Source organism: Variovorax sp. PAMC 28711 (genome assembly GCF_001577265.1).
Taxonomy (GTDB): domain Bacteria; phylum Pseudomonadota; class Gammaproteobacteria; order Burkholderiales; family Burkholderiaceae_C; genus Variovorax.
The window spans coordinates 3,262,857-3,378,199 of record NZ_CP014517.1 but is presented as its reverse complement, the minus strand read 5'-3'; the positions used below and the strand labels follow the sequence as shown (position 1 = coordinate 3,378,199).

Annotated in this window: 92 protein-coding genes, 1 other RNA gene, 9 pseudogenes and 1 other annotated feature (2 of these 103 cut by a window edge); of the genes and pseudogenes, 49 read left to right on the top strand and 53 right to left on the bottom strand. The window is 65.2% G+C overall.

What is annotated here, in order from left to right; all coding sequences use genetic code 11:
• Positions 1-356, top strand: the 3' portion of a protein-coding gene (locus AX767_RS16270) for a 3'-5' exonuclease (protein WP_068632276.1). It extends 265 nt beyond the left edge of the window; only the last 356 of its 621 coding nucleotides appear in the window; its start codon lies off the left edge, out of view; the stop codon is at positions 354-356.
• Between the two features lie 171 nt (positions 357-527).
• A pseudogene (locus AX767_RS16265) lies at positions 528-2,935 on the top strand (catalase).
• Here AX767_RS16265 and chrA read toward each other — a convergent pair.
• The gene (gene chrA / locus AX767_RS16260; RefSeq protein ID WP_156481061.1) at positions 2,914-4,290 is read right to left on the bottom strand and encodes a chromate efflux transporter; all 1,377 of its coding nucleotides are present in this window, start codon (positions 4,288-4,290) and stop codon (positions 2,914-2,916) included. The pseudogene AX767_RS16265 and the gene chrA overlap by 22 nt on opposite strands.
• Positions 4,291-4,370: 80 nt before the next feature.
• Between chrA and AX767_RS16255 the strand changes: the two genes are divergently transcribed.
• Both AX767_RS16255 and gnd read left to right on the top strand, forming a co-directional pair.
• A complete protein-coding gene (locus tag AX767_RS16255; RefSeq protein WP_082755040.1) occupies positions 4,371-5,819 on the top strand; it encodes an MFS transporter in 1,449 nt (482 codons plus the stop codon).
• A 73-nt stretch (positions 5,820-5,892) separates the two neighbouring features.
• A complete protein-coding gene (gene gnd, locus AX767_RS16250; RefSeq protein ID WP_068632275.1) occupies positions 5,893-7,332 on the top strand; it encodes a decarboxylating NADP(+)-dependent phosphogluconate dehydrogenase in 1,440 nt (479 codons plus the stop codon).
• On the opposite strand, the gene AX767_RS16245 is transcribed toward gnd, so the two are convergent.
• The 3 genes from AX767_RS16245 to AX767_RS16235 all read right to left on the bottom strand — a co-directional run bounded on the left by AX767_RS16245 (position 7,322) and on the right by AX767_RS16235 (position 9,665).
• Positions 7,322-7,831: a gluconokinase gene (locus AX767_RS16245; protein ID WP_068632274.1), complete on the bottom strand. Its 510-nt coding sequence runs from the start codon at positions 7,829-7,831 to the stop codon at positions 7,322-7,324. The genes gnd and AX767_RS16245 overlap by 11 nt on opposite strands.
• A gap of 9 nt (positions 7,832-7,840) precedes the next feature.
• Positions 7,841-8,929, bottom strand: coding sequence for a PA0069 family radical SAM protein (locus tag AX767_RS16240; RefSeq protein ID WP_068632273.1), 1,089 nt, complete (start codon positions 8,927-8,929; stop codon positions 7,841-7,843).
• A gap of 79 nt (positions 8,930-9,008) precedes the next feature.
• Positions 9,009-9,665 carry a glutathione S-transferase gene (locus tag AX767_RS16235; protein ID WP_068632272.1) on the bottom strand — a complete coding sequence of 219 codons (657 nt, stop codon included), beginning with the start codon at positions 9,663-9,665 and terminating at the stop codon, positions 9,009-9,011.
• A gap of 99 nt (positions 9,666-9,764) precedes the next feature.
• Between AX767_RS16235 and AX767_RS16230 the strand changes: the two genes are divergently transcribed.
• The 6 genes and pseudogenes from AX767_RS16230 to treZ all read left to right on the top strand — a co-directional run bounded on the left by AX767_RS16230 (position 9,765) and on the right by treZ (position 21,088).
• The gene (locus AX767_RS16230) at positions 9,765-10,982 is read left to right on the top strand and encodes a polyhydroxyalkanoate depolymerase (protein ID WP_068633776.1); all 1,218 of its coding nucleotides are present in this window, start codon (positions 9,765-9,767) and stop codon (positions 10,980-10,982) included.
• 207 nt (positions 10,983-11,189) lie between these two features.
• Positions 11,190-13,018 (top strand): annotated as a pseudogene (glgB, locus tag AX767_RS16225) (1,4-alpha-glucan branching protein GlgB).
• A complete protein-coding gene (locus tag AX767_RS16220) occupies positions 13,011-15,053 on the top strand; it encodes an alpha-1,4-glucan--maltose-1-phosphate maltosyltransferase (RefSeq protein WP_068632271.1) in 2,043 nt (680 codons plus the stop codon). The pseudogene glgB and the gene AX767_RS16220 overlap by 8 nt, the downstream one beginning before the upstream one ends.
• Before the next feature lie 13 nt (positions 15,054-15,066).
• On the top strand, positions 15,067-18,420 hold the full coding sequence (treS, locus tag AX767_RS16215) for a maltose alpha-D-glucosyltransferase (protein ID WP_068632270.1): 3,354 nt from the start codon (positions 15,067-15,069) through the stop codon (positions 18,418-18,420).
• Positions 18,417-19,241, top strand: coding sequence for a mechanosensitive ion channel family protein (locus AX767_RS16210; protein ID WP_082755039.1), 825 nt, complete (start codon positions 18,417-18,419; stop codon positions 19,239-19,241). Before treS ends, AX767_RS16210 begins: the two co-directional genes overlap by 4 nt.
• A gap of 17 nt (positions 19,242-19,258) precedes the next feature.
• Positions 19,259-21,088, top strand: a complete 1,830-nt coding sequence (gene treZ / locus AX767_RS16205; protein WP_082755038.1) for a malto-oligosyltrehalose trehalohydrolase — start codon at positions 19,259-19,261, stop codon at positions 21,086-21,088.
• Here treZ and AX767_RS21975 read toward each other — a convergent pair.
• Complete coding sequence (locus AX767_RS21975) at positions 21,057-21,425, bottom strand: hypothetical protein (RefSeq protein ID WP_237288666.1); 369 nt, start codon at positions 21,423-21,425, stop codon at positions 21,057-21,059. The two genes, treZ and AX767_RS21975, sit on opposite strands and share 32 nt — an antisense overlap.
• Between AX767_RS21975 and AX767_RS22035 the strand changes: the two are divergent.
• Both AX767_RS22035 and treY read left to right on the top strand, forming a co-directional pair.
• Positions 21,333-21,944: pseudogene (locus tag AX767_RS22035) on the top strand (4-alpha-glucanotransferase); the annotation flags it as partial. The gene AX767_RS21975 and the pseudogene AX767_RS22035 overlap by 93 nt on opposite strands.
• Positions 21,857-26,146, top strand: a complete 4,290-nt coding sequence (gene treY / locus AX767_RS21965) for a malto-oligosyltrehalose synthase (protein WP_250636735.1) — start codon at positions 21,857-21,859, stop codon at positions 26,144-26,146. The pseudogene AX767_RS22035 and the gene treY, both read left to right, overlap by 88 nt.
• A 48-nt stretch (positions 26,147-26,194) precedes the next feature.
• On the opposite strand, the gene AX767_RS16195 is transcribed toward treY, so the two are convergent.
• A complete protein-coding gene (locus tag AX767_RS16195) occupies positions 26,195-26,656 on the bottom strand; it encodes a CBS domain-containing protein (protein WP_068632269.1) in 462 nt (153 codons plus the stop codon).
• Positions 26,657-26,795: 139 nt separating this feature from the next.
• On the opposite strand from AX767_RS16195, the gene AX767_RS16190 reads away from it, so the two are divergent.
• Both AX767_RS16190 and AX767_RS16185 read left to right on the top strand, forming a co-directional pair.
• Positions 26,796-28,106, top strand: a complete 1,311-nt coding sequence (locus AX767_RS16190) for an O-acetylhomoserine aminocarboxypropyltransferase (protein WP_068632268.1) — start codon at positions 26,796-26,798, stop codon at positions 28,104-28,106.
• The gene (locus AX767_RS16185; protein ID WP_068632267.1) at positions 28,106-28,930 is read left to right on the top strand and encodes an alpha/beta fold hydrolase; all 825 of its coding nucleotides are present in this window, start codon (positions 28,106-28,108) and stop codon (positions 28,928-28,930) included. The genes AX767_RS16190 and AX767_RS16185 overlap by 1 nt, the downstream gene beginning before the upstream one ends.
• A gap of 78 nt (positions 28,931-29,008) precedes the next feature.
• Here AX767_RS16185 and AX767_RS16180 read toward each other — a convergent pair whose 3' ends face one another.
• The 13 genes and pseudogenes from AX767_RS16180 to istA all read right to left on the bottom strand — a co-directional run bounded on the left by AX767_RS16180 (position 29,009) and on the right by istA (position 44,971).
• Positions 29,009-29,959, bottom strand: a complete 951-nt coding sequence (locus tag AX767_RS16180; protein ID WP_156481060.1) for a DUF6708 domain-containing protein — start codon at positions 29,957-29,959, stop codon at positions 29,009-29,011.
• A 107-nt stretch (positions 29,960-30,066) separates the two neighbouring features.
• Positions 30,067-31,295 (bottom strand): IS3 family transposase gene (locus AX767_RS21060; protein ID WP_156480933.1). Its coding sequence is split into 2 segments (ribosomal slippage): positions 30,067-31,007 and positions 31,007-31,295, totalling 1,230 coding nucleotides; the frame shifts between segments, so codons are not numbered across the junction.
• Positions 30,901-31,017 (bottom strand) — a sequence feature (AL1L pseudoknot). It overlaps the preceding gene by 117 nt.
• Positions 31,296-31,363: 68 nt before the next feature.
• Positions 31,364-32,140 (bottom strand): hypothetical protein, encoded by a 777-nt coding sequence (locus AX767_RS16165; protein ID WP_068632265.1) that lies wholly within the window; start codon positions 32,138-32,140, stop codon positions 31,364-31,366.
• A gap of 104 nt (positions 32,141-32,244) precedes the next feature.
• A complete protein-coding gene (locus AX767_RS21425; protein WP_156481059.1) occupies positions 32,245-32,931 on the bottom strand; it encodes a hypothetical protein in 687 nt (228 codons plus the stop codon).
• Complete coding sequence (locus AX767_RS16155; protein WP_068632263.1) at positions 32,928-34,415, bottom strand: hypothetical protein; 1,488 nt, start codon at positions 34,413-34,415, stop codon at positions 32,928-32,930. Before AX767_RS16155 ends, AX767_RS21425 begins: the two co-directional genes overlap by 4 nt.
• 5 nt (positions 34,416-34,420) lie before the next feature.
• Positions 34,421-35,278, bottom strand: a complete 858-nt coding sequence (locus AX767_RS16150) for a M23 family metallopeptidase (RefSeq protein WP_068632262.1) — start codon at positions 35,276-35,278, stop codon at positions 34,421-34,423.
• 11 nt (positions 35,279-35,289) lie between these two features.
• Complete coding sequence (locus tag AX767_RS21960; protein WP_068632261.1) at positions 35,290-36,840, bottom strand: type VI secretion system Vgr family protein; 1,551 nt, start codon at positions 36,838-36,840, stop codon at positions 35,290-35,292.
• Positions 36,841-36,857: 17 nt separating this feature from the next.
• Positions 36,858-38,093: a type VI secretion system Vgr family protein gene (locus AX767_RS21955; protein ID WP_068632260.1), complete on the bottom strand. Its 1,236-nt coding sequence runs from the start codon at positions 38,091-38,093 to the stop codon at positions 36,858-36,860.
• A 29-nt stretch (positions 38,094-38,122) separates the two neighbouring features.
• A complete protein-coding gene (gene tssH, locus AX767_RS16135) occupies positions 38,123-40,801 on the bottom strand; it encodes a type VI secretion system ATPase TssH (RefSeq protein WP_068632259.1) in 2,679 nt (892 codons plus the stop codon).
• 28 nt (positions 40,802-40,829) lie between these two features.
• On the bottom strand, positions 40,830-41,951 hold the full coding sequence (gene tssG, locus AX767_RS16130; protein ID WP_068632258.1) for a type VI secretion system baseplate subunit TssG: 1,122 nt from the start codon (positions 41,949-41,951) through the stop codon (positions 40,830-40,832).
• Positions 41,915-42,463: pseudogene (locus AX767_RS16125) on the bottom strand (type VI secretion system baseplate subunit TssF); the annotation flags it as partial. The pseudogene AX767_RS16125 and the gene tssG, both read right to left, overlap by 37 nt.
• 200 nt (positions 42,464-42,663) lie before the next feature.
• Entirely contained in the window at positions 42,664-43,455 is a 792-nt protein-coding gene (gene istB / locus AX767_RS16120) for an IS21-like element helper ATPase IstB (RefSeq protein WP_068629574.1), read from the bottom strand.
• Complete coding sequence (gene istA, locus AX767_RS16115) at positions 43,448-44,971, bottom strand: IS21 family transposase (protein ID WP_068633399.1); 1,524 nt, start codon at positions 44,969-44,971, stop codon at positions 43,448-43,450. Before istA ends, istB begins: the two co-directional genes overlap by 8 nt.
• 513 nt (positions 44,972-45,484) lie before the next feature.
• Here istA and AX767_RS16110 point away from each other — a divergent pair.
• From AX767_RS16110 to AX767_RS16100, 3 genes are all read left to right on the top strand, one after another.
• On the top strand, positions 45,485-45,676 hold the full coding sequence (locus AX767_RS16110) for a hypothetical protein (RefSeq protein ID WP_068632256.1): 192 nt from the start codon (positions 45,485-45,487) through the stop codon (positions 45,674-45,676).
• Positions 45,676-46,248, top strand: a complete 573-nt coding sequence (locus tag AX767_RS16105) for a hypothetical protein (protein ID WP_068632255.1) — start codon at positions 45,676-45,678, stop codon at positions 46,246-46,248. The genes AX767_RS16110 and AX767_RS16105 overlap by 1 nt, the downstream gene beginning before the upstream one ends.
• A gap of 116 nt (positions 46,249-46,364) precedes the next feature.
• Positions 46,365-46,823 (top strand): hypothetical protein, encoded by a 459-nt coding sequence (locus tag AX767_RS16100; RefSeq protein ID WP_068632254.1) that lies wholly within the window; start codon positions 46,365-46,367, stop codon positions 46,821-46,823.
• Positions 46,824-46,981: 158 nt separating this feature from the next.
• Here the strand turns inward: AX767_RS16100 and AX767_RS21420 are convergent, their stop codons facing one another.
• Positions 46,982-47,269 (bottom strand): hypothetical protein, encoded by a 288-nt coding sequence (locus tag AX767_RS21420; protein ID WP_156481058.1) that lies wholly within the window; start codon positions 47,267-47,269, stop codon positions 46,982-46,984.
• 111 nt (positions 47,270-47,380) lie between these two features.
• Between AX767_RS21420 and xth the strand changes: the two genes are divergently transcribed.
• Positions 47,381-48,160, top strand: a complete 780-nt coding sequence (gene xth / locus AX767_RS16095) for an exodeoxyribonuclease III (RefSeq protein ID WP_068632253.1) — start codon at positions 47,381-47,383, stop codon at positions 48,158-48,160.
• A complete protein-coding gene (locus AX767_RS16090) occupies positions 48,157-48,669 on the top strand; it encodes a hypothetical protein (RefSeq protein ID WP_082755037.1) in 513 nt (170 codons plus the stop codon). The genes xth and AX767_RS16090 overlap by 4 nt, the downstream gene beginning before the upstream one ends.
• Before the next feature lie 18 nt (positions 48,670-48,687).
• On the opposite strand, the gene ntrC is transcribed toward AX767_RS16090, so the two are convergent.
• From ntrC to ompA, 17 genes and pseudogenes are all read right to left on the bottom strand, one after another.
• Positions 48,688-50,208, bottom strand: a complete 1,521-nt coding sequence (gene ntrC / locus AX767_RS16085) for a nitrogen regulation protein NR(I) (protein ID WP_068632252.1) — start codon at positions 50,206-50,208, stop codon at positions 48,688-48,690.
• Positions 50,209-50,231: 23 nt separating this feature from the next.
• Positions 50,232-51,308 (bottom strand): nitrogen regulation protein NR(II), encoded by a 1,077-nt coding sequence (glnL, locus tag AX767_RS16080; protein WP_068632251.1) that lies wholly within the window; start codon positions 51,306-51,308, stop codon positions 50,232-50,234.
• A 3-nt stretch (positions 51,309-51,311) separates the two neighbouring features.
• Entirely contained in the window at positions 51,312-51,833 is a 522-nt protein-coding gene (locus tag AX767_RS16075; protein ID WP_068632250.1) for a hypothetical protein, read from the bottom strand.
• A 127-nt stretch (positions 51,834-51,960) separates the two neighbouring features.
• A complete protein-coding gene (gene glnA, locus AX767_RS16070; protein WP_068632249.1) occupies positions 51,961-53,376 on the bottom strand; it encodes a type I glutamate--ammonia ligase in 1,416 nt (471 codons plus the stop codon).
• A 145-nt stretch (positions 53,377-53,521) separates the two neighbouring features.
• Entirely contained in the window at positions 53,522-54,322 is an 801-nt protein-coding gene (locus AX767_RS16065) for a competence/damage-inducible protein A (protein ID WP_068632248.1), read from the bottom strand.
• A complete protein-coding gene (locus tag AX767_RS16060; protein WP_068632247.1) occupies positions 54,319-55,203 on the bottom strand; it encodes an EI24 domain-containing protein in 885 nt (294 codons plus the stop codon). Before AX767_RS16060 ends, AX767_RS16065 begins: the two co-directional genes overlap by 4 nt.
• A 36-nt stretch (positions 55,204-55,239) precedes the next feature.
• Positions 55,240-56,214 (bottom strand): sterol desaturase family protein, encoded by a 975-nt coding sequence (locus AX767_RS16055; protein ID WP_068632246.1) that lies wholly within the window; start codon positions 56,212-56,214, stop codon positions 55,240-55,242.
• 12 nt (positions 56,215-56,226) lie between these two features.
• Positions 56,227-57,044: pseudogene (locus AX767_RS16050) on the bottom strand (polysaccharide deacetylase family protein).
• The gene (locus AX767_RS16045) at positions 57,010-58,005 is read right to left on the bottom strand and encodes a YncE family protein (protein ID WP_068632245.1); all 996 of its coding nucleotides are present in this window, start codon (positions 58,003-58,005) and stop codon (positions 57,010-57,012) included. Before AX767_RS16045 ends, AX767_RS16050 begins: the two are co-directional and overlap by 35 nt.
• Positions 58,006-58,065: 60 nt before the next feature.
• Positions 58,066-58,793: pseudogene (locus AX767_RS16040) on the bottom strand (pseudouridine synthase).
• A gap of 4 nt (positions 58,794-58,797) precedes the next feature.
• Positions 58,798-60,534, bottom strand: coding sequence for a gamma-glutamyltransferase (ggt, locus tag AX767_RS16035; protein WP_068632244.1), 1,737 nt, complete (start codon positions 60,532-60,534; stop codon positions 58,798-58,800).
• 36 nt (positions 60,535-60,570) lie between these two features.
• A complete protein-coding gene (locus AX767_RS16030; RefSeq protein WP_237288480.1) occupies positions 60,571-62,043 on the bottom strand; it encodes a methyltransferase regulatory domain-containing protein in 1,473 nt (490 codons plus the stop codon).
• Positions 61,982-62,164, bottom strand: coding sequence for a hypothetical protein (locus tag AX767_RS21950; RefSeq protein ID WP_237288479.1), 183 nt, complete (start codon positions 62,162-62,164; stop codon positions 61,982-61,984). Before AX767_RS21950 ends, AX767_RS16030 begins: the two co-directional genes overlap by 62 nt.
• 101 nt (positions 62,165-62,265) lie before the next feature.
• Positions 62,266-62,650: a transfer-messenger RNA gene (gene ssrA, locus AX767_RS16025) on the bottom strand.
• Positions 62,651-62,662: 12 nt separating this feature from the next.
• Positions 62,663-63,334 (bottom strand): HAD family hydrolase, encoded by a 672-nt coding sequence (locus AX767_RS16020; RefSeq protein ID WP_068632243.1) that lies wholly within the window; start codon positions 63,332-63,334, stop codon positions 62,663-62,665.
• Entirely contained in the window at positions 63,334-64,050 is a 717-nt protein-coding gene (gene ubiG / locus AX767_RS16015; RefSeq protein WP_068632242.1) for a bifunctional 2-polyprenyl-6-hydroxyphenol methylase/3-demethylubiquinol 3-O-methyltransferase UbiG, read from the bottom strand. Before ubiG ends, AX767_RS16020 begins: the two co-directional genes overlap by 1 nt.
• Positions 64,051-64,126: 76 nt before the next feature.
• Complete coding sequence (gene ompA, locus AX767_RS16010; RefSeq protein ID WP_068632241.1) at positions 64,127-64,780, bottom strand: outer membrane protein OmpA; 654 nt, start codon at positions 64,778-64,780, stop codon at positions 64,127-64,129.
• 224 nt (positions 64,781-65,004) lie between these two features.
• Here ompA and gyrA point away from each other — a divergent pair, with 224 nt between their 5' ends.
• The 24 genes and pseudogenes from gyrA (at position 65,005) to mnhG (ending at position 93,038) form a co-directional block, all read left to right on the top strand.
• Positions 65,005-67,653 (top strand): DNA gyrase subunit A, encoded by a 2,649-nt coding sequence (gene gyrA / locus AX767_RS16005; RefSeq protein WP_068632240.1) that lies wholly within the window; start codon positions 65,005-65,007, stop codon positions 67,651-67,653.
• On the top strand, positions 67,646-68,230 hold the full coding sequence (locus AX767_RS16000) for a DUF2059 domain-containing protein (RefSeq protein WP_068632239.1): 585 nt from the start codon (positions 67,646-67,648) through the stop codon (positions 68,228-68,230). The genes gyrA and AX767_RS16000 overlap by 8 nt, the downstream gene beginning before the upstream one ends.
• A gap of 50 nt (positions 68,231-68,280) precedes the next feature.
• Positions 68,281-69,348, top strand: coding sequence for a 3-phosphoserine/phosphohydroxythreonine transaminase (gene serC / locus AX767_RS15995; protein WP_068632238.1), 1,068 nt, complete (start codon positions 68,281-68,283; stop codon positions 69,346-69,348).
• A 24-nt stretch (positions 69,349-69,372) separates the two neighbouring features.
• Positions 69,373-70,491, top strand: a complete 1,119-nt coding sequence (pheA, locus tag AX767_RS15990) for a prephenate dehydratase (protein WP_068632237.1) — start codon at positions 69,373-69,375, stop codon at positions 70,489-70,491.
• A 9-nt stretch (positions 70,492-70,500) separates the two neighbouring features.
• Positions 70,501-71,379, top strand: coding sequence for a prephenate dehydrogenase (locus AX767_RS15985; protein WP_068632236.1), 879 nt, complete (start codon positions 70,501-70,503; stop codon positions 71,377-71,379).
• Positions 71,380-71,386: 7 nt separating this feature from the next.
• A pseudogene (locus AX767_RS15980) lies at positions 71,387-73,392 on the top strand (bifunctional 3-phosphoshikimate 1-carboxyvinyltransferase/cytidylate kinase).
• 169 nt (positions 73,393-73,561) lie between these two features.
• Complete coding sequence (rpsA, locus tag AX767_RS15975; RefSeq protein ID WP_068632235.1) at positions 73,562-75,250, top strand: 30S ribosomal protein S1; 1,689 nt, start codon at positions 73,562-73,564, stop codon at positions 75,248-75,250.
• A 70-nt stretch (positions 75,251-75,320) separates the two neighbouring features.
• Positions 75,321-75,635 (top strand): integration host factor subunit beta, encoded by a 315-nt coding sequence (locus AX767_RS15970; protein ID WP_068632234.1) that lies wholly within the window; start codon positions 75,321-75,323, stop codon positions 75,633-75,635.
• 37 nt (positions 75,636-75,672) lie between these two features.
• Positions 75,673-75,969 carry a LapA family protein gene (locus tag AX767_RS15965; protein ID WP_068632233.1) on the top strand — a complete coding sequence of 99 codons (297 nt, stop codon included), beginning with the start codon at positions 75,673-75,675 and terminating at the stop codon, positions 75,967-75,969.
• A pseudogene (lapB, locus tag AX767_RS15960) lies at positions 75,959-77,135 on the top strand (lipopolysaccharide assembly protein LapB). The gene AX767_RS15965 and the pseudogene lapB overlap by 11 nt, the downstream one beginning before the upstream one ends.
• A gap of 132 nt (positions 77,136-77,267) precedes the next feature.
• Positions 77,268-77,609 carry a ComEA family DNA-binding protein gene (locus tag AX767_RS15955; RefSeq protein ID WP_068632232.1) on the top strand — a complete coding sequence of 114 codons (342 nt, stop codon included), beginning with the start codon at positions 77,268-77,270 and terminating at the stop codon, positions 77,607-77,609.
• 135 nt (positions 77,610-77,744) lie between these two features.
• A pseudogene (locus AX767_RS15950) lies at positions 77,745-78,712 on the top strand (TRAP transporter substrate-binding protein).
• Between the two features lie 18 nt (positions 78,713-78,730).
• On the top strand, positions 78,731-79,237 hold the full coding sequence (locus AX767_RS15945; protein WP_068632231.1) for a TRAP transporter small permease: 507 nt from the start codon (positions 78,731-78,733) through the stop codon (positions 79,235-79,237).
• Positions 79,230-80,531: a TRAP transporter large permease gene (locus AX767_RS15940; protein WP_068632230.1), complete on the top strand. Its 1,302-nt coding sequence runs from the start codon at positions 79,230-79,232 to the stop codon at positions 80,529-80,531. Before AX767_RS15945 ends, AX767_RS15940 begins: the two co-directional genes overlap by 8 nt.
• Positions 80,532-80,550: 19 nt before the next feature.
• Positions 80,551-80,934 carry a fluoride efflux transporter CrcB gene (gene crcB / locus AX767_RS15935; protein WP_068632229.1) on the top strand — a complete coding sequence of 128 codons (384 nt, stop codon included), beginning with the start codon at positions 80,551-80,553 and terminating at the stop codon, positions 80,932-80,934.
• Between the two features lie 89 nt (positions 80,935-81,023).
• Positions 81,024-84,230, top strand: a complete 3,207-nt coding sequence (locus AX767_RS15930) for an efflux RND transporter permease subunit (protein ID WP_068632228.1) — start codon at positions 81,024-81,026, stop codon at positions 84,228-84,230.
• A gap of 4 nt (positions 84,231-84,234) precedes the next feature.
• Positions 84,235-85,443, top strand: a complete 1,209-nt coding sequence (locus AX767_RS15925) for an efflux RND transporter periplasmic adaptor subunit (protein ID WP_068632227.1) — start codon at positions 84,235-84,237, stop codon at positions 85,441-85,443.
• Entirely contained in the window at positions 85,440-86,885 is a 1,446-nt protein-coding gene (locus AX767_RS15920) for an efflux transporter outer membrane subunit (RefSeq protein WP_443082751.1), read from the top strand. Before AX767_RS15925 ends, AX767_RS15920 begins: the two co-directional genes overlap by 4 nt.
• Positions 86,886-86,942: 57 nt before the next feature.
• Positions 86,943-89,879, top strand: coding sequence for a monovalent cation/H+ antiporter subunit A (locus tag AX767_RS15915; RefSeq protein WP_068632225.1), 2,937 nt, complete (start codon positions 86,943-86,945; stop codon positions 89,877-89,879).
• Positions 89,879-90,226, top strand: coding sequence for a Na+/H+ antiporter subunit C (locus AX767_RS15910; RefSeq protein WP_068632224.1), 348 nt, complete (start codon positions 89,879-89,881; stop codon positions 90,224-90,226). The genes AX767_RS15915 and AX767_RS15910 overlap by 1 nt, the downstream gene beginning before the upstream one ends.
• Entirely contained in the window at positions 90,219-91,919 is a 1,701-nt protein-coding gene (locus AX767_RS15905; protein ID WP_068632223.1) for a monovalent cation/H+ antiporter subunit D, read from the top strand. The genes AX767_RS15910 and AX767_RS15905 overlap by 8 nt, the downstream gene beginning before the upstream one ends.
• Entirely contained in the window at positions 91,916-92,407 is a 492-nt protein-coding gene (locus tag AX767_RS15900; protein WP_068632222.1) for a Na+/H+ antiporter subunit E, read from the top strand. Before AX767_RS15905 ends, AX767_RS15900 begins: the two co-directional genes overlap by 4 nt.
• The gene (locus tag AX767_RS15895) at positions 92,404-92,682 is read left to right on the top strand and encodes a K+/H+ antiporter subunit F (RefSeq protein ID WP_068632221.1); all 279 of its coding nucleotides are present in this window, start codon (positions 92,404-92,406) and stop codon (positions 92,680-92,682) included. The genes AX767_RS15900 and AX767_RS15895 overlap by 4 nt, the downstream gene beginning before the upstream one ends.
• Positions 92,679-93,038 (top strand): monovalent cation/H(+) antiporter subunit G, encoded by a 360-nt coding sequence (gene mnhG, locus AX767_RS15890; RefSeq protein ID WP_068632220.1) that lies wholly within the window; start codon positions 92,679-92,681, stop codon positions 93,036-93,038. Before AX767_RS15895 ends, mnhG begins: the two co-directional genes overlap by 4 nt.
• Positions 93,039-93,092: 54 nt before the next feature.
• Here the strand turns inward: mnhG and uraH are convergent, their stop codons facing one another.
• Both uraH and AX767_RS15880 read right to left on the bottom strand, forming a co-directional pair.
• Complete coding sequence (gene uraH / locus AX767_RS15885; protein ID WP_068632219.1) at positions 93,093-93,503, bottom strand: hydroxyisourate hydrolase; 411 nt, start codon at positions 93,501-93,503, stop codon at positions 93,093-93,095.
• Between the two features lie 13 nt (positions 93,504-93,516).
• On the bottom strand, positions 93,517-94,020 hold the full coding sequence (locus tag AX767_RS15880; RefSeq protein ID WP_068632218.1) for a GlcG/HbpS family heme-binding protein: 504 nt from the start codon (positions 94,018-94,020) through the stop codon (positions 93,517-93,519).
• A 138-nt stretch (positions 94,021-94,158) separates the two neighbouring features.
• Between AX767_RS15880 and AX767_RS15875 the strand changes: the two genes are divergently transcribed.
• Together AX767_RS15875 and AX767_RS15870 are read left to right on the top strand one after the other, a co-directional pair.
• Positions 94,159-94,830 carry a heavy metal response regulator transcription factor gene (locus tag AX767_RS15875; protein ID WP_068632217.1) on the top strand — a complete coding sequence of 224 codons (672 nt, stop codon included), beginning with the start codon at positions 94,159-94,161 and terminating at the stop codon, positions 94,828-94,830.
• A gap of 5 nt (positions 94,831-94,835) precedes the next feature.
• Positions 94,836-96,200, top strand: a complete 1,365-nt coding sequence (locus AX767_RS15870; protein WP_237288653.1) for a heavy metal sensor histidine kinase — start codon at positions 94,836-94,838, stop codon at positions 96,198-96,200.
• Positions 96,201-96,278: 78 nt separating this feature from the next.
• Here AX767_RS15870 and maiA read toward each other — a convergent pair whose 3' ends face one another.
• The 5 genes from maiA to AX767_RS15845 form a co-directional block, all read right to left on the bottom strand.
• Complete coding sequence (maiA, locus tag AX767_RS15865; protein WP_068632215.1) at positions 96,279-96,923, bottom strand: maleylacetoacetate isomerase; 645 nt, start codon at positions 96,921-96,923, stop codon at positions 96,279-96,281.
• 64 nt (positions 96,924-96,987) lie between these two features.
• Positions 96,988-97,866, bottom strand: a complete 879-nt coding sequence (locus tag AX767_RS15860; RefSeq protein ID WP_068632214.1) for a carbohydrate ABC transporter permease — start codon at positions 97,864-97,866, stop codon at positions 96,988-96,990.
• Positions 97,863-98,714: a carbohydrate ABC transporter permease gene (locus tag AX767_RS15855; RefSeq protein WP_068632213.1), complete on the bottom strand. Its 852-nt coding sequence runs from the start codon at positions 98,712-98,714 to the stop codon at positions 97,863-97,865. Before AX767_RS15855 ends, AX767_RS15860 begins: the two co-directional genes overlap by 4 nt.
• Before the next feature lie 58 nt (positions 98,715-98,772).
• Positions 98,773-100,104 carry an ABC transporter substrate-binding protein gene (locus tag AX767_RS15850; protein ID WP_068632212.1) on the bottom strand — a complete coding sequence of 444 codons (1,332 nt, stop codon included), beginning with the start codon at positions 100,102-100,104 and terminating at the stop codon, positions 98,773-98,775.
• Between the two features lie 53 nt (positions 100,105-100,157).
• On the bottom strand, positions 100,158-101,231 hold the full coding sequence (locus AX767_RS15845) for an ABC transporter ATP-binding protein (RefSeq protein ID WP_068632211.1): 1,074 nt from the start codon (positions 101,229-101,231) through the stop codon (positions 100,158-100,160).
• A 151-nt stretch (positions 101,232-101,382) separates the two neighbouring features.
• On the opposite strand from AX767_RS15845, the gene AX767_RS15840 reads away from it, so the two are divergent.
• From AX767_RS15840 to AX767_RS15830, 3 genes are read left to right on the top strand one after another with little or no spacing between them, the layout of a single operon-like run.
• Entirely contained in the window at positions 101,383-102,171 is a 789-nt protein-coding gene (locus AX767_RS15840) for a FadR/GntR family transcriptional regulator (RefSeq protein WP_237288478.1), read from the top strand.
• A 12-nt stretch (positions 102,172-102,183) separates the two neighbouring features.
• Positions 102,184-103,203, top strand: coding sequence for a D-erythronate dehydrogenase (gene denD, locus AX767_RS15835; protein ID WP_068632210.1), 1,020 nt, complete (start codon positions 102,184-102,186; stop codon positions 103,201-103,203).
• On the top strand, positions 103,200-105,035 hold the full coding sequence (locus AX767_RS15830; RefSeq protein ID WP_068632209.1) for an IlvD/Edd family dehydratase: 1,836 nt from the start codon (positions 103,200-103,202) through the stop codon (positions 105,033-105,035). Before denD ends, AX767_RS15830 begins: the two co-directional genes overlap by 4 nt.
• Positions 105,036-105,209: 174 nt before the next feature.
• Here the strand turns inward: AX767_RS15830 and AX767_RS15825 are convergent, their stop codons facing one another.
• Both AX767_RS15825 and AX767_RS15820 read right to left on the bottom strand, forming a co-directional pair.
• On the bottom strand, positions 105,210-107,072 hold the full coding sequence (locus AX767_RS15825) for a sensor histidine kinase (RefSeq protein ID WP_068632208.1): 1,863 nt from the start codon (positions 107,070-107,072) through the stop codon (positions 105,210-105,212).
• A 70-nt stretch (positions 107,073-107,142) separates the two neighbouring features.
• A complete protein-coding gene (locus AX767_RS15820) occupies positions 107,143-107,832 on the bottom strand; it encodes a response regulator (RefSeq protein WP_068632207.1) in 690 nt (229 codons plus the stop codon).
• 156 nt (positions 107,833-107,988) lie between these two features.
• Here AX767_RS15820 and AX767_RS15815 point away from each other — a divergent pair, with 156 nt between their 5' ends.
• On the top strand, positions 107,989-108,279 hold the full coding sequence (locus tag AX767_RS15815; RefSeq protein WP_068632206.1) for a hypothetical protein: 291 nt from the start codon (positions 107,989-107,991) through the stop codon (positions 108,277-108,279).
• 4 nt (positions 108,280-108,283) lie between these two features.
• On the opposite strand, the gene AX767_RS15810 is transcribed toward AX767_RS15815, so the two are convergent.
• The 7 genes in view from AX767_RS15810 to AX767_RS15780 are tightly spaced (at most 40 nt apart) and all read right to left on the bottom strand, a layout consistent with a single transcriptional unit that may run on beyond the window.
• Entirely contained in the window at positions 108,284-109,306 is a 1,023-nt protein-coding gene (locus tag AX767_RS15810; RefSeq protein WP_068632205.1) for an XdhC family protein, read from the bottom strand.
• A gap of 2 nt (positions 109,307-109,308) precedes the next feature.
• Entirely contained in the window at positions 109,309-109,875 is a 567-nt protein-coding gene (locus tag AX767_RS15805; protein ID WP_068632204.1) for a CoxG family protein, read from the bottom strand.
• A gap of 40 nt (positions 109,876-109,915) precedes the next feature.
• A complete protein-coding gene (locus AX767_RS15800; protein ID WP_068632203.1) occupies positions 109,916-111,124 on the bottom strand; it encodes a vWA domain-containing protein in 1,209 nt (402 codons plus the stop codon).
• Positions 111,121-112,023, bottom strand: coding sequence for an AAA family ATPase (locus tag AX767_RS15795; RefSeq protein ID WP_068632202.1), 903 nt, complete (start codon positions 112,021-112,023; stop codon positions 111,121-111,123). The genes AX767_RS15800 and AX767_RS15795 overlap by 4 nt, the downstream gene beginning before the upstream one ends.
• Positions 112,024-112,033: 10 nt before the next feature.
• Positions 112,034-112,825: an FAD binding domain-containing protein gene (locus AX767_RS15790; protein ID WP_068632201.1), complete on the bottom strand. Its 792-nt coding sequence runs from the start codon at positions 112,823-112,825 to the stop codon at positions 112,034-112,036.
• A gap of 20 nt (positions 112,826-112,845) precedes the next feature.
• Positions 112,846-115,290, bottom strand: coding sequence for a xanthine dehydrogenase family protein molybdopterin-binding subunit (locus tag AX767_RS15785; RefSeq protein ID WP_068632200.1), 2,445 nt, complete (start codon positions 115,288-115,290; stop codon positions 112,846-112,848).
• Between the two features lie 10 nt (positions 115,291-115,300).
• Positions 115,301-115,343, bottom strand: partial view of a (2Fe-2S)-binding protein gene (locus tag AX767_RS15780; protein ID WP_068632199.1) — the final stretch only. 452 nt of this gene lie beyond the right edge of the window; 43 of the gene's 495 nt are visible here — the last part of the coding sequence; its start codon lies beyond the right edge, outside the window; it ends in the stop codon at positions 115,301-115,303.

Below are 115,343 nucleotides of genomic sequence, written 5' to 3'. Positions count from 1 at the left end.
CCGAATGCAACGCGACGCTGGCCGAACTCATTGCGTCGCGGGCGCTGACCAAGGTCGGCTTCGGTCTGTCGACCGACCTCACGCTCATCCGCAACAAGCTGGGCGTCGAGCCCCAGGCGGTGTTCGACATCGACAACGAATTCCGGCGGAAGGGGTATCGCAAATCGGTCGGCGTGAAGTCGGCGGTGGCTTTGGTGTTCAACCGCCGCTTCCTGAAGTCGCGCAAGGCGACCACCTCGAACTGGGCCAACAAGCAGCTCACCGAGGCGCAGATGCGCTATGCGGCAAACGACGCATACGCTTCAATCTGCGTGTACGACGCCCTCGAAACGCGGCGCCGCCCTTCGGAAGGCTGAGCATTCGGCAGCGCGACCGCGCCGCCACGACCTGCCATCTGGCAGTTGTCAGCGCTTGACCACGGCAATGGCGGCGCCGTCCGACAACAGCCTGTGAAGTGGGCTCGTACGGTTCTTTTTCTCCGTTGACGGCCGTCCGCGGAAACATGAACCCCACCGGACAAACGCACCATGGCCTCCGCCAAAAAAACGACCCTTTCGAAAAGCAAGACGGATGCGAAATCCGCCGCCCGCAACACCGCCAGCGGCCCTTCGCATCCCGGCGATGCAGGCAACGATGCACTGGCCCAGCAAAAGGCAGATACCCAGACGCTCGTCGCCTCCATGCCGTTCAACACCAACACCGCGTTGGACCATGGGGTCGACCACGCGATCGCGCCGCCCGTCGGCCTGACCGCCGAACCGCCCTCGCCAGCCGTCGGCGCCAGCACGCTGAGCGAAGCCAACGTCTCGGCCAAAACCGGCAACGCCGCCACGCCCGGCGTGAACCACACCATCGCGCCGCTCGAGCGCGTGCGCGCCGATGGCAGCGGCCAGCCGCTCACCACCAACCAGGGCGTGTTGATCGCGGACAACCAGAACTCGCTGAAGGCCGGCTTGCGCGGCCCCGCGCTGCTGGAGGATTTCATCCTCCGCGAGAAGATCACCAACTTCGACCATGAGCGCATTCCCGAGCGCATCGTGCATGCGCGCGGCTCGGCGGCGCACGGCTTTTTCGAGGCCTACGAAGCGCGCACCGATCTGACCCGTGCGGCGCCGTTCCAGCAAGGCGGCAAGGTCACGCCGGTGTTCGTGCGCTTCTCGACAGTGGCCGGCGAACGCGGCTCGGTCGACACCGCCCGCGACGTGCGCGGCTTCGCCGTGAAGTTCTACACCGACGAAGGCAATTGGGATCTGGTCGGCAACAACATGCCGGTGTTCTTCATCCAGGATGCGATGAAGTTCCCAGACCTCATCCATGCAGTGAAGCCTGAGCCGCACAACGCGATGCCGCAGGCGGCCAGCGCGCACGACACCTTCTGGGATTTCGTATCGCTGAGCCCGGAATCCACGCACATGCTGCTGTGGACGATGAGCGACCGCGCGCTGCCACGCAGCTACCGGATGATGGAAGGCTTTGGCGTGCACAGCTTCCGCATGGTCAACGCGCAGGGCGAGAGCAAGTTCGTCAAGTTCCACTGGAAGCCGAAGCTCGGTACCCACTCGCTGGTCTGGGACGAGGCCGCGAAGATCCAGGGCGCCGACGCCGACTTTCATCGCCGCGACCTGTGGGAAGCCATCGAAGCCGGCGAGTACCCTGAATGGGAACTCGGCCTGCAGGTCTTCACCGAGGAAGAGGCCGAGAACTGGAGCTTCGACATCCTCGATTCGACCAAGCTGATCCCGAAGAACTGGTGCCGGTGCAGATCGTCGGCCGCATGGTGCTCGACCGCAATCCGGACAATTTTTTCGCGGAGACCGAGCAGGTCGCGTTCTGCACGGCGCACGTGGTGCCCGGCATCGATTTCAGCAACGACCCGCTGCTGGCCGGGCGCATCCACTCGTACAAGGACACGCAGATCACGCGACTGGGCGGCGCGAACTTCCACGAGATCCCGATCAACTCGCCGATCGCGCCGGTCAACAACAACCAGCGTGACGGCATCAAGCGCCAGGCGATCCATCGCGGCCGCGTGGCCTACGAGCCGAACTCGCTGGCGGGCGGCAGCCCGTTCCAGGCCGGGCCGAAAGGCTTCGTGTCGTTCCCGGCGCCTGTCGAAGATGCGCACAAGCTGCGCGGCAAGCCCGAGAAGTTCGCGGAGCATTACCAGCAGGCGACCCTGTTCTGGGAAAGCCAGACCGATTGGGAAAAGGCGCACATCGTCGGCGGCTTTCGCTTCGAGTTGAGCAAGCTCACCGTGCCGGCGATTCGCGAACGCATGCTCTCCGGCCTGGCCAACGTGGCGGACGACCTGGCTCAGCGCGTGGCCGAAGGCCTGGGGATGGCCGTGCCGGCGGCGATGCCGAAGGCGCTCGACATGCCGCAGCCCGCCGAGGTGCGCGCATCGACCTCGCTGTCGTTGACCGCGCGCCCCGGCGACGGTGGCATCCGCACGCGCAAGATCGCGATCCTGGTGGCGAACGGCGTCGAAGGAAAGTCGATCGCTGCGCTGCAGGCGGCACTGGTCGAGGCCGGCGCCGTGGCCCGCATCGTCGCGCCGCGCCTCGGCACGATCAGCACCGCGGAGGGCGACACGCTCGAAGCCGACGCGTCGCTCGAGAACACGCCACCCGTGCTGTTCGACGCGATCGCGCTGCCCGACGGCAAAGCGGCGGTGGAACTGCTCGCACGCGTGGGCAACACGACCGAGTTCATCGTCAACACCTACCGTCATTGCAAGACGCTGCTGGTGCTCGGCGCCTCGAAGGCCTTGACCGACAAGGTCGGCATCCAGGCCAACCTGCCATCGGGCGCGCCGGACACCGGCTTGATCTTTGCCGACGCCGCCGACATCGAGGGTCAGGCGATCGCGACCTTCATCGAAGCGATCGCCCTGCACCGCCACACCGACCGCGATCAGGACCCGCCGCTGATCTGAAAAAAGCGAAGCGCGACGCCGATCAGCCCGCAGACGGCGATCAGCGGCAGCACGCCGACATTGAAGCGGAACAGCGCGATCGTCGCTGCCACGGTGATCGTGCTGGCGGCAAGATCGAAGCGCCCGCCGAAGCCTTGCGGCCACAGCACGTGGTACGCGAAGAAGAGCGCGAGGTTGACGATCACGCCGACCACCGCGGCGGTGATCGCCGACAACGGCGCGGTGAAACCCAGCTTGCCGTGTGTCGCCTCTATCGCCGGTCCGCCCGCAAGAACGAAGACGAAGGACGGCAGGAAGGTGAAGAAGGTCACCACGGTGGCCGCCAACGCCGCACCCGCGAAGACCGCGTCGGGTCCGAGCACCTGGTGGATCCAGCCGCCGACGAAGCCCACGAAAGCCACCACCATGATGAGCGGGCCGGGCGTTGTCTCGCCGAGCGCAAGCCCGTCGATCATTTGCGTGCCCGACAGCCACTGGTGCCGCTCGACCGCGCCCTGGTACACGTAGGGCAGAACCGCGTAGGCGCCGCCGAAGGTGAGCATCGCGGCCTTGGTGAAGAACCAGCCCATCTGCGTGAGCGTGCCGTGCACGCCCTGCGTCGCCAGCAGCACCGCCATCGCGGCAAACCACAGACCCAGCCCGACAGCCAGCACCTTGACCAGGTGACGGCGCGAGAAACGCGCGTGCGGCGGCGTCGGGGTGTCGTCGTCGATCAAGGCCGGTCCGTAGTCATGGCGCGCCGCGCCGTGGCCGCCGCCAAGCGCGAACACACCGGGCGCCCAGCGCGCGCCGAAATGACCGATCAGTGCGGCAGCCAGCACGATCGCCGGAAACGGCGTGTTGAACGCGAAGATCGCAACGAACGCCGCCGCCGCGATGCCCCACATCCAGCCGTTCTTCAGCGCGCGCGTGCCGATGCGGTGGGCGGCATGCAGCACCAGCGCCGTCACGGCCGGTTTGATGCCGTAGAAAAAACCGGCCACCCAGGGCACGTCGCCGAAGCGCAGGTAGACCCACGACAGCGCAATGAGGATGAACAGCGACGGCAGCACGAACAGCGCGCCTGCCACGATGCCGCCGCGCGTGCGGTGCATCAACCAGCCGATGTAGGTCGCCAGCTGTTGCGCCTCCGGGCCGGGCAGCAGCATGCAGTAGTTGAGCGCGTGCAAAAAGCGCTTTTCGCTGATCCAGCGACGTCGCTCCACCAGCTCGGTGTGCATGATCGCGATCTGCCCGGCGGGCCCGCCGAAGCTGATGAAGCCGAGCTTGAGCCAGAAGCGAAAGGCTTCGCCGAAGCTGACGGCTGCGCTTGCGCTGGGCAGGGGTGTGGGTGAGATGGGCGTCGTCGCTGTCACGGGATCGATGGGGTGGCGTCCAGGGCGCTGGGCGGGATCGGCGAGGTTAAGTCAGTTCCGTTGGCTATGCTGTGCGGCCCATGACCGCCCGCCCCTCACCGCCCCCTGCAGCGGACGCCAACGCCGACCCCGGCATCGACCCGAAGCGCGGCCGGCTCATCGCCTGGCTGGTCGCCGCCGCGTTCTTCATGGAGAACCTGGACGCCACCGTCATCACCACGGCCGTGCCCGCGATGGCGCAGAGCTTCGGCGTGGCGCCGGTCGCGTTGTCGATCGGCATCAGCGCCTACCTGCTCGCGCTGGCGGTGTTCATCCCGGTCAGCGGGTGGGTGGCCGACCGCTTCGGGCCGCGCCAGGTGTTCGCGTCTGCGGTGTTGCTGTTCACGCTCGCCTCGGTGGCGTGCGGCTTGGCAGAGAGCCTGCCGGTCTTCGTCGCAGCGCGCATCCTGCAGGGCGTCGGCGGCGCGTTGATGGTGCCGGTGGGCCGGCTCGTGGTGTTGCGCAGCACGCCCAAGAGCGGACTGGTCAAGGCCATCGCCACCATCACCTGGCCCGGCCTCGCCGCGCCGGTGCTCGGGCCGCCGCTCGGCGGCTGGATCGCGAGCACCTGGAGCTGGCACTGGATCTTCTTTCTGAACGTGCCACTCGGCGCGGTGGCGCTGGTGCTCGCGCTGCGCTGGATCGACGGCGCACCGGGCCGGCAGCGGCCGTTCGACTGGCGCGGTTTCGTCGCCAGTGGCGCGGGCCTCGCCGCACTCATGTACGGGCTCGACCGCATGAGCCATGCGGCGATCGACTGGCCCCAGGCCGGCAGCTTCACCGCGGGCGGCCTGGCCGCGCTGGCCTATGCGCTGTGGCACCTGCGCCGCACGCCGCATCCGCTGGTCGATCTCTCGGTGTTCGGCGTGCAGACCTTTCGCGTGTCGGTGGTGGGCGGCTCGCTGTTTCGCATCGCGATCAGCACCGCGCCGTTCCTGCTGCCGCTGATGTTCCAGCTCGCCTTCGGCTTCAGCATGATCGCCTCGGGCTTCCTGATGCTGGCGCTGTTCGCGGGCAACCTGGGCATGAAGCCGGCCACCAGCTTCGTGATGCGTCGGCTGGGTTTTCGCGGCACCTTGCTGGTCAATGGCTTGCTGGTCGCGGTCGGCTTCGCGGCCTGCGCGCTGTTGTCGCCCTCGACGCCGCTGGCGCTCATGGTCGCCGTGATGGTCTTCAGCGGCCTGTGCCGCTCGATGCAGTTCACCGCCTTCAACACGCTCGCCTTCTGCGACACCACGCCCGCGCAGACCAGCGGCGCGACCACGCTCTTCAGCATGTTCCAGCAGCTGTCGGCGGGCATCGGCATCGCCTTCGGCGCCATCGCGCTCGGCATCGCCGAACGCTTCACCGGCCATGCCGGCCACCCCGGCGTGGCCGACTTCCGCATCGCGCTCGGGCTCGTCACGGTGCTCGCGTTGCTGGCACTCATCGATTCGGTCCGGCTGCCGCGCGATGCGGGTGCGCGGGTGAGCGGCCACGCCGTCCGGTAGGTTTTGCGCGGCCCGGCAGAATGTCCGGCTGAGTTCCACCCCGAGCGCCGCAGCGCTCCGCACGAAAGACACCATGAGCACCACCCCCTCCAGCGACAAGAAGAGCGACTTCGGACTGATCGGCCTCGCCGTGATGGGCCAAAACCTGGTGCTGAACGTGGAAAGCCGCGGCTTCCAGGTCAGCGTGTTCAACCGCACCACCGACAAGACCGACGAGTTCGTCGCGAAGAACAAGGGCAAGAAGATCCAGGGCTACGACACGCTCGAAGCCTTCGTGCAGAGCCTGGCGCTGCCCCGCAAGATCCAGATCATGGTGAAGGCTGGCGCGCCGGTCGATCAGGTGATCGAGCAGCTCATCCCGTTGCTCGACAAGGACGACATCGTCATCGACGGCGGCAACAGCCTCTACACCGACACCGAGCGCCGCGACGCGTACCTGCAGACCAAGGGTCTGCGCTTCATCGGTGCGGGCGTGTCGGGCGGCGAGGAAGGTGCGCGCAAGGGTCCGTCGATCATGCCGGGCGGCCCGGCCTCGACCTGGGAAGTGATGAAGCCGATCTTCGAGGCGATCGCCGCCAAGGTCGACGGCCAGCCCTGCGTGATCCACATCGGCCCGGGCGGCGCGGGCCACTACGTGAAGATGATCCACAACGGCATCGAGTACGGCGACATGCAGCTGATCTGCGAGGCCTACAGCCTGTTCAAGGCCGCGGGCTTCAGCACCGACGAGATGGCCGCCATCTTCAACGAGTGGAACGAAGGCGACCTGCAGAGCTACCTGATCCAGATCACTGGCAAGGCGCTGGAGCAGAAAGACCCCGAGACCGGCAAGCCGCTCGTCGACATGATCCTCGACAAGGCCGGCCAGAAGGGCACCGGCCAGTGGACGCTGATCAACGCGGCCGAGCAGGCGGTGGTCATCAGCACCATCAACGCCGCGGTCGAAGCGCGCGTGCTGTCGTCGCAGAAGAAGCAGCGCGTGGTCGCGAGCCAGCAGCTGCAGGGCCCGAAGCCTGACCTGAGCGCGGCGAAGAAGGATCTGGTCGCCAAGGTGCACGACGCGCTCTACGCCTCCAAGGTGATCAGCTACACGCAGGGCTTCGACCTCATCAAGACGATGGGCGAGAAAAAGCAATGGGGCCTGGACTTCGGCGGCATCGCGTCGATCTGGCGCGGCGGCTGCATCATCCGCGCGCGCTTCCTGAACCGCATCACCGACGCCTACCGCACCGACCCCGCGCTGGTGAACCTGATGCTCGCGCCTTTCTTCAAGGACCTGCTCAACAGCACGCAGCAGAACTGGCGCGAAGTGGTGGCGCTGGCGGTGAGCAACGGCATCCCGGTGCCGGCCTTCAGCGCATCGCTCGCCTACTACGACAGCTACCGATCGGAGCGCCTGCCCGCGAACCTCTTGCAGGCGCAGCGCGACTTCTTCGGTGCCCACACGTACGAGCGCATCGACAAGCCCGAAGGCCAGTTCTTCCACACCGAATGGCCTGAAGTCATCGGCTGACCGGGCCTTCGACGACCCAGGCACACACTTCGGCAACCAAGTGCGCCAGCGGCCCGGTCGCGTCCACGGTGAACACGCCCGCTTCACTGACCGGCGATTCAAGCGTCGCGAACTGATTGGCGACCAGGCTCGCCGGGAACATGTGCTCGGTGCGGGCGGACACGCGACGCTGCGCCTCTTCGGGCGTGAGCGCCATGAAGACGAAGCGCAAGCCGGGCACGGCTGCGCGAAGGCGCTCTCGGTAGACGCGCTTCAGCGCCGAGCAGGCGAGCACTGCGCCTCGAGGATGCGCCGCGAGCTGTCGGCCCAATGTGTCGAGCCAGCCGGCGCGGTCTTCGTCGGTGAGCGGCGTGCCGGCGCTCATCTTCGCAACGTTGGCGGGCGAATGAAAGTCGTCGCCTTCGATCATCGGCAGCGTCACCGCGTCGGCCACCGCTGCGCCGAGCGTGGACTTGCCACAGCCTGACACCCCCATCACCACAATCCATTCAGCTTGCATCGGTCGACTTTAAAACAGACTTCCCTGCCCCGCCACGCCCGGTGGACGAAAGGCCGAAAGGTCGAGCGCGACGCGCTCCCGCTTGAATCCGATGCGGTTCGTCGCCTTCTCGAAACGTTGGCGAATCAGGTCGGCCCACAGGCCGCTGCCCTTCATGCGCGTCGCAAAATCGGCGTCGTAGTCCTTGCCGCCACGCATCTCCCGAATGCGCGCCAGGATGCGGCCCGCGCGCTCGGGGTAGTGCACCTCGAGCCATTGCCTGAACAGCGGCGCCACCTCCCACGGCAGGCGCACCACCGTGTAGAACGCGCTGCGCGCCCCGGCGTCCCACGCGGCTTCGAGCACCTGTTCCATGTCTTCGTTGACGAAAGGAATCTGCGGCGCGACGCTCACGCCGACCGGCACGCCCGCCTCGGCCAGCGTGCGGATCGTGCGCAGCCGCCGGTGCGGCGCGGCCGCGCGCGGCTCCAGCTTGCGGGAGAGCTCGCCGTCGAGCGTGGTCACGGTGATGTAGACGGCCGCCAGCCGGTCGGCCGCCATCGGCGCGATCAGGTCGAGGTCGTGCTCGACCGCGCTCGACTTCGTGACGATGGAGAACGGGTGCCGCGCTTCGTTGAAGACTTCAATCACCGAGCGCGTCAGGCGCAGTTCGCGCTCGAGCGGCTGGTAGCAATCGGTCGCGGTGCCGACTGCGATGTAGTTCGGCTGATAGCGCTTGCAGCCGAGCTCGGCGCGCAGCACTTCGGCGATGTTGCGCTTGGCGATCAGCTTCGTTTCGAAATCGAGCCCCGGCGAGAGATTGAGGTAGCTGTGCGTCGGCCGGGCGAAGCAGTAGATGCAGCCGTGCTCGCACCCGCGGTACGGGTTGAGCGAGCGATCGAACGGAATGTCGGGCGAGTCGTTGTCGTTGATGGCCGACTTGCAATCCTCGAAACGCACCTCGGTCGCGATCGCGGCAGGCGGCGCGCCATGTTCTTCTTCGAGCGTGCCCCAGCCGTCATCCCAGGCCTCGCGCACGTCGCGCTCGAAACGGTGCGCCAGGCGCGTGGCCGCGCCGCGGCCCTTGAGGGCGGTGAGGGGAATGAAGGCTTCGGACATGGCGGCGGTACTGTATGAATGAACAGTATGCCCGCCAATCCGGCGCGGCGCCAGCGCGGGGCGCGTCTGGCCCTCGAACTCAGAACTCGGCGTCGAGCTCGTCGATTTCTTCGGGCTCCGCCTTGGCCGCAGCCACCCACTCCTTCATGGCCGGCAGTTCCATCACGCGCTTGCAGTACGACGTGCAGGCGCTGTCGAGCGGCACGTCGTAGCTCAGGAAGCGCGTGACGACCGGCGCATACATCGCGTCGGCGATGCACGGCTGCTTGCCGAACAGGAACGGGCCGCCGTAAGCCTTGAAGCACTCGCGCCAGATCGCGATCACGCGGTCGATGTCGGTTTGCGCGCGCGACCACACCTTGAAGCCCTTGAAGTGGGCCTTGATGTTCATCGGCAACGCGCCGCGCATCGATGCGAAGCCGGAGTGCATTTCGCCGCAGATGGCGCGGCAGTGCGCGCGCGCCTTGGCATCGGCCGGCAGCAAGCCGGCCTTGGGCTTGATCTCGTTGAGGTACTCGCCGATGGCCAACGTGTCCCACACCTTCACGGTGCCGTGCTGCAGCGACGGCACAAGCATCGAAGAAGACAGCAGCAGCATCTCGGCCTTCATGGCCGGATCGTCGGGCGGGATGATGGTCTCGCTGAAGTCGAGCCCGGCGAACCGGCACATGAGCCAGCCGCGAAGCGACCACGCGCCGTAGTTCTTGCTGCTGAGGGTGAGAACGGGTTTGGCCACTGTGATGCTCCTTGACACGGCTGCCGGTCGGCACCCTGACGAGTGCAAGGCCCATGCCACATGCGGCCGTTGGCCCGCAACTTGCCTGCGCTCCTGCCCATGCTGTACCGGGCCTACCAAACACAAGCCGACTTGATGTCTCCACTGCGGCTCGGCGCGCAGTTCATGGGGGCCGCACTCTGGAGCGACGGGACCGACCGCACCGCCGCGCGCCAGATGTCGGCGCGCATGGAGGTGTTCTCGCGCATGCGCGTCACGCATTCGCGGCCGCCGTGGGACATCCGGTCGGTGCTCGTCGAAGGCAAGGAAGTCGCGGTGCACGAAGAGGTCAAGCAGGTCGCGACCTTCGGCACGCTGCTGCGTTTTTGCAAAGACACGAAGGCCGTGCACCCGCCGGTGCTGCTGGTCGCACCACTATCGGGCCATTTCGCCACGCTGTTGCGCGAAACGGTGCGCACGCTGCTGCGCGACCACGATGTCTACATCACGGATTGGCACAACGCGCGCGACGTGCCGCTCTATCACGGCGGCTTTGGCCTCGACGAATACACGCTGCAGCTCGTCGCCTTCATGGAGGCGATCGGCCCCGGCGCGCACATGCTCGCCGTGTGTCAGCCTTGCGTCGCGGCGCTCGCCGCCACGGCGCTCATGGCCGAAGACGACAACCCGGCCGCGCCGCTGAGCCTCACGCTCATGGCCGGCCCGGTCGATTGCCGCATCAACCCGACCGGCGTGAACACGCTCGCCACGAGCAAGCCAATCGAGTGGTTCAAGAACAATCTGATCAGCCGCGTGCCGTTCCCGCACGCGGGCATGATGCGCCGCGTGTATCCCGGCTTCCTGCAGCTCTCGGCCTTCATGAGCATGAACCCGGAGCGGCACAAGGAACAGTTCAAGAAGCTCTACGAACACCTGGTCGAAGGCGACATCGAGAAAGCGGACACCATCCGCAATTTCTACGACGAATACCTCGCTGTGAACGACCTGCCGGCCGAGTTCTACCTGGAGACTGTGGAGCGCGTGTTCCAGACCTACGACCTGCCGCGCGGCGCGCTCACCGTGGGCGACCGCACGGTGAACCCGGCCGCCATCCGCAAGACGGCACTGCTCACCGTCGAAGGCGAGCGCGACGACATCTGCGCGGTCGGCCAGACCGTGGCGGCGCAAGAGCTCTGCCCCAACATCCGGCCCTACCTCAAGGCGCACCACCTTCAGGCCGGCGTCGGGCACTACGGCACCTTCAGCGGCAGCAAGTGGAACACGCAGATTTATCCGCGGGTGCGCGAGACGATTTACGCGGCGGCCGAGCTGCACTGACACGGTCAGGGCGCGCGTAGTAGCGGTTGTCCGACAGGGCAAGGCGCCGATGACGGCTCGCCGCGCGAGGGCTTCGCGCGGTCCAATGAGATGGTCTTTCCGGAACACCGGAACAGGCAACTCAGGAGGAAATCACCCGTGCAGATCGAACATCGCCCCCTCACCGGGCAGGACAGCTGGCTGTTCAGCGAAGGCACCCACTCCCGCATGCACGAGTCGCTCGGCTGCCATCTGAGTGCGGACGGCAATGGCGCCACATTTGCCGTGTGGGCCCCAACGCGCAGGCCGTCTCCGTCATCGCCGATTGGAACGGCTGGGACGACCGCACCCTGCGTTTGACCGCGCGCAGCGACGGCAGCGGCATCTGGGAAGGCTCGACACCGGATGCACGGCGCGGCCAGGTCTACAAGTACCGCATCTTTTCGCAGCACGGCGGCTACGTCGTCGACAAGGCCGACCCGTTCGCGTTCTACGCAGAACAGGCACCCGCCACAGGCTCTCGCGTGTGGTCGCTCGAAAACGAATGGCACGACGCCGACTGGATGGCGTCGCGCGGCCCGAAGAACGCGCTCGGCGCGCCGATGTCCGTGTACGAAGTGCACCCGGGCTCGTGGCAACGACAGGACGGCGAAATGCTGAACTGGCGCGAGCTGGCGAGCCGGCTCGCGGACTACGTGGTGGACATGGGTTTCACCCACGTGGAACTGATGCCGGTGACCGAGCACCCGTTCTATGGTTCGTGGGGCTACCAGACCACTGGCTACTTCGCGCCGACCTCGCGCTACGGCACGCCGCAGGACTTCATGGCCTTCGTCGACCATTTGCACCAGCGCGGCATCGGTGTGTTGCTCGACTGGGTGCCCTCGCACTTTCCGACGGACCAGCACGGCCTGCACTTCTTCGACGGCACGCATCTCTTCGAGCATGCCGACCCGCGCCAGGGCTTCCATCCCGAATGGAACTCGAGCATCTTCAACTACGGCCGCAACGAAGTCCGCAGCTTTCTGATTTCGTCGGCCCTGTTCTGGCTGGATTACTACCACCTTGATGGCCTGCGCGTGGATGCGGTGGCCTCGATGCTCTACCTCGACTACGCGCGCAAGGACGGCGAGTGGATTCCGAACCGCCATGGCGGCCGGGAGAATCTGGAGGCGATCGAGTTCCTGCAGGACCTGAACCGCGCGGTGTACCGGGATCAGCCCGACACCGTGTCGATCGCGGAAGAGTCGACCGCGTGGCCGATGGTCTCGCGCCCGACCGACATGGGCGGCCTCGGCTTTGGCATGAAATGGAACATGGGCTGGATGCACGACACGCTCGCGTACTTCGCCAACGACCCGATCTACCGCAAGCACCACCATGGCCAGCTGACCTTCTCGCTGGTCTACGCCTTCAATGAAAACTTCGTGCTGCCGCTCTCGCACGACGAGGTGGTGCACGGCAAGGGTTCGCTCATCAACAAGATGCCGGGCGACAGCTGGCAGCAGTTCGCCAACCTGCGCACCTTGTTCGGGATGATGTGGACGCACCCCGGCAAGAAGCTGCTTTTCATGGGTTGCGAATTCGGCCAGCGGCGCGAATGGACTCACGATGGGGAACTGCAGTGGTGGGCCACGCAGGAGCCGGAGCACGCCGGTTTGCAAAGTTTCGTGCGCCAGCTCAACCGCGTCTACCGGGCCGAGCCGGCGCTGTATGAGCAGGACTTCTCGCCCGAGGGGTTCGAGTGGGTCAACGCCGACGACGCCGACGCGAGCGTGCTCATGTTCATGCGAAAACCGCTCGGCGGCGGCAGCCCCGTTCTGGTGGCTTGCAACCTGACACCGCAGCCGCGTACAAACTATGTCGTCGGCGTGCCCACCGGCGGCGTCTGGGAAGAGCTGCTCAACAGCGATGCCATCGAGTACGGCGGTGCGGGCTGGGGCAACATGGGCCGCGTGACCGCCGACCATGCATCCGCCAACGGCCGCCCGTATTCGCTGAACCTCACCTTGCCGCCACTTTCCATCCTGATCCTCAAGCCCTCTACCGATGCCTGAAACACAGACCCCCGTCCTGCTCACCGCTTCGCCGCCCGGCATGCCGCCGGACGGCCGCGTGCGCACCATCATCGATGCCGTGCTGCCGGTGGTCGATGCCGGCCGCTTCGCAGTCAAGCGCACGGCCGGCGAAACGCTGGCCGTGAAGGCGCACTGCTTCGCGGAAGGGCACGACGCCTTGCGCGTCATGCTGCGTTGGGGGCCCGAAGGCGATGTGTCGGCGCACGAGGTCGAGATGACGCTGCTCTACAACGACATCTGGGAGGCCGACTTCATGCCACCGGTGCCGGGCCGCTACGCGTACACCGTGGTGGCATGGGTCGACTCCTTCGCTTCCTGGCGACACGAGCTCGAACGCCGTGTCGATGAAGAAGACATCCGCGTCGCGGCGCAGGTCGGTGCACTGGAGATCGCCAGCGCCGCCGCGCGCGCCAAGGGCGCCGACCAGAAGACGTTGACCGCCTGGGCGCAGACGCTGGACCGCAGCGCTGCGGACCGCGGCATCGACGGCCCGACGCTCAAGGCGATGGCGCTCGACGACAAGCACGCGCTGGTCGCCGGGAAGTATCCGGACCGCCGGTTCGAAGCCCACTTCGCCGAGCTCCCGCTGATCGTCGACCGCGACCGCGCACGCTTCAGCAGCTGGTACGAACTCTTCCCGCGCTCCACCGGGGCGCCGGGCGTTCACGGCACGCTCCGCGATGTCGAGGCGCGCCTGCCGGCGATTGCCGCGATGGGTTTCGACGTGCTGTATTTCCCGCCGATCCATCCGGTCGGCCGCATCGACCGCAAGGGCAAGAACAACGCGCTGGTGACGGTGCCCGACGATGTCGGCAGCCCGTGGGCCATCGGTGCCGCAGAAGGCGGGCACAAGGACATCCTTCCCGCGCTCGGCACGCTCGCCGACTTCCGCCACCTGGTCGCCGCCGCGCAGGCTCATGGCCTGGAGATCGCACTCGACATCGCTTTTCAGTGCGCGCCCGACCATCCTTACGTGAAGGCCCATCCCGGCTGGTTCCGCTGGCGGCCGGACGGCAGCGTGCAGTACGCCGAGAACCCGCCCAAGAAGTACCAGGACATCTATCCGTTCAACTTCGAGTGCGACGACTGGCAGGGCCTGTGGATCGAGCTCAAGAGCGTCTTCGATCACTGGATTGCCGAGGGCGTGACGATCTTCCGGGTCGACAACCCGCACACCAAGGCGTTCCCGTTCTGGGAGTGGTGCATCACCGAGATCAAGCGCGAACATCCGGGCGTTATCTTCCTGGCCGAAGCGTTCACGCGGCCGAAGGTCATGCACCGGCTTGCCAAGGTCGGCTATTCGCAGTCGTACACCTACTTCACCTGGCGCAACACGAAGGCCGACCTGATCGAATACTTCACCGAGCTCTCGCAGGGCCCGGGCCATGAATATTTCAGGCCGAACGTGTGGCCTAACACACCCGACATCCTGCATTCGCAGCTGCAGAGCGGCGAGGCGGCGATGTTCCGGCTGCGGCTCGTGCTGGCCGCCACGCTGTCGGCCAATTACGGGATCTATGGCCCTGCCTACGAGCTGCTCGAGCATTTGCCGCGCAACCCCGGCAGCGAGGAATACCTCGACTCCGAGAAATACCAACTGCGCCACTGGGACCATGACCAGCCGAAAAGCATCGCGCCGCTGATCTCGCAGATCAACCGCATCCGCAAGGACCACGCCGCGTTGCAGTTCAACGGCGCGCTGCGCTTCCTGCCGGTTGAGAACGAGCAGCTGATCGCCTATGCCAAGTCGTCGCCCGACGGCCGCAACGTGATCGTCACCATCGTCAATCTCGATCCGCACAACCCGCAGGACGGTTGGGTCGAACTCGTGCCCGATTCGGTTGGCGTGGAGCCTGGCCACGACTTCCAGATGCACGACCTGCTGAGCGACGAGCGCTTCGTCTGGCAAGGCGACTATCACTACGTCCGGCTCGACCCGCAGCAAACCGCGGCCCACATCCTGCTCGTGCGACGCCGTGTGCGCGACGAGACCGACTTCGAACAATTCCTTTGAGGAATCGCTGCCCATGAATGCACCCGTCCCTGCCCTCGCCCTGCAGACACCCGATATCGACAGCACCGACGACGCGCAGTGGTACCGCGATGCGGTGATCTACCAGCTCAACGTCAAGGCCTTCTTCGACACCAACGAAGACGGCATGGGCGACTTCAAGGGCGTGACCGCCAAGCTGGACTACGTGAAGGACCTGGGCGTCAACACGATCTGGCTGATGCCGTTCTATCCGTCGCCGCTGCGTGACGACGGCTACGACATTTCGGGCTACGAAGACGTGCACCCGCAGTACGGCACGCTCGCCGACTTCAAGGAAATGCTGGACGAGGCGCACAAGCGCGGCCTGCGCGTCATCACCGAGCTGGTCATCAACCACACATCGGACGAGCACCCGTGGTTCCAGGCGGCGCGCACGTCGCCGCCGGGCTCGCCCGAGCGCGACTTCTACGTGTGGAGCGACACCGACCAGATCTACCAGGGCACGCGGATCATCTTCACCGATACCGAGAAGTCCAACTGGACCTGGGACCCGGTAGCCAAGCAGTTCTTCTGGCACCGCTTCTTCAGCCACCAGCCCGACCTGAATTTCGACAATCCCGCGGTCCTCGAAGCCATCTTCAAGACAATGCGTTTCTGGCTCGACCTGGGCGTCGACGGCTTCCGGCTCGACGCCATTCCGTACCTGGTTGAACGTGACGGCACCAGCAACGAAAACCTGCCCGAGACGCATGCGGTGATCAAGAAGATCCGCACCGTGATCGATGCCGAGTACAAGAACCGGTTTCTGCTGGCCGAGGCCAACATGTGGCCAGAGGACGTGCGCGAGTACTTCGGCAACGGCGACGAGTGCCACATGGCGTATCACTTCCCGCTGATGCCGCGCATGTACATGGCCATTGCGCAGGAAGACCGCGACCCGATCGTCGAAATTCTCCAGCAGACCCCCGACATTCCCGACGGCTGCCAGTGGGCGATCTTCCTGCGCAACCACGACGAGCTCACGCTCGAAATGGTGACCAGCAAGGAGCGCGACTACATGTACACCACGTACGCGGCCGACAAGCGCGCACGCATCAACCTGGGCATCCGCCGGCGCCTCTCGCCGCTAATGGACAACGACAAGGACCGCATCAAGCTCATGAACGGCATGCTGCTGTCGATGCCGGGCTCGCCCATCATCTACTACGGTGACGAGATCGGCATGGGCGACAACGTCTTCGTGGGCGACCGCAACGGCGTGCGCACCCCCATGCAGTGGACGCCCGACCGCAATGCCGGCTTCTCACGCGCCGACCCGCAGCGGCTGTACCTGCAGCCGATCATCGATCCGATGTACGGCTACGAGTCGGTCAACGTCGAGTCGCAGCTGCGCGACAACAGCTCGCTCTTGCACTGGACGCGCCGCATGCTGGCCGTGCGCAAGACCAGCAGCGCGTTCGGCCGCGGCAAGAAGATCTTCCTGCGCCCCGGCAACCGGAAGATCCTCGCGTACCTCAGCATCTTCGAAGACGACGTGATCCTCACCGTCTTCAACCTGTCGCGGGCGGCCCAGCCGGTGGAGCTTGATTTGGCGGCCTACAAGACGCGCGTGCCGGTCGAAATGCTCGGCCGCGCATCGTTCCCGCCGATCGGCGAGTTGCCGTACCTGCTGACCATGCCGTCGTATGGCTTCTACTGGTTCAACCTCACCACCGATGCGGCAATGCCGGTGTGGCACCAGGAAGAAGTGGGCCTGCGCGATCGGCCCACGCTGGTGCTGTTCGACAGCTGGGCGAGCTTCTTCCGCGACCGCGTGATGCCGTGGCGCATCGGCATGGCGGAGCGCCTGCGCGAGCAGGTGGAAACCGACGTACTGGCGCGCCACATCGAAGTGCAGCGCTGGTACGGCGCCAAGGGCAGCGCGATCACGCGCACCGCCATCGCCGAACACGCGGTGTGGGAGCAAGGCGCGTTGCGCTGGATGCTGCCCATCCTCGACGTGCAGGCCGGCGATAACAAGTCCACCTACTTCATGCCGCTCGCCCTCGCATGGGAAGACCATGACGAAGAACGCATGAAGCAGCTCGGCCAGGCCATCGTCGCCAAAGTCCGTCAGCAGGCCGAGGTCGGCTTGATGGCCGACGCGTTCTATGACGAGGCCTTCTGCCGGGCCGTCGTGCTCGGCATTGCGCAGGGACTCACCCTGCCGGCCGAGCGCGGCGAAATCCGCTTCACGTCCACCGGCGCGCTGGCCGACGTGACGCAGGAAGATGTCGATGCACTCGAAGTGAGTCGCCCGAGCGCGGCCAGCAGCAACACGGTGGTCACCCTGGGCGATCAACTCTTCCTGAAAGGCTATCGCCACATCCACCAGGGCATCAACCCCGAGCTCGACGTGGGCCGCTACCTCACGCAGGTGGCGCGCTTCGCTAACTGCGTGCCGGTGGCGGGCGCCATTGAATACCACGGTGCCGACGGCAGCGTCATGACACTGGCGTTGCTGCAGGCCTTCGTGCCGAACCAGGGCGACGCGTGGGAGTACACCCAGGCCTACCTGGACCGCTTCCTCTCCGAGCAAGCGGCGGCACCAGAAGGGTCCGCCGCACCGGACCATGGCGCCTTCCTCACGCTGATGCGCGTTCTCGGACAGCGCACGGCCGAGTTGCACCTTGCCTTTGCCGCGTCGAAGGGGGACCCGGCCTTCGACCCCGAACCGCTGTTGCCGGCCGACCGGCTCGCGCTGCGTTCGACCGCCGCCACCGAGGCGCGCAGCAGTTTCGCGATGTTGCGCGACCGGCTGGCAGGCCTGCCGGCCGAAGCCCAGCGCGACGGCGAGCGCCTGCTGGCGCAGGAAGCCCCAATGCTGCAGTCCATCGAGGCGTTCGACGCAGAAGCCACGCATGCCGCGGGCATCAAGTCGCGCTTCCACGGCGACTACCACCTGGGGCAAGTCCTGGTCTCGCGCAACGATTTCGTCATCATCGACTTCGAGGGCGAACCGGCGCGCGATTTCGAGCAGCGTCGTGCCAAGACGTCGCCGCTGCGCGACGTGGCGGGCATGTTGCGGTCCTTCAACTACGCGCGCTGGTCGGCGCTCAAGCGCGCGGCGCAGAACCCGGCCGAGCTGGCACGCCTCGATGCCGTGGCAGCCGAATGGGAGCGCGAGGTGCGCAGTGCGTTCCTCGGTGGCTACACAGACACGCTCGCCGCAGCCGGAGCGCCTGCGCCCGAAGCGGCTCTGCTCGCGCTCTTCGAGATCGACAAGGCGATGTACGAACTTCGCTATGAATTGAACAACCGCGTCGACTGGGTCCAGGTGCCCATGCAGGGGCTGCAGGCCCTCGCAGCCATGGTCGGCCCTGCCACTGCACGAGGAGAAGCTGCATGAACGATTTCAATTTCTACCTGGAACCGCTGCGCGGCATCCTCTACCAGATCGGGGCTTTCTTGCCGCGTCTGCTGATCGCCGCGCTGGTGGTGATCGTGGGCTGGTTGCTCGCCAAGGTGGTGAGCTTTGCGGTGACGCGATTCCTGCGCGCCATCAACTTCAACGTGCTGACCGAGCGCTCGGGCCTCGACAACTTCCTGAGACAAGGCGGGCTGCAGAAAAACACCGGCGACATCATCGGCGTGCTGGCGTACTGGCTGGTGGTGCTGGCCGCGCTGATCATCGCGTTCAACGGGCTCGGCCTCACCTACATCACCGACCTGCTCGGCCGCGTGGTGTGGTTCGTGCCGAACATCTTCGTGGCGCTGCTGGTGCTGGCCTTCGGCTCGTACTTCGCACGATTTGTTGGCGACGCGGTAGTCACCTATGCGCGCAACGTGAAGATGGCCGATGCCCGCTTCTTCGGCAAGCTGGCGCAGTACGCGATCATGATCTTCGTGGTGCTCATTGCGCTGGATCACATCAAGGTCGGCGGCGACATCGTGCGCGAGAGCTTCATCGTCATCCTGGCGGGCGTGGTGTTCGCACTGGCCCTCGCCTTCGGCCTCGCCGGCAAGGATTGGGCCGCCGACCGCATCGCCAAATGGTGGCCGCGGGACGGCTCGCAGCGCCCCGTCGCCCACGACAGCGACTTCGCCGATCTGGCCAACCCACCGACCACCGACTACGGCGATCTGGCCGAGCCGCCGACGACGCCGCCGCGCCCGCGCGGTCGCCCGCTGATGCCGAGCCGCCCGAGCAATCCGCCGCCGCCGCTGTGACCCGTTTCCTGGACTGAATGAAATACACCCACACCATGCCCTTCGGGGCCGCCGTGCATGACAACGGCGTGCGCTTCACTTTCTGGGCGCCCGACACCGCGTTGATCGCGCTGGAACGCAACGGCCTTGCCGCTGCGCCGATGACGCGCGACGCGGACGGCTGGCACCGGCTCGACGTGCCCGACGCGCGCGCCGGCGACCGCTACCAGTTCCGCCTGCCAGACGGCCACCTTGTGCCCGACCCCGCATCGCGCAGCAACCCCGACGACGTGCACGCGGCGAGCGAGGTGGTCGATCCGCAGGCCTACGACTGGAAAGACGCCGAGTGGCGCGGCAGGCCCTGGACCGAAGCCGTGATCTATGAACTCCACATCGGCACCTTCACGCCCGAAGGCACTTTCGTGGCGGCCCAGCGCCGGCTGGCAGATCTGGTCGCGCTCGGCATCACGGTGATCGAGATTCTGCCGGTGGCGGATTTTCCCGGCGCGCGCGGCTGGGGCTACGACGGCGTGTTGCTGTTCGCGCCCACGGCACCCTACGGCACGCCCGACGAGCTCAAGGCGCTGGTCGATGCCGCGCACGGCCTCGGCCTCATGGTGCTGATGGACGTGGTCTACAACCATTTCGGGCCCGAAGGCAACTACCTGCATGCCGGCAGCCCGTCGTTCTTCAACGCGGCCCATCAAACGCCGTGGGGCTCGGCCATCAACTACGACGGCGACAGTTCCCGCACGGTGCGCGACTTCTTCGTGCACAACGCGCTGTACTGGGTGGAAGAGTTTCGCTGCGACGGCTTGCGCATGGACGCGGTGCACGCGATCCGCGACGACTCCAGCCCCGACATCGTCGAAGAAATCTGCGCCGCATTGCGCGACGGGCCGGGCCGTGAGCGGCAGATCCATATCGTGCTGGAGAACGACGCCAACGGCGCGCACTACCTGGAGCGCGGCGCCGATGGCCGGCCTCTGACCGCCACCGCGCAATGGAACGACGACCTGCATCATGCGGCGCACGTGCTCGTCACCGGCGACACCGACGGCTACTACGCCGACTACGCCGACGACCCGGTGGCGCAGTTCGGTCTCGCACTGGCGCAGGGCTTCGTTTACCAGGGCCAGGCTTCGGTATTTCGCGACGGCGAGCATCGCGGCGAAAAGAGCGACCAGCTCCCGCTCGCAGCGTTCGTGTCGTTCCTGCAAACGCACGACCAGGTCGGCAACCGCGCGTTCGGCGACCGCATCGATGCACTGGCCGACCCCGCGCCGCTGCGCGCCGCGTACGCTTGCCTGCTGCTGTCGCCCCACGCGCCGATGCTGTTCATGGGCGAGGAATACGCGGCCTCCACGCCGTTCCTGTATTTCTGCGATTTCGGACCCGAACTCGCCGCCGCCGTGTCCGATGGGCGGCGCGCCGAGTTCGGCAAGTTCGCTGCCTTCGGCGACGAAGCCGCGCGCGCGCGCATTCCCGACCCGAACGCGGCCTCGACCTTCGAAGCGTCCAAGCTGAAGTGGGAAGAGCGCGAGCAGAGCCCGCACCGCGAATTCATGGCGCACATCGCGCAGCTGCTCGCCATCCGGCACCGCGCCCTGGTGCCGCGGCTGGCCGGCCAGCCGCGCGGCGGCCGCCACTGGCGCGACGGCGAAGCGTTGCGCGTCGAATGGCCGTTGGCCAACGGCGCCACGCTCCAACTGCTCGCCCACTTCGGCACGCAAAAAGCAAGCGGCATCCGCCAGCTTGCGGGCCAGGCGATCTACACCGACGGCATCACAACCGACCTCAACGACACGCTCAGCATGGCACCCGGATCGGTGTGCATCACGCTGCAGGAAGACAACACCCATGGATGAGGCCCACGGCGATCACGAGGCGCTTGCGCGACTCTGCGCCCTCTTCGGCATCGCGACCGACTACCACGACATCTTCGGCAACCGCCACGTCGTCAGCGCGTCGAACCTGCGCACCTTGCTCGCCAGCTTCGACATCGATCTTGGCGCGCCGTTGCAGCAAAGCCTGGAGACGGCAGATCGCGCACGGTGGGCGCGCGTACTGCCGCCTGCTGTCGCGATCGACGCGGAGGCCACGCAGTGGTCGGTGGTCGTGCGGCTCCCGGCCGCGCTCGCCGAGGCGAACTGGTCGTTGCTGGAAGAGCACGGCACGGCGCACCACGGGCTGACCGACCTGCACGCCTCGCCCGAACTGACACGCTTCGATCTGGAGGGTGTGGCGCTCTGCGAGCGCCGCATCGAGATGACGCTACCGCTGCCGGTGGGCTATCACCGGCTCCGCTTCGACGGTCATGCCGAAGACGCGCTGGTCATCAGCGCGCCGCCCCATTGCTACCAGCCACCGGCGCTGCACGGCGATGGCCGCGTCTGGGGTCCGGCGTTGCAGCTCTATGCCTTGCGTTCCAACCGCAACTGGGGCATTGGCGACTTCAGCGACCTCGCGCGGTTCGCGCAACAAGCCGCTGCACGCGGCGCCGGCATCATCGGGTTGAACCCGCTGCACGCGCTGTTCCCGCACAACCCGGCGCATGCGAGCCCGTACAGCCCGTCGTCGCGGCTGCAGCTCGACGTGCTCTACATCGACGTCGAGTCGGTCGAAGAATTTCGCGATTGCGAGACCGCCCAGCAGCGCGTGCAGGCGCCCGACTTCCAGGCCCGGCTGGCCACGTTGCGCGACGCCGAACTGGTCGACTATGTCGGCGTAGCCGCTGCCAAGTTCGAAGTGCTCACGCTGCTCTACCGGCACTTCTGCGAACGCGGTGCCCCGCGGCGCGGCAGGCCTTCGCCGATTTCTGCGTCGAGCGCGGCGAGCCGCTGCGCCGGCACGCGCTGTTCGAAGCGTTGCAGGCCCATTTCCACGAGGCCGACGAAACGGTCTGGGGCTGGCCGGTCTGGCCCGACGCCTATCGCACGCCCGAAGCGCCCGCCGTCGCGCAGTTTGCCGAGACCCACGCCGAGCGCATCGGCTACTACCAGTACCTGCAGTGGCAGGCCGCCAAACAGCTTGCCCACGTGGGCGCGCAGTGCGGCGCACTGGGCATGGCCGTGGGGCTCTACCTCGACCTGGCGGTATCGGTCGACCGCGCGGGCTCGGACGCATGGGGCGAGCAATCGATGTTCGCGCTCGGTGCGAGCGTCGGGGCGCCGCCCGACGAATTCAATCCCAACGGGCAGGGCTGGGGCTTGCCTCCGCTGCGGCCCGACCGGCTGCGCGAGAGCGGCTATCGCTTCTTCATCGAGACGCTGCGCGGCAGCATGCGCGCTGCGGGCGCGCTGCGCATCGACCACGTCATGGGCCTCATGCGCCTGTTCTGGATTCCGCCGGGCCAGACCCCGCACGACGGCGCTTACGTGCACTACGCGCTGCAAGAAATGCTGGCCATCGTCGCCATCGAGAGCGAGCGCCAGCAGTGCATGGTGATCGGCGAAGACCTCGGCACCGTCGCCGACGAAATGCGCGACGCATTGGCGCGCTTCCAGGTGCTGTCGTATCGCCTGATGTACTTCGAGCGTCATCACGATGGCGACTTCAAGGCGCCGGCCGAATACCCGCGCCATGCGCTCGTGGCGATCAGCACGCACGACCTCGCCACGCTCACCGGCTGGTGGGCCGGGCATGACCTGCGCCTGCGCCTGTCGCTCGGCCTGTTCCCGAACTCCGAGCTGTTCGAAAAGCAGTTGTTCGACCGCGCGCAAGAGCGCGTTCGCCTGCTGCTCGCGGTGCAGCGCGCCGGCCTGCTGTCGGTCGACGCGGTGGCGGAGGCCACGGGCGCGCAGACCCTGCCGCCAGCCGTGGTCGCGGCCATTCATGCCTACCTCGCCAGCACGCCGTCGCAAGTGATGATGGTGCAGCTGGAAGACGCGATCGGCATGCTCGAGCAGGCCAACATGCCGGGTACCACCGACTCGCACCCCAACTGGCGTCGCAAGCTCGCGCTCGACCTGCAGCAGCTGGCGGTCGATCCGCAAACGCTGCAGCTGTGCGACACGCTGGCCGCCATTCGCCCGCACCCCGCCGTGCACGGCGACACGCGCCGCACGATCAACACGGTGATCCCGCGCGCGACGTACCGGCTGCAGTTCCACAAGGACTTCCGCTTCGACGACGCGATCGCGATCCTCCCCTATCTGGCGAAGCTCGGCGTGAGCCACATCTACTGCTCGCCGATCCAGCGCGCACGCCCGGGCAGCACGCACGGCTACGACGTGGTGGCGCACGACGAGATCAACCCCGAGCTCGGTGGCCGCGAAGGCTTCGAGCGCTTCAGCGCCGCGCTGAAGTCGCACAACATGGGGCAGCTGCTCGACCTGGTGCCTAACCACATGGGCGTGCTCGCCGCCGACAACGCCTGGTGGCTCGACGTGCTGGAAAACGGTCCGGCTTCGCTTTACGCGCAGCACTTCGACATCGACTGGCAACCGCTCAACGTGGAGCTGCAGGGCAAGGTGCTGCTGCCCGTGCTCGGCGATCACTACGGCGACGTGCTGGCGCGCGGCGAACTCGTGCTGGCTTTCGATGCCGACACCGGCAGCCTCGCGCTGCACTACCACGAGCACAGCTTTCCGCTCGCCCCTGAAACGTACCCCCGCGTGCTGCAGCGCGCCGAATCGCGCATCGACGATGTCGAGTTGTCGGCCAGCATCGCGAGCATCGCCTCGTCGTTCGGCCACCTGCCCACGCGCGACGCGACCGAGCCCGAATCGGTGGCCGAGCGCGCGCGCGACAAGGAGGTTTTGAAGAACCGGCTCGCGCGCCTGGTGGTCCGCCAGTTGACGGTGGCGCAGGCCATCGCCGCGGCGGTGGCAGAGTTCAACGTGCCGGCCGAGCGCGACACGCTGCACGCCCTGCTCGAACTGCAGGCCTACCGCCTCGCGTTCTGGCGCGTGGCGGCCGACGAAATCAACTACCGCCGCTTCTTCGACATCAACGAGCTCGCCGCATTGCGCATCGAGCGCGAAGAAGTGTTCGAGGCCACGCAAGGCATGGCGCTCGACCTCGCCGCAGCCGGCGTGGTCGATGGGCTGCGCATCGACCACCCCGACGGTTTGTACGATCCGGCGCGTTACTTCGAGCGCCTGCAGCGTGGCTTTGCGCAGCGCGCCGGCCTCGCGTTGCCCGGCCCCGACGAAAACGGCCGCCCGGCGCGTCCGCTCTATGTGGTCGCCGAAAAAATCGCAGCCTCGCACGAAGAGGTGCCCGTGGAATGGCATATCCACGGCACCACGGGCTATCGCTTCGCGACGGTGGTGAACGGCGTGCTCCTCAATTCCGCGGCCGATGAACGCTTCACGCGCATCTGGCGCAGCTTCAGCGGCGTGGAAGAGGCTTTCGACGAGCTGTCGTACCGCGGCAAGCGCGCCATCATGCGCAACGCGCTGTCGTCCGAACTCAATGTGCTGTCGACCGAGTTGCTGCGCATTGCGCGCGCCGACCGCCATACGCGCGACTACACGCTCAACACGCTGCGCCGCGCGCTGGCCGAAGTGGCCGCCTGCATGCAGGTGTATCGCAGCTACATCGTCGACACGCCGTCCGATCAGGACCGTCACTACATCGAGCAGGCCGTCGAGCTGGCGCGCACGCGCAGCCTCGACGCCGACGAATCGGTGTTCGATTTCGTGCGGCGCACGCTGCTGGCCGAAACCGTGGTTGATGCACCCGACGCGCAGCGCGCGCGCGTGCAGCGCTTCGCCATGCGCTTCCAGCAGTTCAGCGCGCCAGTCACGGCCAAGGGCGTGGAGGACACGGCGTTCTACCGCTACTTCCCGCTGAGTTCGCTCAACGAAGTGGGCGGCGAGCCGGCGCATTTCGGCATGACGGTCGCGGCCTTTCACACCGCCAGCGCCGACCGCTCGGTGCGCTGGCCGCACACCATGCTCGCCACGTCGACGCACGACAACAAGCGCTCCGAAGACGTGCGCAACCGCATCAACGTGCTGTCCGAAATGCCCGCGGCATGGCGGCTCGCGCTGCGCCGATGGCGCGCGATGAACGTCGCACCCGAAGGCGTCGCGATGCCTTCGGCGGCCGACCAGTATTTGCTCTACCAGACGCTGCTGGGAACGCTGCCGGCCGGTGGCCTCGACGAGGCCGCGCGCGAGAAGTACGCCGAGCGCATCGAACGTTATGCGCTGAAGGCGGCGCGCGAATCGAAGGCGCACACCAGCTGGGTCGTGCCCAACCCCGACTACGAGGCGGCGCTCACCGGCTTCGTGCATCGCCTGCTGGGCAGCGTGCAGGGCAACGTGTTCCTCGATGACGTGCAGGCACTCGGTGCCACGCTGGCCTGGTACGGCGCGCTCAACAGTTTGTCGATGACCCTGATCAAGTACGCGTCGCCGGGCGTGCCGGACCTGTACCAGGGCAATGAACTGATGGACCTGAGCCTGGTCGACCCCGACAACCGCCGCCCGGTCGACTACGCGCTGCGCTCCCGCTGGCTCGACGCGCTCGACGACATGGCGCAGCAGCCCGGGCTGCCCGCCGCCGTGCAGGCGCTTGCCGCCGCACCGCACGACGGCCGCGCCAAGCTCTGGCTGACGCGCCGCCTGCTCGCCTTGCGCCAGGCGCAGCCGGCGCTGTTTCGTGACGGCGACTACCTCGCGCTGACCACGTCGGGCAACAAGGCATCGCACCTGGTGGCGTTCACCCGGCGGCACGAGAAGGCGTCGCTCGTCGTGCTGGCGGGCCGCCTGTTTGCCGGCTTGCCGGTCGAGGCGCAGACCTTGCCGGCCGGCGCCGCGGCGTGGGGCGACACGCTGGTCAAGATGCCTCACTGGCCCGAAGGCACGCAGTTCGAAAACCTGCTGACCGGCGAGACGCTGGCCGTGACGAACGGCGCGTTGCGCATCGCCACTGCCTTCGCGCACTTTCCGGGCGCGGCGTTGCTGGCGCTCTGAACGCGAAAAGGGCGCCGTTCGGCGCCCTTTTTTTCGATTTCGCTGTCGCTACTTCTTGCCGGGTGTGTCTTCTTCTTCGGCCGGCCAGTCGCGGATGTAGGCCTTGAGCATCTTGTTCTCGAAATTCTGGCTGTCGACCACCGCCTTGGCGACGTCGTAGAAACTGATCACGCCCATCAACATCCGCTGGTCCATCACCGGCATGTAGCGGGCGTGGCGCGCGAGCATGATGCGGCGGATTTCGTCGAGCTCGGTTTCGACGGTGCAGGTGACCGGCGCATCGTCCATCGCCTTGCGCACCTGGGTACCGCCGAGCTGGCCGCCGTTGGCGACGATCGCCAGGATCACCTCGCGAAAAGTCAGCATGCCAACGAGGTCGCCATGCTCCATGACGACGAGCGAGCCGATGTCTTTTTCGGCCATGGCCGACACCGCGGTCGACAAAGGCTCATCGGGCGTGACGGTGAAAAGGGTGTTGCCCTTGACCCGCAGGATGTCGCTGACCTTCATCGTGATGCTCCTCTGCTCTGCCCGGCGGAATGCCAAATTGAATATAGCCCACAATGGCCGCCGATCCCACCGGCCCGAGTCGCCAATGCGTGCGCTGCGCGCGTGTGCGGGCCCTCATATCGAAGGACGAAGGAGACACATGCCTGGCTATTCCGACCCCGGTTTCGACACCCTCGCGCTGCATGCGGGTGCATCGCCCGACCCCACGACCGGCGCACGTGCGGTGCCGATCCACCTCACCACCTCATTCGTCTTCGAATCGAGCGACCACGCGGCCTCGCTCTTCAACCTGGAGCGCGCGGGGCACGTCTACAGCCGCATCAGCAACCCGACGAACGCGGTGCTCGAACAGCGCGTGGCGGCGCTCGAAGGCGGCATCGGCGCCATCGCCACCGCCAGCGGCCAGGCCGCGCTGCACCTCTCCATCGCGACGCTGATGGGCGCGGGCTCGCACATCGTCGCGAGCACCGCGCTCTACGGCGGCTCGCAGAACCTGCTGCACTACACGATGCGCCGCTTCGGCATCGAGACCACCTTCGTCAAGCCGAACGACCTCGACGGCTGGCGCGCCGCCATCCGGCCCGAGACCAAGCTGCTGTTCGGCGAAACGGTCGGCAATCCAGGGCTCGACGTGCTCGACATCCCGGCCGTCAGCGACATCGCGCACGAAGCCGGCGTGCCGCTGCTGGTCGATTCGACACTGACCTCGCCCTACCTCATCAAGCCCTTCGACCACGGCGCCGACCTGGTCTACCACTCGGCCACCAAGTTCCTGTCCGGCCACGGCACCGTGATCGGCGGCGTGGTGGTCGATGGCGGCAGCTTCGACTGGGAGCGCTCGGGCAAGTTCGCCGAACTCACCGAGGCCTACGCGGGCTTTCACAACATGGTCTTCAGCGAGGAAAGCACCGTCGGCGCCTTCCTGCTGCGCGCGCGCCGCGAAGGCCTGCGCGACTTCGGCGCCTGCATGAGCCCGCACACCGCGTGGCTCATCCTGCAGGGCATCGAGACGCTGCCGCTGCGCATGGAGCGGCACATCGACAACACGCAGAAGGTCGTCGAGTTTCTGGCGGCGCATCCGTTCGTGTCGCGCGTGGGGCATCCGCTGATCGAATCGCACCCGAGCCACGCGCTTGCGCAGAAGCTGCTGCGCCACGGCGCACGCGGCGCCGGCGCGGTGTTCAGTTTCGATTTGGAAGGCAGCCGCGAGCAGGGCAAAACCTTCATCGAAGCGCTCAAGCTCTTCAGCCACCTCGCCAACGTCGGCGACTGCCGCAGCCTGGTGATTCACCCGGCCAGCACCACGCACTTCCGCATGACCGACGAGGCGCTGGCCGGCGCCGGCATTTCGCAGGGAACGATCCGCCTGTCGATCGGCCTCGAAGACCCGGCCGACCTCATCGACGACCTGAAGCGCGCGCTCAAGGCCGCAGAAAAGGCGGGTGCGTGATGCAACTCGTCGTCAACGGCCACACCACCTACTGCTACACCGGCGGCAAGGACATCGACAAAAGCAAGCCCACGGTGGTTTTCATTCACGGCGTGCTGAACGACCACAGCGTGTGGATCCTGCAGAGCCGCTGGTTCGCCAACCACGGCTGGAACGTGCTGGCCGTCGACCTGCCCGGCCACTGCAAGAGCGCGGGCGCGCCGCCGGCCAGCGTCGAAGCAGCGGCGGACTTCGTCGTTGCCCTGCTCGACGCAGCGGGCGTCGAGAAGGCTGCATTGGTCGGCCACAGCTTCGGGTCGCTCATCGCGCTGGAAACCACGGCACGCGCGCCGCACCGCGTGACGCACCTGGCGCTCGTCGGCACCGCCTACCCGATGGTCGTGTCACCGGCGCTGCTGGACGCATCGCTCAACGACCCGCAGCGCGCCATCACGATGGTCAACAACTTCTCGCACTCGCTGCTGGCCCCGCCGCCCTCGTCACTCGGCCCCGGCACCTGGCTCTACGGCGGCTCGCGCGCACTGATGCGCCGCGTGCTCGCGAGCAACCGCGACGCCAACGTCTTCCACATCGGCTTCAAGGCCTGCAACGACTACGCGAACGGCGAAGCGGCGATGGCGACCGTGACCGCAGCGGCGTCATGCCCCGTGCTGTTCCTGCTCGGCGCGTCGGACCAGATGACGCCGCCGCGCGCCACCAAGGCGCTGACCCGCCAAGCGCCCGGCGCGAAGGTGGCGCTGGTGAACGGAGGGCACGCGCTGATGTCGGAGGCGCCGGATGAGACGCTGTTTGCGCTGCGGGATTTTTTGGGGAGCTCACGCTGAAGCGCCTGCGAACGCCGGCGAGTTCTTCTCGGCGGCGCGCCTGAGGCGTCTTCGTGCAAAGCAACCGCACATCCGCTTTCAAACGCCTTCGCCATCCCCACCACTGACGAGTTCGCCGTTGAGCCGAATCACCGGTCGGCGTCTGGGCTGCGCAGCGCGCGCGGCGAGTTCGGCCAACTCCTTCTCGTGCAGGGCCTCTACGTCCTTGGGCCACTTGGGAATGGGCGCGAACCTCAGGGCCACCCAGTTCGTGAACTGCAGCGGAAACAGGATCGGGAACAGCACGATCATGACCACGGTGCTGGTGATTGGTGCGGGAGACAAGCCGGGCTTGTCCCGGTTGGCCTTCCAGGCCACCCACGCGTCGCCCATGCCGATGAGGTTGACCATGGCCCACCACTTCGGACGGTGCTTGAGGAGTTTTTCGACCTGGGGCAGCGCAGTGATTCCGCGTTCCATGTACAGGCGCACAAACTCCATCGAAGGCTTGACGCCCTCTTCTGCCGCGGAGGCCTGGCCGCACTGAATGACGTGGGGGATGCCCCGGGTCTTGAGGGGTTGGCCATCAAGGCCCAGTTCTGCGAACTGGCCCCGATAGATCTTGACGGTCGCGTAGGCACTGGCAACGCTCGATTCAATGCGCGGGACCATGTTCGACCAGTCCATTTCGATGGGGCCTTTGCCGGTCCACATCCAGACCTTCTGGCGCTTGATGTCGAAGCGCACAAGGGGGTCGGTGACGTTGAGGAAGGAGGTGACGAGATAGAAGCCGCCGACAAGAAGGCCGAGTAACGAAACACAGGTGCTAATGATCAATAGCCCGAACTGCGCCCATCCGAATTCGCCAGCTTGCCAAAGTTGCCAACACCATATGAAGTTCTGAATTCCCGTCCATGGAACGAAAGTGCAAAAAAATAGAAATAGAAATGCCCCCCACCCCCGCATCGGCGAGTTGCCTCCTTGGCCCGTCTCCAGATACACCGGGTTCACGGCGTACACCATGCCCTCGCCACTGGCCCAGCCGGCCAACTGTTGACCCTTGGGGAGTACTTCTGCGCTATGAACAGATTGCGTGACCTTTTGCCAGCGACGCCGAATGAACCGCACCGGGTTTCGTAGAGGCCAGTTGGTTTAAGTCAGGCCGGTATGACGGCCTGCTCGGCGAGATGCCGGTAGTAGTTTGCCTCAGCCTCGGCGGGCGGGATGTAGCCAATGGGCTCCAGCAGTCGATGGTGATTGAACCAAGACACCCATTCGAGCGTCGCGAGTTCCAAGGACTCCTTCGTCTTCCAAGGCGCCCGGCGATGGATCAATTCGGCCTTGTAGAGACCGTTGACCGTCTCGGCCAGAGCGTTGTCGTAGCTGTCGCCTTTGCTGCCAACCGACGGCTCCACGCCGGCCTCTGCTAACCGCTCGCTGTAGCGGACAGAGACGTATTGCGAGCCCCTGTCGGAGTGCGCCACAAGGCTTCGATCGCGTTCCGGCTGCCTTGCGTACAGTGCCTGCTCCAGGGCATCAAGGACGAAGTCTGTCGTCATCGAACTGCTGACTCGCCAGCCTACGATGCGTCTGGCGTAGACGTCGATGACGAAGGCCACGTATTGCCAGCCTTGCCAGGTAGAGACGTACGTGAAGTCCGAGACCCAAAGCTGATTCGGCCTGTCGGCCTTGAACTGCCTGTTGACTTTGTCCAGCGGGCACGGCGCCCTGCGGTCGCTGATCGTCGTTCGTACGACTTTGCCCCGCATGACGCCGCGAAGTCCGAGGCGTTTCATCAGCCGTTCAACCGTGCATCGGGCCGCCGCTGTGCCTTCGCGAGCCAACTGCCGCCAGACCTTCTCGGCGCCGTAGACCTGCATGTTGGCTTGCCAGACGCGCTTGATCTCTGTTGCAAGAATGTCATCGCTCTGCGCTCGTGCGCAGCGCCGTTCCGGCTCGCGACGAAGCGCCGCATGCCGTCGATACCCGGACGGGGAGATCTGCAAAACCTTGCAGATCGGCTCGACCCCGAACGTATCGCGATGCTCGTCGATGAGCTCTCTCAGGACTTGAATCGGCGGTCGAGCTCCGCCTGGGCGAAAAACGCACTCGCCACCTTCAGGATCTCGTTGGCCCGGCGCAATTCCTTGACCTCGCGTTCGAGCTCTTTGACGCGCTGCGCCTCCGACGTCGTTACGCCATCGCGCGCGCCGGAATCTATCTCGTGACGCTTGACCCATGTCAGCAGCGTCTGCGGCACGCAGCCGATCTTCGGGGCAATCGATTCGACCGCCAGCCACAGCGAGGGGTACTCCCCGCGGTGTTCCAACACCAGGCGCACCGCGCGCTCGCGGACCTCAGGTGAGAACTTGTTCGACTTGTTCATGGCTCCATCTTCTCAAAGGGTGGAGCCTCCACAAATCCCGGTGCGGTTCAGAATCATTCCGATCACGTTCAGTCCCCTGTCTGGACGAAATTTGAACCGCCCGGTACGGGAATCATCAACAGTTCGGGTTTGTCGATCACGTCGGGGCGGTACTCGAATTTGAGCTTGGCTTTGGTGAAGTATTGATCGTTGATGCGGTAGATGCCGCTCAGGGTGCCTGTACCCCCGGACACGTCCAGCTTGATGCCTTGGGTGATTTCAAGCACTTCTTCCGCTGGAATGCTGTTGCCGGTGGAGGCGCTCACGTAGGTCTGCTGTGGTGGCTGCGGTTGGAGATCGACGTCGGTGCTGAAGGTGCTGCTCTGCCGGTCGATCACCGTGTTCTTCCATTTGGGGCCGCTGACGGACAGGTAGAACGCATAGTCACTGTTGCGTGCCGAGTAGCCAGGCATCACCACCTGGATTTCCAACGTGTCCTTGCCCAAATAGCCGTCGCTCCAAGTGAAGCTGATGCTCAGGCCATAGATCGCCAACTGGAACTCCGACAATTCTTCTTTGAGATCGGCAAAGGGCTTGCGAGTCGTGCCTTTGTACTTGGCTTCGTTGCGGTAGTAACAGCGCGACAGCCATTTTTCCAGCGGCGTGTCTTCTTCGGTCGAGGCCTTGTAGGCCATGTAGATGCCCGCCGCGATGAAGCCCACCACGATCACGATCCAGCCGAAAACGGGGATGAAGCTCAAGACGCCGCCGGCAGCAATGACGCCTGCAGCCAGTGTCCCCGTTGCCCCGGCTGCGCTGAGTGCCAAGCCCGCAGTAATGATCGAAACAGAGGCACCGGCGATCATTGGATTGCAGCGGATGCTGGAGGCGGTGTTGGCCTTCGTGGAGGGTTCGGCCGAACGAGGTCCGTTTTATTCTTGTCCCGGTACGCACACTGCATGAGCTCGGATTAGCGCGTACTGGGTTCGGGTGTTGTCTGTGCGCCATTGACGAACTCGATGCTGGTGAGGACCTTCAACACCGCGGAAGAAATATCGCTGCGCGAGTTTCTCAAGTCGCGCACATACACGTGCCCACACACCGCCGCTTCCGCGACCGCCTGCGGAAGCAAGCAGTAGCTAAGGCTTCGCTGTCTGAATTTCGGATCGCCTGTCGTCATGTCCAGGAACATGCCCACGCCTTCCCAATTTTTCCCTTTGAGGCTGAAGGTCTTGAAGTTCTCCTGCGGATAGAAGCAGGGTGCATCTTGATTGACAGTCTTGCGCAGACTTCTAGGAAAACGAGTCCGATCACAAGCCTTGTCGCGACCATCCACAGGAATCCACCTGCCGCCTACGCGCCTTGCGCCAAGGCTTACATCAATGATTTCGGGCTTTCTGGGATTGCAGCTGAGCAAAACAGGAGCGACCGCGGCCCAGTCTTTTTGCAAATAGACAACAGCTTGTCGTCGACCTTGATCGCCACCAATGTCCAGGCGACCAGATTGCAAATCGCCGATTCGGAATTGGCAACCTCCAGCCAAGGAAACCGTGTCGGATGGCCCGGCCGGGTGGCTGACAGCCTTCGCAAGAGCGTGAGCCGCGCCGAGCAATACGATGCATAGGAATGTTGCAAAGGCATGTCGAGAAACTGTCATGGCGTTCTCCTGATCCAACCTTCTGGTTCATCTTTAAGCTGCCCTCGCACATCAGGAAATTGTTCGCGGTCAAGTAGCACCATCACTGCAGCCACATAGCCTTGGAATCTCGCCTGCACCCCATAAATCGCCGCATAGTTTGTAGCAGGATGCCCCACGTTGACAGTCGCGGCCACATCACCAAAACCGCTGTGGGTGTAATACGCAATCGGCCCCGTAGAAGTAGCCAGAGAAACTCGCATGAATGCGGCGGACTGGTCGGCACTTCGACTTGCCTCGCTCCAGGCCCAATACGCACCGGCACTGTCGCTCGCCACGTAGTTGTTGCTTGTTTCCGCACTTTGGCGCAACGCGACAAGATCTGGTGCAACACTTGCATCCAACCCGCGGAGGGCAACGTTGCTGCGCGTCGTGTCTGCCGTCTTTTGCGCTGCTGCGAGCTGCGACTCTAATTGCGCGCCGACGGTTAAACCTCGGAATTTTGCGTAGCGGATGTAGTTTGCTGGCCACGTTAGTTGCAGAAAACCTCGACCGTACCAAGGGGCATAACGTGTACTCGTGCCCCCGTTCTCCGCTAGCACCGCAAACCACTGAGTCTCTTGCATGGCGTTGCCGTAGAACGCAGCCAATCGACGCGGAGTGTCTATGCAGTACTTGCGCGTCGTTTGGTTAAGGCGCATTAAGTTTTCGCCGAGTCTTCGCAAGGCGGGATTCACTGTCTCATTTGCCCAAGTGGTAGCGCCGGTCTTTCGAAGCGCCGACCGAGGGAACATTTGAATGGCCTCGTTCACGCTCAACCACAAGCACCGTCGCATCATTCCAATGAACTCCCGCGGATGCACCCGCCAGTCCGCGTCCTTGAACCCCTGCGGCAGGTTGTCGAAGCTAAGCGCCTCCAAGTGTTTCTGCAGGTTGGGCCAAGCTTCCGGCGCCTTCTTGAAACCCTCGAAGTCCTGCACGAACCCATAGCGCGCCTTGACACTCGCCCGGTCCCACTCGCTCGGGAACTTGCAGATCGCGCGCCGGAGTTTTTGCTTCACCGCTTCGTCGCCGATTCGCCTGGCCAGTTCGCTGGTCTCCATGCGCCGGGTGTTCGTTGCATCCGGATCGCGGATCAGGTTCTTGAGGTTGGCTGAATCGCAGCGCTGATCGTTCGGGCTGGTGTCGTCCTGGATGCAGTTCCAGCCCATGGCCGGCAGGAAGTCGGCGTCGCTGAACTTGAAGCTGCCGCTGGCGTTCAAATCGGCCCAAACCTTCTGGCCATTGGCATCAGCGATGCGGCGCCAGTGCGCTGCGTTGGAAGGTAGCGGATCCTTGTCGGTCGCCGCCGGGCCGCGGCCCAGGTTACGGCCGAACCGGAGCAGTTCGTACCAACCGCTGGGACTGCTGCTTGCCGGTGCACCGGCTGCAGGCGCCGTCAAGCTGTCGTGGCGGGCGTTGGCGAGTTTGTAGAGCTCGTATTCGACGTCGGGCTCTGTCGGCATGGCACTCACCTTGCGGCCCGCGCATCGAAGGTCTCGAAGGTGCATCCGCCCAGTTCGTAGGTCATGCGGACCCAGAGCGCGGTGCCCAGCGTGGTGCCGCCGGTGCGGCGCAGGTGGTTCTTCGGCAAGCTGGTGCCGGTATCCGTCGGGGTACTTGCCGGCAAATAGAAGTACAGGCTGCCGAAGACGCTGTCGATGCGGCCGTCTGCCGTCGGTGCGGGCAAGGCCGCCGGTGCGACTGCGGGTTCAACCCAGTCCGGGACACGACCGATGAGCTTTTGCAGGTTGGCCGCGTCCAGGCAGATCTCGAAGTGGATCTGGCCTTTGTGGCCGTAGATCTGCCCGGCGGTGCCGACGTCGTCCTTGCGCCAGATCGCATCGCCTTTTTGCAAGGGTCGTTTGGGTTTGTCGGATGCGGGTGCGATCCTGGCGACTCCGGACAGGTGCATGTACAGGCTGTAGTACACGAGCTCGGTGGGGGTGGTGCCGTCGGCGCCGATCTCGGTCTTGTGCTGGACGATGACGCAGCCCTTGTCGGTCCAGGCGGCGGTCTTGACGTTGGGTGGATCGAAGGGGTTGTAGTTTTGGCCGTGGTCGACACTGGCGTCCGGGGCAATCGGTTCGCTCGCGAAGACTACCTCGCCATCGGCGATGGCGCGCACCGGCAAGTTGGCGCCGCTCGCCTGGGGTGCCTGCAGGTGGATGCCGTTGTGCCAGGCGAGGTTGTAGCTGAGGGGGAAGGAGCCTTCCAGGGCTTCGGTGCGGGGAAGGCGCGAAGTGGGTTGGGCCATGGCCTGGTCGAGCCAGGTGTCGTCTGTCGAACCGGCGGCTCGCGGCGGGAGGAAGGGTGGGCTGAGGATCATGGGTGGGCCTCTTACAAGGACATGGGATAGATGGCCGTCTTCTTGCGGTCGAGGTCCAGCTCGGTTCGAGGGAAGTTGTGTTCTGTGATCGTGTCCCCCATCGGCCCCACAAACCGATGCATGCTCCCCCAGAAGGTCACCCGCCCCGGCGCATGAATCTGGATGCTGGATCCCTTCAACTTCACGTAAGCCCCCGCCACGGTCAGCAGCACATGCTCCGGCGCTTCGATGTCGATGTGCTTCGTGACGCTGGCGATCGTCACCTTCTTGTCGGCAGCGATCTTGGTGGCTCCGTTCTGGCTTTGCAGCTTCACCTTGCCACTGGCCGCATGCAGACTGATGCCGCGCTCGGTGTTGGGCTCGTCACCGCTGGCCTTCGTGCCGACGGTGTACAGGCTGATGCCCTTGGCCACCGCAATGGCGATCTGGCCCTGTGCCATCACGGCGATGTCTTCGCTGGCGATGACCGTGCTGGTGGCACCGCTGACGATGACGGCTTCCTTGGGGGTGGCCAGTCCGATGCCCATGGGGGCGGTGATCTGCAGGTGCGGTTCGCTGTAGGCCGTCACGGTGCCGTGGCCGCCGCCGGTGGGCTGGATGTCGCCTTCGCCGCCTGCCGTTGAACCTGCTGCAGTATTGCCGCCGCTGTCGGTCGCACCCAGCACCTCGGCAATGTGCTTCAGGCCTTCAATGGGTTCGAGCTTGTCCGGGGTGGGTTCGCCCTGGAGTTGGGCCTTCTGGGTCTGGGCGCTCTGCGCCAATGACTCGGCCAGCTCTCTGGCTTTGGTGGTCTGGGTCTGGGCTTCGCGGCTGGCCAGGAAGGGGCCGGTGGCGTTGGGCTGGGCATAAGCGCTGATGAGCAGGCCCGAGCCGGCACGCAGGGCGCCTTGTGCGGCGGTGGCGAGTTCGGCGCCGTGGCCGCGGTCAGCGCCGCGCTGGTTGTCGTTCTGTTGCTTGTGGTGACCCAGGTGCAGGCGGCTGGCCGCCTGGGTGGTGGCCAGACCGAGTCTCGACTGGTCGGGGGTGTCGTCGAAGACGAGCTGGTTGTAGCCGCCGGCGCCCGATTGGCTGGCGCGCATCTCCTGGGTCTTGATGCCGCTGTAGACGGCGTTGTGGGCGTGTTCGTCCTCGTTTCCTGCAAACCATGCAGGGGCGTTGCCGGTGGCGTGGGCGGGGCCGGCCTGCTTCTGGTTGTGCTGGGCGTCGGGTTCGCCTTGTCCGTTGTAGAGGGCAGCGATGACGACGGGACGGTCGATGTCGCCGTGCTGGAAGTCGATGAGCACTTCCTGGCCGACGCGCGGGAGGGCGACCTGGCCCCAGTTGTCACCGGCGGCGCTGGCCGCGACGCGCAGCCAGGCGCCCAGGCGATCGCTGGCGGGGGCGTTGTCTTGTCCGGCGGGGTGGGTGTGGCGGGTGCTGGCCTCTGCGCCGCGTTGCCAGTGGAACTGGATTTTGATGCGGTGGTCCCGGTCGGTGTGGATGACATCGCCCTCCCCGCCGCCGGTGCCGATGACGATGGCGCTCTGACTGCCGGTGACGGTGGGCTTGGGGTGGATCGCCACCCCGTGGCTGTCGAGGGTCAGGGGGCGGTAGGGGATGGCGGCGCGAAGCGCGGTGAAGTGGTTGCGGTAGTGGGAACGTCATCGCTCGCCTCGTGTTCGAGCGCACCGAGCCGGGCATGGGCCGCACGCTGGAGGTCTTCGTCGAGGTTGTTGCGGGCGGTGTGTCGCACGCTCAGCACGGCAAAGCGTTTGTCTTCGGCACTGCCGCGGTCGTGCACCGGGTGCTGGGTCAGGGTGAAGGTGCTGGCGGGGCTCAGGGTGCGGGCGGTGCCGGCACCCTCGAATCGCTTGTCGCGCATCGCAAGGGCCTGGATGGCGTGGCCGAGCAGGCGCTCGCCCTGGGCTGCGGTTTCCCAGGCGTAGGGGCCGGGGTCGTCGGCGCGGTTGAGTGTGCGGTGGCGCAGGCTCTGGATATGGTGGCTTTGCTGGCTCAACGGGCGCGGGTTGACGCCTTTGTAGTCCCAGCTGGCTTGGCTGAGGCTGTTGGTGTGCAGCTGGCGATGCGCGTGCCATTGCTGCACCGAGTCTTCGGTTTCGCTCGCGTCGGCGCGATGGAAGCGGATGACCGGTTGGGCGTTGGGCTGGAAGGCACCGCCATGGTCGGCGATGACGAGGGTGTGTTCGCCCAGGCCCTGGTCGTCGGTGGCCTTGTGCTCGAACCAGTAGTACAGGCCTTCTTCGGCCAGGAGGCGGGTGACGAAGGCGTGGTCGCTTTCCAAATACTGGGTGGTGATGCCGCGCCGCGGGTAGACGGTGCGGTCGGCGATGTCCCAGCGCCACCGGGGCATGAGTTTGCCTTGCGCCTGGTAGTCGGCAAAGACGGCATCGACGATGTCGAAGACGGTCATGTCCTGGAACAGGAAGCTGTCTTGCCTGTAACGCAGGAAGGCGAGCCAGGGTTCGATGACGAGTCGGTAGCGGGCGAAGCCGCCGTTGCTGGCCAAGAGATCGGCCTGGGTGACGTGGCCATGGAAGGGGCGCAGTTCGCTGCGGCTCTGCGCGGTTTGCAGGTCGAGGCGCACCGCCTGGCCGATGAGGCGCTTGAGGGGGATATGGGCGTCGTCGCTGAGTGCGGTGAGCTCGAAACGAAAGCCGCCGTCGTCGATGCTCTCGACGCCTTCGAGCGTCTCGGCCAGGAGGCGGTTGGCGCCGAGCGGCGTGTGCAGCACGAGGAGGCGATGGCGCTGCTCGAAGCCCGCGCGCAACAGGTCGTTGAGCGCGGTCTGGGCGCTCTGCAATGGGTTGCCGGTCATTCTTGTTCTCTCCCTGTTCGCCTGTCGTCTCAGCTGATCTTGTATTTGAAGTCGCCGTTCTTGCCCGAACTCACCTTGATCTTCGTGATCGCTGCTTCATCTGCCATGCGCGCCAGCACGGCGCCGGCAATCTCGGGCAACAAGGTGCCGTTCAGGATGTGGTCGACGTTGCGTGCCCCCGAATCGACTTCGGTGCAGCGCGCCAGGACCGAATCGACCAGCGACGCGTCCCAATCGAACACCGCCTTGTGGTTGGGCGCGATCCGGTCGCGGATGCGGCCGAGCTTCAGTTCGATGATTTGCGCCAGCACATCGTCCGTGATCGGATAGAACGGCGCCACCTTGAGGCGGCCCAGAAACGCCGACTTGAACGACTTCATGAGCGCGGGGCGCAAGGCCTCGGCCAACGCATCAGGCGCGGGCAGTTCGGCGCTGGTCTTGTTCAGGCAGGCCTGCATGATCTGCGACGAGCCGACGTTCGACGTGAGGATGATGAGCGTGTTGCGAAAGTCGATCTCGCGTCCCTCGGCGTCGTCCATCAGGCCCTTGTCAAACACCTGGAAGAACATCTCCATCACATCGGGATGCGCCTTTTCGACCTCGTCGAGCAGCACCACGCTGTAGGGCTGGCGGCGCACTGCTTCGGTGAGCACCCCGCCTTCGCCATAGCCCACGTAGCCGGGCGGCGAGCCCTTGAGGCCCGAGACGCTGTGCGCCTCCTGGTATTCGCTCATGTTGATGGTGATGAGCTTCTTCTCGCCCCCGTAGAGGATGTCGGCCAACGCCAGTGCGGTCTCGGTCTTGCCCACGCCCGAGGGGCCGACGAACATGAACACGCCGCGCGGCTTGTTCGGATCTTCGAGCCGTGCGCTCGCCGTGCGAACGCGTTGCGCCACCGCGGCCAACGCGTGGTCTTGCCCGATCACGCGTTCTGCCAGCAAGGCCTCGAGATTGCGTACGGTTCGGATCTCGTCCTTCACCATGCGCCCGAGCGGGATGCCGGTCCATGCCGACACGATTTCGGCGACCACGTGGCCATCGACCTGCAGCGGCATCATCGGTGCGTCGCCTTGCAGGGCGCGCAATTCGCCCAGGAGCTCGCCGAGTTCGTCCACTCGTCCGGGCGAGCGGGCTGCCCCTTTCTTGCGGGCGACAGGCGGCTCGGCCAGAACGGCGCTCGTTGCCGCATCGCGCTCGGCGCGCAACGCGTGGATGCGGAGCACCAGTGCACTTTCTTTGACAAGTCGCGCTTCTTTTTCCACCAGCGATGCCTGGGCCGCGGCCTTCTGCTCGACGAGTTCGGCCAATCGGGCTGAATGCGCGCCACCGGCCGCCGTGTCGCGGTCGAGCGCGGCGGTTTCGGCATCGAGCCGCTCGATGGCCTTGCGTGCTTCCTCGATCAGCGCCGGGGTGGCGCTCTGGCCCAACGCCACGCGGGCGCACGCGGTGTCGAGCACGCCCACCGCCTTGTCGGGCAGCTGCCGGCCGGTGATGTAGCGGTGCGACAGCCGCACCGCCTCGGTGATGGCTTCATCGAGCACGCGAATGTTGAAGTGCTTTTCCATCAGCGGCACCATGCCGCGCAGCATGGCGGCGGCCAGCACCTCGGTCGGCTCTTCCACCTTGACCACCTGGAATCGGCGGGCCAGCGCGGCGTCTTTCTCGAAGTACTTTTTGTACTCGCCCCACGTGGTGGCTGCGATGGTGCGCAGTTCGCCGCGCGCGAGGGCCGGCTTGAGCAAATTGGCTGCGTCGTTTTGTCCCGCTGCACCGCCCGCGCCGATCATGGTGTGGGCTTCGTCGATGAACAGCACGATCGGGTGCGCGCTCTTCTTGACCTCGGCGATCACGTTTTTCAAGCGGTTTTCGAATTCGCCCTTCACGCTGGCACCGGCCTGCAGCAGGCCCATGTCGAGCGTGTGCACCTCCACGCCCTTCAGCACGTCCGGAACGTCGCTCACCGCGATGCGCAGCGCCAGTCCTTCGACCACCGCTGTCTTGCCGACGCCCGCTTCGCCGGTGAGGATCGGGTTGTTCTGACGTCGCCGCATCAGGATGTCGATGACCTGGCGGATCTCGGTGTCGCGGCCGATCACGGGATCGAGTGAACCGTCGCGCGCGCGCTGCGTCAGGTTGGTGGTGAACTGGTCGAGCGCCGGGGTTTTTCCAGGCACCGCCACGGCGTCACTGGACACGGCGCGGTCATCGGTGCGCGCAGCGCCGGCGTCGATGGCTTCATCCGAACCGTCGGTGACCTTGTCGAAATCGTGCTTCAGGTCTTCGAGCCGGATCTTGGCGAACAACGGCGAGCCGCGTTGCGCGAGTTGCGCGAGGTCAGGCTCGGTCAGCAGCGCCAGCAACAGATGGCCGGAACGAATCGCCGTGACGTGCGCGTCGAGCGATGCCAACAACCAGGCATGCTGAAACAGCTTCTGCAGGTACTGCGAGAAAACCGGCGTGCGGGCATTGCCGTTCTTGAAGGCTGCAATCTCGCGCTCCAGGTCAGACTGGAGCGCGGTCGGGCTGACCTTGTTCGCGCGAAGCACGCGCGCGATGTCGTTGCCGGGCTGCTCCAGCAGCGCGAGAAAAAGATGCTCGAGATCGACCTCGTAGTGCCCGCGCGAAAGACACAGGTTGGCGGCGCGCTCGGTGGCGCTTCGCGCGGTGGGGTTGAGCTTGGTGATCAGCGTCTTGAGAGAGGTGCTCATGGCAGTGAAATTTCGGGTTTGCAGAAAATCAGGCGGTCAGGGGATGCAGTTCGTACGAGGTGTCGCTGCGATCGAGCGGTGCGTCGCGCGTGGACAGGAAGCTGTCCCAGCCCAGGTGGCTGCCCTCGGATTCGCGCAGGGAGACGGGGCGCACGTCCTCACGCGCCAGAATCAGCCGCACCTCGTACTCGACGGTGATGCCAGCGAGCAGCGCAAGCATTTTTTCGAGCGCTTTCGCGTGGGCCCTTCCCGGGAAGAACGCACGGAACTGCGCGCGCTTGAGCGGCCCGATCCAGAGCCGGATGCGCAGATCGCGCTGCCAGACGCGCGCGCCGGCCAACGCGGTCAGTCCGAGCGTGGCGTTGGTGCCGCCGAGTTGCGACATTTGCCCGGGTGGCACGTCGTACCACTTGCCGAGAAACTGCTCGATGCGAATGCTGCTCTGGAAGTAGTCGGACAGCACGCGCTGCAAGAACACGGCAGACATCGGTCGATGCTGCACGGCAGCGGCGTAGCCGGCCACGGTCTCGTCGAAAACCTCGCCCTCGCCTTCGCGCAAGGGCTGGCGCTGGGCGTGATGCCCGAGGCCCGCCAACGACAGCAACGCCGGCAGATAGGCACGCGATCGTTCATGTTCGTAGTGCAGCGGCAGGCGGTACTTGCGCCATGACGCATAGAAAAGGGCGGTGGCGCGGTTGGTGAATATGTCGAGGAATGCGCGCGCCGTGCTGTCCCGATGGCTCTGCTCGCGCCGGAGCAGCATCTCGGTGTAGGTGTTCGGGAGCGCCCCGGAAGCGCCGAGCATCCCGAAGAACGCCGGCGTGAGTTCGATCTTGTCGATCGCATCGGAATCGGGCGCGGGAAGACTCAGCCAGTCGGCTGTCGTCAAAACCTTGTCGCCGGTGGCATTGCGGAGCTCGAGACCTTCGATCTCGCTCGGCGGAAAGCCCAGGCTCATCGAAGTCTTGAAGCGCAGCCGCTGCGTCACCATTCGCTCGCCGGGCACCAGCCGCTGGTGCACATCGCGCTCACCGCGTTGCAGCAATGCGAGTTCGATCAGCCTCACCGCCTGGAAAAATTCGAAGCGATAGGGCTCGCGCTGGAGGCGCTCGATTACAGGAGGATCGATTCGCCGCTGCGTGGTCTGCATCGAACGAGTTCCTCGTGGTCGCGGGACGACACGATCACCAGCTGCGTGAAGCTGTTGATGTGCACATAGAGCCCGAAAAAATGATCCATCACGCGCGCGAACGCTTGAAGGCTGCTGCCAACAAAGCCGGCCTCGTCGACCGTGATCTGAAGTTCGATGCCGCGCACGAACGTCGCGAAGGGTTTGCCCGGAAGCCATTGCGTGGCCGGTCGCTGGTCAACCGCCACGAGTGCCTCGATCTGGCGGCTGGACACTGCCGAACGGCCATGGTCGTACAGCCGCAGCATCTCTTTGAGCGCAGGGAGGCCGCTTCCCACCAGCGACAGGTGATTGAGCGCGAGGTGCGAGATCAGTCGCCACTGGACGGCCTTGCCGCGTGGCGGGCGCAGTGTGTTCGTCGGTCGCCGCAACAGGCGAATGCCGCGCGCCACCGAATTGCCTTCCAGAAACAGGTCGCCGCCGGGCAAACCGATCGCGAGCGCGTTCGGCAGATCCCGATTGGTGCAGGTGAGCTGTCGGCGCCGGTTCAACTTTGACCCACCCTGCCGTTTGAACTTTGACCCGGGGATGGAAGCCGGCATCGTGGATGCCGGCTGTGCATAACTCTACCGTCTTCGTCCTTTCCCGGTTTCCTTTCTGATGACTGATCGCTTGCACGAAGAAGGCGCGAAGGGCGAAGCCCGCAGCGCCTTGTCCCCTTCTGCGGTGTTGCTCAACCGGCGTTTCCAGCCGACGCCTTTCGCTCCTGCTCACGAGCTTTGATGCGCTTCTTCGAGTTGGCAGTGGCGTGCGTGATCCGGTAACTGTCATTGCCCGTCTCCACGATGTGGCAGTGGTGCGTGAGCCGGTCCAGCAATGCTGTCGTCATCTTTGGATCCACGAACACACTGCTCCATTCAGCGAAGTCCAGGTTGGTCGTCACCACGACGCTGGTGTGCTCGTACAGCTTTGAGAGCAGGTGGAACAGCAATGCCCCGCCGGCCTGGCTGAAGGGCAGGTATCCCATCTCGTCGAGCACCACCGCGTCCAGGCGCAGCAGGCTCGCCGCAATGCGCCCCGCTTTGCCCTGGGCCTTCTCCTGCTCGAGTGCGTTCACCAAGTCGACGGTCGAGTAGAAGCGCACACGCTTGCCATGCTGCGTGATGCCCGCCACGCCGATGGCGGTCGCCAGATGGCTCTTGCCCGTGCCGGGGCCACCCACCAACACGACGTTGTGCGCCTCGTCGGTGAAGGCCATTTCGGCCAGTTGCAGCACGAGCTTGCGGTCGACCGCCGAGACCTCGAAGTCGAATCCTGCAAGGTCCCGGTGCACAGGGAACTTCGCCGCGTTCATCTGGTGGGTCACCGAGCGCGTGGCGCGCTCGGTCGTCTCGGCACGCAGCATCTGCTCGACCAGCCAGCGCGAACGCTCCAGCTCGGTGTTGTCCTGCTCCATCAGATCGGCCCAGGTTCCCGCCATGCCGTGCAGGCGCAGCGTCTTGAGTTCGGCGATGACGTCACGCATGACCGGCCTCCCTTATCTTGTTCAAGTCGCGCAGCCGGTCGTAGCGAGCCGTGTCGGCGATCGGCGGCGTCAGCACCTGCAGCGACGTCTCGACGTTCTCTGGCCGCGGCGCCGAGTTCAAACGCGCGAGTACGTTGATGACGTGTTCGACGCTCACACGCCCGGAGGGCGGTGCACCGTCCAGCGCCAGCTCTACGGCCACCAGCACCGCCTCCAGTCCGGCCGTCGGCACCAAGGCCAGCACCCGGGCCATCAGCCGGTCGCCTCCGCTCTCGCGCAAGAGTGCACGACGCAACCGCTGCAATGATTCGGGCAGATCGGTGAACGGTGCGCCATTGCGCAACGCGCCTGGCTTCCTCTGCACCAGCGGCACATAGTGCTGCCAGTCGTAGCGCGTCTTGCTCTTGTCCGTCAGACGCTCATGCTCGGCCACGACACCGTCGCCAGCGACCACCGTCACGCGCGTCGGGTACAGGTGCGTGCTGACCATCTGCCCGGCCAACTCGCATGGCACCGAGTAGCGGTTGCGCGCTACCGACACCAAGCAGGTGCTGCTCACCCGGGCCACCTCCTCGACGTAGCCATCGAACGCGGCCGGCATCGGCATCAACTGCACCCGCTCGTGCTCGAGCATTTCGGCAACGCTGAACTGCTTGTGCTCGGGATGCCGGACTTCTTCCCACAGCGCCCGGCAGCGTTCCCCCAGCCAGGCGTTGAGCTCGTCGAAGCTGGCGAAGCGCCGCTCACGCGCGTCGATCCAGATGCGCCGGCGGCTGTCCTGGACGTTCTTCTCCACCACACCCTTCTCCCAGCCCGAAGCGACGTTGCAGAAGTCCGGGTCGTACAGGTAATGCGCGCACATCACCGCGAAGCGCGCGTTGACGGTGCGGCCCTTGCCCTTGTGCACCTTGTCCACGGCGGTCTTCATGTTGTCGTAGATGCCGCGACGCGCCACACCGCCGAGCGCCGCGAAGGAGCGCGTGTGCGCATCGAACAGCATCTCGTGGCCCTGGCTCGGGTACGCCACCAGCCAGAACGCGCGGCTCGCGCACAGCTTCATGTGCGACACCTGCAGCTTGCGGTACAGGCCCCCGATGACCAGCGACTCGTCGCTCCAGTCGAACTGGAACGCCTCGCCCAGCTCGAAGGTCAACGGCACGAATGCCTTGCCGATTGCAACGCCGCCCTGGCTGGCGCGCCATGTACGAATGAAGTCCGTCAGTTGCGTGTAGCCGCCTTCGTAGCCCGCCGCGGCGATCTGCTGAAGCAGTGCCTTGGCAGTTCGCCGTTCCTTCCTTGGGCGGCGCGCATCGGCCAGCAGCGCCATCTTGATCGTTTCGATGAACGGCGCCAGCTTCGTCGCCGCCGGGCGGCGACGGTACTTCGGTGGCTGCGCCACCGGCGTTCGCAGGTACTTCCTCACCGTGTTGCGCGACAGGCTCGTCGCCCTCACGATCTCGCGCACCGACTTCTTCTCGCGGTGGTGCATCCGCAGGACCTTGCCAATCATGGCCATGGTGATCACTCCTCATACCCCCGCCGCTTAAAAAAGCAGCAGGGTAGGCTGAACACCCGGGTCAAATTTGAAGCGGCACAACCCTCACAGGTGGGTCAATTTTCGGCCGGCGCCAACAGCCGCCAACACGGGGGTGCAGCGAGACACCACTGCGGCAGCGGCGCCGCTTGCCGCCAAACTCGGCAGGAAGGTCGCAGAGAGCGCGCCACGCGTGGCCCCGCCCGCGACGGTCAAGGCGAAACCTGTCACATCTCGTCCAACGATTGCTGCGGCAAAGACTCGCGCCGCTTCTCAGCGCCTGGCGAGAGCAAACACGAACCTGGAAGCTGCCAGCAGTCGCACCGATCCGGATACCGATCTGCTGGCTGCCTTGTTGCGGCGCAACGGGGATCAAAAGCCGGCAGTGTTCGGGGCGAAATGAATGCCATGCGCTACAAAAACCCAACGATCCAATTTAAAAAAGTGTGAACTTTGGTATTGCAATGAATGCTTTGAGTAGTCACAATTGATTACATGAAGCAAGCACACGCAACAACCCACGAGTGGTGGAAAGACCAGACAGCCTCGGAAGACCAGGCTGCGTTCACGCGCTCATATCGTTCCAGCCAGCGCGAAGCTCACGCGGCAGGGTGGCGCCGCAACGCACTGCTCGGCGTGCTCGCCTTGGCGGTGCCGGTTCTGCTCTACATGGTCCGTTCGCTGTGATGGACGACCTGCTCCCCATGCCACGCCTGAACGCCAAGCAACTCCGGGCGCTCGCCGTGTCGGTTCGCAGCCGCGCAGCCGGTGGCGCGCAGGTCGCCGATTCGGTGGCCGCCGCACTGGAGTCGGTGTCGCGTCACCGGGAAAATCGGCCTTGGAAGCTGGCTTCCAACGCCGCGATGTCGCTCGTGGCCGGCATCACGCGCTCGGCCGTGACGGTGCTCAGCGAGTTGGGCCAGTTGTCGATGGGTCTGCTCGGGTTTGCCCGGTCGCACGACCGGGCGGACGCACAAACGACGTTCCGCCTGGTTGAAGCGTCCCGCGCGCGGACACCGCACCTTGCGGCGGCGATCGACTTGACGCCCGCGCTGATCTGCAGCACCTTGACAGCCGTTGAGCAAGGCGGCGGGATGCCGCCCGAACAATGCGACGCACTGGTGGCCCGAGGCTGGGCCAAGTGGGTCGACGGCGAGTTCGGTACGCCCGTCGGCATGAACGATGAGCGCTCCATGCTGCGCCTGACGTCCGAAGGACGCGACCGCCTGACCTGCGAACTGATCGCCTCGACGCTCTGATTTCGGCATCGCCGCAAGCTTCCTACAACGGGTTCGGCCGGTCGCCCACGAACGGCTGTTTGCGGTGCAGCCAATGTGTTGGCTGGAGTGATTCAGCTCTGCATTGGAAAGAAATCATGGCAATCGACAACAACCCATCCAAGTCGCCTGCAGACATCGCAGACGAAACCAGAGAACTCGGACGCGACGCTGCGCAAGCCGCACGCGGCTACGCAGCAGAAGCCGGTCAAGTTGGGCGGGACGCTGCACGATCGATCCGCCCAAGCATCGAAGATGCGATCGCGACCGGGCGCGAGGCGGCCGACACCGTGAGGGGCGTGACCGGCGACGCAAAGGCGATCGTTGCCGACACGTTGACCTTGGGCCGTACCTACGCGAAGGATGCCGCCGACCGGGCCAGCCGGGCGATCGACGATGCGCGAGCCAAGCTGCGTCAGCAGAGCGAAGACTGCGCGCAGTTCATCCGGGCCGAACCGGTGAAAGCGACGTTGTACGCCGTGGGTGCAGGGGCGTTGGCCGCAATGCTGCTCGGCTCGGCGCTCCGCGGCGGTCGACGCAGCCGCTCGCGGGACTGAGCAAGCCCTTTCGGGCTCTGCGGGGGCGCTGCGACCACACGCAGCACTGCAACAAAACACCGATCGGTAGGACTCGTCGTCGCCTGCATAGCAGGCGCAATTTGCTCGCTGGGGGCCGGATCGATCGATCAGATCGGTCGCTACACGGCTGTACCCGATCACCCCCGTGCTACAAGGCGCCAATCGCCGGCCGACCCGGCGAAAGCGCTGACAGAGGTGCGTCGGAAAGTAGAAATGGCAGCCATGTCTGACCCTGATGTGTCGATGCCCAGGGAGGAACCACGTCGACGCTCGCCGTGCCGAATACCGTTGTGGGCACCCAGTTGCGCGCCCGGTCGCGAGAGAGGTGCTAAGGCGAGGTGGAAGCGATCGATGGCATCGCGCTGCGCCTTGCTGATCGCGTTCATCGCATCTTCGACCGCACATTCGCCCGTGGGAATGATCAACGCGTCAGACCAGTGCTTCCCCCGGTGATGGTGGCCATGGGTTGCTCTTGTGATGGAGCGCGATCGTGGGTGACAAATGTGATCGCCCTATCGGGTACGCTTGAAGCCGATATGAAAATTGCCACCTGGAATGTGAATTCACTGACCGCGCGTCTGCAGCATGTGCTCGACTGGCTCGCCGCCAACCCGGTGGACGTGCTGTGCCTGCAAGAGCTCAAGATGAGCGACGACAAGTTTCCGCTCGAAGTCTTGAAAGCTGCCGGTTATGAAGCCGCGGCGTTCGGCCAGAAGACCTACAACGGCGTCGCGATCCTGAGCAAGGCGCCGGTGCGCGATGTGCTCAGGAACATCGGCGGTTTCGAAGACGAGCATTCGCGCTTGATCAGCGCAACCGTCGACACGCCCCTCGGCGAAGTGCGTGTGGTCAACGGTTATTTCGTGAACGGGCAGGCACCGGGCAGCGACAAGTTCGCCTACAAGATGCGCTGGCTCGATGGGCTGCGTGCGTGGCTGCAAACCGAAATGGCTGCGCATCCGAGCCTGGTGTTGCTGGGGGACTTCAACATCGTGCTGGAAGACCGCGACAGCTTCGACCCCGTCGGCCTCGCCGAGACCATTCACCACACCAGCGAAGAACGCGCGCATTTCAGGGCGCTGCTGGCGCTCGGTCTGGTCGACAGCTTCCGCCTGTTCGCGCAGCCCGCCAAGAGCTACTCGTGGTGGGACTACCGCATGCTGGGCTACCAGAAGAATCGCGGCCTGCGCATTGACCACATCCTGATCAGCCAACCGCTGGTGCGGCACGCCAAGGCATGCGTGATCGACCGCGTGCCGCGCAAATGGGAAAAGCCGAGCGACCATGCACCGGTCGTGCTGGAGCTGGGCGCATGAAGCGCGTTCGCCCTCTCTTTGCAACAGCACTGTTCGCCGCATTGGCGGGTTGCAGCCTCTTCGCACCCCAGACACCCGAGCCGACCGTGCCCGTGCCTTCGGTGGTGCCACCGAACGCGGTGATCGATTCGGAGACCAACAAGCCCCTGGTGCGCCGTATTACTTTGCAGACAGCCGAGGTCAAGGCCTACCGCAAGGGCGCAGCGCAGGTCATCTACAAAGCCTATCCCAACCGCATCTACAAGGGCAAAATTCCGCCGCTGGTGCATGCCGTGGTCGTGGTCGAGACGGACGTGGACGCCGAGGGCAAGGTCGTCGACGTTTTCTACAGCCGGGTGCCGAGCCATGCACCGGACGTGCCGCCCAAAATCGCCGACCTGATCAGGGCGGCTTCGCCGCTACCGAGCCCGGGCAAGCTGGGCCCGCACACCTATATCGAGACCTGGCTCTGGGACAAGAGCGGCAACTTCCAGCTCGACTCGCTGACACTGGGACAGCGAAGCCGCTGAACCTTTCTTCCAGGCCTCTCACTCCAGGCCGAGCTCCTGGATCTTGCGCGTGATGGTGTTGCGGCCGATGCCCAGCTTTTGCGCGGCCTCGATGCGACGACCCCGGGTGTTGGCCAGCGCCGTGAGAATCAGGCGCGACTCGAAGCGGCGCGAGAGCGCGTCCCAAACATCGTTGCGGCCGGCCTCGAGCAAAGCTTGCGCTTCGCCTTCGAGCCCGCTTTCCCAGCCTGCCGACGCGGCTGCAAGCGCGGAGGCCTCCGGCGCTGCGACACCGGCTGGCACAGGCGCCGCTGCGGCTCCTGCAAACTCCGCGAGGGGCGCATGCGCGATGGGCGCCACCGGCGCGTGAAGCGGTGGCTCGACCGCCACAATCGCGAGCACCTCGGGCGGCAAATCCTTGGTCTCGACCAATTGCGCCGGTGCCATCACGGTCAACCAGTGGCAAATGTTCTCGAGCTGGCGCACGTTGCCCGGAAACGCGAAGGTCGCGAGTTGCGTCAACGCCGCGTCCGAAATGCGCTTGGGTTCCACGCCGAGTTGCTTGGCACTTTGCTGCAGGAAATGGCGGGTGAGCGCGGGAACGTCTTCGCCACGCTCGCGCAGTGCCGGAAGCCGCAGGCGGATCACGTTCAGCCGGTGAAACAGATCCTCGCGAAAACCGCCGAGCTTGACGCGCTGCTCAAGGTCTTGGTGCGTCGCCGCGATCACGCGAACGTTCGACTTGACCGAATTGTGGCCTCCCACGCGATAGAAATGCCCGTCGCTCAGCACCCGCAACAAGCGCGTTTGCAGATCGAACGGCATGTCGCCGATTTCGTCGAGGAAGAGCGTGCCGCCATCGGCTTGCTCGAAGCGCCCACGGCGCATGGTCTGGGCCCCGGTGAAGGCGCCGCGCTCGTGCCCGAACAGCTCGCTCTCGAGCAAATCCTTCGGGATCGCTGCCGTGTTGATGGCCACGAACGGACCATCGGTGCGCGGTGAATGCTTGTGCAACGCACGTGCCACCAGCTCCTTGCCCGAACCGGATTCACCGGTGATGAGCACGGTCACATTGCTTTGCGACAAGCGCCCGATGGCGCGAAAGACGTCCTGCATGGCGGGTGCTTGCCCGAGCATTTCGGGCGCGGCCTGCATGCGCTCCTCGGCCACTTCTTCGCGCTGGCTTTCATCGACGGCGCGACGGATGAGTTCGACTGCGCGGGGCAGATCGAAAGGCTTGGGCAGGTACTCGAAAGCGCCGCCCTGGAACGCCGAGACGGCACTGTCCAGGTCGGAGAACGCGGTCATGATGATGACCGGCAGGCCGGGGTGCTTGGCCTTGATCTTGTCGAGCAGATCGAGGCCCGACCCGCCCGGCATGCGGATGTCGCTCACCAGGACTTGCGGTCCTTGTGTATCGTCGTCGGCAGCGATTTCGAGGGCAGCGAGCACCTCGCGTGTGTTCGTGAAACTGCGAGTGGGCAGATCTTCGCGCAACAGCGCTTTCTCCAGCACGAAGCGGATCGATTGGTCATCGTCCACTATCCAGATCGGCTTCATGCAGCTCCTTGTTGGCATGGCTGCTAGGGCAGCGGTATCAATATCTTGAAATCGGTCCGGCCCGGTACGCTGTCGCACTCGATCACACCGTGATGCTGCTGCACAAAGGTTTGTGCGAGCGTCAATCCCAGCCCGGTTCCGCCTTCCCGGCCCGACACCAGCGGGTAGAAAATGCGGTCCTTGATCGCGTCGGGCACGCCCGGTCCATTGTCGATGACATGCAATTCCAGTGCCAGTCGATACCACTGCTTGTTGAAGATCACCTGGCGCGCGATCCGGGTCCTGAAGATGATCCGCGCATCGCCTGTGGCGCGACGCTCGGCGAGGGCTTGCGCCGCGTTGTGAACGATGTTCAGCGTCGCTTGGATCAGTTGCTCGCGGTCACCCCGAAACTCCGGAATCGACGGATCGAAATCGCGGTCGATGTGCAGGTCCCGCGGGAACTCCGCGAGGATGACGGAGCGCACCCGCTCGCAAACTTCATGAATGTTGACATCGCCCACCACGTGGGGGCGGCGGTGCGGCGCAAGCAGGCGATCGACCAGCGTCTGCAATCGGTCGGCCTCATGGATGATGACTTGCGTGTACTCGATGAGGTCGCGTGATTCGACCTCCATCTGCAGCAGTTGCGCAGCGCCCCGAATACCACCGAGCGGGTTCTTGATCTCGTGCGCGAGGTTGCGAATCAGTTCCTTGTTGGCCTGCGCCTGATCGAGCAAACGCTCTTCACGGTCTTGCCGCACCTGTTGCTCCAGCGGCGACAGCTCGATGATGAGTTCGCCGACCCTGTCGCCTTGCGCCAGCGTGACCTGCACCGGCATCAACTCATGGTTGACGCGACGCAGCAGCGCCTCGTACCGCAGCGTGGCGAAGTCGTTGCTGCGGGCACCCTCGATCGCGGTCCGCAGGACATTGGGCTCGTGGAAGCAGGCGCCGAACTGCGAGCCTTCGAGCGTGCGCCGCGAGGTGCCGAGCGCGTCTTCCAGGCCCGCGTTGGCGAACAGCACGGAACCGTCGACTTTCACGACGGCGATCAAAGTGGAAAGAAGGTCGAAAGACTGGAAGCGTTTGCCTGCAGCGGGGACCTTGCCGAATGCCACGACTTACGGCGCGCCGGCCGGCAACCGGCCGATCTCCCGGCGGATGCCGGCGATGTCGCTTTCGTTGCGGGTGATCTCGGCTTTCATCTCGGCCACGCGGTCGAGGTACTTCTGGTAGTTGCGGCCTTCGCTGCCCTGCTTTTCAGGCTCGCCGTTGTTGTATTCCTTCTGCAGTTCGGCCTGCCGCGTCTCGGCTTTGCGGAGTTCGGACTGCAACACCGAACGTGCCTCGCCGTCCCGTGCGCGCTGGTCGACGCCCTCGACACGCGGACTGCCCGCCGGCGCCCGGGCCGCCGACGAAGACGACGAACCGGCCGCAGCGCCGCCGCCCGACGACGCGCCCGACGGTCGCGTGCCTTGCACGATCGTGAGGTTGCCGCCTTCCATGACCTTGCACCCGCGCTTTTGCGCATCGGCCGCATTGTTCGTGTACTCGTTGCCGCATCGCCAGACACGCTCCTGCGCGTGGGCGACTTGCAACCCGGCCAGCGAGGCCATGAGCAAAAGGAGAGAAACAGTCTTCATGGTGATGGTGTGATTCGCTTCAAGCGGCCATTTTGATTCAATTCGACACACGCACCGGCGGGATGTTCCCCGCCAATGAAAAAGGACGGCCGAAGCCGTCCTTTCAACGCTCACCGGGAAGCCCGGTTTACAGCGAGTAGTACATGTCGAATTCGGCCGGATGGGTTGCCATGCGCAGGCGCGTGACTTCCTGCATCTTCAGTTCGATGTAGGCATCGATGTACGAGTCGGTGAACACGCCGCCCTTGGTCAGAAAGGCACGGTCTGCATCGAGGCATTCGAGCGCCTGGTCCAGGCTATGGCAAACGGTCGGAATCAACGCGTCTTCTTCCGGCGGCAGATGGTAGAGATCCTTCGTGGCAGCTTCGCCCGGATCGATCTTGTTTTCCACGCCATCGAGGCCGGCCATCAGCAGCGCGGCGAAACCGAGGTACGGGTTCATCAGCGGATCGGGGAAACGCGCTTCGACGCGACGGCCCTTCGGGTTCGCCACGAACGGAATGCGGATCGAGGCCGAGCGGTTCTTGGCCGAGTACGCCAGCTTCACCGGTGCTTCGTAGCCAGGGACCAGGCGCTTGTAGCTGTTGGTGCCGGGGTTCGTGATGGCGTTCAGTGCACGGGCGTGCTTGATGATGCCGCCGATGTAGTGCAGCGCGAATTCCGAAAGACCTGCGTAGCCATCGCCTGCGAACAGGTTCTTGCCGTCTTTCCACACCGACTGGTGCACGTGCATGCCCGAACCGTTGTCGCCGACGATGGGCTTGGGCATGAAGGTGGCGGTCTTGCCGTAGGCGTGGGCCACGTTGTGGATCACGTACTTCTGAAGCTGGACCCAGTCGGCGCGCTGGATCAGCGTGCTGAACTTGGTGCCGAGTTCCATCTGGCCGGCGTTGGCCACTTCATGGTGATGCACTTCGACCGGAATGCCGAGCGATTCGAGCACCAGGCACATTTCCGAGCGCATGTCCTGGAAGCTGTCGACCGGAGGCACCGGGAAGTAGCCGCCCTTGACGGCGGGGCGATGGCCCGTGTTGCCGTGCTCGTATTCCTTGTCGGTGTTCCACGAGGCTTCTTCGGAATCGATCTTCACAAAGCAGCCCGACATGTCGTTCTTCCAGCGCACGCTGTCGAACACGAAGAATTCGGGTTCCGGTCCGAAGTAGGCGGTGTCGCCCAGGCCGGAAGCCTTCATGTACGCCTCGGCGCGCTTGGCCAGCGAACGCGGGTCGCGCTCGTAGGGCTTGCCGTCGGCCGGGTCGACCACGTCGCAGGTCAGGATCATCGTCGTTTCTTCGAAGAACGGATCGATGTTCGCGGTGTTCGGGTCGGGCATGAGTTGCATGTCCGAAGCTTCGATGCCCTTCCAGCCGGCGATTGACGAACCGTCGAACGCGTGGCCCGAGGTGAACTTGTCTTCGTCGAAATGCGAGATCGGCACGGTGACGTGCTGTTCTTTGCCACGTGTGTCCGTGAATCGGAAGTCGACGAACTTGACCTCGCTTTCCTTCACGAGTTTGAGTACGTCGGCGACGGTCTTTGCCATCAAGTTCTCCTTGGATTGGATGGTGGTTGGGAATACAGGAAAGGGAATGCAGGTTCTATGCCATTGTCGCGCGGGCTGGCGTCGCGCCGGCCTGCAGCGACAACCCAAAAGAAGGCCCGTTGTAACGGTATTGGTGCGTTCGCGATTAACGCACCATTTCAGGGCCAAGACGCGCATCAAAGGTGCGCAAGCCTGTCAGAAGCTGATCGTAGGCGGCCTGAAGGTGCTTCGGATCGCCCTTGACGCCCAGTTCGATGTGCCGACTGTACGCCGGGTGGTCCACGCTCGGCAGGCTGAACACCTTGACGCCGGGGTGCGCGTCCTCGATGGCCTGCATCAGCGGCGTGAGCGTCGCCTCCATGGCACCGAACACGATCACGGACTTTTCGGCCGCCTGCCCGCGCGCGAACAGAGCGGTGTAGCGGGTGTCGAGCACCGATTCGATCATCGGCCACGCCATCACCGGGAAGCCGGGCACGAAATGGACGTCGGCCACACTGAAACCGGGAATCTTGTTGTACGGATTGGCGATGATCGTCGCGCCGCGCGGGAACACGCCCATGTTCAGGCGATGCACGTTGTCCGGGCGGTCGGGTTCGTAGGCGATGCCCTGCTCTGCCGCAGTGTCCTTGATGCGCTCGCGGATCAACACCTCGGCTTCCGGATGCAGGGCCAGCGGCACGCCGAGTGCGGCGGCGGCGCATTGCCGTGTGTGGTCGTCGGGGGTGGCGCCGATGCCGCCGGTGGAAAAGACGATGTCGCCCGACGCGAACGCGCGAGCGAGCGCCGCCGTGATGCGCACCGGTTCGTCGCCGACGTACTCCGACCACGCGAGCTGCAGGCCGCGGGCCGCGAGCAGTTCGATGACCTTGGGCATGTGCTTGTCGGCACGCTTGCCAGAAAGAATTTCGTCGCCGACGACGATGAGGCCGATCGCACGCGTCATGGTGAACTCCGTTGGGAAGCGATCGCACGATCGGCTTCGGGGGCAGGCAGGATGGCCACAGGATCCGTCGCACCGACAGCCGCGGCGCGTTGCGCGCGCAGCTGGCTCAGTGCGTCGAGACAGTAATGCGCGAACCAGAGTGCGGAAAACGCGAACACCAGGGTGTAGATCCAGATCGCGATCGGCACCAGAACGAAGAAGGCGGCAGCGAACAGGACGCCAGAGGCCCACACGATGCTCGGCGCCGCGCCGAGGTATCCGCACAGCACGCCGATGCCGAGCAGCGGCAGGCGGTGCGCCCGCAGCAGCGCAGCGCGTTCTTCGGCACTGGCGTATTCGGCAAGCGCGTCGAAGCTCATGACGCGGTAGGTCAGCCAACCCCAGATCAAGGGCGGCAGGATGAGCACCAGCGGCGGAATCAACCAGAGCGGCATGGATATCAGCAGAGCCACGAGCGCCAGCAGCGTGACGCCGAGCGAGCGGGCGACGCTGCCGAGAAAGGACGCGCCCTTCTTCTGCGCGAGCAACGGAAAGCGCCGCTCGCCCACCAGCCGGGTCAGCGCTGGCGCCATGAACGCCGCCACCACGAGAAGCGACAGCACCACGAGCACAGGCGTCGCGGCCAACACCACGGCCAGCGGCGCGAGGAAGGTCCGCGGGTCGGCCGAAAACAATCCACCGATCCAGCCCCACACGCTGGACAGCATCGGCCAGGCGTCGAGCGCCTCGCGCGTCCAGGCAACGGCAGGCGTCCAGTAGAAATAGCCGAAAGCCGCCGCCAGCAGGGCCATGAGGCCGAGCGGCAGCAGGGACAGGAGGATCACGCGGGGGCGCAGGCAGTAGGCCACCGCGCGCCAGAAGGAATCAAGCAAGAGGCGCATCGGGTGCGAGGATAACGCCGCCGGATGGAAGGCCGGTCAGCCGCGCCCGACCATTCGCTTCAGCCCGAGCCACTGCTGGGCCCAGAAACCTCTGCCGTAGTCGCGCTGCGGGGCGCCGGTGGCGGGATCGATCTGGTCACGGATGCCGGTCGCGTCGTACCGATTCTCGAAATTGCCGGTGCGAAACAGCATGTCCCACCACGGCAACAACACGCCGAAATTGTGGCCGCCCAATGTTTTCGGACCGCCGGATTCATGGCCGATCCCGATGCTGTGGTGCAGCCGATGGAAGCGCGGACTGATCCAGAGCCGCTCGCCGATGGCGCCGAACGACAGGCGAAGGTTCGCGTGCTGCAAGCTCTCGCTGAGCTGGGTCAATGCCACCACCGCGATGAACTGCCCCGGCGCCACGCCGATGAGCTGCGCGACGATCACGATGATCGTGTCGTGGATCACATCGTCCAGCAGATGGTTGCGGTTGTCGCTCCACATCGTCATCTGGCGCTGCGAGTGGTGCAGCGAATGCAGCCCCCACCACCAGTTGAAGCCATGTTGGCCTCGGTGGATGAGGTATTCGACGAAGTCGAGCACGACGAGGTAGATGGCGAACGCCAGCCACGGCGTGTCCGTCACGCCCGGCCAGAGTTCGTCCAGATGCAACGTACCCCAACCCGCCGCGCGCAGGCTGCCGAGCGCATCGTCGAACAACGGCTGCAGCAGGAAGAACATCGCCAGTCGGAACAGGCCGAGCCGGTGAATCAGCGTATACAAGATGTCGATGCGGATGGCGGGCCGGTCGGTCACCGACTCCACGGGCCGCCATCGTTGCAGCGGACCGATGAGGGCGACGAGCACCACGATCTGGATCAGCCCAACCAGCAGCCAGCCGGTCGCGTCGAATGCATCTTCGGTCCATCCGCCCAGCCCGATCGCATAGACGACGGGTTGCACGACAGTCTCGAAAAACCAGCCCTGCGTGGCGGAAAAATGATCTGTCAGCCAGTCGACCATCGCATCAGTCCGTCAGGGGTGTGCCGTGATCCAGCTGCGATAAGCCGGATGCTGGCGCAGCGTCTCGAAACAGAAACCCTTCGCCTTCAACCCGACGATCAGCGGTTCCAGGTCGGCCGGGGCCCACGGATCCTTGCGCGACCAGATACCGAGGTGTGCCAGCAGGATGTCGCCGGGGCGGATGGTGTCGAGCGCCTGGGTGAGCAGCTTGTCGTTGCTGAACTTCTCGCTGGGGAGCTCGTCGCCAAGGAAGCCTGCGGGCGCCCAGCCCACGTGTTCGTAGCCACAAGCCTTGGCGGCGGCGAGCAGCTTCGGCGAGGTCTTGCCGCCGGGCGCGCGGAACAACGGCAGCGGTTTCTTGCCGGTAATGAGCGCGAGCCGCTCCGAGGACTTGGCGATGTTTTCGCAGTACTCGGCCGCCGACCAGGTGAACTCGCGGTTCGCAAAGGCGCCGGCAGAAGGGCGCACGCGGAAACGCGGCACCACGCTCTTGTCATCCCGCGCCAGTAGACGTGATCGTACGTGTGCGAGCCGAACTCGTTGCCCTCCGCCGCCCTCGCCTTCCACCAGGCAGCCCAGTGGTTGTCCAGACTGTCGCCGTCGGTCTGCGTGCGTTCGGCCGCGGCGAAAAAGGTGACGCGCACGTTCTGCCGCTTGAGCACGTCGGCCACCAGCGGAGCGATGCCCATGTGGCCGGTGTCGAAGGTCAGGTAGACCGGTTTTTCACAGGTGGTCTGCGCGGACGCGCCCGTGGCGACAACGCATGCCGCCAGCAAGGCACCGACGAACCGACCCTCAGCGAGACGCATGGGCGAGCGTCCAGACGCCATGCGGCGAGCGGCCCACGTTCACGGTGCGAACCACCTTGCGCGTGGCCAGATCGACGACGCTGAGCTTCTTGGCCCAGCGCGATGTGACATACAGCGTCTTGCCATCGGCCGACACATCCATGCAGTCCGGGCCGCCCGGCACCGGGTATTCGTCGGTCACCTTGAGCGTGGCGAAATCGATGCGGCTGATCGTGTTGGCCACGCGGTTGCTGATGAACACGCTCTTGCCGTCGCCCGCCGCGCGAAACGCGTGCGCGCCCTTGCCAGTGGGAATCTTGCCAACCAGTTTGGGCTGGGGGCCGGCCACGTCGAACACCTGGACGCCGTCGCTGCCGGTCAGGCCGACAAGCAACGTCTTGCCGCCGTGAATACCGAAAATATCGGCGGGCATCGCACCGGTCGGCGTGCGCCATTTGATGGTCTGCGTCGGCAGGTCGACAGCGATCAGTTCGTCGCTGTCCTGCATCGTCACGTAGGCGATCGTGCTCGTGCCGTCGATCCAGATGTGGCTCGGCGTCTTGCCGGTCGCGATGCGTTTGGCGAGTGTCAGGTCCTTGCCGTCCCAGCGGTACACGTCCACGTGGTTCAGCCGATTGCCGGCGGTCACGAACCACTTCATGTCGCGCGAAAACTGCAGCTGGTAGGGGTCGATGATCCCGTAGACAACACGCTGTACCTCGGCCGTCTTCGGGTTCAAAAACGTCAGCGAATCGCCTGCCGAGTTGGCCACGATGACCGACTTTTCGTCGGGCGTCATGTAGATGTGATGCGGTTCCTTGCCGGTCGGGATGCGGACCTTTTCAGTCCAGTCCGACGGATTGATGACACTGACGTTGGCGTCCAGCGAATTGAGCACGAACAAGGGCGGCGCGTCAGCGGCATGGGCCAGAGGCGACAGCAGGGCCGCGCAGACAAACAGAAAGGCCGCAAGGCGGCCGGTCGGGAAAACATGAGATCGCAAGGGAATGGTCCGTGAGGTGATCGTCGACTTTAAACGTCCGAGCCTTGCGATCGGCTGACCTCAACGTGCAGTTCTCAACGCTTCGACCTCGTCTGTTGTGAGCCAGCGCCACTTGCCGGGCGCCAGCGAGTCGCCAAGTTCGAGCGAGCCGATGCGGGACCGGTGCAGTCCTTCGACGCGGTTGCCGACCGCCGCCAGCATGCGCTTGACCTGGTGGTACTTGCCTTCGGTGAGCGTCAGGCGCAGCGTCAGCTCACCGGTTTGTTCGCACGCCGCTGCACGCACCGGCTTCGGTCGTCGTCGAGCACCACGCCAGCCAGCAATTTGCCAATCTGCGCTTCGTCGACCGGGTGCTTGGTGACGACCTCGTACACCTTCGGCACGTGGTGCTTGGGCGAGCCCATGCGATGGATGAACTGGCCGTCGTCCGTCATGAGCAGCAGGCCGGTGGTGTCCTGGTCGAGCCGCCCGATGGCCTGGACGCCCTGCACCGCGCCCTTGTTGGGGCGCAAGCGCAACGGCGATGGCAGCAGCGTATAGATGCTCGGGTAGGTCGAAGGCTTCTGGGAGCACTCCGTACCTGCGGGCTTGTGCAGCATGAGATAGGCCTTCTCGTGGTACTCCCACGCGGTGCCTTGCACCGTGTACCGGAGGCCTTCCGCTTTCAGGTCGATCGCCGGCTCCGCCACGACGGCGCCCTCGATGGCCACGTAGCCCTGCTGGATCAGACCGGCGCAAACGCGCCGTGTGCCGAAGCCCTGGGTGTAGAGAATTTCCTGGAGCTGCACGGGTTCAATAACCTAGCGCAAGGCCCGAATTGCGCCGCGGATCGTTGGCGCCGTAGAAGCGGTTGCTGCCGACCGGCTTGCCGCCCAGCGATGGCGCACCCACGACGATCGCGGCCATGTGATTGGCCGGTTGCGGCACGCCGAGGTTATGCCCCATGTCAACGAGGATCTTGCGGGTGTCGGGCGACAGCGCGAAGGTTTCGACGTTGGTCACATCGGGCAGCCACTGCTGGTGGAAGCGCGGCGCGTCGACCGCTTCCTGCACGTTCATGCCGTAGTCGATCGTGTTCAGGATGGTGTGCAGCACCGCGGTGATGATGCGGCTGCCGCCGGGCGTGCCGAGCACCATGACGGGCTTGCCGTCCTTGCTCACGATCGTCGGGCTCATCGAGCTCAAAGGCCGTTTGCCGGGGGCGATGGCGTTGGCCTCGCCCTGCACCAGGCCGTACATGTTGGGCACACCGATCTTGGAGGTGAAGTCGTCCATCTCGTTGTTCAGCAGCACGCCCGTCTTGTCAGCCGTGACTTTGGCGCCGAACCAGTCGTTCAAGGTGTAGGTCACCGAGACGGCATTGCCCCACTGGTCGGTGATCGAGTAGTGCGTGGTGTTGCTGCCTTCGTGGGGCGACACACCGGGCTTGATGTCTTTGGAGACGCCGGCCTTCTTCGGATCGATGACCGCACGGATCTTTTCGGCGTAGCCCTTGTCCAGGAGTCGCTCGAGCGGGTTCTTCACGAAGTCGGGATCGCCGAGGTAGCTGTTGCGATCCATGTAAGCGTGGCGCATGGCCTCGATCTGGTAGTGCACCGCCTGCGCAGAACGGAACCCCAGATCCTTCAGCGGATAGCCCTCGAGGATGTTGAGCATCTCGCAGATGACCACGCCGCCTGAACTCGGCGGCGGCGCGGAAATCACGCGATAGCCGCGGTAGTCGCATTCGACCGGCGCGAGCTCGCGTGTCTTGTACTGGTCGAGATCGGCCTGCGTGATGATGCCCTTGCCGGCCTGGCTGGACGCCACGATCGCCGCGCCAACCGCGCCCTTGTAGAAACCGTCGGTGCCCTTGCTGCTGATGGCCCTGAGCGTCTTTGCCAGGTCTTTCTGGACGATCGTCTGACCGACCGCGAACGGCTCACCCTTGTTGAGGAATATGGCTGCGGAAGCCGGGTCCTTCCTGAAGTCGTTGGTGGCGGTGGCAAACATGTCGATGTCGCCCTGGTCGAGCGCGAAACCCTTTTCGGCCAGCGCAATCGACGGCGCGATCAGCGCGGCGCGCTGCATCGTGCCGTACTTCTCGCGCGCGAGCTCCAAGCCCGACACGGTGCCCGGAACGCCGACGGCCAGATGACCATTGGTGCTCAAACCCTTGACGACGTTGCCGTCCTTGTCGAGGTACATATTGGCCGTGGCCGCGAGCGGCGCCTTCTCGCGGAAGTCGAGAAAGGTCTTGCGGCCGTCGCCCAGCTGCACCGTCATGAAACCACCGCCGCCGAGGTTGCCCGCGGCGGGATACACCACGGCCAGCGCATAGCCCACCGCGACCGCCGAGTCGATCGCGTTGCCGCCACGCTTGAGCACGTCGACGCCGACCTGCGTGGCCAGGTGCTGTGCCGACACGACCATGCCGTTTTGCGCAGCCACCGGCGCCTGCGACGCTGCATGCAGCAGCGGCACGAACGCGAGCGCAACGGCGGCGAGGCTCGCGTTCCGAAAGTAGGTAGTCAGGTGAAGGCGATTCATGATTTGGGTCTCCTTAAGATCGGGCGTCGGCTGACCTCAGTCGGTCAGCAGCGCTTTGCGGCGCAGGTCGTTGAGCGCGAGCGCGACCTGCTGGCGGGTGAACTCGAGCAGCGCTGCAGGCTCCGTGATCGTCTTGTCGTCCTTGATAAACCGCAGGCGCTCGGCGCGCGCCTCGTCTGCGAGGTGTTCTGCCAAAGCTTCATGCGAATGCTGGCCGTCGAGCAACGGCAAGATGCAGCGCTCCAGCATCGACAAACCCACCGGTTCGTGCCATTGATTGCAGGCGCCTGCCGATGCACCGGCTTCCAGTGCCAGACCCGGCGCACGGCGAATCGCCGGCAGGGCTCGCGGATGCGCCGACACGTTGCTTGCCGCCTGCACAGCGGTGCGTCGGATTCGCACCGCACCGATGATCAACAGCTCCTCGAGCATGCCCATCACGAACGGATCGACTGCGGCCCCGGTTTCGCCGATGCGCGCGGCCACGGCGGCGATCAGGGTCCCGGAATTCACCGTCGCGGGATAGTGCTCGTCGAGCACTTGCGCCACGGCCTTGTGCACGGGCAGACGCAAGGTCACCTTGAGATTGCGCAAAGCATTCGCCGGTTGTTCTCGGGTGTCGAGCGTCAAGGCGCTGCCGTCCTCGGCGCTGAAAACGCCCGCGTACTCCATCGTCCGGATGCGTTCGGGATCGAGCCGGTAGCGGATGTCCGCGCCGCGCGCCTGCTTCACCAACAGTGTCTGCCGGAAGGTGCGGTTGACCAGGAAGTCGAGATACTGCTCCATCAGAATCTGGCTGCCCCCGCACTCTCGCAGCAGCGGCTCCCGCACCTTTTCGCCATAGTTCTGCACGAACATCGTGGACGGTTCGGCATCGGCCAGATAAGTCAGCCCATGCGCGTTGGAACGCGCGACAAACTCCTTGAAGTAGCACGGCGCGTTGCACGGCTCTAGGAACTCGTGCAGCAGGTAATAGTTGCTCGAGCTGCGCACGATCGGCATGGTTTCCTCGAGCGTCTTCTTGAGCACACTGTCGGGCCGGGCCGACTGCTCCAAAAACTCCAGCATGCCTCGCGCATACGACAGCTTCTCTTCGGGCTCGTCCCGCGGCGCGCCGCGCAGAATCATGGCGTCGCGAACGATTTCGCGCGCCTTCCAGCCCGGGTACACGTTGTAGCTGATGTAGGCCACGCCGTTCGGCGCGAGGTTCTCGGAGCACACCCGCAGGATGGCCTCCTGCACATCGGCTGGCACCCAGCTGTAAACACCATGACAGACGATGTAGTCGAACTGGCCGAACGACGCATCGATCTCGGCGATGTTGAACGCACGCAGTTCGACGTTCTTCAGCCCCGCATGGCCGATTGCTTCCACTCCTTGTGCGACTTGCACGGTCGAAAGATCAACGCCGAGCGCAGTGGATTCGGATAGCGCGACGCAAACGGAATCAAGTTGCCACCCGCAGCACAGCCCAGCTCGAGCACGCGCGCGACGCCGGGCGCCGTGCATCGAGTCCGAACAGGAACGACAAGGCTTCAAGGTGCTCGACCGCTGTCTGCGGGAACGGGTGCGAGTCGTAAGGCACCTGGTCGTAGTAACTGGTGAGCGTGGCAGTCAGAGCTTCCGACATGGGCGGTCCTGGGGGTGATCGAGCGAGGCGTCGAGCGCCGACTATAGCCGCGGCAAAACCCAAAAAAAGGGCCAACCGATGTGGTTGGCCCTTCCGGGAGATGGTGGAGCTGGGGGGATTTGAACCCCCGTCCGCAAGCCTTCTTCGCGCAGTTCTACATGTTTAGTGATCTGATTTGAGTCTCGCACCCGGAGTCGCGCAGTCACACGCTAAACCGGACGCCAGCACCCTATTTTCTCGCCCCGACCCAAGGTACCCGGATCGGAGCCAGCCCATGTAATTATCTTTGCAGCCGGAGGTTTCAGATTGCTCTGTCACCCCCTTGCCCAGCCCATCGGCCTGCTGTTGCAAAGCTCACCGGCAATTAAGCGGCGAGTGCGAAACGTTCGTCGTTTGCAGTTAGTTTGTTTGAATCTGTTTTACGAGCGCATTCAGCTCGACATGCCCCGCTACGATTCCAACCCACGTCGAAACCAGTGCAGCCCCAAGCCTCGTATTTTAGGCCTCATTCAGCCATTGCAAGAGTTCGAGTGGCGATGAGATCGATGCGTCGGCTTGCCAGCGTGCCGCATCGGCCTGCGCGCCCAGGTACCCATAGGTCGCGGCCACTGTGTACATGCCCGCAGCGCGGCCGGCGATGATATCTCGCTCGTCGTCGCCGACATAGACGCAATCGGTCGGCGACACGCAAAGCCGGCGGGCGGCTTCGTACAACGGCTCGGGGTGCGGCTTCGCGAACGGCGTGGTGTCGCCACTGACAACCGCTCGCGCCGTGGCGAACAGCGGCAGTGCTTGGGTGAGCGGATCCGTGAAACGCATCGATTTGTTCGTCACCACACCCCAGGGCAACCCTTTTTCGTCCAGTGCGTGGATCAGCTCGGCCACGCCATCGAAGGCGTGCGTGTTGAGCAACATCCGGTTTTCGTAATTGACGAAAAATTCGTCCCGAAGCGCGACGAATTCCGGCGCGTCCGGCACGACGCCGAACGCGACGCCCAGCATGCCGCGTGCACCGGCCCCTGCCATCGGTCGGTACAGATCTTGCGGCAGGGACGGCAAACCCCGATCGGTGCGCATCTTGTCGGCTGCCGCGCCGAGCTCGGGTGCACTGTCCACCAACGTTCCATCCAGATCGAACAAAACGGCTCGAATTTCCTTCGTGCGGCCCATCACACGCGCTCGGGCTTGCGGGTGGCGAACATGTAGTTGACGCTGGTGTCGCCGCTCAACCAGTAGCGCCGGGTCAGCGGGCTGTATTCCATGCCGCGCGTCTGGCGCAGGTCGAGGCCGGCTGCGCGACAGTGCGCAGCGAGCTCGCTCGGGCGAATCATCTTCTGGTACTCGTGCGTGCCGCGCGGCAGCAGTCCCAGGACGTACTCGGCGCCCAGAATGGCAAACAGGAAAGCCTTGGCGTTTCGGTGAATGGTCGAGAAAAAGATCCAGCCCCCGGGTTTCGCAAGGTCCGCGCAGGCCTTCACGACCGATGCTGGCTGCGGGACATGCTCGAGCATCTCCATGCAAGTCACGACGTCGAAAGTACCAGGCTGCTCCGCGGCCAGTGACTCGACGCTGACTTCGCGGTAGGCAACGCCATGCGTCCGGGCTTCCAAAGCATGCAACTGCGCCACCTTGAGCGCTCTTCCTGCCAGGTCGATGCCCAAGACATCGGCCCCTTTACGCGCCATCGAGTCCGTCAGAATCCCGCCGCCGCAGCCCACATCGAGCACACGCAGACCCGTCAGCGGTGCAATGCCGTCTATCCATTCAAGCCGCAGCGGATTGATCTCGTGGAGGGGGCGGAATTCGCTTTCAAGGTCCCACCATCTGTGTGCCAGTTCCGAGAATTTAGCCAATTCCGCTGGATCTGCGTTCAAAATTTCAGTCATGCCTACGATTATGTAGAAATTAATCGGACATAAAAAAACCCCGCCGAGGCGGGGTTCATTTTCAGATTCTTTCGAATCAGTTGGCGCGGGTACCGACCACTTCGATTTCAACGCGGCGGTTCTTGGCGCGGCCTTCCTTGGTGCGGTTGTCCGCAACAGGTTGCGCTTCGCCCTTGCCTTCGGTGTAAACGCGGTTGCGTTCGATGCCCTTCGAGACCAGGAAGGCCTTGACGGCTTCGGCGCGACGCACCGACAAACGCTGGTTGTAAGGCACAGTACCGATCGAGTCGGTATGGCCCACAGCGATGATCACTTCGAGATTGACGCCACGGATCTTGGAGACCAGGTCGGTCAGCTTGGCGCGACCTTCAGGCTTCAGGACCGACTTGTCGAAGTCGAAGAACGCGTCGGCAGCGAAGGTCACCTTCGAGGCTGCCACTGCTGGCGGCACGGCAGGTGCGCCCGGCGCAACTGGCGTCACACCAGCGACAGGCGCTGCAGCGGGAACGAGGGCGCCATCGCAACCCTTGGCAGCCGTTGCGGGCGTCCAGTTGGCATCGCGCCAGCACAGTTCGTTCGTGCCATTCTTCCAGACCAGCTCGCTGGTGCCGTTTTGCCAGTTGTCGATGACGGGGCCATCGTTTGCTGCGGTGACACGGGTCTGCGCGCCGGCGGCCGTGGCGAGCGCAGCGACTGCAAACATCACCGCAACTTTGTTCAGTTTCTTCATGGTTCTCCTCTTGGGGAAAAAGCCGCAGCCGCGCTGCGAATCAAGGACGCTTTAAGTGACCACCACCCAAAACGTTGAGGCGATTGTGCCATAGGGTCTTTGGCAAACAGGACGCGGGGCGCCCCGGAATCGTAGGACTGAGGCGGAATAGCGGCCTTGTGTTGCGGCGGTGCGACACCGCTCGCAGCGTAAAATTTCGCCTCCTTGCTGTCTGCGTGCCATTCATGACCTCGTTCGCTAAAGAAACCCTGCCCATCAGTCTCGAAGAGGAAATGCGTCGCAGCTACCTTGACTACGCGATGAGCGTGATCGTCGGGCGCGCACTCCCCGATGCAAGGGACGGCCTCAAACCGGTGCATCGCCGCGTGCTCTTTGCGATGCACGAACTGAACAACGACTGGAACCGTCCCTACAAGAAGTCGGCTCGTATCGTGGGCGACGTGATCGGTAAGTACCACCCGCATGGCGATCAGTCGGTCTACGACACGATTGTGCGACTGGCCCAGAACTTCTCGATGCGGCACATGCTGGTCGATGGCCAGGGCAATTTCGGTTCGGTGGACGGCGACCAGGCTGCGGCCATGCGCTATACGGAAATCCGCCTGTCCAAGATCGCGCACGAAATGCTGGGCGATATCGACAAGGAAACGATTGATTTTCAGGACAATTACGACGGCTCCGAAAGAGAGCCAATGGTCTTGCCAAGCAAATTGCCAAATCTGCTGGTCAACGGGGCCGGCGGTATTGCCGTCGGGATGGCAACCAATATTCCGCCGCACAACCTGAACGAGGTGGTCGACGCCTGCCTGCATTTGCTGCGCAATCCGATGGCGGACATCGATGAGTTGATGGAAATCATCCCCGCACCGGACTTCCCGACCGCCGGGATCATCTACGGCATCAACGGCATCAAGGACGGCTACCGCACCGGGCGCGGCAAGGTGGTGATGCGCGCAAGATGCCACTTCGAGGACATCGATCGCGGCCAACGTCAGGCCATCATCGTCGACGAGTTGCCCTATCAGGTCAACAAGAAGACGCTTCAGGAGCGCATGGCCGAGCTGGTGCACGAGAAGAAGATCGAAGGCATCAGCCACATCCAGGACGAATCCGATAAATCAGGCATGCGACTCGTGATCGAGTTGAAGCGTGGCGAAGTGCCCGAGGTGGTGCTGAACAACCTGTACAAGCAGACGCAGTTGCAGGACACCTTCGGCATCAATATGGTGGCGCTGATCAACGGCCAGCCGAAGCTCTGCAATTTGAAGGACCTCATCGAGGTCTTCCTGCAGCATCGCCGCGAAGTGGTGACGCGTCGTACGGTCTTCACTTTGCGAAAAGCGCGCGAGCGCGGTCACGTGCTGGAAGGTCTGGCCGTCGCACTGGCCAACATCGATGAATTCATCGCCATCATCCGCAACGCCCCGACGCCACCTGTCGCCAAGACCGAACTCATGGCGCGGCCGTGGGATAGCAAGCTCGTGCGGGAAATGCTCACGCGCACACGCGCCGACGGCGGCGTCATCAATGCGGACGACTACCGGCCAGACGGGTTGGAGCTGGAATTCGGCATGGGATCGGATGGCCTCTACCGGCTCTCCGAAACACAAGCGCAGGAAATTTTGCAGATGCGCTTGCAACGCCTGACCGGGCTGGAGCAGGACAAGATCGTTGCGGAGTACAAGGAAGTGATGGCCGAGATCGACGACTTGCTCGACATCTTGGCCAAGCCGGAGCGCGTGTCGACCATCATCGGCGACGAACTCGGCACCATCAAACAGGAATTCGGCCAGACCAAGCTCGGCGCCCGTCGCAGCCAGGTCGAGCACAGTGCCTACGACCTGTCGACCGAAGACCTGATCACCCCGACTGACATGGTGGTCACGCTCTCGCACAGCGGCTACATCAAGAGTCAGCCGCTCGGCGAATATCGCGCCCAGAAGCGCGGCGGGCGCGGCAAGCAGGCGACGGCGACGAAAGAAGACGACTGGATCGATCAGCTCTTCATTGCCAACACGCACGACTACATCCTCTGTTTCTCCAACCGCGGCCGGCTGTATTGGCTGAAGGTCTGGGAAGTACCGGCAGGCTCGCGCGGCTCGCGCGGCCGGCCGATCGTCAACATGTTCCCGCTGCAAGAAGGCGAAAAGATCAACGTCGTCTTGGCGTTGACGGGCGAGAAGCGCACCTTCCCGGCCGACCAGTTCGTGTTCATGGCGACGTCGATGGGCACTGTCAAGAAAACAGCACTGGACGAATTCAACAATCCGCGCAAGGGCGGGATCATCGCGGTGAACCTCGATGACGGCGACTTCCTGATCGGAGCTGCCCTGACAGATGGCAAGCACGACGTCATGCTGTTCAGCGATGGCGGCAAGGCAGTGCGCTTCTACGAAGACGACGTCAGGCCGCTCGGTCGCAATGCACGGGGTGTGCGTGGCATGTCGCTGGATGTCGGCCAGAGCGTGATCGCGATGCTCGTTGCCGAGGACGAACAGCAAAGTGTGCTGACCGCCACCGAAAATGGTTACGGAAAGCGCACAAGCATTACCGAATACACGCGTCATGGCCGCGGAACCAAAGGCATGATCGCGATTCAACAGAGTGAGCGCAACGGCAAGGTCGTTGCCGCGACTCTGGTCCATGCGGACGACGAAATCATGCTCATCACCGACAAGGGCGTGCTCGTGCGCACCCGTGTTGCCGAAATTCGCGAGCTCGGTCGCGCGACGCAAGGCGTCACGCTGATCGGCCTCGATGAAGGCGCCAAACTCAGCGGCTTGCAGCGCATCGTAGAAAACGATGCCATTGGCGAGACTGAGCCCGACGCCGACGACACTTCAACATCTTCAACGGAGAATCCCAATGAATAAATTCAAATTCGCGCTTTTGACTGCAGCCCTCGCCACCGGCTCGATGGCCATGGCGCAAGACAAGGCCGCACTGGTCAAGCAATTCGTCGATCTGCAGCGCCCCGGCATCGAGTCGCTCGCACGCGGACTGGTCGAACAGTCAAGCGCACCGATCGCACAAGCCGGCTCGGCCTACCTGCAAACGCAGGTTGCGCCCGAGAAGCGCGAAGCCGCCGCCAAGGCAGCCGACGCGGAACTCAAGAAGTATTTCGACGAGTCCTACCCGATCGTTCGCGACAAGGCTGTGCAACTCGCGCCCGGCGCGCTCGGCCCTCTGCTTGAACAGAGTTTCACCGACGACGAACTGCGTCAATTGGTGGCCTGGATCAGCTCGCCGCTGAGCAAGAAGTACCAGGACCTGAATCCAAAGATGCAGACCGCCTTGACGGAAAAGCTCGTGACCGAAACGCGCGCCAGCATCGAGCCGAAGATGAAGGCGCTGGACGAAAGCGTCGCGAAGGCTCTGGGCGCACCGACCGGCCCTGCGCCCGCGCGCGCACCCGCTGCTGCGCCTGCCAAGGCTCCTGCCAAGAAGTGACCGCCACAGCCGGCCCGCGCCCTTACAACTTTTCCGCAGGACCGGCCGCGATGCCGGAGGCGGTGCTTCGGCGCGCGGCCGAAGAAATGCTGGACTGGCATGGCAGCGGCATGGGCGTGATGGAAATGAGCCATCGCGGCAAGGAATTCGGTGCGATCGCCATGCAGGCGGCGGCCGACTTCCGGACGCTGCTGGCGATTCCGGCGCATTTTCACATCCTGTTCATGCAGGGTGGCGGACTCGGCGAAAACGCGATCGTCCCGCTCAACCTGTCGCGCGGCACGAAAGCCGATTTCGTGATCACTGGCAGCTGGAGCGCGAAATCGCAGAAAGAAGCGCAGCGTTATTGCGCCACACGTGTTGCCGCCAGCAACGCGGCCGACCAGCACACGCGTCTGCCCGACCCTGCCTCCTGGCAGCTCGACCGCGACGCGTCGTATGTGCATGTGTGCACCAACGAAACCATCAACGGCGTGGAATTCCAGGCGTTGCCCGACCTTCGGGCACTGGGTTGTGACGCGCCGCTGGTGATCGATTTTTCGTCGCATGTCGCGTCGCGCAGCATCGACTGGCGCCGCGTCGGCCTGGCCTTCGGTGGCGCGCAGAAGAACCTGGGGCCCGCTGGCCTGACGATCGTGGTCGTGCGCGATGACCTGCTGGGCCGCGCGCTGGAGATCTGCCCCAGCGCGTTCAACTACAAGACGGTGGCCGACAACCAGTCGATGTACAACACCCCGCCGACCTGGGGCATTTACGTCGCCGGCCTCACATTCCAGTGGCTGCTGCAACAACGCGAGGGCGACGCCACCGGCATCGCCGCCATGGAACGGCGCAACATCGCCAAGGCGAAGCTCCTGTACGACGTCATCGACAGCTCGGCGTTCTACAACAACACGGTCGATCCGGCCTGCCGCTCGCGCATGAACATTCCGTTTTTCCTGCGCGACGAAGCCCACAACGACGCCTTTCTGGCAGGCGCACGGGAAACCGGGCTGCTCCAGCTCAAAGGGCATAAATCGGTCGGCGGGATGCGCGCCAGCCTCTACAACGCAATGCCGCTCGCGGGAGTGCAGGCGCTGGTGGCCTACATGCGAGAATTCGAGCGCTCGCACGCCTAGTTTTCAGGGCGGCGCACCCGACCGATGACAGCCTCCGCCCCAGACACACCCTCCGCTCCGAATTCCGACAATCTTTCGGGCCTGCGCATCCAGATCGATTCGCTTGATCAGCGCCTGCTCGAATTGCTGAACCAGCGCGCGCGCGTCGCCGAGCAGGTCGGCGAAGTCAAGAAGCGCGATGGCACGCCCTTCTTCCGCCCGGACCGCGTGGCCCAGGTCATTGAGAAGATGCAAAAGAGCAACGGCGGGCCGTTGAAGGACCTGCATGTCGCGGCCATCTGGCGCGAAATCATGTCGGCCTGCTTGGCGCTCGAATCGCCGCAACGCGTCGCGGTGCTCGGACCGGAAGGCACATTCTGCGAACAGGCGGCGGTCGAATATTTCGGCGGTGCTGCAGACCTGGTCTATTGCGCCAGTTTCGACGAAGTGTTCCACGCGACGGCCAGCGGCAGCGCGCAATACGGCGTGGTCGGCGTCGAGAATTCCAACGAAGGCGTGGTCACGCGCTCGCTCGACATGTTCCTCCACTCGCCCACCCACGTGGTGGGCGAAGTCGCCTTGTTGGTGCGTCACAACCTGCTGCGATCCACCCATTCGCTGGAGGGCATCGAAGTGGTGCTGGCGCATCCGCAAGCGCTGGCGCAATGCCAGAACTGGCTCGCCAAGCACCTGCCGCTGGCCGAACGCCGTGCGGTGTCGAGCAATGCCGAAGGCGCCCGGCTCGCCGCTTCGAATCCGGCGTGGGCGGGCCTCGCCAGTGAGCGCGCGGCCACCCGCTTCGGTCTGCACATCGTGGCCCATGCCATTCAGGACGACGCCTACAACCGCACCCGCTTCGCGATCATCTGCCTGCCGCAAACGCTGGCCATGCCGCCGGCGTCGGAGCGCGATTGCACCAGCCTCGTCGTCTCGGTGCCGAACCAGCCCGGCGCGCTGCACGATCTGCTGGTGCCCTTGAAGAACCATGGCGTGTCGATGACGCGTTTCGAATCGCGCCCGGCGCGCACCGGCCAGTGGGAGTACTACTTCTACATCGACCTCGACGGTCATCCTTCGCAACCCAACGTCGCGGCCGCGCTGGCGGAATTGCGCAGCCTGTGCGCGTTCTACAAGGTGCTGGGCGCCTACCCGGTTAAGGCCTGAGTCGCATCCATGTTCGAGCAACTCGGTCTGATCGGCTGCGGCCTGATGGGTGGGTCTTTCGCACTGGCGCTCAAGCGCGCGAAGCTGGTGAAGCGGGTGGTCGGCTACAGCAAGTCGCCCTCCACCACCGAACGCGCGCGCCAACTCGGCGTCATCGACGTGGCGGCACCTTCGGCCCTGTTGGCCGTATCGGGTGCCGACCTGGTCTTGATCGCCGTGCCGGTCGCCGCGTCCGAAGCCACGTTCAAGGCCATACGCCACGGCATCTCCGCGGACACGCTGGTGATGGATGTCGGCTCGACCAAGGGCGATGTGATCGAAGCGGCGCGACGCGGCCTGCAAGACCAGTTCTCCAGCTTCGTGCCGGCACACCCGATCGCCGGCAAGGAAGTCGCTGGCATCGAGCATGCCGACGCCGGCCTGTTCACCCGCCGGCAGATCGTGTTGACGCCGGTCAAGGCCACTCTGCGCTCCAACGTGCAGCGCGCCACCCAAATCTGGACAGCGGTCGGCGGCCATGTGCTGACCATGACGCCCGAGGCGCACGACAGTGCTTTCGCCGCAGTCAGCCACTTGCCGCATTTGCTGGCTTTCGCTTTCATCAATGCGATCGCAGGCCAGCCGCAGGGCGCCAGCTTTCTCGCTCTGGCCGGCTCGGGTTTTCGCGATTTCTCGCGCATCGCCGCAGGCGATCCGACCCTGTGGCGCGACGTCTTGCTGGCCAATCGCGAGCAGGTGCTGCGCCAGTCGCAGGCCTTCCGCAAAGAGTTGTTGCAATTCGAGGCGTTGATCGCTTCCGGCGACGGGCAGGCGCTCGAACGCGCCATCGACAACGCGAGCCGCACGCGCGGCCGCTGGCAGCCTGCCGCTCCACCTTCCAGCGATTGAACGGACGATGTTTTCGACGCCATTTCTCGACCTTCCACCACTGACCGCTGCGGGCGGCACCGTGAAGCTCCCCGGTTCCAAGAGCATTTCCAACCGTGTGCTGCTGCTGGCCGCCCTCGCAAGCGGCACGACCAAGGTCCACGACCTTCTGGATTCCGACGACACCCGCGTGATGCTAGACGCGTTGGCCCAACTCGGTTGCGGAGTCTCGCGCGATGGCACCACCACGCGCATCGAAGGCCTGGGCGGCAAGTTGCGCACGCCGTCGGCCGAGCTGTTCCTTGGCAACGCGGGCACCGCCATGCGGCCGCTGACTGCGGCGCTGGCCATGCTGGGCGGCGAATTCGAACTGCGCGGCGTGCCCCGCATGCACGAACGCCCGATCGGCGATCTGGTCGATGCACTCACCCAGTTCGGCTGTCGAATCGACTATCTTGGCAACCCCGGTTACCCGCCGCTCCGGATCCATCCGGTGGCTCGCGATGCGCTGGCGCTCGACGCGCCGATCCGGGTGCGCGGCGACGTGTCGAGCCAGTTCCTGACCGCCCTGTTGCTGGCGCTTCCGCTGGCCGCGCGGCGTGACATTGTGATCGACGTCGTCGGCGAACTCATCTCCAAACCGTACATCGAGATCACGCTGAATCTGCTCGCGCGCTTCGGCATCGCGGTACAGCGCCAGGGCTGGGAACGCTTCACGATTCCGGCCGGCGGCGCGTACCGGTCGCCCGGCGACATCCACGTCGAAGCCGACGCCTCGTCTGCCAGCTATTTCATCGCGCTCGGTGCCATTGCAACGGGCGTCGCGGGCCACGAGGGCATCCGGATCGAAGGCGTGGGCGCCGAGTCGATCCAGGGGGACATCCGCTTCGTCGAGGCCGCCCGGCAAATGGGCGCGCAGATCGGCAGCGGCGCCAACTGGCTGACGGTGCGCCGTGGCGCATGGCCCCTGAAAGCGATCGACCTCGACGCGAACCACATTCCCGACGCTGCCATGACGCTGGCCGTGATGGCGCTCTATGCCGACGGGCCGAGCATGCTGCGCAACATCGCGAGCTGGCGCGTGAAAGAGACCGACCGCATCGATGCGATGGCCAACGAACTGCGCAAGCTGGGCGCTACGGTCGAGTCCGGACCCGACTTCATTCGGGTGCATCCGCTTGCGGCGGGTGCCTGGCGCGCGGCCGCGATCAAGACCTACGACGACCACCGCGTCGCGATGTGCTTTCGCTCGCTGCGTTCAATCCGGACCGCGTTCCGGTGCGCATCCTCGAACCGCAGTGCGTCGCCAAAACCTTTCCCGACTACTTCGAAACGCTGTTTTCGGTGGCTGAAGCCGACGCCGTTCCCGTCATCTGCATCGACGGGCCCACGGCGTCAGGCAAGGGCACGCTGGCCGTCGAGGTGGCGTACCGCCTTGGGTATCACTACCTGGATTCGGGCTCGCTCTACCGTGTGACGGGGCTCGCGATGCGGCGTGCCGGCCTGACCGCCGAACCCGCGCACGAAGCGCAGATCGCCGACATGGCCCGGACCCTGCCCCTGCGTTTCCAGGAGGGCAAAGTGTTGCTCGACGGCGAAGACGTGACCGATGCGATCCGGAGCGAAGCCGCGGGCATGGACGCCTCGCGCGTGTCGGCCCTGCCGGCCGTCAGAACGGCCTTGAGCGCGCTCCAAATCGGCTTTCGGCAGCTGCCCGGACTGGTGGCCGACGGCCGCGACATGGGCACCGTGATCTTCCCCGACGCGCCGCTCAAGGTGTACCTCACGGCGAGTGCTGCCCACCGGGCCGAACGGCGCTATAAGCAGTTGATTTCAAAGGGGATTTCGACTACACTCGACGCTCTTCGCGCCGACTTGGAAGCCCGCGACGCCCGGGACTCATCCCGCAACGTCGCACCGCTCAAGCCGGCACAGGATGCACGCCGCCTCGACAACTCCAGTCTTTCGATCGAACAATCGGTCGTTCTGGTGCTGAACTGGTGGCAGCAAGCGCAGCCTTTCGGGTCCGCCTGAGAGGTGTTTTCCATCCAGCAGGTCCCCGCCGCGCGACAGCGCACCCGCCCGCTGGCTTTTCAACCTGACCCGGGTGACAAGCCCACAACCGCCGTCTCCAGACCCTACGCAGTCGCTCGCAATTTCGCTTTTTGCGCCTGCAAACCCTGCCCGACGGAAGGAACCATCAATGTCTGAATCTTTTGCCGACCTATTCGAAGAATCGCTGAAGCGCTCTGAAATGCGCACCGGTGAAGTCATCACCGCTGAAGTCGTTCGTGTCGAACACAACCACGTCGTCGTGAACGCCGGACTGAAGTCCGAAGCGTACGTGCCGATCGAAGAGTTCAAGAACGACAAGGGCGAGCTCGAAGTCCAGGCCGGCGATTTCGTTTCCGTGGCCATCGGCTCGGTCGAAAACGGCTACGGCGACACCATCCTCTCACGCGACACCGCCAAGCGTCTCGCTTCGTGGCTCGCCCTCGAGAAGGCCCTCGAATCCGGCGACTTCGTCACCGGTACCACCAGCGGCAAGGTCAAGGGCGGCCTGACCGTTCTGGTCAACGGCATCCGCGCGTTCCTGCCGGGCTCGCTGATCGACACGCGTCCGATCAAGGACCTGACACCTTACGAAAACAAGACCCTCGAATTCAAGGTCATCAAGCTCGACCGCAAGCGCAACAACGTCGTGCTGTCGCGCCGTGCCGTGGTCGAAGCCAGCATGGGCGAAGAGCGCCAGAAGCTGATGGAAACCCTGAAGGAAGGCGCAGTCGTGCGCGGTGTCGTCAAGAACATCACCGAATACGGCGCGTTCGTCGACCTCGGCGGCATCGACGGCCTGCTGCACATCACCGACATGGCATGGCGCCGTGTTCGCCACCCGAGCGAAGTCGTTCAGGCCGGCCAGGAAATCACCGCCAAGATCCTCAAGTTCGACACCGAAAAGAACCGTGTCTCGCTGGGTCTGAAGCAAATGGGCGATGACCCATGGATGGGCGTTTCGCGCCGCTACCCGCAATCGACCCGCCTGTTCGGCAAGATCACGAACATCGCCGACTACGGCGCATTCGTTGAACTCGAACCCGGCATCGAGGGCCTGGTGCACGTCTCCGAGATGGACTGGACCAACAAGAACATTGCGCCGAACAAGATCGTCTCGCTGGGCGACGAAGTCGAAGTCATGGTTCTGGAAATCGACGAAGACAAGCGCCGCATCAGCCTGGGCATGAAGCAGTGCAAGGCCAACCCGTGGCAAGAGTTCGCTCAGAACACCAAGCGTGGCGACCGCGTCAAGGGCCCGATCAAGTCGATCACCGACTTCGGCGTGTTCGTGGGTCTGGCTGCCGGCATCGACGGCCTGGTTCACCTCTCGGACCTCTCGTGGAACGAAACCGGCGAAGCCGCCGTTCGCAACTACAAGAAGGGCCAGGAAGTCGAAGCGCTCGTGCTGGCAGTCGATGTCGACCGCGAACGCATCAGCCTGGGCATCAAGCAGCTCGACAGCGATCCGTTCACGACGTTCACCACGGTGAACGACAAGGGCCAGATCGTCACCGGCAAGGTCAAGACTGTCGACGCCAAAGGCGCTGAGATCGACCTCGGCGAAGACATCATCGGCTACCTGCGCGCTTCGGAAATCTCACGCGACCGCGTCGAAGATGCCCGCAACGTGCTCAAGGAAGGCGACGAAGTCACGGCAGTGGTGGTCAACGTGGATCGCAAGACCCGCAACATCCAGCTGTCGATCAAGCAGAAGGACATGGTCGACGAACAAGGCGCCATGGCCAACCTGAGCCAGCAGTCGTCGCGCGAGAACGCCGGCACCACCAGTCTGGGCGCCCTGCTGCGTGCCAAGCTGGACAACAACGACAGCAAGTAAGCTGCGTCAGCGAGACAGAGCCGGTCGCAAGGCCGCTCTGTCTTTTTTTTCGCCTCCGTTTTTCTGGCCTATGACCCGCTCTGACCTCGTTGAAGAACTCGCAGCGCGCTTCGCGCAGCTCACGCACCGCGATGCCGAATACGCCGTCAAGACGATCCTTGATGCGATGAGCGACGCATTGGTCAATGGCCACCGCATCGAGATTCGCGGCTTCGGCAGTTTCTCGGTCAACAGGCGCCCGCCACGCATCGGGCGCAACCCGCGCTCAGGCGAAAGCGTGCAGATCCCCGAGAAGCGCGTGCCGCACTTCAAGCCCGGCAAGGCCCTGCGCGAAGCAGTCGATGCGCGCACCGCCGAACTGGATTCGCAGGAACGCAAGGCGTGACGGCAAAAGTAGAATCGCCACGCCACCGGGGACGTGCATGAAATACCTTCTGTGGCTGCTGAGTGCAGCCATTTTTTTTATCCTCTTCTCATTCGCGCTGAACAACAGGCAAGACGCCACCGTCCACTTTTTCTTCGGTACGGAATGGAGCGCGCCGCTCGTTCTCATCGTTCTGGCGGCGTTCACCATCGGCATGGTGGTCGGCGCGCTGGGCATGCTGCCGGGCTGGTGGAAACACAGAAGCGCTGCGATACGACAACCCGAACCTTTGCCCGCGGCGCACTCTTTCCCTCCGGGCGCTGAACTGCCTGTGGCGCGCACGCATGGACTTTGATTTCAGCTGGCTGCTGCTCGGCCTGCCCGTGGCATTCGTGCTCGGCTGGCTCGCCTCGCGTTTCGATATCCGGCAACTCAGGATGGAGAACCGGCAAGCCCCGAAGGCTTACTTTCGCGGCCTCAATTTCCTGCTGAACGAGCAGCAGGACCAGGCGATCGACGCGTTCATCGAGGCCGTGCAGAACGACCCGACACGCAAGAGCTGCACTTCGCGCTCGGCAACTTGTTTCGCCGCCGCGGAGAATATCAACGCGCTGTTCGGGTCCACGAGCACTTGCTCGGACGCGGCGATCTGAGCCGTGCCGACCGTGACCGCGCCCAGCACGCGCTGGCGCAGGATTTTCTTCGTGCCGGACTGCTGGACCGCGCCGAGGCCGCACTCCAGAAGCTCGAAAGCACACGCTACGAGAACGAAGCACGGCTCTCCCTGCTGGCCATCTACGAGCGTTCGCGCGAATGGACGCAAGCCGCCGAAGTCGCGCAAAAGCTCGATGAGTCCGAACAGGCAAGCTACAGCACTCGCCGTGCGCATCACCTGTGCGAGCAAGCGGCCGAGCAGGTCGTCGCAGGCGATTTGATGGCAGCGGGGCAACTGTTGAACGAAGCTGCAGAACTCGCGCCACAGGCGCCGCGGCCCGCGATCGACAGAGCCAACCTTCAGCTGCGCAGCGGCGAATCGGCTGCAGCGTTCGACACGCTGATGGCCTTGTCCGAAGCGGCACCGCTGGCGTTGCCGCTCTACGCCGCGGCATTGCAGCAAGCCGCAACGGGCTCGCAACGCGGCGGCGAAGCACTGGCCCTGCTGCAGCGGCGTTACGCCGCAACGCCTTCGATCGACGTGCTGGAAGCCATCATCGCGCTGGGCGGCATCCCACTGTTGTCCGACGAAGCGGAAGGCGGCGACGCACCCGCGCCGCGCGACGGATACATTGCCCATCTGGCGCGCCAGCCCTCATTGGTGGCCGCGTCGCGCTGGCTGGCGGGGGAGACGTTTGCGCATGAAAAATACCACCCCAGGTGCAGCGGGCACTCGATCAGGCAACGCGGCCGCTGATGCGGTACCGCTGCGCAGCGTGCGGATTCGAAGCGCACCAGTACTTCTGGCATTGCCCAGGCTGTCAGGCATGGGACAGCTACCCGCCGCGGCGCGTCGAGGAACTCTGACGACCTGGACCTGAGGTTGACTTTGGCCGCCTCCGGGTAATTTCCACGTCAACGTCCGCTGCATTGATCCGTTGAACGAGGGCCGGCACGCCCGTGCCGGTGTTTTCAACCAGAAAATCAGGGAGTTCAATTATGTTCAAGAAGATCGCGGCCGCCATGGTCGCCATGGTGTTTGCCGTCGCTTCGTTCGCTGCCGTCGACGCCAACAAGGGCAGCGCAGCCGACCTCGATGGTCTCAAGGGCGTCGGTCCGGCCATGTCGCAGCGCATCATCGATGCGCGCACGCAAAGCGCGTTCAAGGACTGGCCCGACCTCATGAGCCGCGTCAAGGGCGTCAAGGAGAAAAAGGCGGCCAAGCTCTCCGCCGAAGGTCTCACGGTGAATGGTGAATCCTTCAAGGGTGCTCCCGCTCCTGCCAAGACCCCCAAGGCGGAGAAGGTGACAAAGGCCGAGAAGGTCCCTGCGAAGCCCTGAACGGCAACGCGGACGGAAGCCGCCCACGAGGCGGCTTTTTTACGCCCGTTCGCAGGGAAAGGCCCGAGCCGTGGCCCGATATTTGCACGTAAGCTCTCCATCGACTTTTTACACATTCCTCGCTTTGGAGAGCACATGAATCACAAGTTCAGCATCGCACTTGCCGGCCTCACATTTGCCGCGACATCCTTCGCCCAGACCAAGTGGGATCTGCCCTCGGCCTACCCGCGACCAACTTCCACACGGAAAATCTCGCCCAGTTCGTGTCGGACGTGGACAAGTCGAGCAACGGCAAACTGAAGATCACGCTGCATGCCAATGCAGCCCTGTTCAAGGCGCCCGAGATCAAGCGTGCCGTCCAAGGCGGCCAGGCGCAGATGGGCGAGATCCTGCTGGTGAACTACCAGAACGAATGGCAGGTGTTCGGCACCGACGGCATCCCGTTCCTGGCCGACAGCTATGACGCCGCATGGAAGCTCTACCAGGCGCAGAAACCCGTGCTGGAGAAGAAGCTGGCCGAGCAGGGAATCATGATGCTCTACGCGGTGGCATGGCCACCGCAAGGCATCTTCGTCAAGAAGGAAATCGCTTCGGCCGCCGACTTGAAAGGTGTGAAGTGGCGCGCCTACAGCCCTGCCACCGCCCGCATCGGCGAACTCGTCGGCGCACAGCCCGTCACCGTGCAGCAGGCGGAACTCTCGCAGGCCATGGCCACCGGGGTGATCGAGTCGTACATGTCGTCCGGCTCCACCGGCTACGACACCAAAACCTACGAGTACATCAAGAATTTCTATGACATGCAGGCCTGGTTGCCCAAGAACGCCGTGCTCGTGAACAAGAAAGCATTCGATGCGCTCGACAAGCCGACCCAGGACGCCGTGCTCAAGGCCGGCGCCGACGCCGAGAAGCGCGGGTGGGACATCTCGAAAAAGAAGAACGTCGAGTACCTCGACCTGCTCAAGAAGAACGGCATGACGGTTCACACGCCATCGGCGCAGCTCAAGTCCGACATGAAGAAGGTCGGCGACACGATGCAAAAGGAATGGGTGGAGAAGGCGGGTCCCGAGGGCCAGGCCATCATCGACGCCTACAAGAAGATGTGACGCCAGCGATCTCCCGCAATGCGCAAGATCCTCGATTTCATCTATGACAGCGCCGCCGCACTGGCGGCGCTTTTTCTTGTCGGACTGCTCGTGATGGTGCTGCTGTCGGTGGTCAGCCGGCAACTGCACATCAACCTGCCGGGCATCGACGCCTATGCGGGCTACCTCATGGCCGGCTGCGGGTTCCTGGCGCTGGCGCACACGCTCAAGCGTGGCGAGCACATCCGGGTCACGCTGATCCTGCAGTTTCTGAAGCCCGGCGCGCGCCGCTGGCTGGAGCGTTGGGCGATGGGTGCCGCAGCGCTGCTGGCGCTGCTGTTCGCCTACTACAGCGTGCGACTGGTGTTCCAGTCGGTCGAGTTTCACGATATTTCGACCGGCAACGACGCCACGCCGCTCTGGCTGCCGCAACTGAGCATGGCGGTCGGCGCCGTGGTGTTTGCGATCGCGTCGATCGACGAGTTCTTCGTCGAATGGAACGGCCGTCCGCTCCGGATGAACGCGGAGGCGTTGCGTCATGAATGACATCGCCGTGGCCGCCCTGCTGATCGCCACGCTCTTCCTCATCCTCGGCAGCGGCGTGTGGATCGGGCTCACGCTGTCGGGCGTGGCGTGGATCGGCATGCAGCTTTTTTCTTCGCGGCCTGCCGGCGACGCCATGGCCGTCACGATCTGGGGCTCGGCCTCGGGATGGACGCTGACGGCCCTGCCGCTGTTCATCTGGATGGGCGAGATCCTGTTTCGCACGCGGCTGTCGCAAGACATGTTCAAGGGCCTCGCGCCCTGGATGCAGAGCCTGCCCGGCCGACTGCTGCACACCAATGTCGTGGGTTGTGCCGTATTCGCTGCAGTGTCGGGGTCGAGCGCAGCGACCTGCGCCACCATCGGCAAGATGAGCCTGCCGGAACTCAAGCGGCGAGGCTATCCCGACGACATCGTGATCGGCACGCTGGCCGGCGCGGGCACCCTCGGCCTTCTGATTCCGCCCTCGATCATCATGATCGTCTACGGCGTCAGCGCGGATGTCTCCATCTCCAAGCTGTTCATCGCGGGGGTGATTCCAGGGATCCTGCTGGCCCTGCTGTTCTCCGGCTACATCATGTTCTGGGCGCTCCGTCACCCGGACCGCGTGCCGCCGGCCGACCCGAAGATGCCGTTCATGGAGAAACTTCGCGCATCGCTGTCGCTGATCCCGGTCGCGCTGTTGATCCTGTCGGTGCTCGGCTCGATCTACGCCGGCATCGCCACGGCCACCGAAGCAGCGGCCGTGGGCGTCGTTGGCGCGATCGTCATCTCCGGTGCCCAGGGCTCGCTCAACTGGGCCAGCTTCAAGGAAGCGTTGTTCGGCGCGACGCGCCTCTATTGCATGATGGCGCTGATCCTGGCGGGTGCGGCGTTCCTCACGCTGTCGATGGGCTACATCGGCCTGCCCCGCCATCTGGCCGAGTGGATCGGCTCGTTGGGCCTGTCGAAGTTCCAGCTGGTGCTGATGGTGGCTGCGTTCTTCATCGTGCTGGGTTGCTTTCTCGACGGCATCTCGATGGTCGTGCTCACGATGGGCGTCATCATGCCGACGGTGCTCGCCGCCGGCATCGACCCCGTGTGGTTCGGCATCTTCATCGTGCTGGTCGTCGAAATGGCGCAGATCACGCCGCCCGTGGGCTTCAATCTCTTCGTGCTCCAGGGCATGACCGGCAAGGACTTGCTGTACATCGCGCGCGTCACCCTCCCGATGTTCTGCCTGATGGTGACGGCCGTGCTCATCATTTACTTCGTGCCGCAGCTCGTGACCTGGCTGCCTGAGCAGATGGCGCCCTGACCCGACGACAATCTCGCCCATGCTGCTTCCTGTCATCGCCATCTGTATCGGCGCGTCGCTCGGCGCGCTGTCGCGCTGGAGCCTGGCGCTGTGGTTTGGTGTGGGCGGGCTGATGCCCTGGGGCACGCTGTCGGCCAACCTGATCGGCGGCTACCTCATCGGCGTGGCGATCGCGAGCTTCCAGCTCATGCCGGGCCTCGACCCGGTGTGGCGCCTCGCGATCGTCACCGGTTTTCTCGGCGGCCTCACGACCTTTTCCAGCTTCTCGGCCGAGGTCGTGACGATGCTGCTGGAAGGCCGGCTCGGGGTGGCATTGCTGACTGGGGTGGCCCATCTTTGTGGTTCGTTGCTGCTGACGTGGGTCGGCATCCGCACGGTTCAGGCGCTCGCGGGCCACACGTGACTGTCACGAATGCGGGCCTTTCGGGCCTGCAAACCCGGCGCTAAGACTCCTCTCCTATGATGCGGCCTTTCATCCAGGGCTAACCCATCGTGTCCATGGTCCAGCTGGCGCTTCGGCGCCCCTACACCTTCATCGTCATGGCGATGCTGATCGTGCTGGCGACGCCTTTCGTGCTGATGAAGATGGCGACCGACATCTTCCCGGAGATCAACATTCCGGTGATCAGCATCATCTGGAACTACAACGGCCTGCCGGCCCAGGAAATGGGACAGCGCATCGCGGGCCAGACCGAGCGCAGCCTGACGACGACGGTCAGCGACATCGAGCACATCGAGTCGCAATCGCTGGCCGGCATCTCGATCATCAAGGTCTTCTTCCAACCGACCGCCAGCATCGAGACGGCGCTGGCTCAGGTGGTGGCGTCGATGCAGACGCAGGTGCGGCAGCTGCCGCCGGGCATCACGCCGCCCCTGGTCATCAAGTATTCGGCGTCGAGCATTCCGGTGGTTCAGCTGGCGTTGTCGAGCCCGACGCGCGCCGAGAACTCGCTGTTCGATTCGGCGGTCAACCAGTTGCGTCCACAACTCATCACCATTCCCGGCGCGGCTGTGCCCTTTCCCTACGGCGGCAAGAACCGTTTGATCTCCGTCGACCTGGACACCCAGGCGTTGCAGGCCCGCGGCCTGTCGCCGGCCGACGTCGTCAACGCAGTCAACGCGCAGAACCTGATCCTGCCGTCCGGCACGGCCAAGTTCGGCGGCACGGAATACAACGTGCGGCTGAACGGCTCGCCCAGCGAACTCGCCGGCCTCAACGATCTGCCGGTGCGCACCGTCAACGGCGCGACCACCTACCTGCGCGATGTCGCCTACGTGCGCGACGGCTTCTCACCGCAGACCAACGTGGTGCGGCAAGACGGCGTGCGCGGCGTGCTGCTGTCGGTGCTCAAGAACGGCGGCGCCTCGACGCTGGACATCGTGTCGAACCTGCGCGCCCTGCTGCCCGTGGCGGCGCAGAGCATGCCATCGGACATCAAGATCACGCCGCTGTTCGACCAGTCGGTGTTCGTCAAGGCGGCCGTGCAGGGCGTGGTGGCCGAAGCCATCCTGGCGGCCGCGCTCACCGCAGCCATGGTGTTGCTCTTTCTCGGTAACTGGCGCAGCACGTTGATCATCGCGATCACGATTCCGCTGTCGATCCTGGCCTCGGTCATCGTGCTGTACATGTTGGGCGAAACGCTCAACCTCATGACGCTCGGCGGGCTCGCGCTGTCGGTCGGCATCCTGGTCGACCAGGCGATCGTCACCATCGAGAACATCGAGCGGCATCTGCACATGGGCAAGCCGCTGCTGGACGCCATCGACGTGGGCGCTGGCGAAATCGGCTCGGCCGCCTTCGTGTCCACGCTGTGCATCTGCATCGTGTTCGTGCCGATGTTCTTTCTCTCGGGCGTGGCGCGCTTCCTCTTCGTGCCGCTGGCCGAAGCGGTGGTGTTCGCGATGCTGGCCTCGTATTTTCTGTCGCGCACGCTGGTGCCCACGCTGGTCATGCTGCTCATGGGCGGCGTGCACGATGGCGGCGACGACGGCAGGAAGCCGAGCCTGCTGCAGCGCGTGTACCGGAGCTTCGACCGCCAGTTCGAGCGCGTGCGGCGTGCCTACACGCTGGTGCTGTCGGCACTGCTCTCGAAGCGCGGCCGCTTCATCGCCTTCTTCCTGGGCTTTTGCGTGCTGTCGTGTGCGTTGTTCCCGGTGCTCGGCCGCGACTTCTTCCCGAACGTCGACGGCGGGCAGATCCGGCTGCACATGCGCGCACCGACCGGCACACGCATCGAGGAAACCGCTCGCCTGGCCGACGCTGTTGAACAGGTCATCCGCGAGCTGGTGCCGCAAGACCAGCTCGAGACCATCCTGGACAACCTCGGCGTGCCCAACAGCGGCATCAACCTCTCGTACAGCAACGCCGGCACCATCGGCACGCTCGACGGCGAGATCCTGATGTCGCTCAAGGAAGGCCACCGGCCGACCGACGAATTCGTCACGCTGCTGCGCGCCGAACTGCCCAAGCGCTTTCCGGGCGTGGAGTTCTTTTTCCAGCCGGCCGACATCGTCACGCAGATCCTGAACTTCGGCCTGCCCGCCGCCATCGACGTGCAATTCGGCGGCAACGACCAGGCCGGCAACGCGGCGCGCGCCGCCGAACTGGTCAAGGCGATCCGCAAGATCCCAGGCGCGGTCGATGCCCATGTGCACCAGCGCCTGGACGGCCCGAGCCTGAGCCTGCAGATGGACCGCACGCGGCTGCAGCAATACGGCTTGACGGCCGCAAACGTCGGCCAGAACGTGCTGATCGCGCTGTCGGGCAGTTCGCAGACGGCGCCCGCCTTCTGGCTCAACCCGCAGAACGGCGTGGTCTACAGCATCGCGGTGCAGTCGCCGCAGTACAAGGTCGACTCGCTCGACGCGCTCCTGAACATCCCCGTCGGCACCGCCACCGCCGCGGCGCAGGCGCCGCAGCTGCTGGGCAACCTGGTCGACGCGCAGGCATCGCGCCAGCCAGCCATCGTGTCGCGCTACAACATCCAGCCGGTCATCGATGTCTATGTCAGCGTGCAGGGCACCGACCTGGCCAGCGTCGCCGGCGAGGTGAAGAAGCTGGTCGACGAGATGCGCCCCAAGCTCGCGCGCGGCAACCAGGTCACGGTGCGCGGGCAGGTGCAGACCATGCAGTCGTCCTTCATCGGCCTGGGCGTCGGGCTGGCGATGGCGATCGTGCTGGTGTACCTGCTGATCGTCGTGACCTTCCAGTCGTGGGTCGACTCGGCCATCATCATCACCGCGCTGCCGGCCGCCCTGGCGGGCATCGCCTGGATGCTGTTCATCACCGGCACCACGCTGAGCGTGCCGGCACTGACCGGCGCCATCATGACCATGGGCGTCGCCACGGCCAACAGCATCCTGCTGGTGTCGTTCGCGCGCGAACGTCTGCAGGCCGGCGTGCCGCCGCTGTCGGCTGCGCTCGAGGCCGGCGCCACGCGCATCCGGCCGGTGCTGATGACCGCGCTGGCGATGATCATCGGCATGATCCCGATGGCGCTGGGCCTGGGCGAAGGCGCCGAGCAGAACGCGCCGCTCGGTCGCGCCGTGATCGGTGGGCTGCTGTTCGCCACCGTCTCCACGCTCTTCTTCGTACCGGCGGTGTTCGCCGGCGTGCACAGCCGGCTTCTGCACCGCAAGGCCGAACGCGAAACCCGCCATCCCGCGCCGCCCTCCAGCGCGGCGCCCCAGGAGAACTGAGCCCATGACGGAACAACGCCACGCGGGTCTGGCCATCCATCCGGTCGAGCCGGACGAACACCACGAACTGTTGCGACGCCGGCAGATCGTGCGGCGCACCCGCTGGCTGGTGCTGATCGTGTTGGTGCTCCTGGCCATCGGCGCAGGGCGCACGGTGCTCATACGCATGGCCAATGCGAAGGCGCTCGAAGCGGGCGCGACCGAGCGCGCCGTGCAGTACGTCAAGACGGCCCTGCCGACCAAGCCCACGGCGGGCCAGACACTCGCGCTGCCGGGCACGCTGCAAGGCTTCGTGCAGTCGCCGATTTCGGCGCGCGCCAGCGGTTATCTCAAGCGCTGGACCCAAGACATCGGCGCGCGCGTGAAGCAAGGCGAGTTGCTGGCCGAGATCGAGACGCCCGAGATCGATCAGCAGCTGTCGCAGGCCGTCGCCGCGCGCGAGCAGGCCGCCGCCGGTCTGTCGCTCGCCAAGAGCACGGTCGCGCGCTGGGAAGCGCTGCGCCAGAAGGACGTCGTCTCGCAGCAGGACCTGGATGAACGCCGTGGCGCCGTCGCATCGGCCACCGCGAACCTCGCAGCCGCCGAGGCCAACGTGCAGCGCCTCAAGCAGACCGAGGGCTTCAAGCGCGTCCTCGCGCCGTTCGCCGGCGTGATCACGCGGCGCAACGTTGACGTGGGCGACCTGATCGACGCGGGCGCCGGCGGCGGCGGGCGTGCCCTCTTCCTGCTCGCGCAGACCGATCCGCTGCGCGTGTACATCAACGTGCCGCAGGCCTACGCACAGCTCGTCAAGGCCGGCCAGCCGGTGATCGTGACGCAGGCCGAGCTGCGGGGCCAGAACTTCAAGGGCGAGGTCGCGCGCTCGTCGGGCGCGATCGACGCGACCACGCGAATGATGCAGGTCGAGGTGGCGCTGCCCAACCGCGACGGCACGTTGCTGCCCGGCGCCTACGTGCAGGTGTCGCTGCCGCTCGCGGCCAGCCAGTCGCTCACGGTGCCGTCCAACGCCTTGCTGTTCCGCGCCGAGGGCACGCGCGTCGCGGTGATCGATGCGCAAGGGCGCGTGCACCTGCAGACGGTGCAGATCGGCCGCAACTACGGCGAAACCGTGGAGGTGCTCGACGGCATTGCGGCCACCGACCGACTGGTGCTCAACCCGTCGGACTCGCTGGCCGAAGGCGATCAGGTGGCCGTTGCCAAGGAGCCCGCGTGACTTCGTTGCGGCCCTCGGCGATCCTCGCTGCAGTGACGCTGCTGGCGGGCTGCGCGGTCGGCCCGGACTACCAGGCGCCTGCGGTGGACATCCCTGTCAGCTGGCAGGTCGAACAGCCCTGGCGTGAAGCGACGCCGGGCGACATGCTCGACAAGGGTCGCTGGTGGCAGCGTTTCGGCAACGCGCGACTCGACGCGTTGCAGCAGCAGGCCATCGCCAACAATCCGACGCTCGCGGTGGCGAGTGCGCGGCTGGCGCAGGCGCGCGCCACGCTCGATGCGAGCGCGGCCGCGCGCTTCCCGCAGATCGGTCTCGGCACGCGCGCATCGCGACTCCGGATTTCGGCCAACCGTCCGCTGACGAACTACAACGCGTCCAACTTCTCGACGGTGCAGAACGACTTCGCGCTGTCGCTCACCGCAAGCTACGAACTCGACCTGGCCGGCCGCGTGCAGCGCAGCGTCGAAGGCGCCACCGCGTCTGCCGAGCAATCCGCGGCGGACCTGGAAAACACCCGGCTTCTGCTGGCAGCCGACCTCGCGACCAACTACTTCAACCTGCGCTCGACCGACACCGAACTCGATGTGCTTTCGCGCTCGATCGGCCTGCAACGCCGCGCGCTCGAACTGGTGTCGGCGCGGCACGACCTGGGCGCCGTGTCGGGCCTGGACGTGGCGCAGCAGCAGGCGCTGCTCGACACCACGCTGACGCAAGTCGACGTGCTGAAAAAGCAGCGTTCGCAATACGAGCACGCGATCGCGACCTTGACGGGCACGCCCGCGCCGAGCTTCGCGCTGGCGCCCGACCTCCAGCCGATCGCGCCGCCCGCGATTCCGATCGGCGTGCCCTCCGAAACGCTGCAGCGGCGGCCCGATGTGGCCTCGGCCGAACGCGCGGTGGCGGCGGCCAACGCGCAGATCGGCGTCGCCACCGCGGCCTTCTATCCGAGCTTCACGCTGGCGCCGACGGTGGGTGTCGACAGCCGCATGATCGAGACGCTGTTCGATGCACCCAGTCTCCTCTGGTCGATCGGTCTCTCCGCCACGCAGCCGCTCTTCGACGGCGGCCGGCTGCGTGCCAATCTCGCATTTTCGAAGGCTGGCTACGATGCCACCGTTGCGAACTACCGGCGCGTCGTGCTGGTCGCGATGCAGGAAGCCGAGGACGGCATCACCGGCCTCAGCGCGCTGGACCGCGCCACCACCCAAGCGGGGGCCGCCGTGGCCGCCGCCCGGCGCGTGCTCGACATGTCGACCGCACGCTACGAAGGGGGCGCCTCGACCTACCTCGACGTGATCACCGCACAGCAATCGCTGCTGACGACCGAGCGGCAAGCCGCGCAACTCATGGGGCAGCGACTCGTCACCTCGGTGTATCTCGTGAAGGCACTGGGCGGCGACTGGCGGCCTGATTCCATCGCCGCCTCACGCCTGCCCCCCTAGCCCGCGGAGCCCTTTTGGGAGGGCCTGAAAAGGGGTCGGCCGATAGAATCGACCGCAATGCCCCTGGTCTTTCTCGTCGCCCTCCCCTTCATCGCCAGCGTCTTGGCGGCTTTCCTGCCGTCGAACGCCCGCAACAGGGAGTCGACGCTGGCAGGTGTGGTGGCGCTGGGCTGCGCGCTCCAGGCCGCATGGCTCTTTCCGCAGCTCGCGCGCGGCAACGTGCTGCGCCAGGAAATCGAATGGCTTCCTGCCCTCGGCCTCAATCTCGTGTTCCGCATGGACGGCTTCGCATGGCTCTTCTGCATGCTGGTGCTGGGCATCGGGGCGCTGGTGGTGCTGTACGCGCGCTACTACATGTCGGCGTCCGACCCGGTGCCGCGCTTCTTCTCGTTCTTCCTCGCGTTCATGGGCGCGATGATGGGCGTGGTGCTCTCGGGCAACCTGGTGCAGATGGTCCTGTTCTGGGAGTTGACCAGCCTGTTCTCGTTCCTGCTCATCGGTTACTGGCACCATCGGCGCGACGCACGGCGCGGCGCGCGCATGGCGCTCACGGTGACGGGCGCCGGGGGCCTGTGCCTGCTGGCCGGCGTGCTGGTGCTGGGCCGCATCGTCGGCAGCTACGAACTCGACGTGGTGCTGGCCTCCGGCGACGCGATTCGCGCCCACGCGCTCTACCCGGTGGCGCTGGTGCTGGTGCTGCTCGGCGCCTTCACGAAGAGCGCGCAGTTCCCCTTCCATTTCTGGCTGCCGCGCGCGATGGCCGCACCCACGCCGGTTTCGGCCTACCTGCACTCCGCCACGATGGTGAAGCTCGGCGTGTTCCTGATGGCGCGGCTCTGGCCGGCGCTGTCGGGTACCGCGGAATGGTTCTGGCTCGTCGGCGGTGCCGGCGCGATCACCTTGTTGCTCGGCGGCTTCATCGCGATGTTCCAGCGCGACCTGAAGGCGCTGCTCGCGTATTCGACGATCTCGCACCTCGGGCTCATCACCCTGCTGCTCGGGCTCAACAGCCCGCTGGCGGCGGTGGCGGCGGTCTTCCACATCATGAATCACGCGACCTTCAAGGCATCGCTGTTCATGGCGGCCGGCATCATCGACCACGAAAGCGGCACGCGCGACATCCGTAAGCTCAGCGGCCTGCTCAAGCTGATGCCGATCACCGGCACGCTCGCGATCATCGCGAGCGCTTCGATGGCCGGCGTGCCGCTGCTCAACGGCTTCCTCTCGAAGGAGATGTTCTTCGCCGAGACGGTGTTCATCCAGGCGTCCCCGTGGATCAACTGGGGCCTGCCGATCCTCGCGACGCTCGGCGGCATCTTCAGCGTTGCGTACTCGGCGCGCTTCGTGTTCGATGTGTTCTTCGGCCCGCCCTGCGGCGCGAACGTGCCGAAGACGCCGCACGAGCCACCCCACTGGATGCGGGTGCCGGTCGAGTTGCTGGTGCTGATCTGCCTCGTGGTGGGCATCGCGCCGGCCTGGTCGGTCGGTGCGCTGCTGGCCACCGCCGCGACGCCGGTGGTGGGCGGCGAGTTGCCTGAATACAGCCTGGCCGTTTGGCACGGCTTCAACCTGCCGCTTTTCATGAGTTTCGTCGCGCTCGCCGGCGGTATCGCACTCTATGGGCTGCAACGGCATGGGCGCGCTGCCGGGCGGCTGGAACACACGCCGCTGCTGCACCGCCTGGACGGGCAGCGCATCTTCGAACACCTGCTGGCCCGCCTGAGCGAGGCCGGCCGGCGCAGCCGCCGCCTGCTCGGCACGCGACGCATGCAATCGCAGTTGCTGCTGCTGGTGGGCGTGGCGGTCGCCGGCGCTGCGGCCGCGCTGTGGGCAACGCCCGTCGCACGTGGCGCGCGCGAATTGCTTGCGTTCTCGCCGATGTTCGCGATGACCTGGTCGATCGGCATCGCCTGCGCGCTCGGCGCCGCGTGGCAGGCCAAGTTCCACCGGCTCGCGGCGCTGATGCTCGCCTCGGGCGCGGGGCTGGTGTGCTGCATCACCTTCATCTGGTTCTCGGCACCCGACCTCGCCCTCACGCAGCTCGTGGTCGAGGCGGTCACCACGGTGCTGCTGCTGCTCGGCCTGCGGTGGCTGCCGATGCGCAAGGTCGCCACCCAACCGGCGCGTGCCCGACTGCGCCCCTGGGGCCGGCGTGGCCGCGACCTGGCGGTCGCCACGCTCGCTGGCGCCGGCATGACCTCGCTCGCCTGGCTCTTCATGACGCGGCCGTTTCCACAAAGCATTTCGCCCTTCTTCCTGGACCGCGCGCTCAGCGAGGGCGGCGGCACCAATGTCGTCAACGTGATGCTGGTGGACTTCCGCGGTTTCGACACGTTCGGCGAGATCACCGTGCTCGGCGTGGTGGCCCTCACCGTCTATGCGCTGCTCAGGCGGTTCCGGCCGGCGCCCGAGTCGATGGCATTGCCGGCACAGCAGCGCGCGCAGCCCGACGACGGCAGCAGCGACCTGCTGAACCCGCGGCGCGCGAAAGACACGGCCGTCGGGTATCTCATGGTGCCCGCGGTGCTGGTGCGGCTGCTGCTGCCGCTGTCGGTGCTGGTGTCGGTGTACTTCTTCATGCGCGGCCACAACGCCCCGGGCGGTGGCTTCGTGGCCGGGCTGGTGATGTCGGTGGCCTTGCTGCTGCAGTTCATCGTCTCGGGCACCGAATGGGTCGAAGAGCACTTGCGCATCTACCCGCGGCGCTGGATCGCGATCGGCCTGTTGCTGGCGCTCGCCACCGGCGGCGGCGCGGTGGTGCTGGGTTATCCGTTCCTGACCACGCACACCGCGCACCTGCACCTGCCGTTGCTGGGCGAGGTGCACGTGCCGAGTGCGCTCTTCTTCGACATGGGCGTGTTCTCGATCGTTCTCGGCGCGACCATGCTGATCCTGACCGCGCTGGCCCACCAATCGGTGCGCAGCCATCGCTGGGCCGACGAACAGGCCGAGAAGGAAGCCGAACGGCTGGCTGCGGCGGAGGCGAAGGCCTGATGGAAGCCGTGCTCGCCATCGCGATCGGCGTCCTGACCGGCTCGGGCGTGTACCTGCTGCTGCGCCCGCGCACCTTCCAGGTCATCATCGGACTGACGCTGATTTCCTATGCGGTCAACCTGTTCATCTTCAGCACCGGCCGCCTCAAGGTCGACAGCGAGCCCGTGCTCGTCACCGGCATCAAGGCGACGCTGGCCAACACCGCTGACCCGATGCCGCAGGCGCTGGTGCTCACCGCCATCGTGATCGGTTTTGCAATGACTGCGCTGTTCCTCGTCGTGATGCTTGCTTCGCGCGGCCTCACGGGCACCGACCATGTGGATGGGGAGGAGCCGGCGAATGAATGACGTCTTCTCGCTGCTTGACAGGCTGCTGGATATCAGCATGCCGCACCTGGTCGCGGTGCCGATCCTCGTGCCGATGCTCACCGCCGCACTCATGCTGTTGCTGGGCGAACAGCGGCGCCGGACCAAGTCGGCGCTGAGCGTACTGTCGGGACTCATCGGCCTGCTCGCGGCGCTCGCGCTGCTGCGCTGGGTCAATACGCCGGACACCGGCGGCGGGCCGGGGTCGATCGGCGTCTATCTGCCCGGCAACTGGAAAGCGCCCTTCGGCATCGCGCTCGTGGCCGACCGGCTCTCGACCCTGATGGTCACGCTCACCGGGGTGATCGCCTTTGCGGCGTCGATCTATTCGACCTCGCGCTGGGACCGCGCTGGCGTGCACTTCCATCCGCTGCTCCAGCTGCAGCTGATGGGCCTGAACGGCGCCTTCCTCACTGGCGACCTGTTCAACCTCTTCGTGTTCTTCGAAGTCATGCTGGCCGCGTCCTACGGTCTGCTGCTGCACGGCTCCGGGCGGCTGCGGGTCCAGGCCGGCCTGCACTACATCGCCATCAACCTCGCCGCGTCGTCGCTGTTCCTGATCGGCGCCGCGATGCTTTACGGTGCCACCGGCACGCTGAACATGGCCGACCTCGGCGTGCGCATCGCGCAGATCGCGCCCGCCGATCGCGGCCTGGTGCACGCGGCGGCCGCCATCCTCGCAACGGCGTTCTTCGCCAAGGCCGGCGCCTGGCCGCTCAACTTCTGGCTGGTACCGGCGTACAGCGCCGCGGTGTCGCCGGTGGGCGCGGTGTTCGCGCTGCTCACCAAGCTCGGCATTTACACGCTGCTGCGGCTGTGGACCACGCTCTTCGCACCGGACACCGGCCTGTCGGCGCAATTCGGCCAGGGGGTGCTGGTCGCGATCGGTCTGTCCACGCTGCTCGTGGGCGCGCTCGGCATCGTCGGCACGCAAAGGCTGTCGAATCTCGCGGGCTTCAGCGTGCTCGTCTCGGCGGGTACGCTGCTCACGGCCATGGGCCTCGGCGACCCCGCGATATGGGCCGGCGCGCTCTACTACCTGATCAGTTCGACGCTCGCGGTCAGCGCCTTCTTCCTGCTGATCGACATGATCGAGCGCTGGCGCAACGCCGGCGTGAGCATCGCGCCGCACGAGACGGCCGGCAATGCGCCCTATCTCGCCGAAGACCTGAAACCGGTCCACGACGTGAACCTCGACGACGAGCAGCAAGCGCTCTACGGGCGCGCCATTCCGGCCGGCATCGCCTTCCTCGGCCTCGCGTTCATCGGCTGCACGCTGTTGCTGGCCGGGCTGCCGCCGCTCTCAGGCTTCGTCGGCAAGTTTGCAATGCTCAGCGGGATGATGGATGCACCTTCTGTGAGCGCTTCCGGCGTGACTTTCATGGTGTTGCTGATCGCCTCCGGCTTCCTCACGCTGATCGCGCTCAGCCGCGCCGGCATCCGGCATTTCTGGACGCAGATCCACGAGACGATGCCTGCCCTGCCCGCGCTCGAGGTGCTGCCCGTGGCGGCGCTGCTGGCAGCCTGCGTGGCGCTGACGCTGGCGGCCGAACCCGTGATGCAACACGTCAGCGCGACGGCCGAAGGCCTGCGCACCGCCACCGCCTACCGTCAAGCCGTGTTCGGCGCCCGGCAAATCCCCAATCCGCCAGCGAAAAAGGCGAGTGCACCATGAAGCGCTGGCTGCCATCACTGCCGCTCTCGCTCGCGCTGTTCTCGGTCTGGCTGTTGCTCAACCAGTCGCTGGACGCTGCCACGCTGCTGCTGGCCGCGCTCCTGTCGATCGTGGTGCCGCTGATCACGCGCAGCCTGCGCCCGGCCACCGTTCGCATGCGCCGGCCCGGGGTGGCACTCAAGCTCACGGGTCATGTGATGCTCGACGTCGCGGTATCGGCCTGCAATGTCGCACGCCTGTTGCTCACGCGGTCGACGCCACGCATCCACGATGCCTTCGTGCAGATACCGCTCGAGATGCGCGACCCCAACGGACTGGCGGTGCTTGCGATGATCTTGTGCCTCACACCGGGAACCGCCTGGGGCGAGGTGTCGTTCGACCGGTCGACGCTGCTCATCCACGTGTTCGACATCGACGACGAAGCCGCCTTCGTCGCGTTGCTGAGGAAGCGTTACGAACGCCCCCTGATGGAGATCTTCGAATCGTGACGCCCGTGCTGTTCTGGGCGCTGAAGCTGGCGTTGCTGCTGCTTGCAGTCGCCATGCTGTGCGCGCTGTGTCGCCTCGTCGTCGGGCCCACGGCGCAAGACCGCATCACCGCGCTCGATTGCCTCTACGTCAACGGCATGCTCATGATGCTGGTCCTCGGCATCGTTTATGCAAGCAACGTGTACTTCGAGGCGGCGCTGCTGATCGCGCTGTTCGGCTTCGTCGGGTCGACGGCGCTCGCCAAGTTCCTGTTGCGTGGCGAGGTGATCGAATGAACGACGCATTTCTGGGCGGGCCACTGCCGCTCTGGGCCGAGATCGTCACCGCGTTTTTTGTGGTCGCGGGTGCCGCGTTCGCTGCGATCGGTTCGTTCGGCCTGGTGCGGCTGCCGACATTCTTTCGCCGCATTCACGCACCGACCCTCGGCGCCACCCTCGGCGTGTGGTGCACGACGATTGCAACGATCGTCTATTTCTCGGTGCAGGGCGGCAACCTCTTCCTGCACGCTTTGCTGATTGCATTGTTCATCGCGCTCACCGCGCCGGTGACCACGATCTTTTTGGTGCGTGCCGCGCTGTTCCGCGAACGTCAAAAAGGCGGCGATGTGCCACCGCCGCTCAAGGGCGATTGAGCGCTGCGGGACCGGCTGCTTTCGGCGGCGGCCTGGATGGCGACACGTCTGGCGTCAATTCCCGCGGTACGTCGAAAAACCGTAAGGGCTCACCAGCAACGGGATGTGATAGTGGGCCACGGCGCCATCCACCGCGAAGATCACCGGCACCTCGGGAAAGAACGTCTTCATGTCGTGCTTGGCGAACCAGTCGCCGGTCTGGAAGGTGACGCGGTAGTTGCCTTTTTCCAGCGCGGCGCCGGCCGGGAAGAGCGCAGGGATGCGACCCTGTTCGTTCGTCACGTCCTTGTTGAGCTCTGTCCAACCTTTGCCGGACTGCTTTTCGAGCACCACCACCACGCCAGGCGACGGCAGGCCGTCCTGAAGATTCAGCACGTGGACGCTCAGTGGATTGGTTGCGGCCAGGCTGACCGTGGCAGCACCAGCCAGCAATGCAGCGGACAGGAATTTGGGAAGCGTTTTCATGGGTCAGGGTCTTTCAGTTGGAAATGGGAAGTACTTTGGCGATGGCCTTGAGCGCGCAACCTTCGTCGTTGGCGGCGCCGCCGGAACCACCGACGCCGATCGCGCCGATCACGTCGTTGCCGACTTTCAGCGGCACACCGCCGCCGATGAGCAGGAGCGAGGGCACGGTGTTCAGGTTCTGGGAATCGGGCGTGGCGCGCGCGTTGGTGGCCAGCTCTCGCGTGGCGGTCTTCGTCGACAGCGCCGTGAAGGCTTTCTGGCGCGCTGCGTCGGTGTTGTGCGGCCCGACGCTGTCGTCGCGCTGAACAGCGACCAGATTGCCGCCGCGGTCGACGATGGCAACCACCGCGGAGCGACCTTCCGCGTGACACGCGGCCAGGGTGGCTTCAGCCAGTTCGTTGGCGAGTGCCAGCGAGACGTTTTGTTGCGTGAGCAGTCGTGACGAGGGTGCGGCAGTGGCGCCTGCCGCGCACAGTGCAAAGGCCAGCGCGACAGCAAGGTTGGCTCGTGATGCCATGGTTGAATTCCTTCAAGGTTCGGTGAATCGAGGCCTTGATGGTGCCCAACCGATGCCGTCAGACCGATGGCCGGCGCATTACAAAAATGTCATCCTCCTGCGCATCCAAACCGTCTAGGCTCGCTGCAGGAGACGACGATGCGGATACTGGTTGTGGAAGACGAAATCAAGACGGCGGAGTACCTGCGAAGGGGACTGAGCGAATCCGGCTATCAGGTCGAAGTCGCGCACACCGGCATCGAAGGCCAGTTCATGGTGAGCGAGTCCGAATTCGACCTGGTCATCCTCGACGTCATGCTCCCGGGGATCGATGGATGGCAGTTGCTGAGCATCATTCGGCGAAAGAGCCCCATGCCCGTGCTGTTCCTGACCGCGCGCGATGCGGTGGAAGACCGCGTCAAGGGTCTGGAACTCGGTGCCGATGACTACCTGGTCAAGCCCTTCTCTTATGCGGAGCTGCTGGCGCGTGTGAGGACGCTGCTGCGACGCGGGCCGCCTCGAGAAGGCGAAACCTTCAAGCTCGCCGACCTCGAGATCGACGTCCTGCGCCGCAAGGTCACGCGTCAGGGCCAGCGGATCGACCTCACCAACAAGGAATTCGCGCTCCTGCAATTGCTCGTGAGCCGCGAAGGCGAGGTGCTGTCGCGTGCGCAGATCGCCTCTCAGGTCTGGCAGATGAATTTCGACAGCGACACCAATGTGGTGGATGTGGCGGTCCGCCGCCTGCGCATGAAAATCGACGAGCCGTACGCAGTGAAGCTGATCAAGACGGTGCGGGGCATGGGTTACAGCGCGGAGGTGCCCGAGTGAGCCTGATGCCACGCAGCCTCGGTCTTCGCCTGGCTTCGATGTTCGGTCTGATCAGCTTTGCATTGCTGGGGGCGATCGGCTCCTATCTGCTCGCATCGCTGGAGCACGAAATCGCGCTGCGAGACGACCTGGCACTCGAGGGACGGCTGGAGCGGATGCGTGCGCTCATCGGCGACAGCGAAAGCATCGATGAACTGCGCAAGCGCCGGCAGTTGTACGAGAACATGCTGGGCAACCGGGACAGCCTGCTGTGGGTGCTGGACACCGAGGGGCATCCGCTGATCGCCATCAACCCGACGCAACAGCCCATTCCGCAACTGCCGGCCGAGGCCGGTGTTCATCTGCGCGATGTCACGCAGCCGAGCCGCGCGCGCATCGCCTTGCAGCGCATTGCGCACGACGGAGGTTCGATCACTCTGGTGGCGGGCCAGCTCCTCGCAGGACGCGAGCAGATGCTTCACGTCTACCGCAACCGACTGTGGGTGGCGATGGCGGTGGGCGGCGCACTGTCCTTTCTGTTCGGCTGGGGGGTCAGCCTGCGCGGCCTTCGGCCCGTGAGAGCGCTTGCGAAAGACGCTGCGCTGATCGACGCGCAGCATTTGTCCGCCCGCCTCCAGGGCTTCGATCAGGTGGCCGAGCTCCAGCAGTTGAGTGAATCGCTCAACACGATGCTGGCCCGCCTCGAAGACGGGTTCGGGCGGATCTCGCGGTTCTCGGAAGATCTGGCGCACGAGATGCGAACGCCGTTGAGCAACCTCATGGGCGAGACGCAACTCGCCTTGACCATGCCACGCTCGGTCGACAGCTATCAGGCGCTGCTGACGTCCAACCAGGAAGAGTACGAGCGCTTGTCGAGGATGGTCGACAACATCCTCTTTCTTGCCCGTGCCAGTCAGCCCGGCGCAGCGGTGCACCTCGAAGCAGTGCCCCTGGAAGACGCGATCGGGCAACTCTGCGAATATTTCGAGGGGCTCGCCGCCGAACGCGGGAATTCATTCGGCACGCGCGTGGCAGGCACCGTGCTGGCCGATTCGGACCTGCTGCGCAGGGCACTGGCCAACTTGCTCGTGAATGCGATGAAGTACGGCGCGCCGGATTCCCCGATCCACATCTCGAGCCACGGTACCGCCGCAGGCGTGGAGATCCGGGTGGCCAACACGGGTCCCGAAATCGGGGCAGCGCACATGCCCTATCTGTTCGACCGCTTCTACCGAGTCGATTCGGCGCGCACCGCGTCAGCGGAATCCAGCGGGCTGGGCCTTGCCATCGTGCGATCGATCATGGCGCTGCACGGCGGCCAGCTGCTCGCGAAAAGCGACCGCCATGAAACCGTGTTCACGCTCGTCTTTCCAGCGCGCGCAGACGCCTGAGCGGCCGCACGACTTCGCAACGCTGTCATTGGGCGCGGACCGCGTTGCGGCGGGGGCGCCGCAGTACGGGTCATCGTCTCAGCGGACGGACAGCGCGCCGATCTGCAGATCGGGATGCGCCGCTGCGACTTCGGGGATCGCCATCAGCGATGCGCCAACGCGCGCCACGCGCGGGTAGCCGTCCAAAGCCACGCCGAAACGCACTGTGCCGATCAGGTGGCTGGCAAGTGCCAGATCGGCGAGGCTCAGCGTTTCTGCATGGCAGCGGGTCGCGCCCTCGGGCAGCAAGGCCTCGTAGGCGGCCAGGCCTTCCCGGAACCAGTGCGCCGCCCAATCGACACCCGCGGCGTCGTCAGCGCCGAAACGCTGCTTCAGTTGGGCGCGCACCCGCGGCACGACCAGCGGGTGCGTGTCTGCCGCCGTCAGCAGGAACAGGGCGCGAACCTTGGCGCGGCCGGCCGCATCGGCGGGCAGCAGCGCCGGCGTGGGATGGGTCTCCTCCAGCCATTCGAGGATGGCAAGGCTCTGGGTCAACGGTTCGGGCGTGGCGCCTTCGAGCGCGGGCACGGCACCTGCCGGGTTGACCGCACGAAACGCCGCCGCATGCTGGTGACCCTGCGTGAGATCGTGCGTGCGCTCTTCGAAAGCCACGCGTTTGAGGTTCAGGGCGATGCGCACCCGATAAGTGGCCAGGGAGAGCCAAAAGCTGTGCAGGATGATCATGGCCGGAGTGTAGGGCGGACCTGACGCAGTCGCTACGTTCGCGGGTGCCGACTTTCTTGCGCCGCTACTCCTTGACCGATCCCGTCATCCCCGAGACGTAGTACTCCACGAAGAACGAGTAAACGAAAGCCACCGGAAGAGAGCCCAAAAGCGCGCCCGCCATCAACGGACCCCAGTGGTACACATCGCCTTCCACCAGTTCGGTGACCACGCCCACGGGCACCGTCTTGTTCTCGGAAGAAGAGATGAACGTGAGCGCATAGATGAACTCGTTCCACGACAGCGTGAAGGCGAAGATGCCGGCGGAGATGAGTCCCGGCACCGCCAGCGGCAGCACGATTTTGATGAGGATCTGCCAGCGCGTGGCGCCGTCGATCAGCGCGCATTCTTCCAGCTCGTACGGGATCGAGCGAAAGTAGCCCATCAGGAGCCAGGTCGAGAACGGAATCAGGAAGGTCGGGTAGGTCAGGATCAGCGCCATGCGGCTGTCGAACAGACCGAGCTTCACGATGATCGCCGCGAGCGGAATGAACAGGATCGAAGGCGGCACCAGGTACGCGAGAAAGATCGCGCCGCCAGCCGGTTTCGATCCTTGGAAGCGCAGCCGCTCGATCGCGTAGGCCGCCATCACCGATGCCACCAGCGAGATACCGGTCGACACGACCGAGACGATCACGGTGTTCAGCAGCCACGACGGATACTCGGTGCGAAAGAGCAGCTTCTCGAAGTGCGCCAGCGTCGGGCCGATGATCCAGAACGGATTGCCGTCGCGCGACAGCAGTTCGTTGTCCGGCTTGAACGACGTGATCGCCATCCAGTAGAACGGAAACAGCAACACGATCACGAACAGGATGATCGGGATGTAGATGGTCACCCAGCGCCGCGGCAGCGACTGCAGGTAGTCCATGCCTTGCGAGGCATCGTTGTTCTTGGCATTGCTCATTTGTCACCGCCTTGTTGCCATGCACGGCGCTGCAAACCGAAGTAGCTGAACATGATCGCGGCCAGGAGAAACGGCACCATGAGGGTGGCGATCGCGGCGCCTTCGGCCAGCGCGCCGCCGGAGATGGCGCGCTGGAAGGCGAGCGTGGCCATGAGGTGCGTCGAGTTGAGCGGACCGCCGCGTGTGAGCACGTAGATCAGCTGGAAATCGGTGAAGGTGAACAGCACCGAGAAGGTCATGACCACCGCGATGATCGGCGTCAACAGTGGCAGCGTGATGAAGCGGAACTGTTGCCACGGCGTCGCGCCGTCGATCGAAGAGGCTTCGTAGTAAGAAGGCGAGATCGTCTGCAGACCGGCCAGCAGCGAAATCGCCACGAACGGAATGCCGCGCCACACGTTCGCGATGATGGTCGAGATGCGTGCGTTCCACGGACTGCCCAGGAAGTCGATGTAGGTGTCGATCAGGCCCAGCTTCATCAGCACCCAGCTGATGATCGAGAACTGCGCATCGAAGATCCACCAAAAGGCGATCGCCGACAGCGCGGTCGGCACGATCCACGGCAACAGGACGACCGCGCGGAAGAAACTCTGGAATGGCAGCCGTTTGTTCAGCAGCACCGCCAGCCAGAGCCCCAACCCGAACTTCACCACGCTCGCCACGATCGTGTAGAAAAGCGTATTGAACAGCGCCAGTTGCGTGACGCTGTCGGTGATCAGATAGCTGAAGTTTTCCAGCCCGATCCATTCGCCGGCGCGCCCGATTTTGGCATCGGTGAAACCGAGCCATGTTCCCAATCCCAAGGGGTACGTGAGGAACAGCAGCAACAGCACCGTGGCGGGCAGCATGAATGCCCACCCCAGCGCATGGCGGTTATTCTGGAACCTTTCGAGCGCGGTCACGGCGTCAGACTTTGTAGTAGCGCTCGGCGCGCTTCTGAGCGCGTTCCATCGCTTCCTTCGGTGTCTTGGCCCCGCTGATTGCTTCGGCCACCATGTTGGTGACAATGAAGTCGGCGCCGGCACCCGCGGAGGCATAGCCCAACTTGCCGTCGTAGCCCGAAGGACGCATGTTCTTCACGCTGTCGCGGTACGGGGTGTTCTTCGGGTCGGAAGTCCAGATCGGGCACGACTCATAGGCCGCGAGCGGCTGCGCGATGTAGCCACCCGCACCGATCAGCCAATTGTCGAACTGCTCGCGTTCCATCATGAACCGCAGAAACTCCTTGGCGGCCTGCGGGTACTTGGTGTACTTGAAGATCATCTGGTTGAAGAACAGATGCGACTCCGTTGGCACGCCGGCCGGCCCGATGGGGAACGACGCATGGTTGATGTCGGCGGCCAGCTCCTTCACCTTCGGGTCGGTCGAATTTTTGGCGGCGTAGTAAATCGAGATGCCGTTGTTGGTGACGCTGATCTGGCTGTCGAGGAACGCCTTGTTGTTGTTCGGGTCGAGCCAAGACAAGGTGCCCGGAATGAAGGTGGCGTACAGCTCCTTGCCGTACTCCAGCGCCTTTTGCGTCTCCGGGCTGTCGATCACCACCTTGTTGTTCTTGTCGACCAGCTTGCCGCCGTGCGACCAGATGAGCCAGTTGGTCCAGAGGCTGTCGCCGGTGGCATTGCCCAGCGCATAGCCGGCGGGCGTGCCCTTTTCCTTCAGCGCCTGGTGCAGCTTCAGGAAGCCGGCGGTGTCCTTCGGGAAGGTGTCGAAACCGGCCGCCTTCACCTGGCTCTGGCGGTACACGATCATCGAACCCGCCGCGCCGAGGCCGAGGCCCAGCCATTTCTTGCCATCGGGGCGCAGGTACTGCTGCACGGCCGGATACCAGCCGCCGTATTTCTTGCCGAGGTACTCGGCCAGGTCGGTCACATCGAGCAGCTTGTCGGGGTAGAGGTTGGCGTCGTCGTTGGTCGACAGGATGATGTCGGGGCCGGCGCCAGTGTTCGCTGCGACCGCCGCCTTGGGCCGCACGTCTTCCCAGCCTTCGTTGTCGACGCGCACTTCGACGCCCGTCATCTCGGTGAATTTTTTGACGTTGAGCATGTAGGCGTCGATGTCGCCCTGCACGAAACGGCTCCAGCGCAGCACGCGCAGCTTGGCGCCCTTTTCGGGTTTGAACGTCATCGATTGCGCCTGAGCGAACGGCGAGAAGATCGCACTGCCGGTGCCGATGGTGGCGGCGGCGGCGATGCCTGCCGAGCCTTTGAGAATCGTGCGGCGGTTGTTGAAGTCACTCATGTTGTCGTCTCCTGTTGTTTGAACGGGCCAGTCGATGAAACTCGATCGACGCCTCAGGCCACCAGCCGCTGGCCGGTGCTCGCGTCGAACAGATGCGCACGCTGCAGGTCGGGCTGCAGGTGAATCGTGGTGCCGGGGGCGAAGTCGTGCCGTTCGCGGAACACCGCCGAAATCTCGGTGCCTTCATGCCGGCACGCGACGAAGGTGTCCATGCCGGTCGGCTCCATCACGGCGACGCGCGACGGAATGCCGCCCGCATCGGCCAGCATCAGGTGCTCGGGCCGCGTGCCGTACACGACGGGCTGGCCATCGATGCCGCCGGCTTTCAGCGGCGCGTCGAGGCGCGTGCCATCGGCCAGTTCCACATGCGCAGCACCGGCGCCCCGGCGCAGCGTGCCCGGCAGGAAGTTCATGGCGGGCGAACCGATGAAGCCGGCCACGAACTGGTTGGCCGGATGGTCGTAGAGCTCCAGCGGACTGCCCGTTTGTTCGATGCGGCCGTCGCGCATGACGACGATCTTGTCGCCCATCGTCATGGCCTCGATCTGGTCGTGCGTCACGTAGATCGAGGTGGTCTTCAGACGCTGGTGCAGCTCCTTGATTTCGCTGCGCATCGCGACGCGCAGCTTGGCGTCGAGGTTGGAGAGCGGCTCGTCGAACAAGAACACCTGTGGGTCTCGCACGATGGCGCGTCCCATGGCGACGCGCTGTCGCTGGCCGCCCGACAGCTGGCGCGGATAGCGCTCGAGCAGCGGCGTCAACGCGAGAATCTCGGCCGCGCGCTTTACCTTGCTCTCGATCGTCGCCTTGTCGGCCTTGGCGAGTGCGAGCGAAAACGCCATGTTGTCGCGAACCGTCATGTGCGGGTACAGCGCGTAGTTCTGGAACACCATCGCGATGTCGCGCTCTTTGGGCGGCAGGTCGTTGACGCGCTTGTCGCCGATGCGGATCTCGCCGCCGTTGATCTGCTCGAGCCCCGCGATCATGCGCAGCAACGTGGACTTGCCGCAACCCGAGGGGCCGACCAGCACGGTGAACGAGCCATCCTGGATGTCGATGTCGACACCATGCAGGATCGGCACTTCACCGAAGTTTTTCTTGACCGCTTGGATCGTGACGCTTGCCATGCAGTGAATCCTGGAAGGTTCTCGAAACAGACAAACGATGCAGAGAGTTCCGCATCGCAGCCCGCGCAGTATCGACCTGCATTCACTGATCGCTATCAGGGCAAACCGGTACGAGAAAACCCCCGGTGATTTGTATGATGACCTGATAACCGTGCTCAATTCATCCTCTTCCACGCAGGCCCCCGCCTACTCCGAACCGCTCCGTCTGGTGGCCGACCGGCTGTCCGACCGGCTCGCGCTGCGACTGATCGCACAGATCGAATCGGGCGCGCTCCGGCCCGGCGACCGGCTGCCGACCGAGCAGCAACTCGCGACCGCGCACGGCGTTTCGCGCACCGTGGTGCGCGAGGCCGTGCACCAGCTCAAATCGAAAGCGCTTGTGCTGTCTCGCCAGGGTTCTGGCGTCTATGTGGCCCAGACGCCGACCAACCTGCCGCTGGCGTTCGACCCGAGCGTGCTCGAGTCGGTGCAATCGGTGGTGCACGTCGTCGAAGTGCGTCGTGTACTCGAAGGTGAGATTGCCGCGCTGGCTGCCGAACGCGCCACGCGCAGTCAGGTCGCCGCACTGCGCCGCGCACTCAAGGCCATCGACATCGCCGCCGCGGCCGGGCACGACGGCGTGGCCGAAGACCTCGCCTTTCACCGCGTCATCGGCGAGTCGACCGGCAATCCGCAATTTCGATTGCTGCTCGGATTTCTCGAGCAGTACCTGCGCGAAGGCATGCGCATCACGCGCGGCAACGAAGCACGCCGGCTCGACTTCATGGAAGCCGTGCAGCGGGAGCACCGCGCCATCGTCGAGGCCATCGCGGCTCGCGACCCGGTGGCCGCGCGCGAGCACGCGACGCTGCACTTGATCCGTGGCGAAGAGCGGCTGGTCGAAGGCGGAATCATTCACGGCCGACGCCGCAAGGCGGCTGCCAACGCAAGCAAAACCTGAAGGAGAAAATCCATGAAACTGCTCATCACCGGAGGCGGCGGCTTCCTCGGCGCGCGGCTCGCGCGCACGCTGCTCAAACGCGGAACGCTGGCGGGTGAGTCGATCGATCGACTCGTGCTCACCGACATCGCACCGCCGCCGGCCGACCTCGTTGCCGATGCCCGCGTCGAAGCGCGCACCGGGCCGCTCCTCGATTTCACCGACGCGTTGCGCACCGAAGCCTTCGACGGCGTGTTCCATCTGGCCTCGGCCGTGTCGGGCGAGTGCGAGGCCGATTTCGACCTGGGCCTGCGCTCCAACCTGGACAGCACGCGTGCCCTGCTCGACGCACTGCGCGCCAACGTGAATGCCGGCGGCAAGGTGGCGCGCGTGGTGTTCTCCAGCTCGGTCGCGGTGTTCGGCCCCGACCCGGCGGTGCCGCTGCCCAAAATGGTGGCCGACGACACCCTGCCCGCGCCGCAAACTTCCTACGGCACGCAGAAGCTGATCTGCGAACACCTCGTCGCCGACTACACGCGCAAGGGTTACATCGACGGCCGCGCCGCCCGGCTCATGACCGTGACCGTGCGCCCGGGCAAGCCGAACGGCGCAGCCTCGTCTTTCTTCAGCGGCATCCTGCGCGAGCCGCTGGCCGGCGTCGAATCGATCTGCCCGGTGTCGCCCGACGTGTCGCATCCGGTGTCGTCGCCATCCCGCACCGTCGATGGATTGATCGCCGTGTACGAGGCGAGCCGCGAAGACTTCGTCGGCCGCACCGCGCTGAACCTGCCAGGGCTCAACGTCACGGTGCGCGAGATGCTCGATGCGCTGGAAGAAGTCGCCGGCCCGGCAGTGCGCGCACGCGTGCGCTTCGAGCGCGACGAGCGCGTGGCCGGCATCGTCGCCAACTGGCCGAGCGGCGCGACCGCAGCGCGTGCCGCGCACCTCGGCCTGCTGCCACATGAAAACTTCGCCGACATCGTCCGGCAATACATCGACGATTGCCGCGCCGGCCCCAACGCGGCCGAATCCTTGAAGGGAATGACTTCGTGACCAAAACCAAAGCCCCCAATCCGAAGAGCACGCCCAAGCCGCCGCGCAAGCGCGCGCTCAAGCTGCGCTCGCAAGCCTGGTTCGACAACCCGGACAACGCCGACATGACTGCGCTCTACATCGAGCGCACGATGAACTTCGGCCTGAGCTTCGACGAGCTGCAGTCGGGCCGGCCGATCATCGGCATCGCGCAGACGGGCTCGGACATCGCTCCCTGCAATCGCCACCACATCGTGTTGGCCGAGCGGGTGCGCGAAGGCATCCGCGACGCGGGCGGCATCGCCTTCGAGTTCCCGATCCATCCGATCCAGGAAACCTGCAAGCGCCCGACCGCCTCGCTCGACCGAAACCTGCAATACCTGTCGCTGGTCGAAGTGCTGTTCGGCTACCCGATCGACGGCGTGGTGCTCACCACCGGCTGCGACAAGACCACGCCCGCGCAACTCATGGCGGCCGCCACGGTCGACATCCCGGCCATCGCGCTGAATTCGGGCCCGATGCTGAACGGCTGGTACAAGGGCGAGCGCACCGGCTCGGGCACCATCGTCTGGAAGGCGCGCGAACTCATGGCGGCTGGCGAGATCGGCTACCAGGAGTTCCTGAAGCTCGTCGCCTCGTCGGCGCCTTCGACCGGCCACTGCAACACGATGGGCACCGCATCGACCATGAACTCGCTGGCCGAAGCGCTCGGCATGACGCTGCCGGGCAGCGCCGCCATTCCGGCGCCCTACCGCGACCGGCAGGAGATGGCCTACATGACGGGCAAGCGCATCGTCGAGATGGTCCGGGAAGACCTGAAGCCGTCGGACATCCTCACGCGTGCCGCTTTCGAAAACGCGATCGTCGTGAACTCGGCCATCGGCGGGTCGACCAACGCGCCGATCCACCTCAACGCGATCGCCAAACACATCGGTGTCGCGCTCGACAACGACGACTGGGAAAAGCACGGCTACAAGGTGCCGCTGCTGGTCAACCTGCAGCCCGCCGGCGAATACCTGGGCGAGGACTACTACCGCGCCGGTGGTGTGCCGGCGGTGGTCGCCGAGCTCATCGCCAAGGGCAAGATCCAGCCCGCGATGACGGCCAACGGAAAGACGCTGGTCGAGAACTGCGAAGGCCGCTTCACCGATGACCGCGACGTGATCTTCGCGTACGCCAAGCCGATGAAGAAGGACGCGGGCTTCCTCAACTTCAAGGGCAACCTGTTCGATTCCGCGATCATGAAAACCAGCGTGATCACGCCCGAATTCCGTGCGCGTTATCTCGAGAACCCGGCCGACCCGATGGCATTCGAAGGCACCGCCGCGGTGTTCGACGGTCCCGAGGACTACCACCACCGCATCGACGATCCGAAGATGAAGCTCAACGAGCACAGCGTGCTCTTCATGCGCGGCGTCGGGCCGGTCGGTTATCCCGGCGCGGCCGAAGTGGTCAACATGCGCGCACCGGATTACCTGCTCAAGCAAGGCGTCACCGCGCTGGCCTGCATCGGCGACGGGCGCCAGTCGGGCACCTCGGGTTCGCCGTCGATCCTGAACGCGTCGCCCGAAGCGGCGACGGGCGGCAACCTCGCCTTGCTGAAGACCGGTGACCGCGTGCGCATCGACCTGAAGAAGCGCACCGCCAACATGCTGGTGAGCCCGGAAGAACTGGCGAAGCGCCGCGACGCGCTCGAAGCGGCAGGCGGCTACCAATACCCGGTGAGCCAGACACCGTGGCAGGAGATCCAGCGCGCGGTGATCGGCGAACTCTCGGAGGGCATGGTGCTCAAGCCGGCCGTGAAGTACCAAAAGATTCACGCGACCTTCGGCATCCCGCGAGACAACCACTGACATCAGCGCGGCCACGCGTTTTCGGAGACTCCCATCACCACACGCCGTCACTTCGTCAACGCTTTAGGCAGCGCCGTTGCGCTCGGTACGCTGGCGCTGTTGTCGGCGCTCGCGGTCTATTTCGACACAATGCAGCGTTGAAGGACAAGGCCGTGACCGATTCGCTCGCGCTGGTCAGACAGATCGGTTGGACGGCCGAGTACCGATCGGCAGGCAGAGCGTAAAGCGGGTGCCGGCGGCGCTGGAAGCCCAGCGAATCTGCGCGCCGATGGCCTCGGCCCGGCGCCGCTGGTTGCCCAGCCCCTTGCCCTGGCCGACGAGGCTTTCGTCGACCGGAAAGCCCTGCCCGTTGTCGGTGACCGTAACCCACACCTGCGCCCTGTCGACAGCGGTCGCGACGCGGATTTCCGTGGCCTGCGTGTGCTTGATGATGTTGGTGAAGGCCTCCTGAAGAATCCGCAGGATGTGCAACGCGTTGCGCGGGTCGAGCCAGTCGAGTGCCGGCACGTTCACCAGTTCCCAGCGCAGCCGGATGCCGGCGCTTTCCAGGCGGGGCCCGAGCCGGAAGCGCAAGGTGGCGAGCAGCAGCAGCAGGTCGGCCTGCATCGGCTCCATCGAGTCGATCGTCAGCTTCAGGTCGTCGATGCAGCTCTTGAGCACGTCGGCCACCATCGTGCCGTCGATGCGGCCTTTTTCGACTGCCAGCAAGGCGGTGAGGAGCGACGACCCCATGCCGTCGTGCATGTCCTGCATCAGCCGCTGGCGCTCGTTGCTGAGCGTCTGGCGCTGTGCGATTTCGCGCAGACGCTGGTGGCTTTGCAGCAGCTCGTCTTCACGCGCTTGCAGGCGGGTCTGCAAACTCGCATTGGCCTGCCGCACCGCCTCGTTGGCCGCGACGTAGCGGCGAAAGATGACGAACATGAAGATCAGGAACGCACCGAGGTTGCTGTAAGGGCCGAGGTAGATGCTCTCGATGCTGATGTGGTTGTTCTGCAGCATCCAGTCGTACGCGCCCATGAGCAATCCGATGCAGGCCCAGGCGCTCAGCAGCAGGCCATGCCGGGAGCGTGCGCGCCGGGACTGGACCGTGCCGGCACCGACCACGATCGCCCCGCACAGCAATACGGCCGCGTAGACCAGCGGCGCCAGCGCATACGCGTTGAGCCATCGCGAGAACACAGGCAGCGTGAGGATGCCGACGCTCACCGCGACGCCGACGACGACGAGGTTCAACCAGCGCATCGGCCGGCGGTGCAGGTCGTTGAAGAAGTAGTGCGTGACCACCAGCATCCAGTAGAGCGAGTTGATCGTCAGCCAGGTGAACCACGCGTCCGAAATGGGCAGCTTGTCTTCCCCCACGTGGAAATGCAGCGTGCGCACGAACGAGGCGACCGCCATGCCGAAAAACAGCAAGAACACCGTTTCACCGCGCAGCTGGAACCACACGAAGAACGAGAACAGGCCCACCGCGAGGAACGCGGCACTGCTCATGTAGGGCAGTTCGACCTGCAGCAGGTATCGCAGCCGGTAGCGCCAGCTCAGGCCTTGCTCGTGACCCACCCAGACCGACGACAGCCCGCCGCCGGAAGCCTGCGGGCGCTCGATGCGCAGCAGGAGGGTGCGGGGCGTCACCGCGCCAGCGGTGGCGTCCAGTGCGATCCACAACGGAATGTTCGACCCGTTCCAGTACACGTTGGAATGCGACTGGTACAGAAGGCGGCCATCGCCGTACACCGCGATCTGCCCGTCGGTCTTCCAGCGCGGAATGTAGAGGTAGCGTGCATCGCCCGATGCGGGCAGCACCGGCAATTGCAGCCGATACCAGCTCACCACCGTGGGCGGACCTGCGGCGTTTCCATCGTCCGGCGGTGGCAGCAGCAAACGGGGCAGTGCGTGCGGCAACGTGACGGTTTCCCATGAGCCCGGCAGCGCGACATCATCGGCGCGGGCAGGCGGCTGCGCATAACCGCGGCCCGGCACCAGGAGCGTCTGGCCGGTCGTGATGTGCAGTGGCACGTCGGGCGCCGAGACCTGCATTGCCGTCGCCGCTGGAAGCCAGAACGCGGCGCACAACGCCGCCAGACGAATGAGCGGACGCGCGCCCCGCCTAACCATCCAGCAAACCCTGAAGCCGGGCCTCGTAGATGGCTTCGGCCTTGGAGCTCACCACCAGCTTTTTGTAGATCCGCCGCACGAAGGTCAGCACCGTGTGACGCGAGACCGACATCAGGACGGCGATCTCGTCGGAGGTGAACCCCTTGGTGATGTACGCCAGCACTTCATGCTCGCGGGGCGACAACACCGCACGGGACTTCTCGGGCGACGGTTCGGCGACGGCTGGCAGCGATGCCGCCTGTTCCTGGAACCGCATCAGGATCTGGCGCGCGATCAGCGGGCTGATCGGGCTGCCGCCGTGGTGGATGCTGCGGATCTCGGTCAGCATGCTGGACGCCGCGCTGTCCTTGAGCAGGTAGCCCGCCGCCCCTGCTTGCAGCGACTGCATGACGAGCATCTCGTCGCCGAAAGCGGTGTTGACCATGATCCCGCAGTCGGGCCACATCGCATGCGCCGCCCGGATAACGTCGATGCCCGAGCCGTCGGGCAGGCCCAGGTCCACCAGCAGCACGTCGACCGCACCCGCCTCGAGGGCCTGCAGGCCCTGAGCGCGCGTGCTGGCGATCCATTGCAGCACCACATCGGGTGCCCCGGCCGTGGCGTCGCGCAACGCCTGCTGGAACTCGATGTCGTCTTCGACGAGGGCAACGCGGATGCGAGGGGTGTCAGGTTTGTCAGGCATTGGCGAAGGTGCACGTATCGCGCCGCCTCGTGTCACTCGTTATAGGGACAGACAATTCGACACATTTGAGTAACCTCCAGTTTCACATATTACGCAGCACGGCTTGCGTGCCTTTCGCAGGTTTTTGCGGGGCAGTGCACTTCAAGAGGTCAAAAAATGAAACCACTCGCCGACATCAGCCGCGTGGGCTGCGGGGCGTACACCTATGTCGTGGGCACGGGCGCGGGCGCCTGCGTCGCGACGCGGCCCGATGGCGCGTTCGGCATGCTGGAGTTCGGCTCGCTGGAGAGCTGCCTGTCGGACCTCGGCGATGCGTTGCAACCTTACTTCCCGCGGGTCGATCTCCAGTTCGCAGGACGCTCGCTCGGATCGTGTTCGACGACGTCGCTTCGCGGCGCGCCCCACCAGATGGCCGCGCGCATCCGCGAGTCGGGCATCGCGGCGTGAGCCGCTATGCCGACGCGGGATCGCCGTGCAGTGTCTTGGCCAGTGCCACCTCGGTTTCGCGCGGTAGCCTCACCGCATTCTTCACCGCGAGGATTTCCGCCATCACGCTGACCGCGATCTCGGGCGGCGTCTTGCTGCCGATGTAGATGCCGATCGGGCCACGCAGGCGCGCGAGCGATTCGGCGGTCTGGTCGAAGTGCTCGATCAGGCGCTCGCGACGCGACGCCGCATTGCGACGGGAACCGATGGCACCGACATAGAAGGCGTCGGTTTCCAGCGCTTCGAGCAGCGCGAGGTCGTCCAGCTTCGGATCGTGGGTGAGCGCCACGACGCAACTGCGGCGATCGGGGCGAAACGCCGTGACGGCGTCGTCGGGCATCTCGGTGGTGAGCGCCACGCCGGGCAGTGACCAGGCGGTGCGGTATTCGATGCGAGGGTCGCACAGGGTCACGGCGAAGCCGCTGAACTGCGCCATGGTCGCCAGGTATTCGGCCAGCTGGCCGGCCCCGATCAGCAGCATGCGGTACTCGGGGCCGAAGGTGTTGACAAGTTCGGTTGCGCTCACCGACAGCGCATCGGGTGCTGTCGCTTCGGCGAGCGTCACGACGCCATCGTCAAGCGACACAGCGCGCTGCACCATTCGCCCTGTTTCGAGCAGCGACACCAGCGAATCCAGCGACGCTGCATCGGGGTCGTATTCGAGCAGCAGCTCCAGCGTGCCGCCGCAGGGCAGCCCGAAGCGATGCGCCTCGTCGGCCGTGATGCCGTACTTGACGAGCGCAGGCGCACCGCTGGGCATCGGCTCGCCCGCGCCATGCGCGCGGCTGTAGCGCGCGATGAGGTCGTCCTCGATGCAGCCACCCGACACCGAGCCGACCACCGCACCGTCTTCCGCCAGCGCCATGATCGAACCGACCGGCCGCGGCGACGACCCCCAGGTGCGCACGACCGTGGTGAGCAAGGCCCGTCGGCCCGCGCGGCGCCAGTCGCGCAATGTGCGCAGCACCATCACGTCGAGGTTTTCCATGCTCAGTCGGCCTTCTTGCCGAGCCCCATCTTGTGCATGAAGCCGGCCACTGCGCCGGTCTTTTCGGGCGCGGGTGCGGCCATGTCGACCGCGTCCGGCGTGGCGGGCGGCGGCCCGTAGCGGCTTTGCATCTCGGCTTCGAAGCGCTTGAAGAAGTCGTCAGCCGTCGACTTGGCGGCCCCGTCGATCAGGCGCTGGCCGAGCTGCGCGATCTTGCCGCCGACTTGCGCCTGCACGGTGTAGTCGAGCGAGCAACCGTCGGCGCCCGCATCCGCAGGCTTGAGCGTGACGCTGGACGCGCCCTTGGCGAAGCCGGCCACGCCGCCCTGCCCCTCGAAGGTGAGCTTGTAGCCGTCGGGCGGCACGATGTCCGAGAGCATCACCTTGCCCTGGAACTTGGCCGACACCGGGCCGATCTTGAGCGCCAGCGCCACGCTGTAGGTGTTGTCGCCGGTGAGCTCGAACTTGTCGCAGCCGGGGATGCACTTCTTCAGCGTTTCGGGGTCGTTGAGCGCTTCCCAGGCTTGCTGTTGGGTGATGGCGAGAGGGCGGTGGCCGAGCATTTCCATGGGGGTTTCCTTCTTGGTTTCTGGTCGTGGCGTCGGTCGCTCAGCGGCCCGACCGCATCAAGGCCGCGAGGCTCGCGGCCAGTTGTCCGAGGGCACTCAAATTGTGGACGGCGAGCATCGCGTCCGCATGGCGATGCAGCACGCTGGCCCCACGCGCCAACGGGGCATAGCCCTCATAGCGCAGCAGCGGATTGAGCCACAGCAGCCGGCGCGAGTGGCGCTTGAGCCAGAGCAGCTCGCGTTCCAGCAGCTCGGGCTCGCCGGTGTCGAGGCCGTCGCTGATGACCAGCGTGAGGGTGCGCCGGCCGATCAGCCGCCGCGCGTGCAGGCGGTGCAGTTCGGCGAGCGAATCGCCGAACCGCGTGCCGCCCGCGAAGTCGTCGATGGCCGCATTGGCCAGTGCCAGCATGTCGTCCGTGTCGGCAGCGCGGAAGGCCGGCGTCAGATCGGTCAGATGCGAGCCGAAGGCGAACACATCGCGTCGACCCGCGCGGCGCGTGGCGGCATGCAGGAACGCCAGCAGCAGGCGCGCATAACGCTCCATCGACCCCGACACGTCGACCAGCACGAGCAGTGGCAACGGTTCTTCGCGTCGCGCAAGCCGCGGCAGCCGCAGCATCTCGCCGCCCGTGCGCGCGGCGTGTTGCAGCACGCCGGGCCAATGCATGCGCGCGTGCGAACTGACGCCGTTGGCAACGCGCAGCCGGCGCGACGGCACCGTCGGCACCGGCAGCGCGATGTCGCGCGCGAGCCGCTCGACGAGGCGGTATTCGGACGCGCCCAGCGCGTTGAAATCCGCGTGCTTTTGCAGTTGCCGGTCGCTGGCGGTCATCGCCGCGTCGAAGTCGACCTCGCGTTCGGTCTGCGCGGCCTGCATCGGTTCGCGCGGCGCGCTCAGCGCCTCGCGCACGCGGGGTCGGCGCTTGGAAGGCTCGGCTTTTCCCTCGGCGCTCGGCAGCATCTGCGCGAGCAACTTGTTGGCCAGTTCGGGGTCGCGGAACCAAGCATCGAACAGTTCGCGAAACACCATGCGGTCCTGCTCGCGGCTGACCATCACCGCTTCCATGGCGGCGCACATATCCGCGCGTTCATCGACGCCGATCAGCGCCACGGCATCGGTGGCGAGCGCGATGCGAGCCGGGTCGGTGCGCACGCCGGCGCGCCGCAGCGCGCGACCAAAAGCCACGATGTTGCCGCCGAGCTTGCCGGTGCGCGCATCGCCGAGCTGCGAGACGCCGGCGGTGGTCACGGCGCAGCCGCTTCCTCGGGTTGCAGCAGTTCGGTGGCCAGCGCCTGCGTGAGCGCGGCCACGTCGTCGCGCTGCTTGAAGAGGATGCCGGCGGTGTCGACCACCACTTCCGGATCGAGCTCGAGCGTGTCGAGCGCGACCAGCGCCCGCGCCCACTCGACGCTTTCGGCGATACCCGGCGCGCGCTGGAACGTGCCGGCGAACGGCGCGCTGCGCAACTTGCCGACGAACGCCGCCACCTGCGCGGACAGAGCCTCGCCCGCCTCGGGCACTTGGCTGCGCACGATCGTCAGTTCGCGGTCCCGGTCCGGGTAGTCGAGCCAGTGATAGAGACAGCGGCGCTTGACCGCATCGTTGAGCTCGCGCGTGCGGTTGCTGGTGAGCAGCGTGATCGGCGGCACGATGGCGCGCACGGTGCCGAGCTCCGGAATGCTCACCTGGTACTCGCCGAGATACTCGAGCAGGAAGGCCTCGAACGGCTCGTCGGCCCGATCGACTTCGTCGATCAGCAGCACGGCGCCGGGCGCGGGCGTCTGCAAGGCCTGCAGCAGCGGGCGGCGGATCAGGTAATGCGGCTGGTAGACCTCGGCCTCGACGTCGCTTGCCGACCCGCTCGCCTCGGCCGCACGCATGTGCAGCAATTGGGCGGCGTAGTTCCACTCGTAGAGCGCTTCGCGCTGCTCCAGCCCGTCGTAGCACTGGAGGCGCAGCAGCTCGCGCTGCAAGGCGCGCGAGAGCGCCTTGGCCAGCTCGGTCTTGCCGACGCCGGGTTCGCCTTCGAGAAGCAACGGGCGCTGCAACTTCAGCGCGAGGAACACGGCCGTGGCCAGGCGCCGGTCGGCGTGATAGCCCGCTTGCCGCAGGCCTTCGACCACGGCATCGATAGAGGGAAAGGTCATCCGCCCCAGCTTAGCCGAGCATCTGCTTGACAGCGCGTTGCGTGAGCACGCTGATGAGGTTGGCGCGGTACGCCGCCGACGCATGCAAGTCTCCGTTCAGGTCGCCGGATTCGATCTTGACCGCGGCCGCCGACTCGGGCGTGAAGCTCTTCGTGAGCGCCTCTTCCAGGCCCTTGTGCCGGAACACGCCGTTGCCGGCGCCGGTGATCGCGACGCGCACGCCGCTGTCGTACTGCGCGACGAACACGCCGACGAGCGGAAAGTGCGAGGCCTTCTGCCGCAGCTTTTCGTAGACGGCGCGTTGGGGGATCGGGAAGCGGATCGCGGTGATCAGTTCGCCGTCTTCCAGCGCGGTGGTGAACAGGCCCTGGAAGAAATCGTCTGCTGCGATCTCGCGCTTGTTGGTGATCACGGTTGCGCCGGAGCCCAACACCGCGCTCGGGTAGCAGGCGGCCGGGTCGTTGTTGGCGACGGAGCCGCCGAGCGTGCCCATGGCGCGCACCTGGCGGTCGCCGATGCGCGAGGCCAGGTCGGCGAGCGCCGGGTAGGCCGCCTTCACGTCGGCGCTGTTCGCGACCTCGAGGTGGCGCGACATGGCGCCGATGGTGATAGCGCCGGCATCCTTCTGGATGCCGCTGAGTTCCGGCACACCACTCAGGTCGACCAGTTGGTCGGGCGCCGACAAGCGCAGCTTCATCGAGGCCAGCAGGGTCTGTCCGCCGGCCAGCGGCTTGCCGCCCGCGCCGGCCAGCCGGGCGGCGTCGGCGACGGAGGCGGGACGTTCGAGTGTGAAGGCGTACATGGGGTTTATTCCTTCTGTGTTCAGGCGACCGGACGGCCTTGCGTGCTCGCGGCGAGCGACGGGATCTGGGGCTGCTGCGTCGGCGTGGTGCGGCCCTTGTTCATGGCTTCCCATACGCGGTGCGGGGACGCGGGCATGTCGAAGTCTTTCACGCCGAGCGGCGCGAGCGCGTCGAGCACCGCGTTGATCACGGCCGGCGGTGAACCGATCGCACCCGCTTCGCCGCAGCCCTTGGAGCCGAGCGGGTTGTGGGTGCACGGTGTGCTCAGCGTATCGAGCTTGAACATGGGGAAGTCCGATGCGCGCGGCATCGCATAGTCCATGAAGCTGCCCGTGAGCAGCTGGCCGGTCTCGTTGTCGTACACGCAGTTTTCCATCAACGCCTGGCCGATGCCCTGCACCAGGCCGCCATGCACCTGCCCCTCGACAATCATCGGATTGATGATGGTGCCGAAGTCGTCCACCGCGGTGAAGCGGTCGATCGTGACCTCGCCGGTCTGCCTGTCGATCTCGACCTCGCAGATGTGCGTGCCGGCCGGGTAGGTGAAGTTGGTCGGGTCGTAGAACGCCGTTTCGTTCAAGCCGGGCTCCAGCTTGTCGAGCGGATAGTTGTGCGGCACGTAAGCGGTGAGCGCCACCTGCGCGAACGGTATCTTCTTATCGGTGCCTTTGACGGTGAATTCGCCGTTGGCGAACTCGATGTCGGCATCGCTGGCCTCCATCAGATGCGCCGCGATCTTCTTGGCCTTGGTCTCGATTTTGTCGAGCGCTTTCATGATCGCGGTGCCGCCGACCGACAGCGAGCGCGAGCCGTAGGTGCCCATGCCGAACGGCACGCGCCCCGTGTCGCCGTGCACGATGTCGATGTTCTCGACCGGAATGCCCAGGCGTGCCGCCACCACCTGCGCGAACGTCGTCTCGTGGCCCTGTCCGTGGCTGTGCGAGCCGGTGAACACCGTGACGCTGCCAGTCGGGTGCACCCGCACCTCGCCCGCTTCGAACAGACCCGCGCGCGCACCGAGTGCGCCCGCCACGTTCGACGGCGCCAGGCCGCAAGCCTCGATGTAGCTGGAGTAGCCGATGCCGCGCAACTTTCCGTTCTTCGCACTCTCGGCCTTGCGCGCTTCGAGCCCCGACACTTCGGCGAGTTCGTTGGCTCGCGCGAGCAGCGCCGGGAAATCGCCGGTGTCGTACTGCAGCGCGACGGGCGTCTGGTACGGGAAGCTGGTGATGAAGTTGCGCCGGCGGATCTCGTCCTGCGCGAGGTTCATCTCCCAGCCGCAGCGCGTGACGAGTCGTTCGACGAGATAGGTCGCTTCAGGGCGACCCGCGCCGCGATAGGCATCGACCGGCGCGGTGTTGGTGAACCACGCGTCGACCTCCACGTAGATCTGCGGCGTGGCGTATTGGCCGGCGAGCAGCGTGGCGTAGAGGATGGTCGGGATCGCGGTCGAGAAGGTCGACAGGTAGGCACCAAGATTCGCATCGGTGTGCACGCGCATCGCGAGGAACTTGCCATCTTGGTCCATCGCCATTTCGGCGTGGCTCACATGGTCGCGGCCGTGCGCGTCGCTCAGGAAGGCTTCGGAGCGGTCGCCCGTCCATTTGATGCTGCGGTTGAGCTGCTTGGCGGCCCAGGTGAGGCACACATCTTCGGCATAGAGGTAGATCTTCGAGCCGAAGCCGCCGCCGACGTCGGGGGCGATGACGCGCACCTTGTGCTCGGGCAGGCCGAGCACGAAGGCCGTCATGAGCAGGCGCTCCACGTGCGGGTTCTGGTTCGACACGTACAGCACGTATTCCTCGGTCGCCCGGCTGTAGTTGCCGATCGCGACGCGCGCTTCCATCGCGTTCGGGATGAGGCGGTTGTTGATCAGGTCGAGCTGGGTGACGTGCGCGGCCGTCGAGAAAACCGAGTCGACCGCGGCCTTGTCGCCCAGCGTCCACTTGTAGCACTGGTTGTCAGGCGCCTCGTCGTGGATGGTGACGCCGCTGGCCTTTTTCGCAGCGTCGCCCACGCTCACCAGCGCCGGGTGCACGTCGTAATCGACGACCACCGCTTCGGCTGCGTTCTTCGCCTGTTCGACCGTCTCGGCCACGACCATCGCGACGTGGTCGCCGACGTAGCGCACCTTGTTGATCGCGAGGATCGGGTGCAGCGGCTCCTTCATCGGTGTGCCGTCGGGGTTGTTGATGAGCCAGCCGCAGGGCAACCCGCCCATCTTTCCTTCGATGTCCTTGCCGCTGAAGATGCCGACGACGCCGGGCATCTTCATGGCTTCGGCGATGTCGACGGACTTGACCGTGGCGTGCGCGTGCGGCGAGCGCACGAAGATGCAATGGGCCTGGTTGCCCATCGTGATGTCGTCGGTGTAGTTGCCGGCGCCGGTCAGGAAGCGGTAGTCCTCCTTGCGGCGGATCGATTCGCCGATATGTGGCAGCGTTGCGAAGTCGGGGGCGCCCATGTCGTTCCCCTCAGGCCGTGACGGCCGACTTGGCCGGTGCGGCCAGCATTGCT

Bases quoted from the DNA above. Each gene is read 5' to 3' on its own strand.
- AX767_RS16255 (WP_082755040.1), top strand. From the start codon at position 4,371: ATGACCGCCCGCCCCTCACCGCCCCCTGCAGCGGACGCCAACGCCGAC.
- gnd (WP_068632275.1), top strand. From the start codon at position 5,893: ATGAGCACCACCCCCTCCAGCGACAAGAAGAGCGACTTCGGACTGATC.
- AX767_RS16245 (WP_068632274.1), bottom strand. From the start codon at position 7,831: ATGCAAGCTGAATGGATTGTGGTGATGGGGGTGTCAGGCTGTGGCAAG.
- AX767_RS16240 (WP_068632273.1), bottom strand. From the start codon at position 8,929: ATGTCCGAAGCCTTCATTCCCCTCACCGCCCTCAAGGGCCGCGGCGCG.
- AX767_RS16230 (WP_068633776.1), top strand. From the start codon at position 9,765: ATGCTGTACCGGGCCTACCAAACACAAGCCGACTTGATGTCTCCACTG.
- AX767_RS16220 (WP_068632271.1), top strand. From the start codon at position 13,011: ATGCCTGAAACACAGACCCCCGTCCTGCTCACCGCTTCGCCGCCCGGC.
- treS (WP_068632270.1), top strand. From the start codon at position 15,067: ATGAATGCACCCGTCCCTGCCCTCGCCCTGCAGACACCCGATATCGAC.
- AX767_RS16210 (WP_082755039.1), top strand. From the start codon at position 18,417: ATGAACGATTTCAATTTCTACCTGGAACCGCTGCGCGGCATCCTCTAC.
- treZ (WP_082755038.1), top strand. From the start codon at position 19,259: ATGAAATACACCCACACCATGCCCTTCGGGGCCGCCGTGCATGACAAC.
- AX767_RS16195 (WP_068632269.1), bottom strand. From the start codon at position 26,656: ATGAAGGTCAGCGACATCCTGCGGGTCAAGGGCAACACCCTTTTCACC.
- AX767_RS16190 (WP_068632268.1), top strand. From the start codon at position 26,796: ATGCCTGGCTATTCCGACCCCGGTTTCGACACCCTCGCGCTGCATGCG.
- AX767_RS16185 (WP_068632267.1), top strand. From the start codon at position 28,106: ATGCAACTCGTCGTCAACGGCCACACCACCTACTGCTACACCGGCGGC.
- AX767_RS16165 (WP_068632265.1), bottom strand. From the start codon at position 32,140: ATGATCGCCGGTGCCTCTGTTTCGATCATTACTGCGGGCTTGGCACTC.
- AX767_RS21425 (WP_156481059.1), bottom strand. From the start codon at position 32,931: ATGACAGTTTCTCGACATGCCTTTGCAACATTCCTATGCATCGTATTG.
- AX767_RS16155 (WP_068632263.1), bottom strand. From the start codon at position 34,415: ATGCCGACAGAGCCCGACGTCGAATACGAGCTCTACAAACTCGCCAAC.
- AX767_RS16150 (WP_068632262.1), bottom strand. From the start codon at position 35,278: ATGATCCTCAGCCCACCCTTCCTCCCGCCGCGAGCCGCCGGTTCGACA.
- AX767_RS21955 (WP_068632260.1), bottom strand. From the start codon at position 38,093: ATGACCGGCAACCCATTGCAGAGCGCCCAGACCGCGCTCAACGACCTG.
- tssH (WP_068632259.1), bottom strand. From the start codon at position 40,801: ATGAGCACCTCTCTCAAGACGCTGATCACCAAGCTCAACCCCACCGCG.
- tssG (WP_068632258.1), bottom strand. From the start codon at position 41,951: ATGCAGACCACGCAGCGGCGAATCGATCCTCCTGTAATCGAGCGCCTC.
- istB (WP_068629574.1), bottom strand. From the start codon at position 43,455: ATGCGTGACGTCATCGCCGAACTCAAGACGCTGCGCCTGCACGGCATG.
- istA (WP_068633399.1), bottom strand. From the start codon at position 44,971: ATGGCCATGATTGGCAAGGTCCTGCGGATGCACCACCGCGAGAAGAAG.
- AX767_RS16110 (WP_068632256.1), top strand. From the start codon at position 45,485: ATGAAGCAAGCACACGCAACAACCCACGAGTGGTGGAAAGACCAGACA.
- AX767_RS16105 (WP_068632255.1), top strand. From the start codon at position 45,676: ATGGACGACCTGCTCCCCATGCCACGCCTGAACGCCAAGCAACTCCGG.
- AX767_RS16100 (WP_068632254.1), top strand. From the start codon at position 46,365: ATGGCAATCGACAACAACCCATCCAAGTCGCCTGCAGACATCGCAGAC.
- xth (WP_068632253.1), top strand. From the start codon at position 47,381: ATGAAAATTGCCACCTGGAATGTGAATTCACTGACCGCGCGTCTGCAG.
- AX767_RS16090 (WP_082755037.1), top strand. From the start codon at position 48,157: ATGAAGCGCGTTCGCCCTCTCTTTGCAACAGCACTGTTCGCCGCATTG.
- ntrC (WP_068632252.1), bottom strand. From the start codon at position 50,208: ATGAAGCCGATCTGGATAGTGGACGATGACCAATCGATCCGCTTCGTG.
- AX767_RS16075 (WP_068632250.1), bottom strand. From the start codon at position 51,833: ATGAAGACTGTTTCTCTCCTTTTGCTCATGGCCTCGCTGGCCGGGTTG.
- glnA (WP_068632249.1), bottom strand. From the start codon at position 53,376: ATGGCAAAGACCGTCGCCGACGTACTCAAACTCGTGAAGGAAAGCGAG.
- AX767_RS16065 (WP_068632248.1), bottom strand. From the start codon at position 54,322: ATGACGCGTGCGATCGGCCTCATCGTCGTCGGCGACGAAATTCTTTCT.
- AX767_RS16060 (WP_068632247.1), bottom strand. From the start codon at position 55,203: ATGCGCCTCTTGCTTGATTCCTTCTGGCGCGCGGTGGCCTACTGCCTG.
- AX767_RS16055 (WP_068632246.1), bottom strand. From the start codon at position 56,214: ATGGTCGACTGGCTGACAGATCATTTTTCCGCCACGCAGGGCTGGTTT.
- ggt (WP_068632244.1), bottom strand. From the start codon at position 60,534: ATGAATCGCCTTCACCTGACTACCTACTTTCGGAACGCGAGCCTCGCC.
- AX767_RS16030 (WP_237288480.1), bottom strand. From the start codon at position 62,043: ATGCACGGCGCCCGGCGTCGCGCGCGTGCTCGAGCTGGGCTGTGCTGC.
- AX767_RS21950 (WP_237288479.1), bottom strand. From the start codon at position 62,164: ATGTCGGAAGCTCTGACTGCCACGCTCACCAGTTACTACGACCAGGTG.
- AX767_RS16020 (WP_068632243.1), bottom strand. From the start codon at position 63,334: ATGGGCCGCACGAAGGAAATTCGAGCCGTTTTGTTCGATCTGGATGGA.
- ubiG (WP_068632242.1), bottom strand. From the start codon at position 64,050: ATGACTGAAATTTTGAACGCAGATCCAGCGGAATTGGCTAAATTCTCG.
- ompA (WP_068632241.1), bottom strand. From the start codon at position 64,780: ATGAAGAAACTGAACAAAGTTGCGGTGATGTTTGCAGTCGCTGCGCTC.
- gyrA (WP_068632240.1), top strand. From the start codon at position 65,005: ATGACCTCGTTCGCTAAAGAAACCCTGCCCATCAGTCTCGAAGAGGAA.
- AX767_RS16000 (WP_068632239.1), top strand. From the start codon at position 67,646: ATGAATAAATTCAAATTCGCGCTTTTGACTGCAGCCCTCGCCACCGGC.
- serC (WP_068632238.1), top strand. From the start codon at position 68,281: ATGCCGGAGGCGGTGCTTCGGCGCGCGGCCGAAGAAATGCTGGACTGG.
- pheA (WP_068632237.1), top strand. From the start codon at position 69,373: ATGACAGCCTCCGCCCCAGACACACCCTCCGCTCCGAATTCCGACAAT.
- AX767_RS15985 (WP_068632236.1), top strand. From the start codon at position 70,501: ATGTTCGAGCAACTCGGTCTGATCGGCTGCGGCCTGATGGGTGGGTCT.
- rpsA (WP_068632235.1), top strand. From the start codon at position 73,562: ATGTCTGAATCTTTTGCCGACCTATTCGAAGAATCGCTGAAGCGCTCT.
- AX767_RS15970 (WP_068632234.1), top strand. From the start codon at position 75,321: ATGACCCGCTCTGACCTCGTTGAAGAACTCGCAGCGCGCTTCGCGCAG.
- AX767_RS15965 (WP_068632233.1), top strand. From the start codon at position 75,673: ATGAAATACCTTCTGTGGCTGCTGAGTGCAGCCATTTTTTTTATCCTC.
- AX767_RS15955 (WP_068632232.1), top strand. From the start codon at position 77,268: ATGTTCAAGAAGATCGCGGCCGCCATGGTCGCCATGGTGTTTGCCGTC.
- AX767_RS15945 (WP_068632231.1), top strand. From the start codon at position 78,731: ATGCGCAAGATCCTCGATTTCATCTATGACAGCGCCGCCGCACTGGCG.
- AX767_RS15940 (WP_068632230.1), top strand. From the start codon at position 79,230: ATGAATGACATCGCCGTGGCCGCCCTGCTGATCGCCACGCTCTTCCTC.
- crcB (WP_068632229.1), top strand. From the start codon at position 80,551: ATGCTGCTTCCTGTCATCGCCATCTGTATCGGCGCGTCGCTCGGCGCG.
- AX767_RS15925 (WP_068632227.1), top strand. From the start codon at position 84,235: ATGACGGAACAACGCCACGCGGGTCTGGCCATCCATCCGGTCGAGCCG.
- AX767_RS15915 (WP_068632225.1), top strand. From the start codon at position 86,943: ATGCCCCTGGTCTTTCTCGTCGCCCTCCCCTTCATCGCCAGCGTCTTG.
- AX767_RS15910 (WP_068632224.1), top strand. From the start codon at position 89,879: ATGGAAGCCGTGCTCGCCATCGCGATCGGCGTCCTGACCGGCTCGGGC.
- AX767_RS15905 (WP_068632223.1), top strand. From the start codon at position 90,219: ATGAATGACGTCTTCTCGCTGCTTGACAGGCTGCTGGATATCAGCATG.
- AX767_RS15900 (WP_068632222.1), top strand. From the start codon at position 91,916: ATGAAGCGCTGGCTGCCATCACTGCCGCTCTCGCTCGCGCTGTTCTCG.
- mnhG (WP_068632220.1), top strand. From the start codon at position 92,679: ATGAACGACGCATTTCTGGGCGGGCCACTGCCGCTCTGGGCCGAGATC.
- uraH (WP_068632219.1), bottom strand. From the start codon at position 93,503: ATGAAAACGCTTCCCAAATTCCTGTCCGCTGCATTGCTGGCTGGTGCT.
- AX767_RS15880 (WP_068632218.1), bottom strand. From the start codon at position 94,020: ATGGCATCACGAGCCAACCTTGCTGTCGCGCTGGCCTTTGCACTGTGC.
- AX767_RS15875 (WP_068632217.1), top strand. From the start codon at position 94,159: ATGCGGATACTGGTTGTGGAAGACGAAATCAAGACGGCGGAGTACCTG.
- AX767_RS15870 (WP_237288653.1), top strand. From the start codon at position 94,836: ATGCCACGCAGCCTCGGTCTTCGCCTGGCTTCGATGTTCGGTCTGATC.
- maiA (WP_068632215.1), bottom strand. From the start codon at position 96,923: ATGATCATCCTGCACAGCTTTTGGCTCTCCCTGGCCACTTATCGGGTG.
- AX767_RS15860 (WP_068632214.1), bottom strand. From the start codon at position 97,866: ATGAGCAATGCCAAGAACAACGATGCCTCGCAAGGCATGGACTACCTG.
- AX767_RS15855 (WP_068632213.1), bottom strand. From the start codon at position 98,714: ATGCTGCCCGCCACGGTGCTGTTGCTGCTGTTCCTCACGTACCCCTTG.
- AX767_RS15850 (WP_068632212.1), bottom strand. From the start codon at position 100,104: ATGAGTGACTTCAACAACCGCCGCACGATTCTCAAAGGCTCGGCAGGC.
- AX767_RS15845 (WP_068632211.1), bottom strand. From the start codon at position 101,231: ATGGCAAGCGTCACGATCCAAGCGGTCAAGAAAAACTTCGGTGAAGTG.
- denD (WP_068632210.1), top strand. From the start codon at position 102,184: ATGAAACTGCTCATCACCGGAGGCGGCGGCTTCCTCGGCGCGCGGCTC.
- AX767_RS15825 (WP_068632208.1), bottom strand. From the start codon at position 107,072: ATGCAGGTCTCGGCGCCCGACGTGCCACTGCACATCACGACCGGCCAG.
- AX767_RS15820 (WP_068632207.1), bottom strand. From the start codon at position 107,832: ATGCCTGACAAACCTGACACCCCTCGCATCCGCGTTGCCCTCGTCGAA.
- AX767_RS15815 (WP_068632206.1), top strand. From the start codon at position 107,989: ATGAAACCACTCGCCGACATCAGCCGCGTGGGCTGCGGGGCGTACACC.
- AX767_RS15810 (WP_068632205.1), bottom strand. From the start codon at position 109,306: ATGGAAAACCTCGACGTGATGGTGCTGCGCACATTGCGCGACTGGCGC.
- AX767_RS15805 (WP_068632204.1), bottom strand. From the start codon at position 109,875: ATGGAAATGCTCGGCCACCGCCCTCTCGCCATCACCCAACAGCAAGCC.
- AX767_RS15795 (WP_068632202.1), bottom strand. From the start codon at position 112,023: ATGACCTTTCCCTCTATCGATGCCGTGGTCGAAGGCCTGCGGCAAGCG.
- AX767_RS15790 (WP_068632201.1), bottom strand. From the start codon at position 112,825: ATGTACGCCTTCACACTCGAACGTCCCGCCTCCGTCGCCGACGCCGCC.
- AX767_RS15785 (WP_068632200.1), bottom strand. From the start codon at position 115,290: ATGGGCGCCCCCGACTTCGCAACGCTGCCACATATCGGCGAATCGATC.